The sequence below is a fragment of the Sphingopyxis macrogoltabida genome, from assembly GCF_001314325.1.
Classification (GTDB): Bacteria; Pseudomonadota; Alphaproteobacteria; order Sphingomonadales; family Sphingomonadaceae; genus Sphingopyxis; species Sphingopyxis macrogoltabida.
The window spans coordinates 1-115,343 of the sequence record NZ_CP009430.1 but is presented as its reverse complement, the minus strand read 5'-3'; the positions used below and the strand labels follow the sequence as shown (position 1 = coordinate 115,343).

105 protein-coding genes and 1 pseudogene (1 of these 106 running past the window's edge) are annotated in these 115,343 nt (G+C 62.0%); 45 read left to right on the top strand and 61 right to left on the bottom strand.

Annotation, left to right across the window (positions count from 1 at the left end; translation table 11 throughout):
* From LH19_RS25515 to LH19_RS25495, 5 genes are all read left to right on the top strand, one after another.
* Positions 1 to 265: the 3' end of a cytochrome P450 gene (locus LH19_RS25515; RefSeq protein ID WP_054734637.1), read on the top strand. It extends 704 nt beyond the left edge of the window; the window shows 265 of its 969 coding nt (coding positions 705-969); the start codon falls outside the window, past its left edge; it ends in the stop codon at positions 263 to 265.
* Positions 266 to 387: 122 nt separating this feature from the next.
* Positions 388 to 1,197, top strand: a complete 810-nt coding sequence (locus LH19_RS25510; protein ID WP_054734634.1) for an enoyl-CoA hydratase/isomerase family protein — start codon at positions 388 to 390, stop codon at positions 1,195 to 1,197.
* A gap of 123 nt (positions 1,198 to 1,320) precedes the next feature.
* A complete protein-coding gene (locus LH19_RS25505; RefSeq protein ID WP_158514497.1) occupies positions 1,321 to 3,195 on the top strand; it encodes an AMP-binding protein in 1,875 nt (624 codons plus the stop codon).
* Positions 3,196 to 3,199: 4 nt separating this feature from the next.
* Positions 3,200 to 4,048, top strand: coding sequence for an isocitrate lyase/PEP mutase family protein (locus tag LH19_RS25500; RefSeq protein WP_082396396.1), 849 nt, complete (start codon positions 3,200 to 3,202; stop codon positions 4,046 to 4,048).
* Between the two features lie 126 nt (positions 4,049 to 4,174).
* Positions 4,175 to 5,122, top strand: coding sequence for an SMP-30/gluconolactonase/LRE family protein (locus LH19_RS25495; RefSeq protein ID WP_054734624.1), 948 nt, complete (start codon positions 4,175 to 4,177; stop codon positions 5,120 to 5,122).
* A gap of 30 nt (positions 5,123 to 5,152) precedes the next feature.
* Here the strand turns inward: LH19_RS25495 and LH19_RS25490 are convergent.
* From LH19_RS25490 to LH19_RS25455, 8 genes and pseudogenes are all read right to left on the bottom strand, one after another.
* Positions 5,153 to 6,557, bottom strand: a pseudogene (locus LH19_RS25490) (IS701 family transposase).
* Positions 6,558 to 6,695: 138 nt separating this feature from the next.
* Positions 6,696 to 8,741: an NADPH-dependent 2,4-dienoyl-CoA reductase gene (locus LH19_RS25485; RefSeq protein ID WP_054734621.1), complete on the bottom strand. Its 2,046-nt coding sequence runs from the start codon at positions 8,739 to 8,741 to the stop codon at positions 6,696 to 6,698.
* A 3-nt stretch (positions 8,742 to 8,744) separates the two neighbouring features.
* Positions 8,745 to 9,557, bottom strand: coding sequence for an enoyl-CoA hydratase/isomerase family protein (locus LH19_RS25480; RefSeq protein ID WP_054734618.1), 813 nt, complete (start codon positions 9,555 to 9,557; stop codon positions 8,745 to 8,747).
* On the bottom strand, positions 9,554 to 10,348 hold the full coding sequence (locus tag LH19_RS25475) for a sugar phosphate isomerase/epimerase family protein (protein WP_145923676.1): 795 nt from the start codon (positions 10,346 to 10,348) through the stop codon (positions 9,554 to 9,556). Before LH19_RS25475 ends, LH19_RS25480 begins: the two co-directional genes overlap by 4 nt.
* Positions 10,349 to 10,392: 44 nt before the next feature.
* Positions 10,393 to 11,460 (bottom strand): aldo/keto reductase, encoded by a 1,068-nt coding sequence (locus LH19_RS25470; protein WP_054734611.1) that lies wholly within the window; start codon positions 11,458 to 11,460, stop codon positions 10,393 to 10,395.
* A gap of 50 nt (positions 11,461 to 11,510) precedes the next feature.
* Complete coding sequence (locus tag LH19_RS25465; protein ID WP_158514496.1) at positions 11,511 to 12,884, bottom strand: MmgE/PrpD family protein; 1,374 nt, start codon at positions 12,882 to 12,884, stop codon at positions 11,511 to 11,513.
* On the bottom strand, positions 12,877 to 14,085 hold the full coding sequence (locus LH19_RS25460; protein WP_082396394.1) for a M24 family metallopeptidase: 1,209 nt from the start codon (positions 14,083 to 14,085) through the stop codon (positions 12,877 to 12,879). Before LH19_RS25460 ends, LH19_RS25465 begins: the two co-directional genes overlap by 8 nt.
* The gene (locus tag LH19_RS25455) at positions 14,082 to 14,528 is read right to left on the bottom strand and encodes a nuclear transport factor 2 family protein (protein WP_054734603.1); all 447 of its coding nucleotides are present in this window, start codon (positions 14,526 to 14,528) and stop codon (positions 14,082 to 14,084) included. The genes LH19_RS25460 and LH19_RS25455 overlap by 4 nt, the downstream gene beginning before the upstream one ends.
* Before the next feature lie 350 nt (positions 14,529 to 14,878).
* On the opposite strand from LH19_RS25455, the gene LH19_RS25450 reads away from it, so the two are divergent.
* Complete coding sequence (locus LH19_RS25450) at positions 14,879 to 15,883, top strand: aldo/keto reductase (protein WP_234716240.1); 1,005 nt, start codon at positions 14,879 to 14,881, stop codon at positions 15,881 to 15,883.
* A 32-nt stretch (positions 15,884 to 15,915) separates the two neighbouring features.
* Here LH19_RS25450 and LH19_RS25445 read toward each other — a convergent pair whose 3' ends face one another.
* A complete protein-coding gene (locus LH19_RS25445) occupies positions 15,916 to 17,046 on the bottom strand; it encodes a CaiB/BaiF CoA transferase family protein (protein ID WP_054734598.1) in 1,131 nt (376 codons plus the stop codon).
* Positions 17,046 to 18,221 carry an acyl-CoA dehydrogenase family protein gene (locus LH19_RS25440; protein ID WP_054734594.1) on the bottom strand — a complete coding sequence of 392 codons (1,176 nt, stop codon included), beginning with the start codon at positions 18,219 to 18,221 and terminating at the stop codon, positions 17,046 to 17,048. The genes LH19_RS25445 and LH19_RS25440 overlap by 1 nt, the downstream gene beginning before the upstream one ends.
* 115 nt (positions 18,222 to 18,336) lie before the next feature.
* Between LH19_RS25440 and LH19_RS25435 the strand changes: the two genes are divergently transcribed.
* From LH19_RS25435 to LH19_RS25420, 4 genes are all read left to right on the top strand, one after another.
* Entirely contained in the window at positions 18,337 to 19,284 is a 948-nt protein-coding gene (locus LH19_RS25435; RefSeq protein ID WP_054734590.1) for a LysR family transcriptional regulator, read from the top strand.
* A 219-nt stretch (positions 19,285 to 19,503) separates the two neighbouring features.
* Complete coding sequence (locus tag LH19_RS29565) at positions 19,504 to 21,384, top strand: TonB-dependent receptor (protein ID WP_234716238.1); 1,881 nt, start codon at positions 19,504 to 19,506, stop codon at positions 21,382 to 21,384.
* Positions 21,288 to 22,405, top strand: a protein-coding gene (locus LH19_RS25425) for an IS3 family transposase (RefSeq protein ID WP_234716247.1) whose coding sequence is annotated in 2 segments (ribosomal slippage) — positions 21,288 to 21,492 and positions 21,492 to 22,405 — 1,119 coding nt in all. Because the reading frame shifts where the segments join, the coding sequence is not laid out codon by codon here. The genes LH19_RS29565 and LH19_RS25425 overlap by 97 nt, the downstream gene beginning before the upstream one ends.
* Before the next feature lie 207 nt (positions 22,406 to 22,612).
* Entirely contained in the window at positions 22,613 to 23,008 is a 396-nt protein-coding gene (locus LH19_RS25420; protein ID WP_145923675.1) for a TonB-dependent receptor, read from the top strand.
* Between the two features lie 193 nt (positions 23,009 to 23,201).
* Here the strand turns inward: LH19_RS25420 and LH19_RS25415 are convergent, their stop codons facing one another.
* Positions 23,202 to 24,341, bottom strand: coding sequence for an MFS transporter (locus LH19_RS25415; RefSeq protein WP_234716246.1), 1,140 nt, complete (start codon positions 24,339 to 24,341; stop codon positions 23,202 to 23,204).
* A 219-nt stretch (positions 24,342 to 24,560) separates the two neighbouring features.
* Here LH19_RS25415 and LH19_RS25410 point away from each other — a divergent pair, with 219 nt between their 5' ends.
* The 7 genes from LH19_RS25410 (at position 24,561) to LH19_RS25380 (ending at position 32,736) form a co-directional block, all read left to right on the top strand.
* Positions 24,561 to 26,798: a molybdopterin-containing oxidoreductase family protein gene (locus LH19_RS25410; RefSeq protein WP_234716237.1), complete on the top strand. Its 2,238-nt coding sequence runs from the start codon at positions 24,561 to 24,563 to the stop codon at positions 26,796 to 26,798.
* Between the two features lie 145 nt (positions 26,799 to 26,943).
* Positions 26,944 to 27,681, top strand: coding sequence for a FadR/GntR family transcriptional regulator (locus tag LH19_RS25405; protein ID WP_054734577.1), 738 nt, complete (start codon positions 26,944 to 26,946; stop codon positions 27,679 to 27,681).
* 356 nt (positions 27,682 to 28,037) lie between these two features.
* Positions 28,038 to 28,865, top strand: a complete 828-nt coding sequence (locus LH19_RS25400) for an enoyl-CoA hydratase/isomerase family protein (protein WP_054734574.1) — start codon at positions 28,038 to 28,040, stop codon at positions 28,863 to 28,865.
* Positions 28,866 to 28,882: 17 nt separating this feature from the next.
* Positions 28,883 to 30,040, top strand: coding sequence for a thiolase C-terminal domain-containing protein (locus LH19_RS25395; protein ID WP_054734571.1), 1,158 nt, complete (start codon positions 28,883 to 28,885; stop codon positions 30,038 to 30,040).
* A 6-nt stretch (positions 30,041 to 30,046) separates the two neighbouring features.
* Positions 30,047 to 30,451, top strand: coding sequence for a Zn-ribbon domain-containing OB-fold protein (locus tag LH19_RS25390; protein WP_082396391.1), 405 nt, complete (start codon positions 30,047 to 30,049; stop codon positions 30,449 to 30,451).
* Between the two features lie 8 nt (positions 30,452 to 30,459).
* Complete coding sequence (locus LH19_RS25385; RefSeq protein WP_054734565.1) at positions 30,460 to 31,497, top strand: phosphotransferase family protein; 1,038 nt, start codon at positions 30,460 to 30,462, stop codon at positions 31,495 to 31,497.
* Between the two features lie 33 nt (positions 31,498 to 31,530).
* Complete coding sequence (locus LH19_RS25380) at positions 31,531 to 32,736, top strand: acyl-CoA dehydrogenase family protein (protein WP_054734561.1); 1,206 nt, start codon at positions 31,531 to 31,533, stop codon at positions 32,734 to 32,736.
* Positions 32,737 to 32,755: 19 nt separating this feature from the next.
* Here LH19_RS25380 and LH19_RS25375 read toward each other — a convergent pair whose 3' ends face one another.
* The 6 genes from LH19_RS25375 to LH19_RS25350 all read right to left on the bottom strand — a co-directional run bounded on the left by LH19_RS25375 (position 32,756) and on the right by LH19_RS25350 (position 40,002).
* Positions 32,756 to 33,592, bottom strand: a complete 837-nt coding sequence (locus tag LH19_RS25375; RefSeq protein ID WP_054734555.1) for an SDR family oxidoreductase — start codon at positions 33,590 to 33,592, stop codon at positions 32,756 to 32,758.
* A 4-nt stretch (positions 33,593 to 33,596) separates the two neighbouring features.
* A complete protein-coding gene (locus tag LH19_RS25370; protein WP_145923673.1) occupies positions 33,597 to 34,568 on the bottom strand; it encodes an SDR family NAD(P)-dependent oxidoreductase in 972 nt (323 codons plus the stop codon).
* A gap of 14 nt (positions 34,569 to 34,582) precedes the next feature.
* On the bottom strand, positions 34,583 to 36,058 hold the full coding sequence (locus LH19_RS25365; protein ID WP_054734551.1) for an aldehyde dehydrogenase: 1,476 nt from the start codon (positions 36,056 to 36,058) through the stop codon (positions 34,583 to 34,585).
* 89 nt (positions 36,059 to 36,147) lie between these two features.
* A complete protein-coding gene (locus tag LH19_RS25360; RefSeq protein ID WP_082396389.1) occupies positions 36,148 to 37,323 on the bottom strand; it encodes a cytochrome P450 in 1,176 nt (391 codons plus the stop codon).
* 15 nt (positions 37,324 to 37,338) lie between these two features.
* The gene (locus LH19_RS25355; RefSeq protein ID WP_054734545.1) at positions 37,339 to 37,575 is read right to left on the bottom strand and encodes a ferredoxin; all 237 of its coding nucleotides are present in this window, start codon (positions 37,573 to 37,575) and stop codon (positions 37,339 to 37,341) included.
* A 57-nt stretch (positions 37,576 to 37,632) separates the two neighbouring features.
* Positions 37,633 to 40,002, bottom strand: coding sequence for a TonB-dependent receptor (locus LH19_RS25350; RefSeq protein ID WP_158514493.1), 2,370 nt, complete (start codon positions 40,000 to 40,002; stop codon positions 37,633 to 37,635).
* A 137-nt stretch (positions 40,003 to 40,139) separates the two neighbouring features.
* Between LH19_RS25350 and LH19_RS25345 the strand changes: the two genes are divergently transcribed.
* On the top strand, positions 40,140 to 41,780 hold the full coding sequence (locus LH19_RS25345; protein ID WP_054734539.1) for an MFS transporter: 1,641 nt from the start codon (positions 40,140 to 40,142) through the stop codon (positions 41,778 to 41,780).
* Here the strand turns inward: LH19_RS25345 and LH19_RS25340 are convergent.
* Positions 41,773 to 42,588, bottom strand: a complete 816-nt coding sequence (locus tag LH19_RS25340) for a sugar phosphate isomerase/epimerase family protein (RefSeq protein ID WP_054734535.1) — start codon at positions 42,586 to 42,588, stop codon at positions 41,773 to 41,775. The two genes, LH19_RS25345 and LH19_RS25340, sit on opposite strands and share 8 nt — an antisense overlap.
* Before the next feature lie 124 nt (positions 42,589 to 42,712).
* Between LH19_RS25340 and LH19_RS25335 the strand changes: the two genes are divergently transcribed.
* Positions 42,713 to 44,377, top strand: a complete 1,665-nt coding sequence (locus tag LH19_RS25335) for a GMC family oxidoreductase (RefSeq protein WP_054734532.1) — start codon at positions 42,713 to 42,715, stop codon at positions 44,375 to 44,377.
* A 45-nt stretch (positions 44,378 to 44,422) separates the two neighbouring features.
* Here LH19_RS25335 and LH19_RS25330 read toward each other — a convergent pair whose 3' ends face one another.
* From LH19_RS25330 to LH19_RS25320, 3 genes are read right to left on the bottom strand one after another with little or no spacing between them, the layout of a single operon-like run.
* Positions 44,423 to 44,800: a VOC family protein gene (locus LH19_RS25330; protein ID WP_054734529.1), complete on the bottom strand. Its 378-nt coding sequence runs from the start codon at positions 44,798 to 44,800 to the stop codon at positions 44,423 to 44,425.
* 36 nt (positions 44,801 to 44,836) lie between these two features.
* Entirely contained in the window at positions 44,837 to 45,667 is an 831-nt protein-coding gene (locus LH19_RS25325) for a phytanoyl-CoA dioxygenase family protein (RefSeq protein ID WP_054734524.1), read from the bottom strand.
* Positions 45,668 to 45,694: 27 nt separating this feature from the next.
* Complete coding sequence (locus LH19_RS25320; protein WP_054734520.1) at positions 45,695 to 46,570, bottom strand: TauD/TfdA dioxygenase family protein; 876 nt, start codon at positions 46,568 to 46,570, stop codon at positions 45,695 to 45,697.
* Between the two features lie 228 nt (positions 46,571 to 46,798).
* On the opposite strand from LH19_RS25320, the gene LH19_RS25315 reads away from it, so the two are divergent.
* Genes LH19_RS25315 through LH19_RS25305 form a run of 3 tightly spaced genes read left to right on the top strand, consistent with a single transcriptional unit; the run spans position 46,799 to position 49,014 of the window.
* Positions 46,799 to 47,326 (top strand): carboxymuconolactone decarboxylase family protein, encoded by a 528-nt coding sequence (locus tag LH19_RS25315; RefSeq protein WP_054734517.1) that lies wholly within the window; start codon positions 46,799 to 46,801, stop codon positions 47,324 to 47,326.
* The gene (locus LH19_RS25310) at positions 47,326 to 48,135 is read left to right on the top strand and encodes an SDR family NAD(P)-dependent oxidoreductase (protein WP_054734514.1); all 810 of its coding nucleotides are present in this window, start codon (positions 47,326 to 47,328) and stop codon (positions 48,133 to 48,135) included. The genes LH19_RS25315 and LH19_RS25310 overlap by 1 nt, the downstream gene beginning before the upstream one ends.
* A gap of 30 nt (positions 48,136 to 48,165) precedes the next feature.
* Positions 48,166 to 49,014: an SDR family NAD(P)-dependent oxidoreductase gene (locus LH19_RS25305; protein ID WP_082396386.1), complete on the top strand. Its 849-nt coding sequence runs from the start codon at positions 48,166 to 48,168 to the stop codon at positions 49,012 to 49,014.
* Positions 49,015 to 49,021: 7 nt separating this feature from the next.
* Here LH19_RS25305 and LH19_RS25300 read toward each other — a convergent pair whose 3' ends face one another.
* On the bottom strand, positions 49,022 to 50,614 hold the full coding sequence (locus LH19_RS25300) for a GMC family oxidoreductase (RefSeq protein ID WP_054735404.1): 1,593 nt from the start codon (positions 50,612 to 50,614) through the stop codon (positions 49,022 to 49,024).
* Between the two features lie 51 nt (positions 50,615 to 50,665).
* Positions 50,666 to 51,874 (bottom strand): cytochrome P450, encoded by a 1,209-nt coding sequence (locus LH19_RS25295; RefSeq protein ID WP_158514492.1) that lies wholly within the window; start codon positions 51,872 to 51,874, stop codon positions 50,666 to 50,668.
* Positions 51,875 to 52,175: 301 nt separating this feature from the next.
* On the opposite strand from LH19_RS25295, the gene LH19_RS25290 reads away from it, so the two are divergent.
* From LH19_RS25290 to LH19_RS25270, 4 genes are all read left to right on the top strand, one after another.
* A complete protein-coding gene (locus LH19_RS25290; RefSeq protein ID WP_082396384.1) occupies positions 52,176 to 53,663 on the top strand; it encodes an aldehyde dehydrogenase family protein in 1,488 nt (495 codons plus the stop codon).
* Between the two features lie 124 nt (positions 53,664 to 53,787).
* Positions 53,788 to 54,756 carry an SDR family NAD(P)-dependent oxidoreductase gene (locus LH19_RS28225; RefSeq protein WP_082396383.1) on the top strand — a complete coding sequence of 323 codons (969 nt, stop codon included), beginning with the start codon at positions 53,788 to 53,790 and terminating at the stop codon, positions 54,754 to 54,756.
* Positions 54,757 to 54,786: 30 nt separating this feature from the next.
* On the top strand, positions 54,787 to 55,581 hold the full coding sequence (locus LH19_RS25275; RefSeq protein ID WP_234716236.1) for an enoyl-CoA hydratase-related protein: 795 nt from the start codon (positions 54,787 to 54,789) through the stop codon (positions 55,579 to 55,581).
* Positions 55,582 to 55,585: 4 nt separating this feature from the next.
* Positions 55,586 to 57,223, top strand: a complete 1,638-nt coding sequence (locus LH19_RS25270; protein WP_054734498.1) for an AMP-binding protein — start codon at positions 55,586 to 55,588, stop codon at positions 57,221 to 57,223.
* 36 nt (positions 57,224 to 57,259) lie between these two features.
* Here the strand turns inward: LH19_RS25270 and LH19_RS25265 are convergent, their stop codons facing one another.
* The 8 genes from LH19_RS25265 to LH19_RS25230 all read right to left on the bottom strand — a co-directional run bounded on the left by LH19_RS25265 (position 57,260) and on the right by LH19_RS25230 (position 66,341).
* Positions 57,260 to 58,219 carry a zinc-binding dehydrogenase gene (locus LH19_RS25265; RefSeq protein ID WP_054734496.1) on the bottom strand — a complete coding sequence of 320 codons (960 nt, stop codon included), beginning with the start codon at positions 58,217 to 58,219 and terminating at the stop codon, positions 57,260 to 57,262.
* A 15-nt stretch (positions 58,220 to 58,234) separates the two neighbouring features.
* Complete coding sequence (locus LH19_RS25260) at positions 58,235 to 59,197, bottom strand: PDR/VanB family oxidoreductase (RefSeq protein WP_054734493.1); 963 nt, start codon at positions 59,195 to 59,197, stop codon at positions 58,235 to 58,237.
* A 9-nt stretch (positions 59,198 to 59,206) separates the two neighbouring features.
* A complete protein-coding gene (locus LH19_RS25255) occupies positions 59,207 to 59,404 on the bottom strand; it encodes a ferredoxin (protein WP_054734490.1) in 198 nt (65 codons plus the stop codon).
* A gap of 10 nt (positions 59,405 to 59,414) precedes the next feature.
* Positions 59,415 to 60,527 carry a cytochrome P450 gene (locus tag LH19_RS25250; protein WP_234716235.1) on the bottom strand — a complete coding sequence of 371 codons (1,113 nt, stop codon included), beginning with the start codon at positions 60,525 to 60,527 and terminating at the stop codon, positions 59,415 to 59,417.
* A 225-nt stretch (positions 60,528 to 60,752) separates the two neighbouring features.
* A complete protein-coding gene (locus LH19_RS25245; RefSeq protein WP_054734484.1) occupies positions 60,753 to 61,541 on the bottom strand; it encodes an SDR family NAD(P)-dependent oxidoreductase in 789 nt (262 codons plus the stop codon).
* Between the two features lie 25 nt (positions 61,542 to 61,566).
* Positions 61,567 to 62,487, bottom strand: coding sequence for an SDR family NAD(P)-dependent oxidoreductase (locus LH19_RS25240; protein WP_322787420.1), 921 nt, complete (start codon positions 62,485 to 62,487; stop codon positions 61,567 to 61,569).
* Positions 62,396 to 64,489 carry a 3-hydroxyacyl-CoA dehydrogenase NAD-binding domain-containing protein gene (locus LH19_RS25235; RefSeq protein WP_054734479.1) on the bottom strand — a complete coding sequence of 698 codons (2,094 nt, stop codon included), beginning with the start codon at positions 64,487 to 64,489 and terminating at the stop codon, positions 62,396 to 62,398. The genes LH19_RS25240 and LH19_RS25235 overlap by 92 nt, the downstream gene beginning before the upstream one ends.
* Before the next feature lie 43 nt (positions 64,490 to 64,532).
* A complete protein-coding gene (locus LH19_RS25230; protein ID WP_234716234.1) occupies positions 64,533 to 66,341 on the bottom strand; it encodes an acyl-CoA dehydrogenase in 1,809 nt (602 codons plus the stop codon).
* Between the two features lie 288 nt (positions 66,342 to 66,629).
* Between LH19_RS25230 and LH19_RS25225 the strand changes: the two genes are divergently transcribed.
* The 4 genes from LH19_RS25225 to LH19_RS25210 are packed head-to-tail and all read left to right on the top strand — an operon-like array spanning position 66,630 to position 70,828.
* A complete protein-coding gene (locus tag LH19_RS25225) occupies positions 66,630 to 67,871 on the top strand; it encodes a CaiB/BaiF CoA transferase family protein (protein WP_054734473.1) in 1,242 nt (413 codons plus the stop codon).
* Complete coding sequence (locus LH19_RS25220) at positions 67,868 to 69,025, top strand: acyl-CoA dehydrogenase family protein (RefSeq protein ID WP_054734470.1); 1,158 nt, start codon at positions 67,868 to 67,870, stop codon at positions 69,023 to 69,025. The genes LH19_RS25225 and LH19_RS25220 overlap by 4 nt, the downstream gene beginning before the upstream one ends.
* Position 69,026: 1 nt before the next feature.
* Complete coding sequence (locus tag LH19_RS25215) at positions 69,027 to 70,040, top strand: acyl-CoA dehydrogenase (RefSeq protein WP_054734468.1); 1,014 nt, start codon at positions 69,027 to 69,029, stop codon at positions 70,038 to 70,040.
* Complete coding sequence (locus LH19_RS25210; RefSeq protein ID WP_054734465.1) at positions 70,037 to 70,828, top strand: crotonase/enoyl-CoA hydratase family protein; 792 nt, start codon at positions 70,037 to 70,039, stop codon at positions 70,826 to 70,828. The genes LH19_RS25215 and LH19_RS25210 overlap by 4 nt, the downstream gene beginning before the upstream one ends.
* Positions 70,829 to 70,853: 25 nt before the next feature.
* Here the strand turns inward: LH19_RS25210 and LH19_RS25205 are convergent, their stop codons facing one another.
* Both LH19_RS25205 and LH19_RS25200 read right to left on the bottom strand, forming a co-directional pair.
* Positions 70,854 to 72,146 carry an MFS transporter gene (locus LH19_RS25205; RefSeq protein ID WP_158514491.1) on the bottom strand — a complete coding sequence of 431 codons (1,293 nt, stop codon included), beginning with the start codon at positions 72,144 to 72,146 and terminating at the stop codon, positions 70,854 to 70,856.
* An 82-nt stretch (positions 72,147 to 72,228) separates the two neighbouring features.
* The gene (locus tag LH19_RS25200) at positions 72,229 to 74,622 is read right to left on the bottom strand and encodes a TonB-dependent receptor (RefSeq protein ID WP_158514490.1); all 2,394 of its coding nucleotides are present in this window, start codon (positions 74,620 to 74,622) and stop codon (positions 72,229 to 72,231) included.
* Positions 74,623 to 74,777: 155 nt separating this feature from the next.
* On the opposite strand from LH19_RS25200, the gene LH19_RS25195 reads away from it, so the two are divergent.
* The 6 genes from LH19_RS25195 (at position 74,778) to LH19_RS25175 (ending at position 78,957) form a co-directional block, all read left to right on the top strand.
* Positions 74,778 to 75,455, top strand: a complete 678-nt coding sequence (locus LH19_RS25195; RefSeq protein ID WP_054734456.1) for an alpha/beta fold hydrolase — start codon at positions 74,778 to 74,780, stop codon at positions 75,453 to 75,455.
* A 687-nt stretch (positions 75,456 to 76,142) separates the two neighbouring features.
* On the top strand, positions 76,143 to 77,495 hold the full coding sequence (locus tag LH19_RS25190) for an MFS transporter (RefSeq protein WP_054734453.1): 1,353 nt from the start codon (positions 76,143 to 76,145) through the stop codon (positions 77,493 to 77,495).
* A gap of 272 nt (positions 77,496 to 77,767) precedes the next feature.
* Entirely contained in the window at positions 77,768 to 78,130 is a 363-nt protein-coding gene (locus tag LH19_RS28220; protein ID WP_082396379.1) for a helix-turn-helix domain-containing protein, read from the top strand.
* Entirely contained in the window at positions 78,127 to 78,261 is a 135-nt protein-coding gene (locus tag LH19_RS29700) for a hypothetical protein (RefSeq protein ID WP_257720458.1), read from the top strand. The genes LH19_RS28220 and LH19_RS29700 overlap by 4 nt, the downstream gene beginning before the upstream one ends.
* 12 nt (positions 78,262 to 78,273) lie before the next feature.
* Positions 78,274 to 78,576, top strand: a complete 303-nt coding sequence (locus LH19_RS25180; protein ID WP_054734450.1) for a type II toxin-antitoxin system HigB family toxin — start codon at positions 78,274 to 78,276, stop codon at positions 78,574 to 78,576.
* A gap of 12 nt (positions 78,577 to 78,588) precedes the next feature.
* Positions 78,589 to 78,957 carry a helix-turn-helix domain-containing protein gene (locus LH19_RS25175; protein WP_054734448.1) on the top strand — a complete coding sequence of 123 codons (369 nt, stop codon included), beginning with the start codon at positions 78,589 to 78,591 and terminating at the stop codon, positions 78,955 to 78,957.
* On the opposite strand, the gene LH19_RS25170 is transcribed toward LH19_RS25175, so the two are convergent.
* A complete protein-coding gene (locus LH19_RS25170; protein WP_234716233.1) occupies positions 78,954 to 79,550 on the bottom strand; it encodes a hypothetical protein in 597 nt (198 codons plus the stop codon). The two genes, LH19_RS25175 and LH19_RS25170, sit on opposite strands and share 4 nt — an antisense overlap.
* 315 nt (positions 79,551 to 79,865) lie before the next feature.
* Here LH19_RS25170 and LH19_RS28910 point away from each other — a divergent pair, with 315 nt between their 5' ends.
* On the top strand, positions 79,866 to 80,189 hold the full coding sequence (locus LH19_RS28910) for a hypothetical protein (protein WP_062913028.1): 324 nt from the start codon (positions 79,866 to 79,868) through the stop codon (positions 80,187 to 80,189).
* A 3-nt stretch (positions 80,190 to 80,192) separates the two neighbouring features.
* On the opposite strand, the gene LH19_RS25165 is transcribed toward LH19_RS28910, so the two are convergent.
* From LH19_RS25165 to LH19_RS25075, 19 genes are all read right to left on the bottom strand, one after another.
* Positions 80,193 to 82,976: a conjugal transfer protein TraG N-terminal domain-containing protein gene (locus LH19_RS25165; protein WP_054734443.1), complete on the bottom strand. Its 2,784-nt coding sequence runs from the start codon at positions 82,974 to 82,976 to the stop codon at positions 80,193 to 80,195.
* Between the two features lie 17 nt (positions 82,977 to 82,993).
* Positions 82,994 to 84,460, bottom strand: coding sequence for a conjugal transfer protein TraH (locus LH19_RS25160; RefSeq protein ID WP_054734440.1), 1,467 nt, complete (start codon positions 84,458 to 84,460; stop codon positions 82,994 to 82,996).
* Positions 84,460 to 85,191 carry a conjugal transfer protein TraF gene (locus tag LH19_RS25155; RefSeq protein WP_234716244.1) on the bottom strand — a complete coding sequence of 244 codons (732 nt, stop codon included), beginning with the start codon at positions 85,189 to 85,191 and terminating at the stop codon, positions 84,460 to 84,462. Before LH19_RS25155 ends, LH19_RS25160 begins: the two co-directional genes overlap by 1 nt.
* Before the next feature lie 242 nt (positions 85,192 to 85,433).
* Positions 85,434 to 87,266 carry a conjugal transfer protein TraN gene (locus LH19_RS25150; protein WP_054734432.1) on the bottom strand — a complete coding sequence of 611 codons (1,833 nt, stop codon included), beginning with the start codon at positions 87,264 to 87,266 and terminating at the stop codon, positions 85,434 to 85,436.
* A complete protein-coding gene (trbC, locus tag LH19_RS25145) occupies positions 87,263 to 88,009 on the bottom strand; it encodes a type-F conjugative transfer system pilin assembly protein TrbC (protein WP_054734429.1) in 747 nt (248 codons plus the stop codon). Before trbC ends, LH19_RS25150 begins: the two co-directional genes overlap by 4 nt.
* A 9-nt stretch (positions 88,010 to 88,018) precedes the next feature.
* Complete coding sequence (gene traU / locus LH19_RS25140; RefSeq protein ID WP_054734425.1) at positions 88,019 to 89,038, bottom strand: conjugal transfer pilus assembly protein TraU; 1,020 nt, start codon at positions 89,036 to 89,038, stop codon at positions 88,019 to 88,021.
* Complete coding sequence (locus LH19_RS25135) at positions 89,038 to 89,307, bottom strand: hypothetical protein (RefSeq protein WP_054734421.1); 270 nt, start codon at positions 89,305 to 89,307, stop codon at positions 89,038 to 89,040. Before LH19_RS25135 ends, traU begins: the two co-directional genes overlap by 1 nt.
* Positions 89,307 to 89,945 carry a type-F conjugative transfer system protein TraW gene (traW, locus tag LH19_RS25130; protein WP_234716232.1) on the bottom strand — a complete coding sequence of 213 codons (639 nt, stop codon included), beginning with the start codon at positions 89,943 to 89,945 and terminating at the stop codon, positions 89,307 to 89,309. The genes LH19_RS25135 and traW overlap by 1 nt, the downstream gene beginning before the upstream one ends.
* A 14-nt stretch (positions 89,946 to 89,959) precedes the next feature.
* Positions 89,960 to 90,490 (bottom strand): S26 family signal peptidase, encoded by a 531-nt coding sequence (locus LH19_RS25125; RefSeq protein WP_054734414.1) that lies wholly within the window; start codon positions 90,488 to 90,490, stop codon positions 89,960 to 89,962.
* Positions 90,477 to 91,121 carry a type-F conjugative transfer system protein TrbI gene (locus LH19_RS25120; protein ID WP_054734411.1) on the bottom strand — a complete coding sequence of 215 codons (645 nt, stop codon included), beginning with the start codon at positions 91,119 to 91,121 and terminating at the stop codon, positions 90,477 to 90,479. Before LH19_RS25120 ends, LH19_RS25125 begins: the two co-directional genes overlap by 14 nt.
* Positions 91,114 to 91,473, bottom strand: coding sequence for a hypothetical protein (locus LH19_RS25115; RefSeq protein ID WP_054734409.1), 360 nt, complete (start codon positions 91,471 to 91,473; stop codon positions 91,114 to 91,116). Before LH19_RS25115 ends, LH19_RS25120 begins: the two co-directional genes overlap by 8 nt.
* A 3-nt stretch (positions 91,474 to 91,476) precedes the next feature.
* Positions 91,477 to 94,065 carry a type IV secretion system protein TraC gene (gene traC / locus LH19_RS25110; RefSeq protein WP_054734408.1) on the bottom strand — a complete coding sequence of 863 codons (2,589 nt, stop codon included), beginning with the start codon at positions 94,063 to 94,065 and terminating at the stop codon, positions 91,477 to 91,479.
* Between the two features lies 1 nt (position 94,066).
* Positions 94,067 to 94,864, bottom strand: coding sequence for a TraV family lipoprotein (locus LH19_RS25105; protein WP_234716231.1), 798 nt, complete (start codon positions 94,862 to 94,864; stop codon positions 94,067 to 94,069).
* Positions 94,861 to 95,730, bottom strand: a complete 870-nt coding sequence (locus tag LH19_RS25100; protein WP_054734401.1) for a DsbC family protein — start codon at positions 95,728 to 95,730, stop codon at positions 94,861 to 94,863. The genes LH19_RS25105 and LH19_RS25100 overlap by 4 nt, the downstream gene beginning before the upstream one ends.
* Positions 95,717 to 97,042, bottom strand: coding sequence for a TraB/VirB10 family protein (locus LH19_RS25095; RefSeq protein WP_054734397.1), 1,326 nt, complete (start codon positions 97,040 to 97,042; stop codon positions 95,717 to 95,719). Before LH19_RS25095 ends, LH19_RS25100 begins: the two co-directional genes overlap by 14 nt.
* 4 nt (positions 97,043 to 97,046) lie before the next feature.
* On the bottom strand, positions 97,047 to 97,847 hold the full coding sequence (locus LH19_RS25090) for a type-F conjugative transfer system secretin TraK (protein ID WP_054734393.1): 801 nt from the start codon (positions 97,845 to 97,847) through the stop codon (positions 97,047 to 97,049).
* The gene (locus LH19_RS25085; protein WP_054734390.1) at positions 97,844 to 98,410 is read right to left on the bottom strand and encodes a type IV conjugative transfer system protein TraE; all 567 of its coding nucleotides are present in this window, start codon (positions 98,408 to 98,410) and stop codon (positions 97,844 to 97,846) included. Before LH19_RS25085 ends, LH19_RS25090 begins: the two co-directional genes overlap by 4 nt.
* A 1-nt stretch (position 98,411) precedes the next feature.
* Positions 98,412 to 98,702 carry a type IV conjugative transfer system protein TraL gene (gene traL, locus LH19_RS25080; protein ID WP_054734387.1) on the bottom strand — a complete coding sequence of 97 codons (291 nt, stop codon included), beginning with the start codon at positions 98,700 to 98,702 and terminating at the stop codon, positions 98,412 to 98,414.
* 58 nt (positions 98,703 to 98,760) lie between these two features.
* Positions 98,761 to 99,081, bottom strand: a complete 321-nt coding sequence (locus LH19_RS25075; RefSeq protein ID WP_054734384.1) for a hypothetical protein — start codon at positions 99,079 to 99,081, stop codon at positions 98,761 to 98,763.
* Positions 99,082 to 99,480: 399 nt separating this feature from the next.
* On the opposite strand from LH19_RS25075, the gene LH19_RS25070 reads away from it, so the two are divergent.
* Both LH19_RS25070 and LH19_RS25065 read left to right on the top strand, forming a co-directional pair.
* The gene (locus LH19_RS25070; protein ID WP_145923670.1) at positions 99,481 to 99,897 is read left to right on the top strand and encodes a hypothetical protein; all 417 of its coding nucleotides are present in this window, start codon (positions 99,481 to 99,483) and stop codon (positions 99,895 to 99,897) included.
* A 143-nt stretch (positions 99,898 to 100,040) separates the two neighbouring features.
* Entirely contained in the window at positions 100,041 to 100,535 is a 495-nt protein-coding gene (locus LH19_RS25065) for a hypothetical protein (RefSeq protein ID WP_082396377.1), read from the top strand.
* 40 nt (positions 100,536 to 100,575) lie between these two features.
* On the opposite strand, the gene LH19_RS25060 is transcribed toward LH19_RS25065, so the two are convergent.
* Positions 100,576 to 101,397 (bottom strand): lytic transglycosylase domain-containing protein, encoded by an 822-nt coding sequence (locus tag LH19_RS25060; protein WP_234716230.1) that lies wholly within the window; start codon positions 101,395 to 101,397, stop codon positions 100,576 to 100,578.
* Positions 101,398 to 101,615: 218 nt separating this feature from the next.
* Between LH19_RS25060 and LH19_RS25055 the strand changes: the two genes are divergently transcribed.
* Complete coding sequence (locus LH19_RS25055; RefSeq protein WP_054734378.1) at positions 101,616 to 102,911, top strand: hypothetical protein; 1,296 nt, start codon at positions 101,616 to 101,618, stop codon at positions 102,909 to 102,911.
* 386 nt (positions 102,912 to 103,297) lie between these two features.
* On the opposite strand, the gene LH19_RS25050 is transcribed toward LH19_RS25055, so the two are convergent.
* From LH19_RS25050 to LH19_RS29895, 4 genes are all read right to left on the bottom strand, one after another.
* On the bottom strand, positions 103,298 to 104,158 hold the full coding sequence (locus LH19_RS25050; RefSeq protein WP_054734374.1) for a nucleotidyl transferase AbiEii/AbiGii toxin family protein: 861 nt from the start codon (positions 104,156 to 104,158) through the stop codon (positions 103,298 to 103,300).
* Positions 104,155 to 104,823, bottom strand: a complete 669-nt coding sequence (locus LH19_RS25045; protein ID WP_054735388.1) for a type IV toxin-antitoxin system AbiEi family antitoxin domain-containing protein — start codon at positions 104,821 to 104,823, stop codon at positions 104,155 to 104,157. The genes LH19_RS25050 and LH19_RS25045 overlap by 4 nt, the downstream gene beginning before the upstream one ends.
* Positions 104,824 to 105,218: 395 nt before the next feature.
* Entirely contained in the window at positions 105,219 to 106,319 is a 1,101-nt protein-coding gene (locus LH19_RS25040) for an alpha/beta fold hydrolase (RefSeq protein WP_054734371.1), read from the bottom strand.
* Positions 106,320 to 106,396: 77 nt separating this feature from the next.
* Positions 106,397 to 106,978 carry a TetR/AcrR family transcriptional regulator gene (locus LH19_RS29895; RefSeq protein WP_054734368.1) on the bottom strand — a complete coding sequence of 194 codons (582 nt, stop codon included), beginning with the start codon at positions 106,976 to 106,978 and terminating at the stop codon, positions 106,397 to 106,399.
* 138 nt (positions 106,979 to 107,116) lie between these two features.
* Here LH19_RS29895 and LH19_RS28215 point away from each other — a divergent pair, with 138 nt between their 5' ends.
* The 3 genes from LH19_RS28215 to LH19_RS25025 all read left to right on the top strand — a co-directional run bounded on the left by LH19_RS28215 (position 107,117) and on the right by LH19_RS25025 (position 108,662).
* Positions 107,117 to 107,362, top strand: coding sequence for a TIR domain-containing protein (locus LH19_RS28215; protein WP_082396376.1), 246 nt, complete (start codon positions 107,117 to 107,119; stop codon positions 107,360 to 107,362).
* Between the two features lie 248 nt (positions 107,363 to 107,610).
* A complete protein-coding gene (locus LH19_RS25030; protein ID WP_054734364.1) occupies positions 107,611 to 108,075 on the top strand; it encodes a mobile mystery protein A in 465 nt (154 codons plus the stop codon).
* On the top strand, positions 108,072 to 108,662 hold the full coding sequence (locus LH19_RS25025; RefSeq protein ID WP_054734362.1) for a mobile mystery protein B: 591 nt from the start codon (positions 108,072 to 108,074) through the stop codon (positions 108,660 to 108,662). Before LH19_RS25030 ends, LH19_RS25025 begins: the two co-directional genes overlap by 4 nt.
* A 105-nt stretch (positions 108,663 to 108,767) precedes the next feature.
* On the opposite strand, the gene LH19_RS25020 is transcribed toward LH19_RS25025, so the two are convergent.
* Complete coding sequence (locus tag LH19_RS25020; protein ID WP_054734357.1) at positions 108,768 to 109,910, bottom strand: tyrosine-type recombinase/integrase; 1,143 nt, start codon at positions 109,908 to 109,910, stop codon at positions 108,768 to 108,770.
* An 83-nt stretch (positions 109,911 to 109,993) separates the two neighbouring features.
* Between LH19_RS25020 and LH19_RS25015 the strand changes: the two genes are divergently transcribed.
* On the top strand, positions 109,994 to 111,058 hold the full coding sequence (locus LH19_RS25015; protein ID WP_322787419.1) for a hypothetical protein: 1,065 nt from the start codon (positions 109,994 to 109,996) through the stop codon (positions 111,056 to 111,058).
* Positions 111,059 to 111,060: 2 nt separating this feature from the next.
* Here the strand turns inward: LH19_RS25015 and LH19_RS25010 are convergent, their stop codons facing one another.
* Both LH19_RS25010 and LH19_RS25005 read right to left on the bottom strand, forming a co-directional pair.
* On the bottom strand, positions 111,061 to 112,044 hold the full coding sequence (locus LH19_RS25010; protein ID WP_054734352.1) for a ParB/RepB/Spo0J family partition protein: 984 nt from the start codon (positions 112,042 to 112,044) through the stop codon (positions 111,061 to 111,063).
* Between the two features lie 227 nt (positions 112,045 to 112,271).
* Complete coding sequence (locus LH19_RS25005; protein WP_054735384.1) at positions 112,272 to 113,477, bottom strand: AAA family ATPase; 1,206 nt, start codon at positions 113,475 to 113,477, stop codon at positions 112,272 to 112,274.
* A 558-nt stretch (positions 113,478 to 114,035) separates the two neighbouring features.
* Between LH19_RS25005 and LH19_RS25000 the strand changes: the two genes are divergently transcribed.
* Complete coding sequence (locus LH19_RS25000; protein ID WP_054734349.1) at positions 114,036 to 115,343, top strand: replication protein RepA; 1,308 nt, start codon at positions 114,036 to 114,038, stop codon at positions 115,341 to 115,343.

The window sequence follows — 115,343 nt, the reverse complement described above, 5'->3', positions numbered from 1 at the left end:
GAGCTGGACCGCGGCCAACCATGATCCGGCAACCTTTCCCAACCCCGACGTGCTCGACTTGAATCGCAACGCGAGCCAACATTTGGCTTTCGGCGTCGGGCATCATAAATGCCTCGGTATGCATCTCGCCAAACGGGAGATGCGGATCGCCATTCAAGAACTGCGGAAGCTCAAAATTTTCGAATTGGTCGAAAATACCAGGATCCGGTACCGATCCGGCCCCCAGCAGGGGATCATTTCGCTGCCTATCCATTGCGCTCGATAACACCACCGCGTTTTTACCGGACAGTTACGGCGCGGATAAATTGCGCCGCATCATAAAAGCAAATCCTGTCGAAGTATGCGGCGCTTTCGTGTGACAAATTATATCAAATAGGGAATCAAATCGTGAGCGATAGATACGCCAAATACAAGAGTCTCAAATTCGATCGACCGCATGACCGTGTCATCAGGATCACAATGACGTCGCAGCTCAAGCTGGGCGTTATGGATGCCGATATGCACCGGGAGGTGTCCGAGGTGTGGAGAGACGTCGATTCCGATGACAGCGTTTCAGCGATCATCATTACCGGAGCAGGAAAGAGCTTTTCCGCCGGCGGCGATCTGAATCACGAAATCAAGGTTGCCCGCGATCATGACCTGCGCATGCAGACAATGAAGGAAACGCGCGATCTGGTTTACAATATGGTCCACTGCTCAAAGCCGATCGTCAGTGGGATCAGGGGATGGGCCGTCGGCGCGGGACTCGCTGCGGGATTGCTGGCCGATGTTTCGATCGCTGCGCGCGATGCGAATTTCATGGATGGCCATACAAAGATCGGCATTGCGGCGGGCGATTGCGCGATGATTATCTGGCCGCTGCTGGTCAGCATGGCCAAAGCAAAATATTACCTCCTGTGTTGCGAGCGGATGACCGGTGAGGAAGCCGAACGCATCGGCCTGGTTTCACTTGTGGTCGATGATGCAGATGTCGAAACCAAGGCGGTGGAAATTGCCACACGATTGGCAATGGGGCCGCCGGCGGCGACCCGCTGGACCAAATACTCGCTTAACAGTTGGATCCGCAACGCTGGACCGATCTTCGACGCGAGCGTCGCCTATGAATTTATGGGCTTTGCCGGTCCAGAAGGGATAGAAGGGATGACAGCTTTTCTTGAAAAGCGCGCGCCCAATTTTCCACGTACAGCCGTACTATAGACTATGAACCATGTAGGCGAGGCTCCTCCCAGCGAGAATCATGCAAAGCGCTTCGCTGGCGAAGAGGGCGCCGTTTGGCATCCTGCGCCAGAGATCCAACAGTCTTCGCATCTTTGGCAGATCATGGACCTGCTCGACCTGGAATCGGTTGAGGAACTACATCGTTTTGCGCTTGCCAATCCTGAACGATATTATCGCACGCTGATCAAACATCTCGGTCTGACATTCAGCTGCCCCTTCGATCAGTTATGCGATGATAGTCGTGGCGCGCCGTTCCCTTCGTGGTTCCCTGGCGGGAAACTCAATATCGTTGACACGTGTCTGCGTAGTGACGGTGAAGGAGGCAATGGGCCTGCAATCGTGACGGTATTCGAAAGTGGACAAGCGACCGCATCGGTCTCGCGCAGCGACTTTCGGCAACTGACGGCGCAGCTTGCCAGTCGACTGGTCGCGACTGGCATCGCGCCGGGCGATTGCGTTGGCTTGTTCCTACCGATGACGATTGAGGCAGCAGTCGCATTTTTCGCATGTGCATGGGTCGGAGCGATCGCTGTGCCCTGTTTTTCGGGATATGGTCCTGAATCGCTCGCGACGCGGCTCAAAGACTGCAAAGCGAAACTGCTGGTGGTAGCGTCGGGCTTTCATCGGAAGGGCAAATGGATCGAAATGGCTGACACCGCGCGTGCCGCGTTGTCGATGGTGGCATGTCCGCCGGACGTCATCTGCGTTGCCGATCCAGAACGGGCCGGCACATTGCCGTCTAACTGGCGCGACTGGGAAGTGGAAATTGCCGCCGGTGCATTGGCAGATCCGGTCGATCCCGTACAGACCGATCCCAACCATCCGCTACTTTTGATGTACACGTCCGGCACGACGGGACAACCGAAGGGCATCGTCCATTCCCATGCCGGCTTTTTGTTGAAATGCACCGCCGACTTTGCGCTCGCGTTCAACGTGAAGGCTGCCGATCGTTTTGCATGGGCTACCGATTTGGGCTGGATCGTCGGTCCACAAATGATTGTCGCCAATGCGGCTCTCGGCGCAACATCGATATTCTTCGTCGGCGCGCTTGACTCCCCGGATCAGGAGCAGATGTGGCGCTTTTGCGAACAGCAAGAGGTCACGATACTTGGCATTTCGCCTTCGGCTGTGCGGGCTATGGGGGCGGCTGAGCCGACAGGGCCAACCGAGCGTCACGATCTTTCCCGACTCCATTCATTCATTTCCACCGGCGAGGCTTGGGATGAACGTTCGTGGCGATGGTTGTTTGAAAAAGTCGGCATGAAAAGGCGTCCGATTGTCAATTATTCCGGCGGGACGGAGATAGGTGGTGGCATCCTAGCCGCCTATGCGGTGTTGCCGATGCGAGAATGTGCGTTCAGCGGGCCGGTGATCGGGATGGGTGCAGAAATTATCTACAATGACACCGCCGCCGGGGCCGAACCGATCGGCGAGTTGGTCGTTACCCAGCCCTGGCCGGGTATGACGCATGGTTTCTGGGGCAATGATGACGCGCGGTATCTGGAAACCTATTGGTCGACCTTTCCCGGGGTTTGGCATCATGGCGACCTTGCGACGCGCGACTCCAGCGGCTGGTGGTATATCCGCGGACGGTCCGATGATACGATCAAGACGTCGGGACGCCGCGTCGGCCCTGCGGAGATCGAAAATGTTCTGCTGCTTCACAGTTCGGTGGTTGAAGCCGCCGTTGTCGGTGCTCCTGATGCACTTAAGGGACAGAAAATTATCGCTTTTATCATCGCCGCCGATGGCGCGGAGCAGTCGTCCGGCGCCCTTTCAGCGCTCGTCCGCGCCCGGCTGGGTGCATCGATGGTCCCGTCCGAGATATATTTCATTGGATCACTACCTAAAACTCGCAACGGAAAAATCGTGCGGCGCGCGTTGGCTGCCGCCTATGCTGGGGAGGACGCCGGCGACGTTTCAGCGTTGGCCAATTTCGATGTCATTCGCGAAGTAGCCCGCGCTAGATTGAGATAACGCCATGACCCAAGCCCTATCAACGCTTCGTAACCTCATCGACCAGCCAGGGATGCGCATCGTCGCGGAATGTTACAGCGTTCTGACCGCTCGCGTCGTTGAACACAGCGGATTCTGCGCAACCTATATCGGCGGAGAAGCGATGGGCCAGATGCATGCCGCTGTTCCCGATCATGGTCTGGTTGGCCCTCAGGATATGTTGCCCTTTGTGGAGCGTATTGCAGGCGCGATATCAATTCCTCTCATTGTCGATGCCGATCAGGGCGGTGAGACGACGCTTAACGTGCGCCGCACGGTTCGCGATTTCGAACATGCCGGCGCTGCTGCTATCCATATCGAGGACACGATCAATCCGAAGCATCTCTATGACGGCGATCGACAAATGCCACTCGACGAGATGCGCGCGCGCATAGCGGCGGCAGTCGATGCGCGGCGGAGTGACGCGTTCCTGATCATCGCCAGGAGCGACGAATTCGTCAAAGGCAATGGCAAAGTGGAGGTCGCGATCGAACGCGGGATTGCCTTTGCCAAAATGGGAGCGGATGTCTTCATGCTTCCGGCGATGCCGGGCAAAGCGATGAAGGAGATCGTCGACGCCGTCCCCATCCCGGTGCTCGACATCAACCGGCGCGTCGAACAGGCTGAGCAGTCCGGCCTGAAAATCAACCTGTTCGCCAGTTCCGCCGTACCGACAGCGATCAGGGCACATCTTCAGTTGCTTGAAGAAATTCGAGGAAAGGGAGCACTCGACGTTCGGGCGCGAGCATTTGACCCTGGCTTTATCGCCACCCTGGTCGATGACATGACATTCGTAAAGCTTGCGAAAAGCCGGAGCGGCGCCTCGGAGACCTAAGACTGGGTTTTCCGTAGCAGTTCCATTCGCCGCCAAGGTCGTTCACGAGCATCGATGCTCCGGCGACAGCCATCGCAATTGCTTCGGCTCGGCCAATTCCGCTTACCGACATGATGTTCCCTTTGCATGGAGATTCATATCATTCATTTCAAAGAAACGTTGCTCGAACTGGAAATTGTCGCTGACGGCCTAGCATTTCCGGAGGGACCAATTGCGATGGCAGATGGGTCTATATTGCTCGTGGAGATCAAAGGAGCGCGCTTGACCCGTATTGCATCCGACGGCACCAAGACTGTTGTAGCCGAAACCGGTGGAGGCCCCAACGGCGCGGCCATCGGTCCGGACGGCGCCGTGTATATTGCCAATAATGGCGGACTCGGGTTTATCGATCATAAAGGACTGACCTTTCCTTCGCCGGGACTTCCGCCACAGTATGTCGGGGGTTCTATTCAGCGGGTCGGCATGGCCAGCGGGGTGGTGACAACACTCTATGATCATTGCGATGGAGCACCCTTGATCGCGCCCAATGATCTCGTTTTCGACCGCGACGGAGGTTTCTGGTTTACAGATCATGGTTGCGAAACCGACGACGGACGTCGGTTCGGTGCCTTGTACTATGCCCGTTTTGACGGAACCCATATCACATGCCGACGTTCTAAGTTAATCGCGCCGAATGGTGTTGGCCTCTCGCCGGACGAAACGACATTATACGTCGCTGATACGCTAATGGGTCGTCTTTGGGCGCTTGATGTCAATGGTCCGGGTAATCTCAAATCGGCAGGAACGGCGTATCCAAGGCGCCCGCTCTTCACGATGCCTGATCACCGCGGCTTTGATAGCCTTGCGGTTGAGCGTGATGGCCGCGTGTGCGTCGGCACCCTAATCGAGGGGGGGATCAGCGTGATCGGCCTCGACGGATCATTGGAATGGATACCCATCCCCGATATTGGCACGACCAACATCTGTTTCGGCGGAGCGGATATGCGTGACGTTTGGATCACCGGGTCCACGACCGGTCGGCTGTTCAAGGCGCGGTGGCCGCGTCCTGGCCTCATATTGAATTTTGCTTGCTGACCCAGTGTGGTGGATTTGAAACACGCCATATTATGCCGCCTGACCGGGAGCGTATTTCATATCCATAAACCACACTAGCACTACTTTGGCAGAAGCTTGATTGGCATGTTTTCCAGCGGTGTTCTGCAATGAGGGCAATGTGTCGGTGGGGGTCGTGAGAGGTAATCAAGGATGGCCTGCCGGACCGCTGGCAGGCTGGGCTGTGGCGGCGGACCTGCGATTCTTTTTTTTCCGTCCCGCCTGAGCGAGGCGGCGGGATTGCAGGAAGGCATAGGCGATCATTGTCATGAGGGCATGGCGATGGAGACCTGTCCAGGATCGGCCTTCAAAATGGTCGAGGCCAAGCTCTTCCTTGAGTTGCTGGTGCGCCTGTTCGCAGATCCAGCGCGCCTTGATGGCGCCGGCGATATCCTTGACCGGCGTATCTGCGGGCAGGTTCGAGAGATAATATTTGCGCTCGCCGCTGGAGCGATGCTCGCCGACCAGCCATGCTTCTTCCCCGGGCATGTGCTGCGCGCCCGAAGCGCCGATGCGTTGCGGCGGTCCGTCGGCGATGCGCACGCGCATGGCGGCAAAGCGCGCGCTCAGGCGCCCCTTCGTTCCTCGGCGCCAACTGACCTGTCGCCATTTTACGCCCTCGAGCATGGCGTGGGCGGCACGCGATGGGGTGTCCGGAACATGGTGCCGCCGGGGGCGTCCGCGTCCCGCCACAGGGAAGATCAGTTGCACGTCGGCGGGATACACCTTCTGGTGCCGGGGGATCCCGACCGCCCAGCGCAGGTCCCTGGCGCTGAGCGCCTGACGGAAAGGGGCTGAGAGGCCGTATCCGGCATCCGCGAGCACACAGCCGAACCGCACCCCGGCAGCGATGACCCGGTCGATCTCCTCGATCGCGGTCGCCGGCTTGGTACGATAGGGGCGAAAGGGCTCGGGCACACCGGCCTTGACCATGCGCGCCTCGTCATTCGCCCAACTCTCTGGCAGAAACAGGCGCAAGCTCAGCATGATCGGCACCTCTCGCGATGCCAGCGTCACCGATACGAGCGTCTGGCAGTTCGCATTCTTGCCCAGCGCCGATGCATATTGCGGCGCCACGCCGACGGATGCCGTCCCCTTCTTCGGCAGCGCAGTATCGTCGATGATCAGCCATGCCTTGCCGCCGCCGACCAGCGTATCGGCCTGGTCCCACAATGTCGCCTCCAGCGGTGCGCTATCCCACAGACCCGCGCCGATGAAGTGATGCAGGCGATCGTATCCCACTTCGCTCGACCGCGCCGCCATCGGCTGGATGCTCTTGCGATCCCCCGGGCCGATCAGGCCGGCAACATAGGCCGGCAACATAGGCCGGGCACATCCGCTGCCGGGCCTTATGGCCAAGACCCTTCAGATAGGGCGCCAGCCAACGCTCCAACTCATCCCGCCAATCACCATCCATCGCCGACACCCTTCCAACGTCGGCTCCCTATGAATCACTCGTCAACCCAAATGGGAATCCCAAAAATCAAGCTTCTGCCAAAGTAGTGCTAGCAGCCAGTCACAACTGGCCGAATTAATAAGTGCTTCCGAATGCTATTTAAAGCCGCGCTGCCAGTTCGGCGCCTTCAAGAATTGCGCGTTCAGCATCCAATTCTCCGGCAACGCGCGCGCCGCCGATCCAATGCGTTCTCGGGCCGTCGATCTCAAAGGGTCGGCAAGATGTCTGCCCGGCGCAAATAACGATAGTATCGGCAGGAACCAGTCGCTCCGCCCCATCGATGGCGATCACGACTCCCTTCTTGGTGATCGCACGATATTCGACGCCGCCAATGACCGCCACGCCGCTGCGTCGCAACTCTGCCCGCAACGCCCATCCCGTGCTGCGCCCGAGATTGCTGCCAAAGGGTGTCGTGGACCGCTTGAGAATTGTGATATTGTGCCGCTGCGCATGATGAACCGGGCCGCCCGACGCGAGTCCTCCACTGATCTGCGGATCGTCGCTGACTCCCCAAGCCTCGCGAAAAGCAATCGGATCGAGTGTCGAACGGCTCTGCCGACCCGTTAGATAAAGCGCGACATCGACTCCGATGCCCCCCGCGCCAATGATGGCGATTCTCTCGCCGGGCTCCGCCTTTCCGGACAGGAGGTCGGCGTAACCAATCACATGTCCCTCCTCGATGCCCGCAATGTCGGGCCATCTGGGTTCGATACCAGTAGCCATGACCACCTCGTCAAATCCCTCCAGCTCCGCAGCCTGCGCTTCGCAATTCAGCCTGAGCTCAGCACCAGCACGCGCCAAGCGATCGGCATAATAGGCGATGGAATCACCAAATTCGCGCTTTCCCGGGATATGTTTGGCGAAGTTGAACTGCCCGCCCAGTTCCGAGTTCTGTTCGAACAGGACGACATCGTGGCCGCGTTCGGCCGCGACGGACGCGCATGACAGACCGGCGGGTCCGCCGCCAACCACGGCGATACGCTTGGGCCGGTCGACGGGCCGATAGAGGAGCGACGTTTCGCGTCCCGCCCGCGGATTGACGAGGCAATTTGCGATATCGTCGCGCAGATAATGATCGAGGCACGCCTGGTTGCAGGCGATGCAGATATTGATCGCGCCGGACCGGCCTTCCCTGGCCTTTGCGGCGAAGGCAGGATCGGCCAGCATCGCGCGCGCCATCGCGACGGCGTCGGCCTCGCCGCGTTCGAGGATGGCCTCGGCGGCCTCGGGCGTGTTGATCCGGTTTGACGCGATGACAGGAATGTCGAGCGCAGCGGTCAGCTGTTTCACGGCCCAAGCGAAACCTCCGCGAGGGACTGGCTGGGCGATGGTCGGGATCCGGGCCTCGTGCCAGCCGAAGCCCGTATTGAGAAGCGTTGCCCCCGCTGCTTCTATTGCTTTTGCAACGGTCACAATCTCGTCGCCGGTCAGCCCCCCTTCGACAAGGTCGAGCGCTGTATGCCGATAGGAAATGATGAAATGCTCGCCGAGTTCGCGCCGTGTCCGGCGAACAATCTCTACCGCAAATCGCATCCTGTTTTCGAGGTCGCCGCCCCAGTCGTCGGTGCGCAAGTTGGTACAGACCGCGAGGAACTGATTGATGAGATAGCCTTCGCAACCCATGATTTCGACGCCGTCATAGCCGGCATAACGGGCGAGCCGCGCCGCCTTGACGAAGTCTTCGATCGTCTGTTCGATTTCGTTACCGGAAAGCTCGCGTGGTACCTCGCGTCCGATAGGCGATTTCACAGGAGATGGCGCGACGATGCGCGAGTGTAGGCCATATCGACCCGAGTGCAGGAGCTGGAGAAGGATATGGCCACCAGCATCGTGAACGGCATCGGTCACGATGCGGTGCCGGGTTGCGTCATCTTCGCAACTCATCTGAGCGCGATGCCCGCGCAATTCGCCTTCGTCGTTGGGCGAAAATCCTCCCGTCACGATCAGACCCACCCCGCCGCGTACGCGTTCGACATAGAATGCAGCCAGACATTCCATCCCGTCGGCCCTCGACTCGAAGCCCGTATGCATCGACCCCATCACAACGCGATTGGGCAACGTTAGCCCCGGGAGCATAAGCGGCGTGAAGAGGCGAGGAAATTTACGCCCCTTCCCGTTCAGGTCGGAGCCCGGGAATGCAGTCATCTGCTATTCCCCATCCGGGTATTCGGGTTCGCGCTTCTCCCGAAACGCGGCGATTCCTTCGCGCATCAAACCTGCGTCGGCGCAAAGGATCTGGCCGCGATCTTCCATGAGAACCGCCGCTTCCAGGCTCGGCGCGTCGATGCCCATGCGCACACCTTCTTTCGTCATCCGCAAGCCCAGCGGCGATAGACGCAACATTTCCCCCGCCATCTTTTCGCCGGCTGAACGTAACGTTTCGGGCTCTGCAATTTCCGACACCAAGCCGATCGACAGCGCGCGGGTCGCACCGATCATTCGACCCGTCATCATCAATTCCGAAGCCACCGACTGACCGACAGCGCGCGGCAGGAAATAGCTTATTCCGACATCGCAGCCCGTCAGGCCAACGTTGGCCATAGCGACATTCATCCGGACGTTGTCGGCGACGATCCTAATGTCGCTGGCGAGCACCAGGCCGAAACCGCCACCGACAGCGGCGCCATGCGCGAGGCACAGGATCGGCTGCGGACAGCGCCGCATGCGAATGAACACCTCGCTCACCTGCCGCTGTGCAGCAAGGCCGTGAACGGTTCCCCGTGCTCCGCTGACGGCATCGGCCTCGTCAAGGTCGTAGCCGGCACAAAAGGCGCGGCCCCGTCCCTGAAGGATGACGAGCCGGACCGAATGATCCCATTGCAGATTGCCGAAATAGTCGAGGAGATCCGCACACATCGCCGGGTTGATCGTGTTCAGACGATCGGGCCGATCGAGAGTGAGCCAGTCGATGGCGCCCTCTTTCTCGATCGAGATCGTCTTGTAGGTTGGACTGGATGTCACTGGCTGCCCCGCTGCATATAGTGCTCGAGAAACATGTGCGTCGCGAGTCCGCAGAGCCGCCCCTTCTCCACCGCCGACAAATCGGCATAGGCTGCGGTCGGAGCTTCCACGCCTATAGGTATTCCGTCCGGAATGACATCGAGCAACGCCATCAGCGGCAGTGCGCCCTGGCCAGGATATAGACGGCCCGTCCGCGCTTCGACCGGCAGGTCGGCCAGGAGCGGACGCTCGGCTACAGCATCGCAGATCTGGCAATAACCGATCAACGCCGGATCGATCGTGGCAAGGTCGGCGGGGAGCGCACCCGACCGGTCGAGATGCAGCGCATCGACCACGACGCCGGCAGCGTCGCTCCCGACGGCAGCCACCATCCTGCAGGCATCGACGAGCGAACGCGTGTGGTTATAAGGGATGAATTCAACCATGGCCTTGATGCCGAACGGCCGGGCGAGTTCACAAAAACGGGCCAGATTGTCGGTCGCGCGCATCTCGTCTGGGTCGTTCGCCCCCATCATGAAATTCGTCGCGCCAAGCCGCTGGCCGGTTTCGAACGCCGGTACGAAATTCTCGACTTCCGTATCTGGAGCCAGCCAGATTCCGCCGATATCCTGAATACGGACCCCCGTGGCATCGACCGCCTCCGCGATCGCACGCAGCAGCGGTTCGTTGCCGATGACGGGTTGGATCGCGTGCTGCGGCGACGGCGCGACGATACGCAGCGTAATCGCATCGAATCCACCGGCAGCGGCGGCGTCGATCAGCTCGATCGGCGTCGCGTCGCCAATCGTCATGTTGGCAAGCACGAGCGGCGCTGGAAATTTCGACCCTCTCGCAGTCACTGCCTGGTGGTTTCGAGCTTACCGATATCGACCGCATCACTGACGTTGGACATATTGGCATAACGGGCGCCCGACGCCACGCCGAGGGGGAAGACGTCGTCCATCGCCGCGATTTCCTCGTCCGACAGGTCGACAGCGAGGGCGCCGACATTGTCGAGAACAAACTCCGGCCGTTCGCCGCCCGGGATCGGGACGACGTCCGGCCCCTTCGCGTCGAGCCAGGCGAGCGCCAACTGGGCGGCCGTACACCCCTTCTTATTTGCCAGTGCGTGAATATGATCGACCAGCTCGAGGTTTTTCCGGAAATTGTCTCCCTGAAAACGTGGAAAGGTCCGGCGCAGGTCGTCAGGCGGCAAATCCTCGAACGTTTTCAGCTGACCTGTGAGAAATCCCCGGCCGAGGGGCGCATAGGTGACGACGCCGATATTGTGCCGACGCGCGACGGCCAGAACCTCATGTTCGATATCGCGCGTCCAGAGCGACCATTCGCTTTCGAGCGCAGCAATCGGATGGACCGCGGCCGCCCTCTCGAGCAGATGGGCGGATACGCCGCAGAGGCCGATATGACCGACTTTGCCTTCCTCGATCAGACCGGCCATCGCGCCGATCGTCTCCTCGACCGGGACCTCGGGTGAGAGGCGATGCGCAAAGTAGAGATCGATATAGTCGACGCCGAGGCGTTTCAGTGAGGCTTCGCAAGCTGAACGGATATAGGCAGGATCGGCTCGCACGGTGGCGGCCGAGACCCCGCGCTCCGAGAGATGCGCACCGTTCTGAATGCCGCCGGCCGAGGGCAAGAATCCGAACTTGGTGCCGATCACGGCCTCATGGCGACGCCCCTTCAAGGCTTTCCCGAGAAACTCCTCGTTGCAACCGAACCCGAATTCGGTCGCGTGGCCGTAGCTGTCCGACGTGTCGAAGAAGGTAACGCCGCTATCCAGAGCCGCGGTGACCGCGGCGGTGGCGGCCTCGCCGTCGAATGGCCTCCCGTAAAAACCTGTAAGGCCAGCGCAGCCAAGTCCTTGCGCACCCACTTCGAGGTCGCCGAGCTTTTTCGTCTTCATGTCGATTTTCCCGTAATATTGCCGAGCCGACCGAAGTCGGCTGAGCCTCCTCAGGCGGCCTGCCGCGATGCGCTCTTCTCGCTGAAGGTCAGCAGGTCGGTGATAACGCTGACATCTTCGACCTTGTCGAGATTGAGGACGGTCTCGAAGATGCGATCGATCGTCTCGTCCGAAAGATAGCCGCTATAGCCGGCGCATTGACGGAATTTGGCGCAGACGTCGTCAACCGAGAGATAGTGCGGCGGCGAGCCTCGGGCGATTTCGCACATCTTTCTGAGTTCGCGGCCGTCCTTCAGCCGGATGACCAGTTCGTCGGGCCCTTCGAAACGGATGTTCCCGCGCTCTTCGTGCATGACGAGCGTAATCTTGTCTTCCGCATCGCGATAGGCGGGATCGTGGATCGCCTCGTCGCTGAACGTCGCCAGGTCGATCGGCCGACCGAGGATCACACCGGCGAGGACATGGCTGGCGCTGAAGCGCGCTTCGTCAACTGTCTTCGGATTGCGGCGAAGGAATTCGTCGAACCATGGTGCGATATGAAGCTGGACGCTCTCGACCTGATCGTAGGTGAATTGCGAATTGTCGCGCAATTCGAGCGCACCATCGATGATACGCTGCATCAGATAGGCGCAGCCATATTTCTTGATACCGACGCGCATCAGGCGAAGCTCGCCCGAGAGCGCCTCGCCATATTTTTCAAGGTCGGCGCGATCGAGGGCGAACATATCCCAGAAGCCTTCGTGAACCTCGATAATGTCGGGGTTGGCGGTGATGCCCGCACGCGCCCAATAAGCGGCGGTAATCCCGTCGCGCGCCGCCACGCCGCTTTCCATGAAATGCATCATGCTCGGGACCTGGTGCAGAAGACCGCCCACGAGCGATGTCGCGATGGCCATTGTCGTCCGCGTCTGGTCGGCGTCGAGCCCGAGAAGCCGCGTCGCGCTGGCAGCGGTGCCCCAGCCTCCCGTCGAGAAGGCCATGCTGCCCTTATATCCCGCACGCGAGATGAGAGCCATTTTGGCCTGGATATCGAAACCGAGGACGATCGACTGGATCAGCGCGGGGCCGCTCGACTTTAGCGCGTCCCCCAGCGTGAACATCGCGGGGATGATCGTGCCGATCGTCGTCCGGTCAGGAAACGCGTCATCCTCGAGTTCGGTCGTGTGGGCAAACACGGCATTGCAAAATGCGGCCTGCGCAACCGGAAGCTTGCAATTATACCCTGCGACACCCGCCTCGCCGGCGCCCCCTGCCGTTTGGACCTGATCGAAGACAATCTTGCTTGCCTTCATGTTGACGCCGCCTACGACCGCCGCCAGCTGGCTGAGGCAAAGCAATTTGGTGTAATCGACGACTTCGGTCGGCAGGTCTTCATAGCGGGTCTGCGTCAGAAACCGGACGAGATTGTCCATCACTTCAGCCATTGCTCTTCTCCATTTTTTTCGGGGGCGCGGCGTCGGCCGGCATCGAGGCAGCAGGACCGGACGCGGCCCCGATAACAAGTGGCGTGGTTGTATCGACCACATCGCTCAGGATGCGAACGCCGCCGGCTTCGATCGCAACCATATCGACGATCTGGATCAGTCCGGCCACGGCGTCATTGGTTACCGTCGTGGCTTGCATCACCATGCCGGCCTCGAGCAGCTCGTCCGATCCAGGCGCCAGTTTCGGGCTCTCCATATATTCGAGGCCCATGCTGTGCCCGACGTGCGCAAGCCGCGCGGCAAGTTGCAACCCTTCTCGCTTCGAGATCACTTCCTCGTAGACCTGCGCCGCCGGGACGCCCGGTCTCAACGCGCCGAGAAGATATCGGTGCGCCTCTCTGGACCGCGCATAACGGTCGGCGAATTCCGGCGCCGCGGCGCCTACAACGGCCATTCGAGCCAGTTGGGCGTAATAGCCATGGAATGTTGCACGGCCGGCTACCTTGACCACATCCCCTTCTTCAAGCGGGCGGCTCCCGGCATGATGATGCGGCACAAGAAGATTCTCTCCCGCTGCGACCATGCCGCTTGCCAAGGAGACACCCGCACCGCCGATCCGCTGGATGTTCGCGCGGACAAGCTCGGAGAGCGCATCTTCGCGCATTCCGGGGTGTGCAGCCCGAATGGCTTCATCAATTGCCCGATCGATGGTTTGCGCGCCGGCGCAAAGTTCGGCGAGCTCCGTCGGCGACTTGGCCCGCCTCAGCGCCATGAGCTCAGCATCGCCCCCGATGACCCGGGTCGTTGGCAAAGCGGCTGTCAGGACGTCATGATCCAAGGCCGGCAGGTAGCTGCGCTCGATGGCCAGCGTCGCGGGCACGCGGCTCCCCTCCCGCAAAATGGCTGCTGCTACGCTGCAGGCCGATTCAGTCAGTTCGTTATAGGTGCGGATCGGCATATCGCCGGCCATCCGCCGCGCGAGGGGCAGCTCCACTTCCGCCACGACCAGGGTCGCCGTGCCTTCGCGCACGGCAACGACCGCGCATTGCCGCCGCCGCATCAGTTGCTGCGTATGGATGAGCGCGCCGCTGAGGTAGAGAACCGATTCGGGTAAGGATGCAATGACCGCATCCCAGTCGTTCGCGACCATAACGGCTCGGAGCCGGGCCAGCCTGGCGGGAATGTCGTGTCCTGGCGTCATTGGCCGGATTTCACGCCAAGGTGGGAGTCAACACTGACGCCTCGGCGCTCGAACAGCCATTTGCCGTCGACTTTGCGAACATCACAGTCGAACTCGCCGACATATATCAGCTCGGACGTCGGATAGGGGTTGTTCGGCTTGGGGGTGAGATAGGTCAGAAACTCGGCGAAGCAGGCCGTCATATGCGCCCGATCGCCATCCCCGTTGATCCGGAAATTCGTGAACATCCGGCGCAGCCGGTAGAGGTGCCGGTTCTTTTGCGAGCGTCGCGATTTTTCCCTGATGACCTCTTCGCCGGACTTGTCGCCGTGGACGACGCTGTCGAGTGCGCAGTCGCCCGTGAACAGGGCAACGAGATCGTCTTCGGTACCCACCTCCATGGCGGTGGCATAGTCGTAGAGCAGTTCCTCGATTGCCAGACGATCATCGATTGACAGTGCCATCCTCTCTCCAGCCCTCCAAGTCGCGCATCATTTCCGTCCGACAATCGAACAAAAAAAGGCGGCCGTCAAGTCCGGCTTGTGTCTCGTCGGCGGCGGAGGGCCGGCGCCCTTTCGCACCGTGTTCGACAAATTTCCTCGCCGTCGATCCTCGATCTTGCGCGATATTCGGCCGATTCAGACCTTTTATTACGCAGATATCCGAAAGCCCGCCAATCGGCCGGGTATATCCGGGCCGTTGACGGCTGCGGCCGAATCGCTACACTGTCCGACAATCGGGCAATGATAGCCTGACCCTGAGCGGAGATGCGGTTTTGCGATATATACACTTTGGTCACGGAAGCGGCTTGCGCGTGTCGCAGCTTGCCCTCGGCACCGCCATGTTCGGATCGCGCTGGGGATATGGGTGCGATCCCGGCGAAGCGATCCGGATTTTCGATGCCTATGTCGAACGAGGCGGCAACTTCATCGATACCGCCGACAGCTATCAATATGGCGAGGCGGAGGAAGTGTTGGCCGACTTCGTTGCGCCCAAGCGTCACGAACTGCTCCTCGCATCCAAATACACGATGCAACCAGCGCCCGAGCGGCCGCTGCTGTCCATCGGCAACGCGCGCAAGAACTTGGTACAGTCGGTCGAAGGGAGCTTGGCGCGGCTAAAAACCGACAGGATCGATCTGCTGTGGGTTCATATGCCCGACGGCGTGACCTCGATCGACGAAATCATGCGCGGGCTGGATGACCTCGTTCGCGCCGGAAAGATCCTGTACATCGGCTTGTCCGATTTTCCGGCTTGGCGGACGGCACGGGCATCGACGCTCGCCGAACTTCGCGGCTGGGCGCCCGTATGTGCCGTGCAGTTCGAATACAGCCTGCTCGAGCGGACCGCCGATCGCGAAATCATTCCGATGGCCGAAGCCTTTGGTTTGGGAATGGCCGGATGGTCGCCGCTTGGCGGGGGCATGTTATCCGGCAAATACCGGCGCGGCGAGGAAGGCCGGGCGACCGCTTTTCCTAAGCTTGTTCAGTTTGAGGACAGCAGTGAGCGGACGACTGTGCTGGACACGTTGCTGGCCGTTGCCGACGATGTCGGCGCAGCGCCTTCGCAAGTGGCGATAGCTTGGGCCATGTCGCGAGGCATCATGCCAATCCTGGGGCCGCGCACGCATGCGCAGATGCTCGACACGCTCGGTGCCACCGAAATCGAGCTTTCGTCCGAACAGAAAGGCCAGCTCGACGCGGCCAGCGCCGTCAGCCTCGGCTTTCCGCATGAGCTTATGGCGCAGCCAGCGCAAGTGAAGCGCCTCGGCGGCGGGATCCCCGAACGCGTGGCAGCGCTGCCGCGTCCCGTCATGTGATCGTACGGCGGGTAGGTGCCCCGTTCCGGACTTCAGGCGTGCGCACCAAATTCCGCCCGCAAAGCGCTTCCGTCAGCATCGAGCGCGGGCACCTGCCCGTAATCGCCGTCGGTCAATGTCGTCACCACCGGCGGAGCGGGTAGTCCTACCGGCCCGGTGGGGCTACCAACCGTAATGCGTCGGAGGTGCGGATGCCCGGTCAGGTCTGCCAGCGAATTCACCGCGGCAAACGCCACATCGGCCTGCTTCAATCGCGCAACCAGCGTCGGCGCCAGGTGCTGCGCGAAAATGGCTGCGATCACGGCATCGAGTTCCGGCCTGTTCGCCACGCGCAGACTGTTGGTCGCGTATTTCGGATCGATTGCCAGGATCGGCCGTTCGAGGACCCCGGCGCATAGCCGTCCCCATTCGCGCTCGTTCTGCACGGCAATGACGATCCGCCGGCCATCGGCTGCTACGAACGCGCCATAGGGTGCAATTCCCGGGTGCGCGAGCCCGACACGCTCCGGCGCTTTTCCACCATAGTCCTGATGCAGAAGGGGAACGGCAAGCCATTCGGCCAGGCTGTCGAAGAGCGAAACGGCAATCCCCTGCCCCGTTCCGACCCGGTCACGATGATAGAGGGCCTCGAGGATGGCGGCGTGGGCGTTCATCCCGCATCCGATATCCGCAACGGAAACGCCGACGCGGCCCGGTGCCTGCGGCGCGCCGGTGATCGATGCGAGCCCCGTTTCGCACTGGATCAGGAGGTCGTATGCCTTCATTGCGCGCTGAGGGCCGTCCTCGCCGTATCCCGAAATGTCGCAAGTGATGAGCCGCGGGTGCCGTTTCCGCAATTCGGCCGAGCCGAAACCGGCGCGCGCCATCGCGCCGGGCGCGAGATTCTGGATGAGGATATCTGCCGAGGCGATCATGTTCGATAGCAACCTGGCATCTTGCGGCTGCTTGAAGTCCAGCGCGATCGATTCCTTGCCGCGGTTGAGCCAGACGAAATAGGCGCTTTCACCGTGAACCACATGATCATAGCCGCGCGCAAAGTCGCCTTCAGGCCTTTCGATCTTGATCACGCGCGCACCGGCGTCCGCAAGCCTTGCGGAGCAAAGCGGCGCGGCAACGGCCTGTTCGACCGACACGACGAGCAGTCCCTCGAGCGGACGCGTCATCAGAACGATTTGGGCAATCCCAGCGCATGTGTCGCGACATGGCTGAGGATGAGGTTCGTGGAAATCGGCGCGACCTGATACAACCGCGTCTCGCGAAACTTGCGCTCGATGTCATATTCCTCTGCAAAGCCGAAGCCGCCGTGGGTCTGGACGCACATGTCCGCCGCCTGCCAGGACGCCTCCGATGCCAGCAGCTTTGCCATATTGGCCTCCGTGCCGCAGGCCGTCCCCGCGTCGAACATCTTGGCTGCCTTCCGAACCATTTCGGCGGCGGCCGCGACCGCAATATGCGCGCGCGCAATTGGGAACTGGACGCCTTGATTCATGCCGATCGGACGGCCGAACACTGAACGTTCGCGGGCATAGACGCTCGCGCGATCGACGAAAAATCGGCCATCGCCGATACATTCCGAGGCGATAAGTATCCGTTCGGCGTTCATGCTGTCGAGGATATAGCGGAACCCGCGCCCTTCATCGCCGATACGGTTCTCGACCGGTACGGGAAGCTCGTCGAAGAAGAGCTCGGTGGTCGCATGATTAAGCATCGTCCTGATCGGCCGGATCGACAATCCGTTGCCGACGGCGTCGCGAAGGTCGACGAGGAGCACCGTCATCCCGTCCGATGGCTTGTCGACGTCGGCAAGCGCCGTCGTACGCACAAGAAGGACGAGAAGGTCGCTATGCTCGGCCCGGCTGATCCAGATCTTCTGGCCACTGACATAATAATGATCGCCGGACCTTCGGGCAAAGGTGCCAATGCGCGTTGTATCGGTGCCGCTCGTCGGTTCGGTGACGCCGAAAGCCTGAAGCCGCAATGAGCCGTCCGCCAGCTTGGGCAGATATCGCATTTTCTGTTCGGGCGATCCGTGCCGCAGCAGCGTACCCATCGTGTATATCTGCGCATGGCAGGCGCCGCCATTGCAGCCCGATGCATGAATTTCCTCGAGAACCGCGATCGCCGCCTCAAGACCCAGGCCCGAACCGCCGTAGACTTCGGGGATAAGGATCGAGAGGAAGCCCGACGCGCCCAATGCTTCGACAAACTCGGTCGGATAGGTTCGCTCGCGATCAAGCCTTTGCCAATAGGAACCGGGGAAGCCGGCACAGAGTCTTCGTACCGCCTCGCGAATCTCTGCGATGCTGTCGTCCAGCGCGTCTTGGGGTTCGTCTGTCATGTCGCCTTCTTAGGATACGCGACCGAAAGAAGGTCAGACAATCCGACGAATTTGCTATAACAGAATTTGATAGCTACGCATTGTGTATCGATGCCTGGATGCGGGAGCCGACGCGATGGACCATAAGTGGCTGCGCAATTTTCTGCGGGTTGCCGAACTGGGATCGCTGAGCAAGGCGTCCGATCGGCTGCGCATTGCCCAGCCGGCGTTGAGCCGCCAGATCCGACTCCTCGAGGCGGAACTCGGCATAGCGCTATTCACGCGCCATCGACGAGGCATGGAGTTGACGGCCGCCGGGCTTGACCTCCAACAACGCATTCTCGACCCTCTGGACGCAATCGACCGGGCAATCGGCGAAGTGCGAATGGGCTCGGACGGCGCCCGCACGCCCCTTGCCCTGGGGATGCCCCCGACCGTAAGCTGCATCCTTGCCGGTCGCATCGCGCGCCATGTCGCGAGCTGCGCCCCCGGTCTCTTGCTGCGGATCGTCGAGGGATATACGGGTTATCTAGTCGACTGGCTGCAGGGCGGCGAGATCGACGCCGCGATCCTCTATGGGCCGGCAGCGGACTTCCATCTTCACGCCGAGGATCTCCTCGTGGAAGACTTGGTGATGATCGGGCCGGGAGGCGGCAGCCTCGCGCCCGACCGCCCGACCACATTCGACCAGTTCGCACTCAGCGACCTGATCCTGCCCAGCGATCCCCACGGACTGCGCGTCGTTCTTGAGCGCGCCGCGACGCGTGCCTCGCGACCGTTGAATATTCGCTTCGAGGCAGATTCCCTGCTGGTCCTGAAGGAACTCGTCGAGGCTGGGCTCGGGTTTTCGGCCTTGCCCCTGTCGGCCGTTAATCGCGAAGTCGCGACCGGAAGGCTTCAATTCTCACCGCTGGAAATGCCCACGCCCCGGCGGCAGCTCATCTTGTGCACGCTCCCCGAACGGTCGGGCGCATCGGCGACGGAGACGATCGCGAGACTCATCCGTGAGCTGATCACTCAGCTTGTCGCCAATGGTGAATGGCAAGCCAATCTGATGTTCGAGCCTGCGCCCCTTTCACCTTAGCACGTCGCTAAGCCCCTCGAAGACATCGCTCCGCAAGCGCTCCTGCGCGAATCAAATATGCGCGCAATCAGGGAAATTGCCATTTTTCATCAGCGGTCGCGCAGTCGCGCTTGACTCGCGTTCGCCATACAATATGATTGTCGGACTATAGAACGGTCCAACCGTCTGCGCGTAATTTCTGCGCTACCACAGGGAGAGGGAATTATGACTGGATTCCGCTTGCGCGCCGTCGTTTCGGCTTCATTGCTCGCAATGGCATTTCACGGATCGGCGAACGCGCAAACGGCGAGTCCGGAGGAGGGCACCGCGGAGACAGCGCCGCCGAGTGGGGGCGACATCGTCGTCACGGCGCAGCGCCGCGCGGAACGCCTCGAAGATGTGCCGATCGCGGTTGCCGCCGTCAGCACCGAACGCATCGAAACGATGGGCATTATCAGCGCAAAGGACGTCCAGCTCCTTGCGCCGGGTCTCAATTTCGAGACCAGTTACGGCTACGCTCAGCCCTATATTCGCGGCATCGGATCGCAGAGCCCCACCCCCGGCATCGAGGCTTCGACCGCAATCTATATCGACGGAATCTATCAGCCGCACGCAGCTGGATCCCTTACCGACATTTTCGACATGGCTGGTGTTCAGATTCTCCGCGGAGCCCAAGGAACGCTCTACGGCCGGAACGCCTCGGGCGGCGCTATCCTCTACAGCTACGCTGAACCAGTCCTCGGCAAGAGTTCGCTCAAAATGACCGCCGAATATGGCAACCGCGATCATGCGCTGATCTCCGCCGTGGCGAACGCCCCGCTGTCGGACACGATCGCGATCCGTCTTGCCGGCCAGATCACTCACTATGGCGGCTATCTTCGCAATATCGTGGATGGCCGCGACTGGGGCGGCCGAACTTCCTACAATGTTCGCGGCAAGGTCAAATGGGAAGTCACCCCCGATCTGACCGCCGATCTGACTGTCGAGCAGTTTCACAGCGACGATGCAAACGCGACGCAGGCCGTGCGCGGCCCCAAGGAATATTGCCTTGCGTGCAATCTGCCGATCCCGGGTGCAGATCTCAACCCGACCGAGGGTTATTTCGATATCGCGACCAACAGCCACCAATCGTCCTGGGATTACGACTTCTTCCGGGCGTCGCTCAAATTGACCTATGCGGTCGATGATTTCACGATCAACAGCCAGAGCTATTATTTCAATAACAGGGCCCGCGTCTTTTCGAACCAGGGGAATGCCGCAACCTTTTCCTTCTTCGACTATGATCCCGATCAAGGCGGAAAAGTGTATGGACAAGACCTCTCCTTGGTCACCAGTTTTGGCGGTGCCTTCGACTTTATGGTGGGCGGATCCTATTCGCATGCCGACGACTATAATCACACGACCTTCAATGGCCTGGCGTTCGGCGGGCTGACCGATTTGCGAACCGAGAATTTCGTCCCGACGACATCGACGGCCGGTTTTGCCGAACTTTATGTCAGGCCGATCGATCGAGTGACCATTACCCTGGGGGGCCGGTACACGCACGACAATCGCAAACTTCGCGGCGTGCGATCGCCGTCGGCGTTGCTCGCGTATGACCCGGGCGCAGATCCCGAGTTCCGGCAGGAAACGTCGAGCAATATTTTTACTGGCCGCGCCGTGGTAAATCTCGATCTCGACGATTTCCACGTCTACGGCGGCTGGACGAGCGGCTACAAGGCTGGCGGATTCAGCACCGTCGCTCTTCGCCCAACCACGATCATCACGCCCGAGCGTATCGACAATTATGAATCCGGCATCAAATATGTATCGCCCGGTCGAGATTTTCGAGCCAACCTCGCGCTCTTCTATTATAAATATCGCAACGCCCAGGTCACGATCACAGACCTGAGCGCCGGCGGTGATCTGCCCCCCGCTGAGTGGCCCAGAGACTATGATAGTCTGGACCATGAAAGGGACATTGAATGCCGAGCAAGAAGCACAAGCCGGAAGAGATCATCGGCAAGCTGCGTGAAGTTGAGATTGTGCTGGCGCAGGGAGCGAGCACGGCTGAAGCCTGTCGCCGGATCGCGGTCAGCGAGCAGACCTATTATCGGTGGCGCAAGGAGTATGGCGGCCTGAAGACCGACCAGGCGCGGCGGATGAAGGATCTGGAGAAGGAGAACCAGCGGCTGCGCCGGGCGATCTCGGACCTGACCTTGGACAAGCTGATCTTGCAGGAGGCTGCACGGGGAAACTTCTGAGCCCCGCGCGGCGGCGGCGCTGCATCGATCAGGTACGACGGGATCTGCCAGTCCGGGTATCCGAGCGACGGATATGCCGGGTGCTGGGTCAGCATCGATCGACGCAGCGCAAGATGCCGCGCGGGGCGGATGACGAACAGGCACTGACCGAGGACATCATTGCATTGGCGAAGCAATATGGTCGTTACGGCTACCGCCGGGTCACGGCGTTGCTGTGCCATGCGGGATGGACGGTGAACCATAAACGTGTCGAGCGGATATGGCGGCGTGAAGGACTGAAAGTCCCGCAGCGCCAGCCAAAGCGCGGGCGTCTATGGCTCAATGACGGATCGTGCATCCGGCTACGCCCCGAATATCCGGGGCATGTCTGGGCCTACGATTTCGTCGAGGGGCGGACGCATGACGGTCGCAAGTTCCGCATCCTCACGATCATCGACGAGGCCAGCAGGGAATGCCTGGCGCTCATCGTTGCACGGCAACTCAAGCATGAGGATGTTCTGGCGGCCCTGGCCGACCTGTTCATCTCGCGTGGGCCGCCAGCGCATATACGATCCGATAATGGTAGCGAGTTTATCGCGACCGCCGTCCAGAAATGGCTGGGGCAGATCGGCGTAAAGACCCTCTATATCGCGCCGGGATCACCATGGGAAAATGGCTATAACGAAAGCTTCAACGGGTCGCTTCGCGACGAACTGCTCAATGGCGAGATCTTCTACAGCCTCGCCGAGGCCAGGGTGCTGATCGAGGCATGGCGGCGGCATTACAACACCGTCCGCCCGCATAGCAGCTTGGGCTACCGGCCACCGGCACCGGAAACGGCGACACCGCCATATCCGGCCTCCGGTTCCGCTTCGCTCCACCTCCGTCCGGATATGGCGGCGATGAGCTTAATGCACTAACAAACCAATCGGTCCACTCGGTGGGGGCAGACCAGCGGCCAGGTCCTCGCCAATGCCGGTAGCGCCCGCGGCTATGGCGGCGAATTTGATTTCGATTGGGATGCCGCCGAGTGGCTCAACCTATTTGCGTCCGCAGCCTACCTCGACGCCAAATATCTCGACTATCCGAATGGCTCGATCGTCGTCGTCGATCCGGTGACGAACACGTTGGTCAACGCATCCGCGGACCTGGCGGGCGTGCGGCTTCCACGCGCACCCAAATGGACGCTCACCGGCGGGTTCACGATCAAGAAGGAATTGTCCAGCGACTGGCAGTTCCAGTTGAGCGCCAATGCCCGCTACACCACCAATTACGACTTTTACCCCGCCGCGCTTGGCCCGCTGCAGTTCGCACGCCAAAAAGCCTATGCGCTGGTGAACATGTCAGCCGATATCCGCAAGAATCTGGGTAACGGCGACCGTGCCTTCTCGATCGGCGTTTATGCAAATAACGTGACCGATACGAGATATTTCTACCAGAAGAATACGCAGGCTACTTTTGGCCTCTCCGACATTGTCGCCGAACCGATTGGCTACGGCGTACGGACCTCGATCACCTTCTAAAGGGACGAAGGATGATCGGCGGGCTCGGAGGTGTGTGCATTGGCCCCACGCCTCCGGGCCAAACTTCCTCAGCGTGAAATGCCGCAGCGCGCCTGTGACTTGAAGCTTGAACAACGCCGCGGCGCCCCGCGCCCACAACTTCCAATTCTTCGCCGTTACAGTGCCCCGTCGCCCGCTCACGCAATGCCAGCCCTCAACGACTCGCCTCGCCCGACGACACGAACCTTCTGATCTCGAGAAACGAAAAGAGAGCGGCGTTGAGAAGCATCAGAACGACAAAGGAGACGAGAAGGAGCTGATAGCTTCCGAACAGGTCGAAGATGACCCCCGACACGATCGGGATGCCTGCACTGAAGGGAAGTTTCAGCAAATAGAGAAGCCCGAGGCCGCGGCTGAAATTGCGTTCATCAAGCCAAACCCCGAGCGTTGCAGTGAGCAACGGAACCGCGGCGCCGCCGCTGCAAAAGCCGATAATGCCACCGACAACCATGATGACCGCCGCGTTGCCGCCAAAGAGGAAGAGGGTGGTCCATGTGATCGCCTCGAGGGTAGCCAGCAACACGAAGGTCCGCGAGGGGCCGGCCCGGTCGACAATCACGCCCCATGTCGGTGCGCCGACCATGCTTCCCAGGCCGTAGCAGGACAACGCCACCGCCGCCCATTCGAGCGCTATGCCCTTTGACAAGGCATAGGGGACGAGCACGATTGCCATTGTCGCGCCCGCGGCGACAAAGGTCCCATTTCCGAACCAGATAATCCAGAAGGTGACGGTCTTCAGCATATCGCGGCGCTTTATGATGCCCTGCTCATCGGCGCGCACGTCGGTGCCCTCGCCTGCGATCGACGGCAGACCTCGCGCGCCCCCGGGCCGGGAAATGACGAAGGCGAGGAGCGGAATCAGTCCGAGCGAAAGCAAGGCGCCTGCCGCGAAGACCGCGCGCGGCCCGAAGGCAAGCATGACCGCGGCAATGATCGGCGGAAAGAGAAAGAGTGCGATCGGGATGTTCGCGATCCCGAGCGCCCGTCCGCGCTTGTCACCGAACCAGTTGATGACGAGGGTCGAGGTCGCCACATGGCTGAGCATGCAATAGGCGGGACCGAGCAGACAGGCATAAATGGCAATGAAAGCGTAGATGCTGCTCACAAAATAGAGGGCGGCATGCCCGATCGCGAAGAGGGCCGCGCCCGTCATCATGATCAGCCGGATCGACTTTCGCCGCAGCAGATCGCCGATAAAGGGCGCGACAAGCGCTTGCGTCAGCAGGATCGCAGGCATGCCGGCGGACGCAAGGGCCCGCGTGGTATTGAACTCGGCCTGGACCCAGGTGACCATCGATCCGTTGATGCCATAGGCCAGCCCCACCGCGCAGGTCTGCGAAAAGATTGCGAGGATGACCATGCGCCAGCCAAGATAGAGCCGGCCCGATTGCCCTTCTCCCCCTCCCACGCCCACAGTTCCAGCTCCGCTTGCGACAGTTGCTTTCCCAACGGGGCCCATCTTTTTCGTCCTGCCCATTGCTTGGAGGCATGCATTGCGCTGCATCCTCTTCCGGTGTACTGTCAGACAATCGTACTGAACCGCGAAAGTGTCAAGGAGCCGCGGGTGCCAACAACCGAGTATACTTTCTGCCGCAACTGCACCGCGCAGTGCGGGCTCGAAGTCACGATCGAGGATAATCGCCTTCTGTCGGTAACCGGCGACAAGAACCAACCGCTGACGAAAGGATATTTTTGCCCGAAAGCTCTCGCGAGCAACGATATTCACAACGGCGAGGACCGGCTGTTCGAGCACCGCAAAGGCCGCGGAGCCGCGCAAACGGGCGTCGAGGCGCAGCCCGCATTCGACGAAATTGGCGAACGATTGCGCCACATCATCGATGAACATGGACCCCGCGCCGTCGGTCTCTATTTCGGTACCGGCGCGAACATGAATGCGATGGCGCATTCGGCATTTCGCGCTTTTATGCACGCGCTGGGCTCACCTTACATCTTCTCGAGCATGACGCTCGACCAGTCTGCGAAATGGGTCAACATCAGCCGGATGGGAATGTTCGCACCAGGTCCAAGATATATCCACGACGCCGACGTAGGACTCATGGTCGGGTCGAACACTGTCCTGACGCATGCAGCGGTCCGCGGCGTCCCGGCCGCCAATCCGCGCAAGTGGCTGAAACAGGGAAAAGAAAACGGTCTGAAGCTGATCGTGGTCGATCCGCGATTGACCGAAACCGCCCGGCTGGCCGACTTGCATCTCCAAATCCGCCCCGGCGAGGATATCTGGCTGTTCGGCGGAATGATCCGGCTGGTCCTCGATAATGGCTGGGAAAACCGCGAATTTTGCGATCGCTGGATCGGGTCGCTCGATGCGTTGCGGGAAGCCGTCCGCGAATTTGACCTCGACCGGGTTGCCGAACGTACAGGCCTGCCATCAAGCCAGATCGAGGAGGCGACCAAATTATTCGCGACAGCGGCACGGCCCAGCGCTGCGACCGGTACCGGGCCGAACATGAGCCCGCGGTCCAACCTCGCCGAACATCTGGTCATGGTCCTCAATGCTATTTGCGCCGGCTATCGCCGGGCCGGCGATCCGGTGACCAATACGGGTTATTTGTTCGGACCCAACGAGGTCCAGGAACGCATCATCCCTCCCAATCGCAGCTGGGAATGCGAGCCAAAGTTGCGGAGCCGTGACACGGGCCGCATCTTCGGCGAGTTCCCGACCGCGCTGCTTCCGGATGAAATTATCGGCAAGGGAGAGGATCGCCTGCGCGCCCTGATCGTGGTGGGCGGCAATCCGGCGATGGCGCTGGTCGATCCCGGCAAATCGCTCGCGGCATTCGACGCGCTTGAACTGCTCGTGACGCTCGACGTCCGATCGACGGAGACGACAGCGATTTCGGATTATGTCATCTCGACGAGCCTTCCTTATGAGCATGACGACATCACCGGAATGTTCGATGGCTATAATCCGATCGCCTACGCGAATGTGGTGCGCGGATTCATGGAACGCCCGCACGGCATCGTCGACGACTGGGAGTTCTTCTGGGAGATCGCGCGCCGCCTTGGCCTCCAGCTCGAACTGAAGCGTCCGCAATATCCGGCAGCCTATGAGACTGTCGTCGGCCCCACCCTCGCCCTCGATATGACCGCGAAGCCCGAAGTGGCGACTATCTTGCGCTTCTATGCCTCGACCTTCGGCCGCACCGACTATGACGAGTTGGTCGCTGCGCCCCATGGCGTCCGCCGCGACGATCTCGTCAACAGGGTGCTGCCAGCATCGCAGGACGACGGGTTTCGCCTCGACCTTCTGCCGCCCGACGTCGCGCGCGAACTTGCGGAAGCGATCGCGGAACCGAGGTCGGAGGCATTCAAATATCGGCTGACGACACGCCGGCTGCTCTATACGGTGAACAGCGCCTATCGCCACGCAGGGCGCACGCGCAAACGCTTTCCGACCAACCCTGCTTCAATGAACCCGTCGGACATGGCGGCCGAAGGGCTGGAGACCGACGACTGGATCCGGATTACCTCTGCCCATGGCAGCGTCGTTGCGCGCGTCGAAGCCGATCCGACGATCCGCAGCGGCGCGATCAGTCTCTCGCACTTGTGGGGAAAGCTTCGGCAGGAGGACGATCCCGACGGGCGCACCGGCGCCTTTAGCGGTCACCTGTCTTCACTCGATATAGCCGAACTCGAGTCCATCAATTTTATGCCCATCCAGTCGGCCGTTCCCATCAATATCGCCCTCCACAGCAAAGCGGATTCCGGATGCGATGACGCTCGGGTCTAGCCCCCGCCCCGCAGCGCCGCTAAGCGTCAGCTACGCCGATACCGGCGGCGAGCTTGACAGGCTGGCGTTCGCGGTAAACCTTGCAGTTCGCTACCACATGTTCCAGTGTCAATCTGGGAAACCCGACAAAGAAATGGAATAGAAATTGTTCGCCAAGCTCGATGTCACACCTGCGTATCGCCGCGTTTCCGATATGGTCGGAGAAATGATCACGTCCGGGCAACTCTCAGCGGGCGACTGGCTGCCGACAGAGGCCGAGCTGTCGGACCAGTTGGGCGTGAATCGCTCGACGGTTCGCGAGGGATTGCGGGGCCTGGAACATGAGGGCCTCGTCCGCCGCGACGGCAAGCGGCTGCGTGTCGCCATTCCCCATTATGGCGAGCTGGCATCGCGCGCATCGCGAGCCTTGGTCTTGCACCAGATCACGTTCCGCGAACTCTTCGAAGCTTCACACGCGATGGAGACGATCACGGCGACCTTGGCGGCAAAGAATATTACCGACGACCAATTGCGCGCGCTCGAAAAGAATATCGCTGAAATGAATGCTTCGATCGACGATATCGACAGTGTCGTGGCGCTGGATATAGAGTTTCACGACATCATTGGCGAGGCAGCGAACAACCGGGCGCTGAGCCTTGCGCGCGAACCGATCTCGCTGCTCTTCTATCCCGCGGGCAGAATCATATTGTCGCGCCTTGAAACGCAAAAGCGCGTTCTGGACGCGCATCGCAAGATTTACAGCCTCATGCGCGAGCGTGACGTCGAAGGCGTCGAAACGTGGATGAAGCGGCATATGTCCGACATGAAACGCGGCTATGACCAGATCGGCATCAGTATCGATGGCCCCCTCGATTTCGTCGCGGCCGCCGTTCCCGACAATTAAGGGCGATAGTCCCTCGGCGGTTGCCCCCGCACCGCCAGCGCAATTCTCTACTCAATAGTTCCTTTCGCCGGTCGGTACATCGCGACTGATCGCGCGTTGGGGTCCGGCTGCTGTCTCAAGACTCCGCAGCTTCCAGACGCAACTTGTCATGTCATTTTGACCAATGTCCGACAACCGGTTTTTCCGAAAATCGACACCATTCAATTGACAGGCGCCGCTGCTTGAACTAGTCCGATTGTCGGACATTGAAATTGTCACATCATCGACAGCGCGTCCATGCGCTTTGACAATTCGAAGTCCCCATCGCGGCGTTCAAAAAACGCCGCGATTGCGACAGGGAATGTGGAGATTGATCGATGGTCGGAGCAACATCCGAAATCAAACTGGTATCGAATGACACCAATCTTATCCTGTTCGAAAGGATTTCCGAGGGCGTCGTCCAATTGTCGCTAAATCGCCCGGATCAAAAGAATCCGCTCGACTGGGCTACGGTCAAGGCCCTTCGAAGCCATGTAGTCAGTCTTGAGGACGATGCTACCGTGCAGCTAGTCCTCATTCGCGGCCAAGGCGGAACATTTTCCGCGGGCGGCGACCTCATCGGCTATATGGAACTCTACCGGAATCCCGACAATTTTGCGAGCTTCCTCGACGATTTCTACCAGCTATTCGAGGCTATGGAGCGATCTTCGAAGACTTTTGTCGGCATCATCGAAGGCTATTGCGTCGCCGGCGGTCTGGAGCTTCTGCTGGCTTGCGACATCGTGATTGCCGCGCATTCGGCCAAGATCGGTGACGGTCATCTCAATTTCGGTCAGCTGCCGGGCGCGGGTGGGTCGCAGCGGCTACCGCGCGTCATCGGCCCGATGCGTGCCCATTATTTGATGGCGACCGGCGCGCTGGTGGGAGCCGAAGAGGCCGAACGGATCGGACTCGTTTCGAGGGCAGTGCCCGACGAGCAATTGACCGAGACGATCGATGGCCTCGTCGCCGACCTCTGCCGCAAGAGTCCTCTCGGCCTGAAAGGACTGAAATACCTGCTCAAAGAGGGGCTTCGAGGGGATCTTCAGACCGGCTTGCAGCTCGAGATCGATTATGTCCTCAACTACGCCACCACCGCGGCCGACGCCTCCGAAGGGCTCGTCGCATTCCAGGAAAAACGCCGACCGCGGTTCGTCGGCCAGTAAGAGATTAGGCACCTTCCATGTGGAACCTGCGCGACCAATTCGCCATTTCCGGTATCGGATATACGTCCTTCACGAAGAATTCGGGCGTCACTGTGCTCGAACTTGCCTCCGAGGCGTGTCTGAAGGCATGCGCCGACGCCGGTATCGACCCCAATGAAATCGACGGCATCATCAGTTTCAATTTCGGGGATTCGGTCCCGTCGATGGCGGTCGCGACCGCGATCGGACTCGAAAGCCCGCAATATGTCGCCGAGTTCAACTCGGGCGGAAACGCCGCCAACCTGATCGTTCTGACGGCGACTGCGATCCTCAAGGCCGGACTTGCCAAGAACATCCTGTGCTTCCGCGCAATGAACGGCAGATCCGGCTTCCGACTGGGCGGCAGCCGGGACCTCGCGGCCTATGGCGTGACCCAATATGCCGCGCCGTTTGGCTGGATAACCTATCCCCAGGCGATGGCCATGTGGTGCCAACGGCACATGATCAAGCATGGCACGACGAAGGAGCAGCTTGGTTCAGTCGCAGTGACCTTCCGCGATAACGCGCTCCTCAACGACCGGGCGATGCTGCGGACGCCGCTCACGATGGACGATTATATGGGCGCCCGGAAAATCGTCGACCCGTTCGGCCTCTATGATATCTGCCTCGAAAGCGATGGGGCCTGCGCCGTTGTGGTGACATCGGCCGAGCGCGCCCGCGACATGCGGCCCAAGCCGGTCTATATTTCCGGCGGCGCTTACGGAGGCGGTCCCAACCAGGGTGAAGATACCTTCGACGCCATTCGCTGGGATGACCATGCGGAAAATTTTGCGGCCTATATCGCCGATCCGCTGTGGAAGAGTGCCGACATGGCGCCAACAGACATCGACGTCGCCGAAATCTACGACTGCTTCACTTATAGCGTTCTGATGGCCCTTGAGGGGCTCGGCTTCTGCAAGCCCGGCGAGGCCGGGGGTTTTGTCGAAAGCGGAGGCCTGAAACGCGACGGACCTCTCCCAACCAATACGCACGGCGGATTGCTGTCGGAAGCCTATATTCACGGTTTCAACCATGTAATCGAAGCCGTGGAACAGTTACGCGGCGAAGCCGGGGCGCGGCAGGTCCCGAATGCCCGGACCGCGCTCACCACCGCTGGCGCGATGACGTGCGGCAGCGCCATGATCCTGAGGAACTGAAATTTAATGCAACCACCCTTGCCCGTACCAGACCACCTTTCCGCCTTCTTCTGGGAGGGCTGCAAGGTGCACGAACTTCGGCTTCAGCGCTGCGGTGATTGCGCAAAGGTGCGCTTCCCGCCAGGTCCGGTCTGCCCGAAATGTCGATCGGCCAACACCGAGATATTTGTCAGCGAAGGCCACGGCAACGTCTATAGCTGGATCGTCGTGCGGCATCCGATCCCCGCCGAGGTCTATGCTTCCGAGGTTCCTTATGTCGTCGCGCTGATCGACCTCGACGACGGCACGCGCATGCCCGGCAACATCATCGATTGCGAGCCCGAAGCAATTTCGGGAGGAATGCGGGTCGAACTGCTTTTCAAGGACGTGACGGACGACGTCTCGTTGCCGCAGTTCCGGCCGGCCCTTTAGTCGTCTGCATGGCCACCTCTCAACTCGACGCCATTTCCGATGGCCTGGATAAAAGCCGGCTCGGTGCGTTTCTCGCTCGCAGCCTTCCGGGCGACTGGGGTCGGCTCTCCGCGACGCCCTTTGTTGGCGGGCAATCGAATCCGACCTATCTGCTTGCCGCAGGACCGGAACGCTATGTTCTGCGCAAGCAACCTGCCGGGACTCTCCTTCCGTCAGCGCATGCCGTCGACCGCGAATACCGGATCATGGCCGCGCTCGCGCCGACCGGGGTCGCCGTCCCGCGCGTGCGCCTGTTCAGCGACGATCGCGGCATCGTGGGCACGCCATTCTATGTCATGGACTTCGTGAACGGCCGCCTGTTTCGCGATCCCCTCTTGGGCGAGCTCGAAAGCGACGAGCGGGCTGCCGTCCATGATGCGATGAACGATATGCTGGCCCGGCTCCATCACGTCGATCCTGCTGCGCACGGCCTTGGCGACTATGGTAAGGCGGGCGACTATTTCGCGCGCCAGATCGCACGCTGGTCCCGTCAGTATCGCGAGTCCGAAACGCAGCCGATCGCCGCGATGGACGAACTGATCCGGCGCCTCCCGGGTCTCATTCCCGATGATGGCCGCGTAGCCATTGCGCATGGCGATTATCGGCTCGAGAATTTGCTGTTTCATCCCGACCGACCGGAAGTTCTTGCCGTACTCGACTGGGAACTGTCGACGCTTGGGCACCCGCTCGCCGACCTCGCCTATAACTGTTTCTGCTACCATCTTCCCGAACGGGCCTTTCACGGACTTGCGGATCGCGATCTCGCGGGGAGCGGGGTGCCGTGCGAGGAGGAGTATGTGGCGCGCTATGTGGCGCGTACGGGGCGGCCGCTCGACGCGCCATGGGGTCACTACATGGCGTTCGCGCTGTTTCGTCTCGCCGCGATCTTGCAGGGCGTCCTTCGCCGCGCCCTCGACGGTCAGGCGGCTTCGCCCGACTCGCTCCAGCGCGGTGCGCTGGCGGGGCTATGCGCGGAGGCCGGGCTCGCCGCACTCGATCGAAAATAAGCGACATTCCCTGAAAACGCGAGGAACGACTTCATGGCCGGTGAACAGCCGCAGGAAACCAGTGCCCTAAAGGCGCGTTTCGACAAGTTTATGGAAGAGCGGGTCGCCCCCGCCGAGCCGACATACAACCTGCAGCATGCCGCCGGCGCGGACCGTTGGGTGCACCCGCCGATCTTCGAGGAGCTCAAGGCCGAGGCGCGATCGCTTGGGCTCTGGAACCTGTTTCTTCCCGATAGTGAAAGCGGCCCTGGACTCAGCAATCTCGAATATGCTTCCTTCTGCGAAGCAATGGGGCGCATCCCGTTCGCCGCCGAGCTGTTCAACTGTTCGGCGCCCGATACCGGCAACATGGAAGTCCTGGTTCGCTACGGAACCGAAGAGCAAAAGCGGACATGGCTGGATCCCCTGCTCGCGGGCGATATCCGCTCCTGCTTTGCCATGACCGAACCCGCCGTCGCGTCGTCCGACGCGACCAATGTCGAGGCGACAATCGTTCGCGACGGCGACGACTATGTCATCAACGGTCACAAATGGTGGACATCGGGCGCGATGGATCCACGCTGCAAGGTCGCGATCCTGCTCGGCAAGACCGATCCGCGGGCGGAGACGCATCGGCAGCAATCGATGATCCTGGTCCCGCTCGACACGCCCGGCGTCAGGATCGTTCGGCCGCTGACCGTCTTCGGATATGACGACGCGCCGCACGGACACGCCGAGACCATCTTCGAGCAGGTCCGCGTGCCGTCCTCGAACCTCCTTTTGGGCGAGGGGCGCGGCTTCGAGATCGCGCAGGGACGTCTGGGCCCCGGTCGTATCCATCACTGCATGCGGGCGATCGGTTTGGCTGAGCGCGCGCTCGAACTCATGTGTCGCCGCGCCGAAAGCCGCGTCGCGTTCGGCAAGCCGCTTTCCGAGCAATCGTCGCTACGCGAGCGCATCGCCGAATCGCGAATGGAGATCAGCCAGGCCCGCCTGCTAACGCTGCATGCCGCCGACATGATGGACCGCGTCGGCAATAAGGCCGCCCGGTCGGAGATCGCGATGATCAAGGTGATTGTCCCGCGCATGGCCTGCAACGTCATCGACCGGGCCATTCAGGCGCATGGCGGCGCCGGCGTATCGGACGATTTCCCTTTGGCGGCGGCCTATTCGCTCGCGCGCACGTTGCGCCTCGCCGATGGACCCGATGAGGTTCATCTGGAGACGATCGCAAAGCTCGAACTGAGAAAATACCGATAGACACTTTGGCGCGCGAGCCTCAAAGGGATCGGAACCGCTCCGCCAGCTCCGCAGGCCCCAGAAAACGGGACACGCCGTCGTGATATCGCGAGACGCTGGGTGCCGCTGTCGCACCCGCATCGACGGTGATCAGCTGGCCCGTGACCTGCCGGGCATCGTCGCTTGCCAGATAGACGAACGCACGGGCGATTTCCTCGGGGAACGTCGGCAGACGCATCGGCGACGCGGCGGCGCTGCGTTGCGCGGTTTCGTCAGCGTCGGCGCCCAGCGAGCCCATGCTGAGCGGGGTGACGACGAAGCCCGGCGCCACAGCATTCACCCGGATGCGATGCGGCGCAAGTTCCGAAGCGACCGAACGCGTCAGTCCGACGATGGCGTGCTTGGCCGTGGTATAGGGATGGGCTCCGAGCCCGCCTTGCAGCGAAGCAATGCTGGCGGTCGTCAGGATCGACCCGCCCACGCCGCGCGCGATCAGGGCCGCAGCGGCGTGCTTCGTCCCGAAGAAGGCGCTGTCGAGAAGGGTCGCCATCGTGGCGTGCCAATGGGCTGCATCCATCGTTGCGATCGATCCGGCGCCGCCGATCAGCCCTGCATTGTTGACGATACAGTCGAATGACCCGAAACTCTGTTGTGCCATCGCGATTGTTGCCGCCACCTCGGTCTCGCGTGTAACGTCCGCGTGCAGGTATCGCGCCGCGCCGCCCAGCGACGCCGCAAGCGTTTCACCACGCTCATCCTGGACGTCGGCGACGATGACGCGCGCGCCTTCATCGACAAAAGCGCGTGCGGTGGCGGCGCCGATTCCGCCGGCCGCCCCCGTGATCACCGCTACCTTGTCGTGCAGCCGGCCGGCCACGAGCCTAGCTTCGGGCCGATATGGCGGCCTGCGCCTCGACCAGCGCGACCGTCCGTGCGACAGCCTCGTCGGTGTCGCGCGCTGTCTGGCAACCGGCGTCGGACAGGATCGCGTCGAAATGGTCGCGAACCAGTTCCGGAGTAGGCGCCGGATCGATATAGCCGTCGCCCTCGGTGACGAACACGCGCGCGAAGCGACCGCCGCCCGCGTCCAGGATCATTCCGTTCACGGGGCATGTGCGGTGCGCAAGTACCGCCGCAAGCGGGGCAACCTGGTCGACATGGGCGTGGCGCTCGAAATGCGCGCGGTGCTCTTCGTCGGGAATGCCGGCGGCAAGACGCGTGTAAGCCAGCGGCGCGATCGCGTTGATCGAAATCCCCAAGGACGCTCCCTCTACCGCGAGTGCGTGGGTCATGCCGATCACCGCGCCCTTACCCGCAGCATAGCCACACAGACCGCGCTGACCGTGAATCGCACCGGAGGATGTGACAAGGACTATTCGCCCATAGCCCTGCTCCTTCATCGGCCGCCACGCAGCGCGGGCAATCAAGAAGGCGCCCTTGGCATGAACATCGATCATCGAGGTGAAATCGGCGAGGCTGGTGCTGCCGATGTCGCCGCTTCGCACGAACCCCGCGTTGTTGACCACTGCGTCGATCCGGCCAAATCCTTCCAATGCGGTGGCGACCGCCTGTTCGGCGCCGGCTTCGGTCGAAATATCGCTGCTGTCCGCAATCACGCTTCCGCCCGACCGCCGCAAATCTGCCGCCGCAGCTTCCGCAATGTCTGGCGATGGATCGACGCCCCCCGCCGACACGCCGATATCGTTGAGGACGACATGCGCGCCTCGCGAGGCGAGAAGTTCGGCATAGGATCGTCCGAGGCCGCGGGCCGCGCCGGTCACCAGCACGACCTGGTCCGCGAACGACATTCTTCCTGTCACGGTGCCGGCCTCACCGACAACTGTCTGTGGCACGCCAATCTCCCGGTTCACGCGAGCGCCTCGGCGCGCGCCAGATCAAAGGCCTGACCCGGCGCGAGGCTTACCGACCGGAACTTATAGTGGGACGCCATGCCTTCGGGTCCGTTTTCGAGCCCGAGGCCCGACTGCTTGCGACCGCCGAACGGCCCGCCGCCGCCCGCAAAAATCCCGTCGTTCACGACGAGGCTTCCCGTGTCGATGCGCTCGGCCAGCATGGCACCCCGCTCGATGTCAGAGGTGAAGATGCCGCCGCCGAGGCCATAGTCCGAGTCATTGGCGATACGGACCGCATCCTCGATCGTATCATAGCGAATGAGCGATATGACCGGTCCGAATATCTCTTCCCGGGCAATACGCATGTCATTGGTGACCCCGGAAAAAATCGTCGGATTCACATACCATCCCTTGGTCATTACCGGCCGTCCGCCGCCGACTGCCAGCGTTGCCCCCTCCTCGATGCCAGAGCGAATGAAGCCCTCGACGCGGTCGCGGTGGCGTTCGCCCGGCAGTGGACCCCAATCGGTATCGGGGTCGCGCGGGTCCCCAATCTTGCGGGCTGCAATCGCAGCGGCAAAGCGATCGATAACCTGTTGTTCGCGATGCGCCGGAACCAGGATGCGCGTGTTGGCGACGCAGAGCTGGCCATTGTTGAGCATCGTCTTGTTCATGACAACATCGAACTGGCCGTCGAGATCGAAGTCGTCGAGAATGATCCCGGCCGACTTTCCCCCTAGCTCAAGAGTGCAGGGCCGCAGCATGCCGCCACATGTCGCGCCGACATGCCTGCCCGCAGCGGAACTTCCGGTAAAGCTGACCTTGTCGACACCCGGATGGGCAACAAGATACTGGCCGACGTCGCGATCGCCCGGGACGATGTTGATGACGCCGGCGGGGAGCCCCGCTGCGATTGCGGCGTCGCCGATGACGTGACTGCTCAGCGGTGAATCGGGCGACGGTTTGATGACGATCGGGCAGCCTGTGAGCAAGGCCGGGACCAGCTTCAGCATGAGTCCAGAAAGTGGAACGTTCCACGGTACAATCGCGGCAACGACCCCGACCGGATCGCGCGTGACGATGACTTTACCGAAAGCGCCGTCGCGAACTTCGCGCAGGGGAAGTTGCCGGACGACATCTATGCCATCATAGATACGCTGGCCGAGGCAGGTCTGGGTCGCCGGCCCTATGAACTTGCGGACACCGCCCATTTCGTTGATCTGCAGATCGATCGCCTCGCCGACCAGAGGCTCGAGGCATTTGGCGAAGCGCGTCATCGCCTCGCACCGCTGGTCGATACTCATCCTCGGCCATTCGCCCTCTTCGAAGGCGTGCCGCGCGGCCGCTACGGCGCGGTCGATGTCGGCAGGAACGGCGACTGGAATCCTACCGTAGATCTCTTCGGTAATCGGCGAGATCACGTCGAAGCTTCCGTCGGATTCGGGAGCGACCCAGCGTCCGCCGATAAAGAAACTGTCGTGAACGATCATCTCATTCTTCCAACCTGATACACGCTGCCAGCCGCCGGCCAACGGCAGGCGTCCCGCAACTTGGCTTGCCCGCGGAGCCCCAAAAGGCGCTAGATGCGAACGACCGGCAAGCTGCGGATCCCGCGCACATTCGAGGCTTCCCACACGACGTCGTCGTCGCTCTTGATCCTGAAATTGTGCAGCCCCTCGAGCAATCCCTCGAGGACGTCCTGAAGGATCGCCTTGGCGACATGCGAACCAAGGCAGCGATGGGGTCCCATCCCGAACGCCAGGTGCCGGTTCGGAAACCGGTCGATGACGATCTCGTCAGGATTGGGAAACTCCTCTTCGTCCCGGTTGCCTGACGCAACGAGAAAGAAAATGCGTTCGCCGCTGTGCATCGGACAACCATTTACCTCGGTCTCGTGCGCCAATGTGCGGGCCGTCCCCTGCGCCGGGCTGGTCCAGCGCACAAATTCGTCGAGCGCGAGCCGCCAGGTCCGTTGGTCGGCGCCGAGCAGCTGTTCGCGGATTTCCGGATGCTTGAGCATATACCATACCGCGCCGCCGATCGCCGACGTCGTCGTGTCGAGGCCGGCAAGCAGGATCAGCAGCGATGTGTGGACGATTTCATGGTCGGTAAGGGGTCGCTTTCCATCATAGCTTGCCGACAGCAGCGTGCTGATCACGTCATCGCCGGGCGCGGTCCGCCGCTTGTCGATTTCGAGGTTCAGAAGTTCCACCAGCTTCGCGCCCGATTCTTCGGCGTTGCCTCGCATGAGAACCAGGTCTTCCGCGCAGCGCTTCATGTCGTCAGGCGCGTCCACTATTCCCAAAAGACGCTGTGTAACGTCCTGGGTTACCTGCATCGCGCAGTCGATCGAAACGTCGAAAGCGTCCTGTTTCAGCATCCGCTGGGTGTAATCGCGCGCGATGGCGCGCATCCATGGCCGGTTTTCGGCCACCCTCTCGGGGGAGAATAGCGGATTGACGATCCGCCTATACATTCCATGTACGGGCGGATCGAATTCGTTCGGCGGCAGCTTCGGTACCGGCTTGGGCGGTATCGTCACGCCGCCGGCGCTGGAGAAGGTCCCGGTATTGCGGATCGCTTCGCTGATATCGTTATATTTGGAGAGGATGAAATAACCGCCATTCTTCTCCGACCAAGCGACCGGGCACTTGCTCCGCATTTCCTCCCAGCGGCCGTAGGGGGAGTACGCCGATTCATCGTCATAGTGATCGAAATCGAACTTGAAGTCCTCTTTTTCAGCCATTTCTGCCATCTCCGCCACTCCTGATCAATCGAGGCCTTCAGCCGCATCTTCCACGCTCATGGCGTTGTCATCAACCCAGCTGATCGCCTGCTCGGGGCACGCCATGATGGCCAGGTCGATCGCCGCCCTATTGGCCTCCAAGTCGGCACCGCGATGCACGAATGTGAAGTTGGTCGTGTTGTTGTAGCCAAACACGTCCGGTGCTTCTTCCATGCAACGCGCGTGCCCGGCGCAACGTTTGAAATCGATCTTGACCTTCATAGCCTGCCTGCCTTCTTCCATGTGGCCCCTGCCCCCGCTTGTACGGTGGGTCACCTCTTATTGCCCGAAGCGGATCGTTGCTCTCAACATGATTTCACGCGGCCGGGCGACAATCGACGCCGTGTCGCTGGTAATCGCATTGGCGGCCGGGCCCCCAGTTCCGGCCCCGCTGAGCGGATTGTCCAACGAACGCGTATAATAATATTTGTTCGTCAGATTCTTGCCGATCAACGCCAGTTCCCAACGATCATCGGGGTCGCCGATGCGCAAGGTGGCGTCGAACAGCTGGTAGGCGTCCTGCCGCCCACCCGGCTTGTTCGCGGCATCGGTGAAGAAGCCACTGGTGAACGTCATATTGCCGGTCACGCCAAGCTTGAGTCCGCCCACGGGCGTATCATAACTGAAGCCCAGATTACCCGACCAATCGGGCGCGCGCACGAGTTGTGCTCCGCTCAAGTCCTGCGAAAGCCCGGAGACGCCGGTCGAGGGATTGAGCCGGACCTGGCACGCCGGCTGCGGCTGGCCACCCCAGCAGGTCGCGAAATAAGCACCGTAGCGCGCATGGGTATAGGCCACGGCGCCGTTGATATTGAAGCCCTCAAGCGGCGTCCGATAATTGAAATCAAACTCCGCGCCCTTGACGGTCGACGAGGTCGCATTACGGAGCTGGATCAGCGTATTGACCGCGGTCGACACCTGAAGGTCGCTGATCTTGTAACGATAGAGCGAGAGATTGGTCCGAAGACGATCGTCGAGAACGAGGGCCTTTGCGCCGACCTCGAACCCCTTCACAGTCTCGGGCTGATAGACGATTTCGGGGCCGAAGGTTGTCGAGCTGGTATTGAATCCGCCCGAGAGGAAGCCACGCTTGTAGGCCCCGAAGAGCGTGAAACGCGAATTGGGTCTCCATGACAGGGTCGCCTCCGGCGAGAAGTCGTCAAATTTTGCTTCGTTGACCGCGGGATTTACCTGCACCAGCGGCTGACCCAGTGCAACATAAGGCAGCTTCTTCGTTTCCGAGCTATAGCGACCACCGGCCGCAAATTCGACCGTCGGAACGATCTGCCAGCGCAGCTGTCCGAATGCCGAGTAAGTTTCGCCCCGTTGTTTAAACAGCAAGCTCGTTCCGGTCACGGTACCCACCGGAAAGAGGTACGCCCGGATCTCGTCCTCGGCCTTGGAGTTCTGATAGAAGCCGCCGAAGGTGAAATTGACCGGGCCGTCAAAATCGCTCGTCAGGCGCAATTCCTGATTAAACTCGCGAATATCCAGCCGGAAGTAGACAGCAGACACTCGCGACGGAGCATAGGTCGTCGTGAAGTTGGAGACATTGTTGAAGAAGGTGTCGTAATAGCCCGTCACCGACGTCAGCGTCACGTTCTCGAGAACGTCGTAGTTCATTTCGAGGCTGCCGAGCATCTGGTTTTGCTTGTTACGGCCCCGTCCGTCGCCGAACTGCGGCAATACAGCCGCAAAGGTGGGACCGGAATCACCCGTCGTCGTTCGCCCATCGGCCTTGCAGTCGTTGACGATCGCCGCGCTGAGCGGCTGCGGGGCACCAAGCGGGCAATCGATGAATTGTTGTCCCGAGTAGTTTCCGTCGCCCTGGACATGGTGATAGGATAATTTGAGCCGGGCGTTGAATGGCCCGCCGTCGTCGTAAAGAAGGGTCAATCGTCCCGCATAGTCGCTCGTGTGAGGCCCAGTTTTGTGCCGCGGCGCATAGGGAGAGCCATCGGGCACGAGGCGCGTGAGCCAGCCATCCATTTGAGAGGTTGATGCCGCGAAGCGTACGCCGAGCGAATCCGTGATCGGACCAGAGACGAATCCGTCGGTACGCCACTCGTTCGCATTGAACTCGTAGCCCGTCGACAATTTCGCCGCAAAGCTGTCGGTCGGATCGGCCGACCGGACCGAGATGATGCCGCCGGGGCTGTTTTTTCCGAAGAACAGCGCCTGCGGTCCCTTCAGGACTTCGACCTGGGCAATATCCATTTCGGACATACGGCGGACGGTCGACCGGGCGATCTGCACGCCATCGATGTTGAAGGACACCGCCTGGTCGCCAAGCGGATTGTTGTCCGCACCCCCGATACCCCGGATCGCCACGTTACCGCCCTGAAGCGAGCCACTCGCATCGCCAATGATCAACGCCGGGACCAAGCGTGCCAGACCATCGAGGCTGTTGACGCCGCGGCGTTCGAGTTCCGCACCGCCGACCGCGGTGATCACGACCGGTACGGCAATCGATGTCTCGGAGCGCTTGCGCGCCGTGACGATGATATCGCCGTCCGATGGAACTTCGTTCCCGGTTGCCTGGGGCGCTGTGTCGGTCTGGGCATCCTGTGCCCACGCCGGCGCCGCGACGAGCATCGAAGCCGTCGCCGTCAGAAGAGCTGATTTCCTGGTAATGAAACGCTTAGCCATGATCTGGATCCTTCCCCACTCCGCAGGCATCGGTTCCAACGAGCAAAGAATCTCGCCGGAATGATGTGCTTGCTTTTTTGTCCGACAATCCTATTGCCCGGTTATAGGCCTGTCAAGCGGTAAGGAGGGGTGCGACAATGACCGACGCCACGACACTGCCGCGCCGTGTCGCCCTCGAACCGTTCCGCATTCCGGTGTTTCGCACGCTCTGGATCGCCACATTTTTCAGCAACATGGGCGGACTAATCCAGTTCGTCGGCGCTTCATGGTTGATGGCTTCGCTGACCGATTCTCCGCAGATGATCGCCTTGGTGCAGACGGCGACCTCGTTACCGATCGTTCTCCTTGCCTTGCCCGGAGGTGCGCTGGCCGACAGCACCGACAAACGGCGCATCATGCTCGCCATCCAGTCCTTCCTGCTACTGATTTCGCTCGCGCTTGCCATTTTCACCGCCGCAGGCTGGATCACGCCGGCACTGCTCCTGGTCGCAACCTTCCTCGTAGGCGGCGGCGCTGCGCTCAACCAGCCGGCATGGCAGGCGTCGGTGGCGGACATCGTACCCCGTGCGATCCTTCCGAACGCGATCGCGATGAATTCGATGGGCTTCAACCTTGCGCGCTCGATCGGGCCGGCGCTCGGCGGCGTTTTGCTCGGCCTCGGTGGCGCCGCCCTCGCGTTCGCGGTCAATGCCTTGAGCTACGTCGGATTGCTCACAGCGCTCGCGCGCTGGCGCACCACCCACAATCCCGGAGATTTGCCGCGCGAAACCATGTCGACGGCGATCATCGCCGGCGTCCGTTACGCAGCAATGTCACCCACGCTTCGCACAGTGCTCGCACGCTGCGTCCTGTTCGGCTTCTCCGCGACCGCGATCCCTGCGCTGACGGCGCTGGTTGCCCGCGACGTCATGCGCGGCGGCCCCGTCGTCTACGGGAGCCTGCTCGGAGCCTTCGGCTTTGGTGCTGTCCTCGGCGCGCTGCAGCTTGGCCGCGCGCGCGCGTCGATGCAGATCGAGACGATTGCCCGCCTCGGTTCGCTCGCCTTCGCCATGGCCCTGATCGTCATCGCGCGCAGCAACCATATCGGGCTGACCCTGCCCGCCTTTGCCGTGGCCGGCGCCTGCTGGCTCATAACGCTGTCTACGTTCAGCGTCACGGTGCAGATGGCGGTGCCGCGCTGGGTCGTCGCACGGGCCATCGCTCTTTTCCAGGTCTCGCTCTTCGCGGGCATGACGGTCGGCAGTTGGTGCTGGGGCGAAATGGCGGCGCGCTTTGGAACGGGAGACGCATTGGCGATGGCTGCGGGCGGGATGCTCCTGTCGCTTGTGGCAGGGGGATATTTTCGCCTGCCGAACGCTGAAGAGCTCAACCTCGATCCGCTGCGCGACTTCGATCCTCCACAAACCGATGTGACGATCGGTGAACGCAGCGGGCCGATCGTGATTTCGATCCACTACCGGATCGACCGGAAGGACATTCCCGCTTTTCTCGATGCGATCGCCCAGCGGCGACGCGTGCGGATGCGCGATGGCGTGCGCAACTGGATGCTGCTGCGCGACCTTCACGACGAGCAGATCTGGATCGAACGCTATGAAACCGTGACCTGGATTGCCTATGTGCGAAGTGTGCGGCGACTGACGGTCGCCGATGCCGATATCGGAGACAGGCTGCTCCAGCTGCATCGCGAGGCAGAGCCGCCGCTTGTTTACCGCAGCCTCAAGTGGCAGACATCTCCCAAGGCTACGGGCACGATGGTCGCCTCGGACGAGATCATCTGAACGCGCGCAGGCTCCGCGTGGCGTCGGCGACCATTTTTATGCGAGCCGCATCGTCCACCCCCTGCTCTTCAAGCCTTTGCAGCGGGACTTCTGCGGTCACTAGAAAATCCTCCTGCGGCATCGCGTCCAGCAGGGCTTGCAGCGGAAATTCGCCTTGCCCCGGGAGCATCCGCTCGAAGATTGATTCGTGCCGATAGGCATCGCGGCCGAACCATCCGCGCGGCCCGTCGCAGATCTGCATGAAGGCCAGGAGACCCGGCGGAAGCGCGGCAACCTCCACCGCCGTTCCACCCGTCCGCTCGAGGTGCAAGGCATCGATCACCAGTTTCATTTGCTCGCGCGATACCGTCTCGATGAACCGGACGGCATCGCCGAGCGCGGCAATCTCGGTATTGGGCGAAAATTCGAGAGCGACGAGCATGCCCGCAGCCGCGGCCAGGTCGCAGAGCGCCGCGGCATTATCAGTCGCGCGCAGCATATCGGGGTCGCGGCTGACGACGCAAAGATATCGCGCGCCCAGTTCAGCCGACACATCGAGCTTTCGGCGATAGTCGTCGATCGTCGAATCGGGCACGAGCAGCCAGCCCGATGTAAGATGACAGGTGACGCCGTGATCGCGAAGCGCCTGCGTCGTTAGACCGCGCATCGCCTTGTCGGTGAGAATTGGGCGCTCCTGCGCAGGACCCCCAAGAAAAGGCGCCAGCCAGAGGCCTACCGAGTGCACCTCGGCTGCCGCCGCGGCGCGAATGATGTCGGGCGGCAGCATGCGGGCAGCCGTCAGATTGTCGATCCCAAGTGTCTGCACCATTCGTCGCCTCACCCAAAAACCGATTGCCGATGTCGAAATACAAACAATCCGATTATCCGACAATATATTGTCATAGGCGCGAATCGTGGCTAGGCTCGCGTCAAAAGCGGAGAGGCGAATTTCTATGTTCGAAGCGGATTATATCGTCGTCGGTGGTGGCAGTGCGGGCAGCGTCGTCGCGGCGCGACTATCTGAGGATCCGGGAACGAAAGTTCTGTTGCTCGAGGCAGGAGGCGACGGACGGGGTTTCTGGGTCGACATGCCGGTGGGCTGCGTCAACCTGATCGGCAACCCCAAGACTGACTGGTGCTATGTTACCGAGCCGGACAGCACCATCAACAATCGCAAGATCATCTGGAACGCCGGAAAAATGCTCGGCGGCGGTGGCGGCGTCAACGGCCAGGTCTATATTCGCGGTCAGCGCAGCGACTATGACGGCTGGGAAGCGCTGGGCTGTACGGGCTGGTCGTTCAATGAGGTGCAAACATATTTCAAGAAGGGTGAAAGCTGGGAAGCCAAGGGTGATTCGCAGGCGCACGGCCACCACGGCAATCTGTCGGTGAGCCGTCCCTATGAGCGGCACCCCAATCCGATCGCGCCCCTTTTCCTCGAGGCGGCGCAGCATGCGGGACTGCCCTTTCTCGATGATTATTGCGAAGGCAATATCGAAGGCGCCGCCTATTCGCTCGCGACGCAGCATCGCGGGCGCCGCTGCAGCCCTTCGAAAGCCTATCTCGAACCGGCGGCGAAGCGGCCGAACCTGCAGGTGCTTACCCATTGCGAGGTCGAACAGATTCTGTTCACCGAAGGCCGTGCCACGGGCGTGCGCGTGCGTCGCCGCGACGGCAGTTTCACGACCCACTCCGCCCGGCGCGAGATCATCCTCTGTGCCGGCGCAACACAATCGCCAACCCTGCTGATGCGATCGGGCATCGGCCCGGCGGCCCATCTGCGCGACATGGGCATTCCGCTCCAGGTCGAGAGCCCCGGCGTCGGGCAAAATCTCATGGAGCACCCGTTGATCAGGCTTCGCTGGCTTGTCGACGTGCCGACATTCAACTCGCAAATCCAGACCTTGCCGCAGCGCGCGCGTCATTTTCTCAAATATATGGTCACGCGCAACGGCATATTGTCATCGTCGCTGGTCCAGGCGCTGGCCGGTGCCAAATCGGATCCTGCGCTCGATCATCCCGACATCGTCCTCGAACTGCTGACCTTCATTTTCGACACGACCAAGCCGCCGCTTCGGGGCGGCGACGGCACCGCCTTCCTGTTCCCGTTGCAGAAAAAGCCCGCATCGGGGCTGATGGCGATGATTACACGTCCCTACAGCCGCGGCGAGATCAAGCTGAAGTCGCGATCAATCGACGATCATCCTCTGATCTACACCAATTTGCTTGGAGACGAGCGCGACCTCGAAACGCTCGTCCGGGCCGGCAAGCTGATCGAGAAGATTTTCGCGAGCCCTGGCCTTTCCGAACATGTCGTCGACCGACTCGATCCGGAAATGAAAAGTGACGATGAATGGCGCGCATTCGTGAAGGAAACTGCGGGGGTCAGCTATCATGCCGCGGGAACGTGCCGCATGGGCGCCGACCCGGCATCGGTCGTCGACCCCCAGCTGCGCGTCCGAGGCGTCGATGGGCTGCGCGTGGTCGATACGTCGATTATGCCGACCCAGGTAAGCGCCAACACCAATGCCGCCGCCATGATGATCGGCGAGCGGGCCTCGGCGTTTATCCTTGAGGGCAGCGGGGCTCGTGCTAAGCCGCTCGCGGCCGTCGCATGACGATCTGCAACGCCGGCCGCGAACCAGCGCGGCGGCGTCGATGATTCAGACCATTGTCTTATAGGACGGCTGTTCGAGCCGCTGGATCACTTCGATGATCGTGCCGGCATTGTCGCGAACGAACGCAACCTTTGCCGCACCATGGTCTTTCGGCTCGGTAATGAACTCGACACCCTTCTCGCGCATGTCGGCCACGGCGGCATCGAAATCGTCGACTTCAAAGCCGATGTGGTGCCCGATAAGCGGATCGAGTTCACCCGACACCGTCAGCCAGAGGCCTTGGAGGTTCAGCCGAATGACAGGCACGCCGCGGACGAGTTCGGCATAGATGCGCCTGGCACCGAATACTGTCTCGTAGAATTGCGCGGTGCCTTCGACATCTTCGACTGAAAGATGCCGGTGATCAAGCTTGTAGCTGGGCATCGATCTGTTCCGCTTCGCCGGCCGGGCCGACAATCATCAGCCGACGACGGGGAAATATTCGTGATCGAGAAATCCGTCGATCTCGAGCCCAAGACCATCGGTCCAGCGCGACGGCATGCCCGTAAAGCGGGTATCGGCCGGAATGAAGGACATCATATAGCCGACGCGCGGCCTGTCCCAGCGATTGGGCGACGTGCCATGCAACGTCAATATATCGTGGATTGTGCAGCTGCCCGCCTTGAGCGCGAACGGCTCGGTCGTCAGCGCTTCGTCCTCGGGGTGATCGGCGAGCCAGCCGGCTACATTCTGCCGCCGGCCCACCGGCCCCCATTTGTGCGACCCTTCGATGAAGCGCAGCGTTCCCGCGGTATCGGGAAGATCGTCGAGCGCCACCCACATGACGCAGCCGCCAGCGCGGTCGAGCGGATAGAAGGGCAAGTCCTGATGGACCCCGCTGCCGATCCCTCCCTCAGCCTCAGGCGATTTGCGGATGACCTGATCGCCGAACAACCGGATCGACTGGAGGCCGGTTACCTCCTTGACGATATCGGCGACGACCGGCGACCGCGTGATCTTGCGAAAGACCTCGCTGTAGCGGCTGGGATCGAGCGTCTTGTCGGCAACCTTCGAATATTTGCCGGTGCTCTGATAGGCGACCGCGCTCTTGCCCGGCTTGTAGGTGACTTCGAGTTCGCCGCTCTCAATCCGCTCGAGTTCGGCGCGTGCTTCACGCACCTCGTCGGGCGTCAGGATGTCCTCGATCATGATCCATCCGCGCTCCTTGAAGAAGCGCTGCCGGTCGGACGCATAACGAGGCTCGCGAACCTTTGGCGGGCGCGCCTTCTCCAGCTCCGATATTTCCATCATTCCATCCTCCAGCTTATCCGTTGCCGCTCAGCCCAGTCCCATCATCGACCGTACCGAAGGCGCCCGCGGTTCATAATTCTCCCAAGGGCTCGCATCCCCTGCGACTTCGCCGCCGCCGATCGTGACCCGCCGGATGATGCGTTCGCCGACGAAATCATTGACCACGCAGTGTTGCGTACAGCGATTGTCCCAGACGGCCGTCGTCCCTTCGCTCCAACGATAGCGGACCACGTTGCGGGGATCTTCGCAATGCGTGAACAACATTTCAAGCACCGCCTTGCTCTCCGATGGAGAAAGCTGCGGGATTCTGGTGGTGTACATGCGATTCACATAGAGGAAGCGGCGCCCCGTTTCGGGATGCGTACAAACGACAGGCACCTCGGCACCGCGGCCGGGATCGGCGCCTGCGCGCTTGATGTTCTTCTTGAGATCCTCGGGATATTCGTGGAGCGCTGTCAAGCCATCGACAAACTGGCGAACCGGCGCCGAGAGGCCTTCATAGGTCAGATACTGATTCAGCCACATCGTGTCGCCGCCGACGGCAGGCAATTTCACCATCGTGACCACCGAACCCAGCGGCGGATTGGGCTGGTGGGTCAGATCGGTATGCCACACGTCTGCGGTCTTGCCTGCCGAGGCCGCAAGTTCGACCACATCGGCGTCCTCGTCGAGGGTTGGCGAGAAATCATAGGTGACCAGTTCTCCCCAGGATTTGCCGAACCGCTTCAGCGCCACATTGTCGAGATTCTGTTCGGGGAAAAAGATCACGAGATGGTCGAGCAGCGCCTTACGCAGCGCGAGCCGCGTGTCCTCGTCGAGCGGCTGATGCAGATCAACGCCGCGAATTTCGGCACCGAGGGCGCCCGCTACGGGTTTAACTTCGATCCTTGCTTTCGTCGCCATCCTCGGCACTCCCATTGATTGCCTTTCACTGGCCGCTGCCGTGAGGGCATTGCTTGACCGCACAGGCAATGCGCATCGCACGACCTGTCCCGTTTATCGTCGTGCTGAACAATATTGAAGCGCCGCGGCCGGGTCAACCGATTTTCCGATTGTCGGACCGAAAATAATGAGGCATGCACGGGCCGACGCCGATCCGATCGCGAGACGGCCCGCAGACGAGAGGATGATATGGCCCATATTCCCTATTCCGATCTGGGCGATCCGGCCGCCATCGCGCTTGTCGACCAGATCGTCGCGGAACGCGGATCGGTTCTTCATCTTTACCAGATGCTTTTGCATAGCCCGCCCCTCACCGAAGGCTGGCTCGCCTTTCTGACGGCCATCCGGCAGAAGCTGGAACTGGCAGGCTCGCTTCGCGAGCTGGTCATCATCCGCATCGCGATCCTGAACGGAGCCAGCTATGAAGCCGAACAGCATGCGCCCATAGCGCTTGCCGAGGGACTGAGCCAGGCGCAGGTCGATGCTCTGGCGGATTGGGAGAAAGCCACGGTCTTCGACAGGGTGCAGCGCCTGGCATTACAGTTGACCGATGCCATCACGCGAGACGTTGCCGCTCCCCCGCACCTTGTCGGCGAAGCGCGCGACGCGCTCGGCACGCGGCAATGCGTCGAGCTGGTCGCGACCATCGCGGCCTATAATATGGTCTCGCGCTTTCTCGAGTCCTTCCACATCCACTCGACCGATGCGCGCCCCTAATGGTCGGCGCTCCAATCTTTCGCCTCGACGGCAAGGTCGCGCTGGTGACAGGCTGCGGATCGGCTGGCGACGGCTGGGGAAACGGCAAGGCGGTCGCGACATTGCTTGCGCGCCAAGGCGCCCATATCCACGGCCTTGACCGGTCATTCGCCGCAGCAGAGTCCACGCGCGCCGTAATCCGCAGCGAAGGCCATTCATGCGATGTCGAGACGTGCGATGTCACGCGGCCGGGCGAGGTGAAGGCGGCTGTGGCCGGCTGCCTCGAGCGCCACGGGCGAATCGATATATTGGTAAACAACGTCGGCCAGTCCGAGCCGGGGGGGCCTGAGGAACTCGACGACGAGGCGTGGCAAGGCCAGATCGACCTCAACCTGAACAGCGCGGCGCGCCTCTGCCGCCAGGTGCTTCCGAGCATGGCGCGGCAGGGCGGCGGGTCGATCGTCAATATCGCGTCGGTTGCGGGGCTCCGCTATATCGGCAAGCCCCAGGTCGCCTATTCTGTTGCCAAGGCGGCGCTGATGCAGTTGTCGCGGTCTCTGGCGGTTCTTTATGCCGATCGCGGAATTCGTGTAAACAGCGTTGTGCCAGGGCTCATCGACACGCCTTTGGTGGCGCGGCTCTCCGAAAAATATGCCGGCGGCGACGAGGCTGGATTTCGCGCGACGCGCGCGCAACAGGTGCCAATGGGGCGCATGGGGAACGCCTGGGATGTCGCGCACGCCGCGCTGTTCTTCGCGTCCGAAGAAAGTGCGTATGTTACGGCTGCCGATATTGTCGTCGATGGCGGGCTGATCGCAGCAACGCGCTGAGGATCGACCCGGCCAGGAAAGGAGGCCCCGTTGAATTACGAGATTCCCGAACCTCGTCCACAGGGCGAAGCTCTCCTCGAAAGAAAGATAGCGGTCGTCACCGGCGGCGGCGCCAAGGACGGGATCGGAATCGGTGCTGCGACCGCGATCCGCCTCGCAGGCGCGGGAGCCCATGTCGTCGTCGTCAACCGGAGCGCGGCGGCGGGCGAAGTGACACGATCACTGATCGAGGACTCGGGTGGGACCTGTGACGTGCTCGCGGCCGACACCTCGTCCGCCAAGGACTGCGAAGCCGTCGTCGGCACCGTTGCGGATCGCCACGGACGCATCGACATCCTCGTCAACAATGCTGCGATTTCCGACCTTGGCAAGGGCCATCTGCGCGACATGGTCGAGGAAGGCTGGGACGCGGTGATGGACGTCAATCTCAAGGGCATGATGCTGATGAGCCGCAGCGCCGTCAGGACAATGAGCGATGGTGCCTCGATCATCAATTTGTCCTCGATTGCCGCGCTGCGCCATTCGGCAAATGTTCCGCTGGCCTATGCCACGTCCAAGGGCGCGATCATGACTCTCACCAGCGCGCTGGCGTCCCAGCTTGGCGCAAGCGGAATACGGGTAAACTGTGTCGTCCCTGGCGGCGTATGGACCCCAATCGCCTGGCGCGCCTTTGCCGCTGTCATGTCGCCGGCGGAGGTCGAGACCGCCCGGGAACGGAGGCGGACGAGCGTTCCGCTCCAGAGCGAGGGCACCGCTTGGGACGTGGCCGACGCCATTCTCTTTTTCGCGTCGGACCAGTCACGCTGGATAACCGGCCAATCGCTCGTGGTCGATGGCGGCCACTGCATCAACGATCCGTCCTACGCCTATCTGAAATAGCGACTGCCTAGCCGGCAAGCACGAAACTCGCCCCGCGTTCGCCGATCATCATCGACGGCGCATTGGTATTGCCGCTGGTAATCTGAGGCATGATCGACGCATCGATGACGCGAAGTCCCCGTACCCCGCGAACGCACAATTGCGGATCGACCGCCGCCAGGTCGTCGGATCCCATTCGGCACGATCCGACCGGGTGATAGGAGGAGGACACCATGGTCCGGGCATAGTGCCGCCAGTCCTCGTCCGTCCGGCAACTTGCCTCGGGCTCGAACATGCCCTTGGTCAACGCGGCCATCGCGGGCTGGTCCATGATCCGAATGACTTCCTTCAGTCCCTTGACGATCGTCTCCAGATCGCCCGGATCTTCCAAGTAATTATAATGAATCATCGGCGTCTCGGAGGGCGACGCGCTGCGCAGCCCGACGCGGCCGCGGGTACGGGCGTCGAGCACCGTGGCCGATGCCATGAACCCGTCCTCCTTGGCGAGGTCGACTTTGAAAACACCATGTTCGTCGGCTTCACGCAAGATCGCGAAGGGAGCAAATCCGATCTGAACGTCTGGACTCGTCGCCTCGGCCTTCGCCCGCATCAGGACCTGTGCCGGGACCACCGTCTGGGACAATATCCCGCGTCCACGAAAGACAAGATCGAACAGCCCTTTCGCCATCGCCGCCGGATGCGGACGATTGAGCGTCCTGATCTTCGACTTCCAGCGCAGCATCAGAAAAGGATGGTCGTGGAGATTCTGCCCGACGCCGGGATTGTGGCTGACGAGGTCGAGATTGTGCCGTTCGATTTCGTCGCGCGGCCCGATCCCCGACAGCATTAGGAGCTTGGGGGTCGCATAGGATCCTGCGCTGATGATCACTTCTTCGCGAGCGCGGGCGGTCCGTACCTCCCCCTTATGTTCGAATTCGATACCGACCGCGCGGTCGCCTTCGAACAGGATCCGCCGCGCATAGGCATTGAGCTGTAATGTGAGCGTCTTACGCGAGGCGACACGACGGAGATATTCGCGCGAGGCCTGCGAGCGCAGGCCGCGGCGCATGTTGACCTGCATGTAGGTCGCGCCATCCTGCGTTTCTCCGTTATAGTCGTCGGCGGCCGGAAAGCCGGCCTGAAGCGAGGCTTCATAGAAAGCACGAACCGGACGCGTGCGATCCTTCTGGACGACCACGGAAATGGGCCCCTCTCCACCGCGATAGCTATCGGCGCCCCCTTCCCAGCTTTCCATTCGGCGAAAAAAGGGAAGAACGGATTGATAGTCCCATCCTTCGCATCCTTGCTTCGCCCAGCCGTCGAAGTCGGCGCGGTTACCGCGAATGAAAACGCAGGAATTGATCGAACCGCCGCCACCGAGGACCTTTCCGGCCATGACCCCCATCGGTTGATTCGACTGCGGGTTCGGCTCGATCGGATAGTCCCAGCTCGCGTCCTTATAGGCGTTGGCCGCGCCAGCCGGGATAATCACGTCGAGGCGCTTGTCGGTCCCCCCTGCCTCGAGGAGAAGCACGGTCGCACCGGCTTCCGACAAGCGGCTGGCGACGACCGAACCTGCCGCGCCGCCACCCGCAACGATATAATCGAAAATATCGGTCATCTTCACTCCGGCGATGGGGTCGGCAGGACGTTTCTTCGAGAGCGGCCGCAATCAGCGCGCGCAAATGACCGGAAGTGACATCAGGCCGCGGGCCGGCCCGTTTCGGTAATTGATCTCGGCCCCCGGCACGAGTTCGAAGACGCGGAGCTTGCTGAGCGCTTCGATCGTGAGCCGCATTTCCCGCTTGGCGAGATGCATTCCGAGGCATTTATGATAGCCGACGCCGAACGCGAGGTGCTGGCTGGCGTTGCGGCTAAGGTCGAGTACGTCTGGGTTCGGAAAAACCTCGGGATCGTGATTCGCCGAGAGCCAGTTGAGCGTCACCCTTTCGCCCTTCTTCATTGGACAACCGTGGACGACGGTATCTTCGGTCAAGGTTCGCCCTGCAGCGGGAACCGGGGAAGAAAAGCGCAGGAACTCGTCGACCGCCTTCGTGATCTGGTCGGGTGTCGCGTTGGCCATCTCCCGTCGCGCATCCGGGTTCGTGGCGAAGGTATGGATTACGGCTCCAAGGCCGTTTGCGGTTGTCTCCATGCCCGCCATGATCAGCAGCATGAGCGTTTCGATCCGCATTTCGTCGGTCACAGGGAAGTCGTCGCTCCCCATGTGCGCAATGACCCCGACCATGTCGTCGCGCTCGCCGCGGTCTTTGCGCTTCTGGATCGCGACAGCGCACCATGCCTGAAGTTTCGGGGCGAGTTCTGCCGCGCTCGCCATGTCCTTCAGCAGTCCGCGCACGATATCGATGGTGAAGCGGATTTCCTCGGGATCCTCATGCAGAAAGAGCTCGAAGAAGATGCGCGAAGGAAGCGAAAGCGCATAGGTTTCGACGAAATCGACCGGACTCGCGGCAACGGCCTCATCAATCAGCTCGTCGATGATCTTGCGAATTCCGTCTTCATGCTGTTCGAGCGCGGGCGCAAGGAAGAAGGGCGTCACTGCTTCGCGCATCTTGGTATGCAAGGGCGGGTCGGTCTCGAGGAAACCGTTGCGAAAGACCTCGAGGTCGAACTGTAAGGGAGCCGCACCGCCAGCGCTGCTGTAGAGCTTCCAGTCGAGGCCCGCCGCGCGCACATCCTTGTACCGCGTCATCAGCCAGAAGCCGCTGTCGTGCACGCTCCACCGGCCTGTGCTCCATGTCACCGGGCATTGCTCCCGAATGGCGGCGACAACCTCCGGATAGGTGTTGGCCTCGGCGGGATCGTGCGGATCCCACTGCACCTCGAACTGTCGCTCGCTGCTTTTCACTTCTGACGGCATCGGGACTCCCATCCTCGATTGAAACGCTTCGCTTCTCTGTTATCCGACAATCGTATTTTAGGATTGTAGAACCGTCAAGGGACTTGAAGGGCGGCTTAGCAGGTTGACAGCGGTTCGATTGCGTAGGATTGTCGGACAAACAACAGGAGTTTTCACGCTCTGGCTGGTAGGAGGAAGTATTTGGCGCCACACGCCTCTCTGGCCCCGTGCGCAGCTCGACCCGCCGCTACACGGCCACGACAGTTATCTTCCACTGGTTCATCCGCACCTGCAAGGATCGGCCTACGCAAGGATCAATGCTGTGACAGTTCATAAACCGATTGCGGCCGTTTCGGCCTTCCTTGGCTCCCCGCACCAGCTATTAATCGACGGCGGCTGGCGCGACGCGATTTCGGGCAAGACGTTCGATATATTCGATCCGTCCAACGGAAGCCGAATTGCCACCGTAGCAGAGGGCGACGCCGCCGACATCGACCTCGCCGTACTGGCCGCGCGACGAAGCTTCGAGGTGCGGAGCTGGCGCGGACTGCTCCCGCAGCAGCGCCGCGCGATCCTGTGGCGCTTTGCCGAGCTCATCGATGAAAATGCCGAGGAGCTCGCACAGATCGATGTCGTCAACAACGGCATGCCGCAATGGATGGCCAATGCGACAATTGCCGCCGCTTCCGATGCTCTGCGCTATTTTGCGGGACAGACGACTTCGCTTGGCGGCGCCAACCTGTCCGATTCCGTTTCGGGCGGCGACACGCTGCATCATGTCTACACGGTCCGGGAACCGATCGGTGTGGTCGGCCTTATCACGCCCTGGAACGGTCCTGCGCCAGCGTTCGTATTCAAGGTCGGCACCGCCCTTGCCGCCGGCTGTTCCTGCGTGGTCAAGCCCGCCGAGGCGACGCCGCTTTCGGCATTGCGCCTTGGCGCGCTCGCACTCGAGGCCGGAGTTCCGCCCGGCGTGTTGAACATCGTTCCCGGTTACGGACCGACCGCCGGACAGGCACTCGCCGACCATCCCCTGGTCGAGAAAATATCGTTCACTGGCTCGACCGCGGTCGGCAAGCGTATCGTTGCCGCTTCGAGCGCCAACCTGAAACGCGTGACGCTGGAGCTCGGCGGCAAGTCGCCGTGCATCATTCTCGGCGACGCCGACATTTCGAATGCCGTCCAGGCCGCTTCGATGGGCATCTTCATGAACAGCGGTCAGATGTGCATTGCCGGGTCGCGGCTCTACGCCCACCGGAAGGTCTTCGATCAGGTTGTTGCCGGCATCGCCGATATCGGCAAGGCCATGACGATTGGTAATGGGCTCGACCCCGCGACACAGATCGGACCGCTGATCTCGGAAAAGCAGCTTTCGCAGGTCGGTCGCTATATCGAGGGCGCGCGCAGCGCCGGCGCCGAAGTCGTGGCTGGCGGCGGGATGCCGGCGGGCGACGGGCATTTTGTCGAGCCGACCGTCTTCGCCAATGTAGACAGCGATATGACGATCGTGCGCGAAGAGGTTTTCGGGCCGGTTCTTGTCGTCACGCCCTTCGACGACCTCGACGATGCCGTCCGGCAGGCCAATGACACCCGCTATGGCCTGGCCGCCGGCGTCTATACCAGCGACCTCAGCCAGGCCCACCGGCTCGCGGCAAGGCTCGAGGCCGGCAACATATGGGTGAATTGCTACGGACTGCTCCATCCGATGGTTCCGTTCGGCGGCTTTAAGGAAAGCGGTTGGGGCCGCGAATTCGGCGCCGAAGGCATCGATGCCTATCTCGCGACGAAATCGGTCCGTATAAAACTCTAAAGCTCCCTCTTCCCGGCTCGTGCCACCTGAGCAAGAGACCTGCCGCCGACGCGCGGGACGGCATTCGATTCCGGACGCGCTGACGCGGTCGCGATAGCTGCACCCGGGCAATCCGCCGCGCGCCATGTCGCTGGCGACAAAAGACCGATTGCACTTCAATCTAGTTGACACGGCGTTCGATATTGTACGATTGTCGGACCAAGATACCGGCAGCGTCGATGCCGGAGTCGGTGAAGAGAAACTGGGAGCTGGCGCGCAGGTGACTGTCTCAAGACGTCTATTTGGCAAGGTCGCGATAGTAACCGGCGCAGGGGCGAAAGACGGCGTCGGCGTCGGCGCGGCGACCGCCATAACGCTCGCCAGAGAAGGATGCCGCATTGTCTTGGCCAATCGTGACCCCGAGCCCGCGCGCCGGACTGCGGCGCTCATTGATGAGGAGGGAGGCGCGTGCATCGTTGTGGCCGCGGATATCGGCAAGGCCGCCGATTGCACGCGCGTCGCTGAGCTTGCTGCAGCGACCTATCAACGCATCGATATATTGGTGAACAATGCCGCGGTGTCGGATCGCTCCGGCCTGCTCGACCTTGATATCGATCGGTGGGACGCGGTGCTCGACGTCAATCTCAAGGGAACGATGATGATGACGCGGGCTGCGGCCGCGCTCATGCCCGACGGCGGAACGGTCATAAACATCTCGTCGCGCAGCGGCGAACGTCCCCTCAAGAATGCCTTCGCTTACGCGACATCGAAAGGCGCGATCATCGCCCTGACCCGAACCTGCGCCGTCGATCTCGGGCCAAAGGGAATTCGCGTGAACGCCCTCGTGGTCGGCGGGCCGTGGACGCCGATGGCCGAACGAGCACACGCCCACCTCGACGCTTCCGCGATTGCTGCGCTGCGCGAACGGCGGCGCACGGAAGCGCCGATCAAACGCGAGGGCAGCGCGTGGGACGTTGCAAAGGCGGCGCTATTCTTTGCATCCGACGATTCCAGCTGGATTACCGGACAGGCACTCGCCGTCGATGGCGGCTATCTCCTGGTCGATCCCTCCGAAGCTGTCCGCGACGCCGCTACACATCAGGACGAAGATTGAATCTGCACTATCAGACGAGAGGAAATGGCCGTGGCCTATGACGGATATGAAACGCTCAAGATCGAGAAAGTCGACGGGATCCTGACCATCTGGATCAATCGGCCCGAACGGGGCAATGCGATGAACCCGACCATGAACAAGGAATTCCAGCGCATCTGGCTCGACATCGACGCGGATCCCGAGGTCGATGCGATCATCCTGACCGGCGTCGGTGACAAATTTTCGGTCGGCGGCGACGCACAGACGCTCAACAACCCGAAAAACTATGACCCGCTGTCGAAGAACGGCTTTCGCGGCGCCCGTCGCGCGATCAGCAACATGCTGCAGGTCGAACCGCCCATCATTTCTGCCATCAACGGCGATGCCGTCGGCCTCGGGGCGAATATCGCCCTGCTTTGCGATGTCTCGATCGCAGTGCGTTCGGCGCGGATCGGCGATCCCCACGTGCGCATGGGCGTCGTCGCAGGGGACAGCGCCTGTGTCATTTGGCCACTCCTAGTGGGCCCCAATCTCGCGAAGCAATATCTGATGACCGGCGACCTGATGACTGCCGAAAAGGCCGAGCGCATCGGCCTGATCAATGAACTGGTCGAAGACGGAGAGGCCTATGAGGCAGCGCTGAAACTCGCAAAGCGTCTCCAGCGCGGACCCAAGCTGGCGATCCGCTGGACGAAACACGCGCTTAACAAAATGATCCAGCAACAGTTCAATCTGGCGATGGATACATCGCTGGCGCTCGAGCAAATCACCCTTTTCAGCGATGATTTTCAAGAAGCTACCAATGCGTTCCTTGAAAAGCGCAAGCCCAGCTTCAAGGGGAGATGACGGCATGTCCTACGCGCAGTTGACCCGCGACGTCCGCATCCCCGAGGAACGCCGCGCGGCTTATGTCGCCGCCGGCTACTGGGATGCGGTCACCCTGACCGACCAGATCGAGCACTGGGCCAGCGCGGCTCCGGATCGCACCGCGATCGTCGACCAGCTCGGCCGCCGCCGTGCGACCTATGCGGACTTGCGCGATCATTCGTCGCGCGCCGCAGCGTTGCTAGCTACGCTCGGCGTTGTTCGCGGCGACGTCGTGGCGGTACAGATGCCGAATTGGTACGAAGCGATCGTCTTCGATCTCGCGGCCTTGCGCCTCGGCGCGGTCCTCAATCCGCTCATCCCGACCTATGGTGCCAAGGAGCTGAACCATATGATCGGGGTGGCACGCACCAAGGTCGTTGTGACACCCGAGCATTATCGCTCGGCGTCCTACGCCGAGCGGATCCGAGAGGCGACCGCCGGGCTGGAGCACAGCGTCCATCATCTCCAGGTTCCCATCCCGACCGACGATTTCAGCGGCCTGGAATCCTTGCTCGGCGATACGGAGCCGCTAGCGCTCAAGGCAACCGGCCACGCGGAAGATGTGTCGATGCTCCTCTTCACCTCCGGCACCGAATCGATGCCCAAGGCGATCCTTCACACCGAGCAGACGACGGGGTGCGGGGTGCGCGAGATGTATAAATTCCTCGGTCTGAATGCCGAAGACGTCGTCTGGATGCCAATGCCGATCGGTCACTCGACCGGTTTCAATTTCGGTGTGCGTTTCGCTTTGCATCACGGATTGAAGATCCTGCTTCAGGATCGCTGGGACGCCGCAGCCGGAATCGACCTGTGCCTGGCGGAGGGCGCAAGTCTGACCGCGGTTTCGCCGACGCACCTGCTCGACATGCTCGGCGTCCTCGGCGATGCACCCAAGGACTTGTCGCAGCTTCGCTATTTTGGTTGCGCCGGCGCGCCGATTCCCGACGGCGTCGTCGAAAAGGCCGAAGCATTCGGCATCACGGTCCTGCGCGGTTATGGGTCGACCGAAGCCCTGCCTATCGCGAAGGGTGCACCGAACTTGCCCGCAACGCTTCGCGCGAAGACCGACGGCCAGGTCATGCCCAGTGTCGAAATCCAGCTTCGCGACGACTCTGGCGCTGTGGTCGACGGACGCGAAGGCGGAGAAATCTTCTCGCGCAGCCCGCAAAGCTGCGTCGGCTTCGCACCCGCGCCCGATGGCTCGCCGCAGGGCAATATCAGCGACGACGGCTGGATCCGGAGCGGCGATCTCGGCGTGCTCGACGACAATCGCTGCCTGACGATCGTGGGGAGAAAGAAGGAAATCATCATCCGCGGCGGAATGAATGTCGCGCCGCGCGAAATCGAGGAATCGCTCCTTAAACACCCGGCGATCGAAAAGGCTGCCGTCATTGGGCTGGCCGATGCGCGCCTGGGGGAGTCTGTCTGCGCCTGCATCGTGACGCACGATGACGGAACCGATTTTGCGTCGGTAATAAACCATCTGAAGGCGCTGGACATTGCCGGCTACAAGCTGCCCACGCGTGTCGAGATCTTCGATGCCTTTCCGATGACCGATACCGGGAAGATCAAAAAGCCCGAACTGGCGACCTTGGTTCTCGGTCGCGACCGGCAAAACTGACCGGAGTCGGCGGCGGTCGCTGCCGATACAAGACGTTCAGGGATATTCGGCCACGAGGCGGCCTTCGAGAGCGCCGCGCGCGAGACGATCGAGACCGGCGGGAATATCGTCGAACCCGATAGTTTCGATCGTCGGGTTAAGCTGCCCCGACGCAATCAGCGCATAGACGGCGGCGATGTCGTCGCCCGTGCCGCCGAGCGATCCCACCAGTTCGACGGCCTTGAGCGTCAATGCATGGATCGAGATGGTTGCGTCCCGAACGGCTTGGCCGACTTGTACCACCCGGCCTTCGGACCGAACCGCTTCGATCGCGCCGGCCGTGGTCGACCCGCGGCCCGCGAAGTCGCAGATCACGTCGAGGCGAAGCGGCGCCATCTCGAGCACATCTGCGAAACAATCTGAGATCCCGATCGATCGTGCCTTCGGCCACAAAGCTTCCTTCGGCTCGGCCGCGTAGACCTCGGCTCCGAGGATGATGGCGATCCGCGCCGCAAGCAGGCCGAGGCCACCGAGACCGACAATGCCGACCTTCATGCCGGGTCCGACGCGGCCTGCGACCTTGACGGCGTGATAGGCGGTCATTCCGGCATCGGTCCCCGCCGCGGCCTGTGCGAAACTCACACCCTTGGGGATGGGCACCAGAAAACCCGTCTTGCCGATCACCGAACCAGCGAAGCCGCCGTCGCGCGAGACGCCGGGCGTATCGATTTCCCCCCGCATCGCGGCGGCGCGATCAAATGCCAGCCCGACCGGATCTCCGATCGCGACGTCTTCAACACCCGGCCCGATTTGTAGCACGACACCGGCGATCTCGTGGCCCAGGACGAGCGGGCTCTTGCTCGTCACGTCAAGGACGCCCTTCATGATCGAGACGTCACTGTGGCAGAGTCCCGCGGCTCTAACTTCGACGAGTACCTCGCCCTCGCCGGGGACCGGGACGTCGATGTCGACGCGTTCAAGCGGATGCCCCGGGCCGAGGAAATGCCAGGCCTTCACGCCCGAAGGTCCACCTCAAAGATCCAGAACGAGCGTGTCGGAATTGGATCCCGAACAACAGATCATCATCTTGTTGTTCGCTTCGCGCTCGCGCGGAGTAAGGCAGGAATCGTGATGGTCGGGCAGTCCGGAAATGATGCGGGTCTCGCACTCGCCGCAAGTTCCCTCCATGCAAGAGAAGGGAACATCGACCCCCGCCTCAATCGCCATGTCGAGGATCGTCTTACCCTCCTCAACGAAGAATTCAATGCCGGAGCGTTCGAGCTTGACGGTAAAGCCCCCGGCCGTCGATGGCGCCTCCTTGGGTGTGAAATATTCGACATGGACAAGTTCGGGTGCAAGATGCGCCGTCGCGCTCTCGAAGGCCGCCAGCATCGGCAGCGGGCCGCAGCAATAAAAATGGGTTCCGGCCGGCGCTGCCGCCACGAGCTGAGCGATGTCGAGCATTTTTCCGCCGGGCTCGCCATCGAAGTTGAAGTGAAGGTTCATTTTCACCTTCTCCTTCAGGTCGACCAGAGTTTCGATAAAGGCCGCTTGTCGACGGGTCCGCGCGCAATAAACGAGCTGCCAGGATCGTCCGAGCGATTGCAGCCGCTGCGCCATGCACCAGAGCGGTGTAACACCGATGCCGCCAGCAATGAAAATGCTGTGCGCAGCCGCTTCGTCGAGCGGAAAATTGTTGCGTGGCTCGCTGATCGCAAAAGCATCGCCGGGCATCAGCTTTTCGTGCATGAATCGCGAACCGCCGCGCGAGGCCACATCGTTCGCAACGGTGATCACGTAGCGGGTGGTTTCCCCTTCCGGATTGCTCAGCGAATAACTGCGCACGAGCCCGTTGGGCAGGTGCACGTCGATATGCGCTCCTGCGGTAAACGGTGGAAGCGGCTCGCCCCCAAGCCGCGGGCGCAGTTCGTAGGAATTAATTCCCTCGGCCTCGCGGATGACGGCCCGAACCTCTACTTCGATCAATCTGGACATGGAGCGCGGTCAGCCTTCTGAAACGCTGATCGCCTGAGCCGGACAGATTTTGACCGCCTTGGCGACATCTTCGGCTTCGGAATCCCCGGGCGTCTCGTCGAGGAGGATGACGACGCCGTCCTCTTCGCGCTGGCTGAAAACCTTGGGCGCGAGCTGCGCGCAGTTGCCGGCTCCGATGCAATTATGCTGATCCACCTTGATCTTCATGTCGCTCTCCTCACCAGGTCATCGGCAGTTCGTGGACACCATAGACCAGCGCATCATAATCGAAGCGGATCTCTTCCATCGGCACGGCCAGTTGGAGCGTCGGGATCCGGCGAAAGAGCGTCGCCAGTGCTATCTGCACTTCGACCCGGACCAGTGGCTGGCCGAGGCACTGGTGCGTGCCGAAACCGAAGCCGAGATGATGGCGCGCGTCGCGGTCGATATCGAACTTGTCGGGGTCTTCGAATGCTGTCTCATCGCGATCGGCAATCATTTGCGCGGCGATGACCCCTTCACCGGCGCGAATGAGCTGGCCGCCGACCTCGACATCCTCCAAGGCCACCCTCCGGCGACCGAGGTGCGGCACGTCGAGGAAACGCAATATTTCCTCGACGCCCTTAGCGACCACTTCGTCATCGCCGTTGCGAAATTTCTCAAGCTGATCGGGATGTTGCAGCAGCAGGATCGTCGCGAGGCAAATCGTGTTTGACGTGGTGTCATGCCCTGCGATCAACAACATGACGCACAGGTCGGCGACTTCCGACGCGGTCAGAAGGCCTTCCTTGACCTGCTGCGTCGCCATCCGGCTCAGAATGTCCTCGGTTGGCGTAACGACCTTCTTTTCGACCAGGTCGCGGAGGAATCCGCGCAGCGCATCCATCGACTCGCCGATTTCCTCTGATGTCGAACCCGTCTTCACCAGCCGGTCGCTATGGTGCTGGAAAAACTCCGAATCCTCATAAGCGACTCCAAGCAGTTCGCAGATCACGATCGACGGAATCTTGAGGGCAAAGGCTTCCCAAAGATCGACGGGCTTGGGCATTTCGAGCATCGCGTCGATGGCCTCGTCGACCAGTTGCTGAACGCGCGGCCGCCAACCCTCGATCTGCGCGATGCGAAAATCGGCGCTCTGCATCCGCCGCAGCTCATTGTGAACAGGGTTGTCGAGTGCGAAGATATTGGGTTTGAGGTCGCGGCGCGTTGCCCCCTGCCCTGCGCTCATCGGCGGCCAGCCCGGATGGTGGGGATTAACGCTGAACCGCTGATCGCGAAGTACGAAGCGCACATCGTCATAACGGGTCACGAGCCAGGCTTCGCGGCCATCCCAGATGCGTACTTTCGACACCGGCGTCTCTTGCTGAATCCGCTTGAGCTCCGGCGGCGGGCTGAACGGACACTTTGAATCGCGCGGCATCGGAAAATATGGAAGCTCGGTTGCGGTGTTGCTCATCTCATCCCTCTTCGGTTTGGCTTGCTTGGCCTAGCCAAATTTTATTGTCGGACATTCCTACTGACCTACCAAAATTTGTCAACCGCCATCGCAGCGGCGGGCAGGCCTTGCCGGCCCCTTTTACATGACCTCGCCGCCCGAAACCGCTAGGCACTGGCCGGTGATTCCCCTCGCATCCTCGGTGCAGAGCCAAGCTACCGTCGCGGCCACTTCTGCCGGCTGGATTAACCGCTGTTGCGGGCTGAATTTCTCGAAGGTGGCGCGCGCCTCCACTTCGCTGCGGCCTGTCCGCGCAACGACGTCGGCTATCCCCTGCTGAACCATTTCGGTCTCGGTATAACCAGGGCAAACCGCGTTGACGGTGACACCTTGCCGAGCGACTTCGAGCGCAAGCGAGCGGGTCATTCCGACGACCCCGTGTTTGGCCGCCACATAGCCCGCCACGAACGGATAGCCACGCTGCCCCGCGGTGCTCGCGATGGTGATGATCCGGCCCCAGCCGGCCGATTGCATTTGCGGCACGACTTGCTGCGCACAATAGAAGGGGCCCGACAGGTTGACGTCGAGCATACGCTTCCACAGATCGGGGCTGGTCTGGGCAAATGGAGAGCTGCCGGCCTGGCCGGCGTTGCTGACGAGGATATCCACGGGTCCATGCGCCGAGACGGCCGTCTCGAACGCATCGCGGACAGCATCGACATCGGAGACATCGACCGTGACCGGCCGGGCATCGGGCAGATCGCTCGCTAGCTCGGCTAGCGGTGCCAGCTGGCGGCCCATCAGGGTGACCCGCATTCCCTGCCCGGCCAGCCGGCGGGCGATCGCCGCTCCAATTCCTTGTCCGGCACCGGTGATGACGGCATGGCGACGCGGATGACCTTCGCCCGTGCGCCCCGACAGGTCGCTCATCTTTGCATCTCCGCTCGTTTCATCGTCACATCCAGCTCAATAGCTGGCCGCCATCCACCGGTATGACCGCACCGGTCATATAGCTGCTGGCATCGGAGGCAAGCAGCAGCGTGGCCCCGTCAAGTTGCTCGACCTCGCCGATCGCCCGCATCGGAATGCGCTTCAACAGGCTCTCCTCGAACCCCTTTTCCTCGAACGTCTGGTGCATTTCGGTCCGGATATTGCCGGGGCAAAGGGCGTTCACCCTGACTCCGCGATGGGCGAGCTCGAGCGCCATGATGCGCGTAAGGTGGATCAGGCCGGCCTTGGACGCGCCGTAGCTTGATAGCTGGCCGCCTGCGCGCAAGCCGGAGGTCGAGGCGACATTGATGATGGACCCCGACCGCCGCGCCGCCATTCGCTTGGCGCCCTCCTGCGCCACGAGAAAGGCGCCGGTGAGATTGGTGTCGATGATGCGCGCGACCTCGGCGGCCTTCTGCGCGACGAAACGCTCGGCATAGAGAATGCCCGCATTGTTGAACAATATGTCGATCGGCTGGCCAAGCTGGGACTCGGCCCAGTCCATCGCCTCGGCGATAGTCTCGGGCCGCGTGACATCCAGCGCGACCGCATTCGCGGTATAGCCAGCCTTGCGAAGTCGACCCACTTCAGAATGCAGTCGGTCGACCCGGCGCGCGGCGAGGGTGACGGCGGCACCGGCCTCGGCAAGACGCTGCGCGGTGTGCAAACCAATGCCGCTCGAGGCGCCCGATACGAATGCAGCCTTGCCGCTTAAATCGAAAAGTGCCGCAATCGCCGGTTTTGTTTTCAAGTCCTGCACCTCATGATCCTCTCGCTCGGGAAATCGCCGGCCCTCAATTGAGGGCCGGGTCGGCATCGATTGCCTGTAGATTGAACCAGCCGCTCGGCGTCCAATAACCGAAGCGGTTGCCGCGAGCCGCTGCATAGTGGGAGAGCCGGTCGACGATCCGGTCGTGCCCCATCGCCTCCGCCATATGCATCGGGCCGCCGAGGTAGGAGGGAAAGCCGTAGCCATTGACCCAGACGAGATCGACATCGCCCGGCCGATAGGCGATGCCCTCGTCGAGAATGCGCGCGCCTTCGTTGACAAGCGGCAAAAGGCACCGCTCAACGATCTCGGCGTCGGCGATATCCGTGCGCTGGGTGATGTTATGATCCGCGGCAAGTTGCCGGGATATCTCGGCGACCGCGGGGTCCTCGACGGGCACGCGACCATCGTAGTGATAATAGCCCGAGCCGCTCTTCTGTCCGAGCCGTCCGAGATCGAACAGCCTACGCACGACCATGCGGTAATCGGGATCGGGAGGCAATATGCCCGATTTCTCCTGCTCGAGGACGACCTTCGCCGCGACATCCACGCCGGCGAGATCGATCATCCTGCAAGGCCCCATTGCCATGCCGGCAGCTTCGACCGCCTTGTCGATCTGTGCGGGCGACGCGCCTTCCAGTAATAAGGCTTCGGTTTCGCGCAAATAGCCCTCGAGCATCCGGTTGCCGATGAAACCGAAGCAGACACCCGAAACCACCGGCACCTTTCCGATCCGCTTGGCGAGCGCCAGAACCGTTGCGAGAACGTTGGGATCGGTATCATCGCCGCGCACGATTTCGAGCAGCTTCATGATGTTTGCGGGGCTGAAGAAGTGCATCCCGACAAAGCTACCGGCCCTGCCCGACGCCTCCGCGAGCAGGTTGACGTCGAGCGAGGAAGTATTGGTCGCGACGATCGCCTCGGGCTTGCAGATTTCGCCGAGCCGTGCGCAGATCGCCCGTTTCACGTCCATATCCTCGAACGCAGCTTCGATCACGAGGTCGCAGTCGGCGATGTCGCGATCGTCCAGGGTGCCCACGATCCGGTCGCGGCGCGCCTCCGCCTCGGCGGGCGCAATCCTGCCCTTCGCCGCGGCGGCGGCATAATGACGCGCGACCAGATCGAGCCCGCGATCGAGCCCCGCTGCGGCGGCATCGACCATCGTCACCGGGATTCCCGCATCGGCGAAGCACATCGCAATGCCGCTGCCCATGGTTCCGGCACCGATGATACCGACCGATTCGATTGCGCGCGCCTGAACATGAGGCGGCAGGCCGGGAATGCGCGCGGCTTCGCGCTCGGCAAAGAAGAGGTGCCGGAGCGCCCGCGACGCGGCCGACGCCTTGCACCGTTCGAAGGCATCGCGTTCGAAGTCCAGCGCCGCCTCGAACGACTGCCGGGCTCCGGCTTCGACACAATCGACAATCGCGTGGGCGGCCATCCCGCCACGCGCCGGGTCGGGCAGATTTGCGCGTCGCGCCGCGGCCACCTCTCCGGTATCGTCGGCCATAGCCATGCGCGCCGCCTGCGGCCAAGGCGCGCCGGCACGGGCGAGATCGCACGCCAGCATGAAGGCGGCGTGCGTCGCGTCCGCATCCGCAAGCCGGTCGACGAGACCGAGCGCAAGCGCCTCGGTGGCATCAACTGCGCGGCCGCTCAGCATCATGTCAAGCGCGGGCGCCGGTCCGATCAGACGCGGGAGCCGCTGCGTGCCGCCCGAGCCCGGGATAACGCCGAGTTTGACTTCGGGCAGGCCCAGTCTTGCCGCAGGATCGGCAACGCGGCCGTGGCAGGCAAGCGCGAGTTCGAGCCCTCCCCCGAGCACCGCCCCGTGCAGAAGCGCCACCACCGGAATGTGCGATTGCTCGATAAGCGCGTGGACTGCGTTCGGGTCGGGCCGCGGCAGCGCATCGAGATCAAATTCGGCGATGTCCGCACCGGCCATGAAAGCGCGGCCGGCGCCGCGAAGAATGATGGCCATCGCATCGGACCGCGCAGCCGCTTCGAACGCTTCGACGAGGCCTGCACGCACCGCCTGCGACGAGACGTTGAGCGGCGGATTGTCGATCTCGACGATGAGCGCCGGGCCTTCCCTGCGATAGCTTACGATTTTCGGCATGAAGCTTGTCCTGCAGCTGGAAATGGGTGGAAAGAAGAACGAGTCAGAACCAGGCGTCGCGCATCTCGAGCGCGGCGGGGTTGCGCGTTGCAACCACGTCCAGCCAGGCATCGACCTTCGGCAGCTCGAAGCCGAAGAAATAGCGCGCTGCCTGAAGCTTGCCGCGAAGGAGGTCGGCCCGGTCGGCGGCCGCATCGGGCAGGCCCGCAAGCGCAGCCCGCGCGACATCGAGCCAGATCCAGGCCATGGTGACATGGCCGAAGGCCTGAAGGTAGGGCGTAGCGTTCGCGAGCGCGGACTGCGGATCGTCGTCGATCCAGGCGTCCTGCGTCGCGCGCACCACCCGATCCGCAGCGGCATCGACGGCGGCAGCGTGGTCGGCGAGGAGCTGGAACCGCCCCGCCTTGAAGCAGGCGTCGCGGATCGTCTCGCGCCAGAGCTTCAGCGCGGCGCCGTCGTCCATGATCGCCTTGCGGCCGAGCAGGTCGAGCCCCTGAATTCCGTGCGTGCCTTCGTGAATCATATTCAGGCGGTTATCGCGCCAAAATTGCTCGACCGGAAAATCGCGCGTGTAGCCATAGCCACCGAAGATCTGGATCGCGAGATTATTCCCCTCAAGGCACCATTCGCTCGGCCAGCTCTTGGCGATAGGGGTAAGGATTTCGAGAAGGGTTGTGGCGCGCGCAACCGTGACCGGATCGGGATCGTGGCGGACCGCATCGACGAGCTTTCCGCAATAGAGCCCAAGGGCGAGGCCGCCTTCGGCATAGGCCTTCTGCGCGAGCAGCATTCGCTTCACATCGGCATGTTCGATAATCGGCACCTGCGGCGCCGTCGCATCCTTGCCGCCCTCGCGGCGGGGCCGTCCTTGCGGGCGCTCGCGGGCGTAGCCGAGCGATGCCGCATAGCCCGCGAAGCCCAGCATCGTCGCTCCCAACCCGACGTTGATCCGGGCCTCGTTCATCATGTGGAACATATATGCGAGGCCCCGGCCCGGCTCGCCGATGCGGTAGCCGATGGCACCAGCGCTCGGCGTGCCAGCGTCGGTCGACGCAAGCGGCCGCATGCCTTCGCCGAAGTTCAGCAAGGTGTTGACGGTGCCGCGATAGCCCATTTTGTGGTTGAGACCCGCAAGCGCGATGTCGTTGCGGGGGCCGACGGGCTCTCCCGCCCGATCGACCATTGTCCTGGGAACGACAAAGAGCGAGATGCCGCGCACGCCGGGACCTGTCGAACCATCGCGCGCGGCGATTTTCGCGAGCACCAGGTGGACGATATTGCCGGCGAGGTCGTGCTCGCCGCCGGATATCCACATCTTGTTCCCGCGGATCCGGTATCGCGGCCCAAGCGGATCCGCTTCGAAATCGTCGCCGTCGGCGACAGCGCGCGTGACGATGTCGGCGAGGCTCGAACCGGCCTGCGGCTCGCTCAGACACATGGTTCCAAGGGCAGCCCCGCAGAGCTGCGGATGCGCGAAGGCTTGGCGCTGCGCGGGGGTCCCGTGCGCCATCAACAGGTTGGCGTTCGCCGCCGTCAGCATGCCGTAGGCGCTGAGTCCGATGCTTGCCATGTGGAAAAAACTGTTGGCCGCCATTTCGACAAGATAGGGCAGCTGCATGCCCCCAAGATCATAGTCGTGCCCGGCCGCGATGAGGCCGGCAGCGGCGTGCGCCTCTACCGCCGCAGCGGTCGCCTCGGGTAAATGCACATGCTCGCCGTCGAAGGTCGGTTCGGACACGTCGACCAGCCGGTTAAACGGCGCGAAGCGCTCGTCCGCGATGCGCTCGGCAGTGTCGAGGACCGCATCGAATGTCTCCCGTGAATGGTCGGAGTAGCGCGGGTAGGCGCTCAAGTCGGCAGCCAACAGCCAATCGAACAGGAAAAAGTCCAATGTCGCTCTCGGCACCCACCGCTCCCCTCGTCATTCAAACCGGTCGCAAACCGCAGCGACCCAGTCGCCCATTTGCCCCATTGTAGTATTGTCCGACACAAATGCAAGACCGCGAACTTGACAGTTGCGCACCAATGACCGATTGTCGGACAATAAGCCCGCTCAAGAGGAAGCCAGTTTTGTACGCATCGTCTATCGGCCACGGTCCGCTGGTCGCATCTTTCCCGTCTAACCCTGCCGAGGCGGGTCATGGTTGAGCGCACCGACGGGCAACGATCACTGGACGGCATTCGCGTCCTCGATCTGTCGCGCATCCTCGCTGGTCCATGGGCGACGCAAACGCTCGGCGACCTCGGCGCTGAGATCATCAAGGTCGAGCGCCCTGGCCTCGGTGACGATACGCGGCAATGGGGGCCACCCTTCCTTGCCGACATGGAGGATGTGGCGACCTCCGATTCGGCCTATTTTCTTTGTGCCAACCGCAACAAGCGATCGCTCGCGGTGGATTTCACCCAAGCTGAAGGCCAGGCGATCATTCGCCGCCTCGCAGTGACGAGCGACGTCCTCGTCGAGAATTTCAAGGTCGGCGGACTCAATGCCTATGGTCTCGACTATGCGGCGCTCAAGGCCCTCAATCCGCGGCTCATCTATTGCTCGATCACCGGTTTCGGCCAGGACGGCCCCTATGCACATCGGGCCGGTTACGACTTCCTCATGCAGGGCATGGGCGGCCTGATGAGCATCACGGGCTTGCCTGATGACGCGCCGGGCGGCGGTCCGATGAAGGTCGGCGTTGCGCTAACCGATATCCTGACCGGCCTTTATGCCGATATCGCGATCCTAGCTGCGCTGCGCGCGCGCGAGGTCACGGGCCAGGGCCAGCACATCGATCTCGGGCTGCTCGACGTCCAGGTCGCCTGCCTCGCCAATCAGGCCATGAACCATCTCTACGGCGGCACGCCCCGCCGCCTCGGCAATGGCCACCCCAATACCGTCCCCTATCAGGATTTTCCGACCGCCGACGGCCATATGATCATTGCCGTCGGTAACGATCGGCAGTTCCAGCGTCTGTGCGAAGCGTTGGGCCGCCCCGACCTCGCGACCGATCCCGACTACCGCGACAATCGGAGCCGGCTCGCGCATCGCGACACGCTGCTTCCGATCATCCGCGGCGTCCTGCTCACCCGCACGACCCGCGAGTGGATGGCCCTGTTCGAGCCCTTGGGGGTACCCTGCGGGCCGATCAATTCGGTCGCCGACGTCTTTGCCGATCCCCAGGTTGTCGCGCGCGGCGACCAGATCGCGCTCACCCACGCGAACGGACGAGAGATCCCGCTTGTCGCCAACCCGATCCGGCTTTCCGACACGCCCGTCGCCTACGACCGCGCCCCGCCGACGCTCGGCCAGGATTCGCGGGAAATCCTCGAAAGCCACCTCGGAATGGACGACGCCGAAATAGCCCGCCTGATCGCGAGCGGGGTCATCGCATGACCGGTCTCGCCTCGCTCGACCTGGCGGCGATCCCGGACGAAGATGAAGCACTTCGCCCGGCTGTGCGCGCCTTTCTCGAGGAAGCGGTTTGCAGCCGTCCGGCCGATCGGCGGGCACGCTCTTGGAGCGGTTATGATCCCGCGTTCAGCCGCGAGCTGGCAAGGCGGGGATGGCTCGGCTTGACGCTTCCTCCCGAATATGGCGGGGGTGGCCGGTCTTCGTTCGCGCGCTTTGTCATCGCCGAAGAGATGCTCAACGCCGGGGCACCGGTCGGATCGCACTGGATCGCGGACCGCCAGAGCGGACCCCTCATCCTCAAATATGGCACCGAAGACCAGAAACGTTTCTACCTTCCGCGCATCTGCCGGGGCGAGGCCTTTTTCTGCATCGGCATGAGCGAACCCAACGCAGGTTCGGACCTCGCAAGCATCGCCACCCGCGCCGAACGCGAAGGCGACCAATGGGTCCTGAACGGACAGAAGATCTGGACGACCAACGCGCATGGCTCGCACTTCATGATCGCGCTCGTGCGCACATCCGGAAGCACGTCCGACCGTCAGAAGGGCCTGTCGCAGGTCATCATCGACCTGTCTTTGCCGGGGGTGACCGTCCGGCCGATCGAGGATCTGTCCGGCGATTCCCATTTTTGCGAAGTTTTCTTCGAGAATGTCCGGCTGCGGCCGGACGCGCTGATCGGCACCGAGGGCCAGGGGTGGGAACAGGTGACCGCCGAACTGGCGTTCGAGCGGAGCGGACCGGAGCGGATCTATTCGAGCATGGTCCTTCTCGACGAATGGCTGGCGTTCGTCCGCACCAAGATGGGCGGTTCGCCTGCGTCGACGCGGTTGGCGGGCCGGCTTGCCGCCCATCTCGCGCCGCTTCGCGCGCTGTCGATCGCTGTGACGGAAAAACTGTCGCGGGGAGAAAGCCCTGTCGTCGAGGCTGCGCTGGTCAAGGACCTTGGAACGAGTTTCGAGCAAATGGTCCCCGCGGTCATTGCCGACGATCTGGGCAGCCGCGCGCCAGAGCTCGTACCGATGGAACTGTGGCAAACGCTGGCCTATGCAACGCAATCGTCGCCTTCCTACTCGCTGCGCGGAGGGACGCGCGAGATTTTGCGCGGGATGATCGCTCGCGGTCTGGGGCTGCGCTGAGATGGACGATATCGCACAACTGCTCGCCGAGACGCTCGATCGCTTGCTGGACGAGCATTGCACCGGCCGCCGCATTCGCGAAATCGAAGCGGGTGAACCGGCAGAGACTCTCTGGAGCTTGATAGAAGAGAGCGGCTTTGCCGATGCACTGCTTCCGGAAACAAACGGAGGCGCCGGTCTCGACCTCGCACAGACCTATCCACTCTTCGAGCTCTGCGGCCGCCACGCGGTCCCGGTACCGCTCGCGCAAACGATGGTTGCCCGCGCCGCGCTGGCGGCAGCCGGCGTCAGTCCTCCTCCTGGAAGCATCGCGATCGGCCGGGCCACGCAGGACGGTTATGGCGCGATCCATGCCCCGGCGGTATCGTTCGGCCAAGTCGCCGACTGGGCGCTCGTCGCGCTCGGCGATGCAGCGGTCCTCCTTCGGGTCGAGGTCCGCGACCGGCATGTCTTCCCGCTCGACGCGTCCCTGTCGTGGCAGGCGGCAGCCCTAACGGGTGCGGCCGCGCTCCCGATCGGTGGCACGTTGCTCGAACTCGAGGCCTGTCTCGCATCGGCGCAGCTTGCGGGCGCGATGGCGCGTATTTTCGAGCAGACGCTCGACTATGCCAACGGCCGCCAGCAATTCGGGCGTCCGATCGGCAAGTTCCAGACGGTGCAGCATCAGTTGAGCGTCATGGCGGAACTCGTGTTCGCCTCGCGCATGGCAGCGCAGCTCGGCTGTCGGGCAAGTTCCGACGAACGGTTTGCGCTCGCAGTCGCCGCCGCGAAGGCGCGAACGTCGGAAGCGGCGCTCGAGGTTGCGACGATTGCGCACGCCGTCCATGGCGCGATCGGCTTCACTGCCGAACTCGATCTGCAGCTCTTCACGCGCCGCCTGCACGCGGGACGCCTCTCCGCCGGGTCCGAATCCTTCTGGCACGACCGCCTCGGGAAGACGCTCATCGCCGAGTGGCACGGCCCCTGTCTCGATATGATTCAGGCGATTACCCGACAGGAAGGCGATGCACGATGAGCCAGTTTCTCACGGAGGCACGGAACGGCGCCGTCCTGACCGTCACGATGGACCAGCCCGAGACCCGCAACGCCTTGACCGGCAATAGCGCGGTCGAAGAATTTGTCGCCTTGTGCGCGCGGGTAACCGCCGACGCGACCGTCCGGGCAATGATCTTGACCGGAGCGGGACCGGTCTTCAGCTCGGGGGGCAATGTGAAAGCTATGCTCCGCTACGAGCAGGACGCCCCCTCGCCCGATACGATCCGGGAGGAATATCGCCAGGGGATCCAGCGCATTCCCCGCGCGCTCTACAATCTCGACGTCCCTGTCATAGCCGCGATAAATGGTCCCGCAATCGGCGCGGGGCTCGACCTCGGCTGCATGTGTGACATCCGCATCGCGTCCGAGCGCGCCACCTTTGCCGAGAGTTTCGTGAAGGTCGGCATCGTGCCGGGCGACGGCGGTGCATGGCTGTTGCCCCGCGTCGTCGGCATGTCGAAGGCCTCGGAAATGGCCTTCACGGGCGCGGCGCTGACGGCCGACGAGGCGTTGGCCTGCGGCCTCGTGTCACGTGTTGTCGCACACGACGATCTCCTCGCCGAGGCGATGGCGCTGGCTACGCAGATCGCATCGAATCCTGGGGGCGTGCTGCGCATGACCAAGCGACTGCTGCGCGAGGGCATGGGCTCGACGCTCGACTCGCTTCTCGAAATATCGGCGGGCTACCAGGCCATCGCTCATCTCTCTCCGGACCATCATGAAGCGGTCCGCGCGTTTGTCGAGAAACGCACGCCGAAATTCTCCTGAACGCCCGCGCCGCGGACGGCGCCGATCAAGCGGACGCGGTCCTGTCACCCCTCGCGCCCGGCATGCGCTCCAAGGCGAGGATGAGCGAAGCGGCGACGAGCGATGCCGGGATGCCCGCCCAGAGGAAGACCGCATAGGAGCCTTGATTGTCGAAGGCCAATCCCGCCAGCAGCGGGCCCACGCCCGTCGCACCGCTCAATATGCCCATCAGCATCCCGAACAGCGCGCCATAGTTACGAAGGTCGAAATATTTGGCGGTCAGATAGGCGGCAACGTCGGTTTCCGCACCGATGGCGATGCCGATGCAGCAGGCGATGATAAACGCCTCGATCATCGATCCGTTGAAAAAGAGGATGAGCGCACAGGCAAGCGCCGGGACGACAAAAGCCAAGCTCCCCACGATACGCGCGGGAAACCGGTCGAACAGCCAGCCTATGGCCAGCCGCCCGACTGCCGAGCTGATGCCGAGAGCCCCCGCCAGGGCCGCCGCGCTGGTCTTGCTGATCCCCGAATCGACCATGATCGGGATGAAGTGGACGAGCAGGGCAAGCGAAACGATTGCCGACATGAACGCCGCCATGCCGAGACCGAAGAAGCGCACCGACAAATAAGTCTCGCGAAGTCTGGCGGCAGGCGCGACCGGCTTGCGTGCGTGCCGCAGATCTCTGTCCGGGACAGAAGCCGGCCGATCGCGGAAAAATGCCAGTGCGAGCGGCAGGGTGACAAGCCCCCAACCCAGCGCGAGCATGATATAGGCAAGCCGCCAGCCGAAAGCGCCGATCAGATAGCTCGACAGATAGGGGGTCAGCGCAGCCGAAAGGCCGGCACCGCTCAGCGCAAGCGCGATCGTAAGGCCCCGGCTCGCCGTGAAGCGGACCGCGACCGCCGTGGTCCATACGGTTGCTTTGGCGAACTGGATCGACGCCGCAACGAGAATCCACAGCAACCACCAGTTCCAGATCGAGGGTCCGGTCGTTGACAGCAGGGCCACCGATAGTCCGAAGGCGATCACGCCCGGGATCGCCACTCGACGCGGTCCGACCCGGTCGATCAGCATGCCCACAAAGGCCGAGCAGAGAATCGAGAAAAGCGAGACGATAGTGAGGCCGGAGGTGATTTGCGCGCGCGGCCAGTCGAACGCCTCGGAAAGCGGAATGACGAAGGCACCGAGGCTGTAGATATGAATCCCGCCCATGCCGATGCCGACCATCGAGACGAAGACGACCCGCCAGCTTTCTTTCCATTCGGACCGCGCAGTCCGCTTCAACGCGGTCTTCGCACCGGCTTCGGAACCATCATCCTCGGGCTTGCTCATCATCGCGATACCATGGTGCATTCCTCAAGGCGGCTGCAATCAGGCGGCAGAGGCGGCCTGCTACCGGGACGCGCCGGTCTCCGGTCTAGAACTGGACGGTGAAGCGTGCCCAGAGCTCGCGCCCTCGACTGACCACGCCGGCGACGTCGGCCGGAACCGGGTTGATGGCCCCGGCAGCACCCCCTGTACGCGTCACGCCAATGCTGCGGGTAAAATAATAGCTGTTGCCGAGGTTGCGGCCGATGAAGGCGACCTTCCACCGGTCGTCGTCCGCCGCGACATAGAAGCCGGCATCGTAGAGCTGGTAGGCGCTCTGCCGCCCCGCCGGCCGATTGTCCGAGCTGGTGAAGAAGCTGCTGCTGAATGACATGTCGCCCGACAGGCCAAACTTCAGGTTCCCGCCTATCGGCGCCTCGTAGAGGAAACCGGCGCTTCCCGTCCAGTCGGGCGCGCGCACGAGCTGGGTTCCCGAGAGGTCCTGCGACAGCGACGACTGACCGGTCGCCGGATTGAAGCGGACCGAACATTCGGGCGCCGGCTGTGCGCTGTAACAGGCCGAGAGATAATCGGTGTAGCGGGCCTGAGTATAGGCGATGGCCCCCTTGAGCGAGAGCCCGTCGAGCGGTGTGCGGTAATTGGCCTCGAACTCGACACCCTTGATCCGCGAGCCCGCAGCATTGCGGAGCTCGGTTGCGTTGGTGGGTCCCACCGGCACGGTCACCTGCAGATCGTCGAGCTTGTAGGTGTAGGCCGAAAGGTCAAGCCGGAGCGATCCATCGAAGAGCCTGGTCTTGATCCCGGCTTCGAAACCTTCGATCGTTTCCGGCGCATATTCGATATCGGTGAAGCTGTTGGAATTGCCGACGTTGAAGCCTCCCGACAGGAAGCCGGTCTTGTATGCCCCGAAGATCGTCAGCGCATTGGTCGGCCGCCAGGTCAGCGTCGCTTCGGGAGAAAAATCGTTCCAGCGTTCGCGGTTCTTCGGCACGCCGTTGATCAGGATCGTGCGCGGAATCAGCGTGGTGCTCCCGGTGGTCGCGAGCGGTCCGGCGGTGCCGATCATCGCCGAGGGAATATATTTTCTTTCGGTCGAATAGCGTCCGCCACCTGCAAGCTCGAGCGTCGGGCTCAAGGCCAATCGCAACTGCCCGAAGGCCGAAAACGCCGAACCTTCCTGGCGATATTGGGCCTGGGTGTTGATCGTCGGCGCGACCACGTTGAAGGCGCTTCGGTTGAGGAAGTAGCCCCGCATTTCCTGATAATATCCGCCGACCGTAAAATTCAGCATCCCGTCGAAGTCGCTGGTGAGGCGGACCTCTTCGGACAGTTCGCGAATATTCAGAACCAGGTAGGAGATGCCCACCGTGGGCGCATAATAGGCGTTAGTGAAATTGTTCTTGCTGTCGGCGTGCGATCGGTAATAGCCGGTCACGCTCGTCAGGGTGAGGCTGTCCGTCAGATCATAGTCGATGTTGAGGCTGCCAAGGACCTGCGAAAATTTGCCGTAGGATTTCCCTCCATTGAACCCCGGAATCGCTCCGAGCACGTCGCCGGGCTCGCCGACGATGTTGCGCCCATCAGCCGTACAGTCATCGACCATGCCCGAGCTGAGCGGTTGAGGCGCTCCGAAGGGGCAATCGACATATTCCTGGTTCGAATAGGTCCCCGACCCGTGCAGCTTGCTGAATGCGAGCTTGGCCGTCACCGCAAGGCGGCTCGTCGGCTCCCATTTGAGGGTTCCGCGCGCCGCGATTTCATGGACTTCAGGCGACCATCGTTCGCGCGGCGCGAAAGGCGACGAAGCCGGCACCAAATTCTTAGCATAGCCCCGTGAATCGGTGCGCGACACCGCCAGCCGGGCGCCAAGCGTGTCGGACAGGGGCCCGGAGACATAGCCCTCCTCGCGAAACTCGCGCGACTCGCCTTCGAAGCCGAACATAGCCTGCGCGGCGAATTCGCGGGTCGGATCGGCGCTGCGGATAGAGACGACGCCGCCCGGACTGTTTTTCCCGAAGAAAAGCGCCTGCGGACCTTTCAGCACCTCTATCTGCTGAATGTCCATTTGCGACAATCGCCGAACCGACGCCCGTGCGATTGCAACGCCATCGATATTGAAAGCGACGGCCTGATCTCCCAACGGATTGGAATCGGCGCCTCCAATACCCCGAATGGCGACATTTCCGCCCTGGATGGTACCACCTCCCTCACCGACGACCAGCGACGGGATCGACCGTGCGATCGTATCGATCTCCGAAAGTCCCCGGCGCGCGATCTCCTGCTGCCCTATGGCACTGATGATCACCGGGACAGAAAGCGACGTCTCCTCGCGCTTGCGCGCGGTAACAATGATGTCGCCGCCGTAGGGCTCGGCCTGCGCCGCTGTGCTCATTTTTTCGGCCGCATCCTGCGCATTTGCAGGCTTGGCGCTCATCGCGAGACAGACGGTAGAGATCGCATATGTCCAATGACTCGGCTTCATTTCGAACCTCCCATTTGTCGTCAAGTCTATCGCCTGATTGTCCGACAATACGATAGTAGGAGAATGAGTCAACGAAAGATCGGCGCGCGGCCTGGTGGAAGCCGCGGTACGCATCTGCCAGGTGACCCCTGTCAAGGGTCGTGCCAAGATGCGGCATGGATATTCTTCTGATCCCCGGCTTCATGCTCGACGCCGATCTGTGGAGCGAGATGCGCGCCGCCTTGGCGGATTTCGGGCGCGCGATCGACATCGACACGGCGATGGACAGCACGATCGATGGCATCGCCGCACGCGCCCTGCGCGTGACGAACGGACCCGCACTCGTTATCGGCTTCTCGATGGGGGGCTATGTCGCGCGGCAGATCGCCTATAAGGCCCCGCACCGTATCTGCGGCCTGGCACTGGTTGCAACCTCATCGCGCGGCAGCGAGTCATTGCCTTCCCCGCCCCTTCGGCCCGGTACCTTTCGCGAACTCAGCCGAGCAGCGGTCGCTCGCTCACTCCATCCCGACCACCGCAGCGAAGCGCTGATCGTCCGGGTACAGGATATGAGCCGGCGCCTCGGCGGTGAGGTATTCGCCCGGCAAACACAATTTCACCGCGACGACGATACGGCGCGTCTCGGAGAAATCACCTGCCCTACACTCGTAGTGGCCGCTGCACAGGACGAATTGCGCACGATCGATGAGAGCCGCACCTTGCACGAGCATATTCCGGGTTCGCTGTTGACCGTCATTGAGCATAGCGGTCACCTGATTCCGCTCGAACAGCCCGGGCTGCTGATCGCGGCGCTCAGGGCGGCCTTCGAGCCTCTGCTTCCGGCCAGCAGCTAAGCGCCCGCGAGACCTCTGGCGGCGGCAGACGTTGCGCGCCACGGTGCGAAGTGGCCGTCAGCGCGACCGCGGTGCGACAAACGAATTCAGTCGTTCAGGAGCCCAGGATTAATCCCCGCAGCATCAAGCGCGCCAAAATATTCGATGAAGAGTTCACGCTCGACTTGCGTGACCGGCGCTGCCGAAATCAGGTTGGGGTTCAGAGATTAGCGACCCGGTCACAACAATGTCCGCGGAATCGTCCTGCGGAATTTCGGTGTCACCGCTGGCTGGGGCGCTTGCGTTTCGGCGGAAGAAATCGCGATTGAATTGACGGCCTGCTTCGCAAATGCCGGTGCGGGCGCCAGCATTTCCACCAATAAAGCCGCCAAACATAGAATGCGCGCACGCTATGACATGACTGGTCCCCCCTCCAGAAATTATCGTATCGCTTTCGATTGTCTTTAGTCTGATTGTCGGATAATTCAACCGAACATTCGACTGGCGGAGGGGGGAGTCGATGTGAGGCTGCACGGCGATTTATGGAATTCGATGCGGTCGTGCTCCAGACGATTGGGCCGCCGCGCGCGCCCTCCTGCAAATTCTCGGCCGGCATCCAGGTTCGTTGCAAGCTACGCTCGGAAAGTTTTCTGGCCATGCGAACAATGAATGCGATGCGCGGGAGCGCCGGAATGAGGAAATCATGCAATGGCTGGTAAGAAGTGGCGGCTATCGCCTGAGCGCGGATGGCTCATTGGCGGCTGGTACGTAGTCATCATTCTGACGCTTCTCTATATTCTCGCGCTCATCGACCGTCTGGTCTTGACGCTGCTGATTGAGCCGCTCAAGCAAGATCTGAATATCAGCGACACCGCCGTCTCGGTCTTGCTCGGTCCCTCCTTCGCGATACTTTACTCGCTTGCGGCTTTCCCGATCGCGTTTCTGATCGACCGCGGCAATCGTATCGTCATCCTTTGCACGGCTGTTTTTGTCTGGAGCGCGGCAACGATTGGATCGGCTTTCGCCGAGAATTTTACCGCCCTCGTAATTCTCCGTGCGGTCCTTGCGATTGGCGAAGCCGCTCTCGCACCCGCAGCGATTTCGTTGATTGGCGACCGCTTCCTCCCGGTCCAGCGAACGACGCCGACGGCGGTCTTCTTGGCCGGTGGTCATATGGGAACCGCTTCGACCTATTTCGTGGGAGGAGCGATCATCGCTTTGCTCGAGGGCGGCGCATTCGACATTGTTCCCGGAATGGCATCCTTGCCGATCTGGCGATCGACCCTGATCCTGGTCGGTATCCCAGGAATGCTCCTTGCGGCGCTGCTTCTGCTCACAACGCGTGAGCCCGCTCGCGGCGTGCTTGGGACAGCGGCAGTAAGGGCGCTGGAGAGCGAGGGTGCTTTCCGGTCACCGTCCGTGGCCGTCCGTTTCTATTCATGTTTTCTGACGGGCCATGCCTTCAAGGCAGTTGTCACCTATAGCGCCGTCGTGTGGTTCCCGACCTATCTCGTCCGAACTTTCGACTTGTCCCCGGCGCGTGCGGCCTATTATTTCGGATTTGCGGTGCTGCTGTCGACCGCCCTAGCGGTCGTCTCTCCCATCGCGGTCGGAAAGGTCGCGCGCCGCGGTTATCCCTCCGTCCTGATCTATACATATCTGGTCGGTATCAGCTTGGGCGGTGCGCTCTATTTGTTGTCATTGCTTCAGACCGACCTCACGCTGACACTAATCTGTGCAATCATCGGATTTGCGCTACTCGGCTGCGTCACACCGTTACCGGTCGTGGCGATTGCCATGATGGCGCCAAGCGGAATTCGCGCGCGCGTCACATCGCTCAATTATATTGCTCTCAATGTGGTGGGTTTAACCTTGGGCTCGCTGCTCGTCGCGCTGTTTTCGGATCATGTCTTTGGCGCCAAGACCGGTCTCGGATATTCTCTAATCACTGTTACAGCCATCTCCATTCCGGTAACATTCGCCTTCGTCGTATCCGCGATTCCCCCTTATGTGGAAGCAGCACGGCGTGTTTACGGCCGAAACCTAGATAAAGCGGCGTGACGCAACGCTGCTCGCGCCACAGCGCGGCAGACTTGCCGAATTGACGATGCGCAGCAGGACCGTCCGAATTCTCGCCGGTCGCGGGGCACGGGAGAAAGTTGCCAATGATACACTCGACCGATGAGATGCGATCAACAAGGTCTCGAACATCGTCCAGAGTTGACCGCGCCCGTTGCGAGACTTCGACCAGATTTACATGAAGACCGGCGACGGAACCTCGCGCAAGTGAGAACAAGTCCGCCGTCGAAAAGGCTGCAGCCGGTGAAGCCGCGTTGCTGCGCGGCCGCGTGTCCGGTCAATCGGCGATCTTGGAGATCCTTGCGGGAAACCGCTCAACGCTGAAGGTCGGCACTAGCCGCGGATCGCCAAACGCCGCGGCCAGCGCAACCGCGCCGCTGCCCCCGCGCCAACCCAAAAGGATTCGCCTCGCCAGCGTCGCAGACCTTGGCGCGCTCGTCCGCACGGCGCGACTGCAACTCGGACTTACCCAGCAACGCTTCGCAGATCTGGCCGGAGTGGGACGCCGCTTCGTTTCCGAGCTCGAAAGTGGAAAGCCCACGCTCGAGGCTGCTCGCGTCCTGCGCTGCTGTGCCGCCGCCGGCATCGACATTTTCGCAGAGCTGCGGGCGCAGTGACCGAACTCGATGTATGGCTCGAGGCGTTTGGCCTGCCGGTCGGCCGGATTGTCTCCGCCGACGCCGACGATCTCAGCTTCAGCGAGTTCCCGATTTGGGAATTTGTTATTGATTCCCGATTTGGGAACTGATATAGGCTTCAGATGAGGATCATTGCACGGAACACGCTTGTAGCGTTTTGGGCCAAGCACCCGGAGACCAAGGCATCCCTCGAACATTGGTACTCGATCACCAATGCATCGGAGTGGGCGAATGGAAATGAGGTCATGGCCTCGTTCGCGAAGGCCAAAGTTTTGAATGGGGAAAGGGTTCGGTTTGAGGTCGCGGGTGGCGATTATCGTTTAATCGTATCATTCCACTACGGCCTGAAAACTGGCTGGATAAAATTCATCGGCACTCATGCTGAATATGATCGCATCGATGCCCTGAGCGTCGATCAATTTTGAGAGGTATTGGAAATGGATATTCGTCCCATCAAGAACGACGAAGATCATGCTGAAGCGTTGGAGGAAATGAAGGGCCTTTGGAACGCGGCCGAAGGGTCTCAAGATTATGATCGGCTGGCGATCATGATCACGCTCGTCCATGATTATGAAGAGCATCGTTGGCCAATCGGCAAGCATCTCGATCCTGTGCAGGCAATCGAGGCGGCCATGGAAGCGGAAGGGCTGAACCAATCGGATCTTGCGGCTCTGATCGGCAAGAGCCGCGCGACCGAAATTCTTCGTCGCAAGCGTCCTCTGACACTCGGTATGATCCGGAAGCTCAACAAAGCTTGGCATATTCCAGCTGAGCGGCTCGTCCAGGAGTATGAACTGAGCGCTTAACCGGATTCAGCTCGGCACCGATCTGATCGATAAACGCGATGTCCGGTCACCGCGCGCACCTGATCGAGCAGCGCAAGCAGCAGGATCGTCACCTCCTCCAGTGCGAAGCCGCCATCGTCGGGCCGTCCACGATGCCAGATCGCGATGCGGTTCCATTTCCAGTAAGGCGAGAGCGTGTCGGCCAGCCGCAGCATTTCAGCGCGCTCCCAGTCCAATCCACTGGCATTGGCATAAGCAAGCGCTTTCGCGATGTCCTGTCGGATATGCTTCGCGCACCATTGATCGTCGAACCCGACATCGAGCAAATGCGCGCTAAGCCCGAGCTGTGCAATGACGCCGGCCCGGTACAGCAACACCTCGGTTGCACGCGCCTCGACCCCAAGCATTGAAAGCGCTCCAGCCGCGTCGCGGTAGCGGACCCGGCTGAGTCCCCTGCCCTCGTCGCTGCGGCGAAGTAAGGCGGCTGCATCGCCATATTGATTATGCAGCGCGGCCAGGCACGAGGCACTGCCTTCCTGGGCCGGGCCTCGTGCAGGGATCGCGGAAATGGGTGGGGGCGCTGGGTTGTCGAAATGAGGTGACCTCATCATCATCTTCCTCGCATCCTGCTGCAACGTGGGAGGTAGGATGGATGCGATAAGACCCGAACTCCCGCGCACTGGGCGCGGGAGCCGCCGGAGCTGGTAACATGCCAACGACATGCGCCGCCGCCTTTAGCCCGAGAGCCTGTACATACGCGACGGCACCCCGGAAAATGAGCTTTCCGAGTTACGTAGTTGGCGGGATTACCAGTCCCGGCGCCACCGTTTGCGCAGCGCAGGACTCGCATAACAGACAGGGACTCGCGGGCCAATAGAGCTGTGCGCTGGCGTTGAGATCACAGGAAATCGGTGTTAGATTACATTGCTATGTCCGACGACGATCTCTTCCGATCGGGTCACCGCCCGAGCATTTTCGAACAGTATGAATTCAAGTCCTACGATCCGTCGATCGAGCAGAAGCCGTTATTCCTGGATCCTACAGATCCGGATTGGTATCCAGGACATCCTCTAAGTCTGTATCGCGATACCCGGTTTGACGATGAGGAAAGAAGTCCTCGTCCGATACAGCCGATTGTACCGACCTTGCCGATTGACGAACACCGGGAAAGCATCGACCCCAACAACCCCACCAGCCTGATCGCCGGCGGCCTGATCGTCGCACTCGTCGCCTATATATTCTGGGCACTTTAGCCCTCACTCCCGAAGCTTGGGATCCTGGAAGAAGCCGCGATTGTGATCCCGTCCGATTTCCTGGCCTAGGTCGGACGCCCCTTCGACATATTGGCCGCGCATAGCCTGGCCAGTGGCTTTCCGGCCTTCCAGCTCGGAACGACCTTCCTCGATAATTCTCGAGGCCGGGTTCGGGTCTCGCCTTCCGGGGGCGGCGGGAAGTCCGCCAACCCCGCGCGGATGGTACGCCGCACGTACATCTTCGGCACTGTCGATCGCCGGACGATGCACATTGACCATATCAGGCGTGTGCAAGCTCTCCGCGATCTCGGCTCTAATCGACTGCTGGGATTCGCTCATCCAGCGCCCGATCATTTCGTTGCGGACTGCCCTCGGCTGAGCGGAAAGATCGGTGGCCCAAAGCTCTGGCGCATCGAGGCCGGGATTATTGACCTGCTGCTGACGATACCATTGCGCGAGATCCTGGCTCAAATTCTCACTGAGCTGCATCCCGTGGGTTTCGGCATAGCTCGCGTCGCGCGAAAGCTGCTGCGAGAGTTCCTCGAGCCGCCGGGCCTGTTCGGAATAGGACTTGGCAAGCGCAAGCGAGTCGTCGGTGCTCTGCGACGACGAACTTGTGACCGATGCCCGGGAGAAGGTGCCACCCCTCTCATATTGGGAGTCGGAAATCATCGCATTCGACCCATTTCCGTGTTCGCTGTTGACCCCGCTCGACGATGAACTTCCGGAATCGATCGATCGTGTTTCGGACGTTCCGTGGCCGAGGCTGTCTGATTGCGTCCCGGACTTGGTGACGCTCCCGCCAATTCCGGAGGTTATCCTTCCACCGCGTCCGCCACCACCGAGCGCCGCCGAGATTGAGCCGCTGACCTGGTCCGAGATTTGCGCTTGTCGATCGTGGCCCTGCGTGATGCCCTTACGCTGAGTAATATTGGTGCTCTCACCGGTCCCCTCCGAACTCGACGTGCTGCGGCGATCGAATTGCTCGATCCCGCTCTGGCTCTGCCATCCGCTGCCTGCATCCCAGCCCGAGCTTCTTTCGGTGGACGTTCCGACCGTGCTCCTGTTCGCATGCGTTGCGGTCAGCACTTCAGCCGCCGCATTCTCATAAGCCTGGGCCTGACGATGCGCCCAGCTCGCGAGTTCGCGGCGCTCGGAAACGAAGCCGCTAGTCAGCGTGGGCGAGAACCCGAGGTGCGAGATTGCAGCGCCCGTGTCGAACACTTCCTGGCCATTACCGAACCCGCTGATCATCGCGCCATTGTCCTGCCGCCATCCAACACTCGGCGCACCGCCCATATAGCTGGGTGCGGTGGTCCATTGATCGGCCTGGCGCATGTTGGCCGTGGAGTTTGCCCAACTCACATTGCCGTAGGAATAATTGCCCGTCGTCTGCTCCAGCGCTGCGGCCTCGGCGGCATTCTGCGCGGGCGCCAGCATCGACATCGAATGCCCTGCTATCGACATCGCGCCGCGTGCGAGCCCAGCGGCGAGGAACGGCACGCTCATCAACATGAATCCGGCAATCGTCGCCGTCTCGGCGTTGACCGCGCCGATCCCGGCATAGCTCCCCAACGTCACGCCGCCACCGGCAACGCCGTTCGCCGCAGACGTCGCGCGTGTCATACAGATCATGTGGAGAATGACATAGAGCGGGCCCCAGGCCGCGAGATAGAAGAAGCCGGTCACATAGCCCTTGAGCGCCGGAACCCCGGTCTGCGGCATCAGAAAAAGCGGAAAGATGACCGGGAACATCGCGAAGAACACGACTGTGAGCACGATGTTGAGGATCGGCACCCAGGCCATCGCCTGCTGCGCGATCGAACCGTAAGTGTTGCGGGCCTGGATGTCGGCGCGGGTCTGGGCGAACGTATCGATCGCCGCGGCACCGGTGCTGCCCGACATGCTGTTGCGCGCCGCGGTGAAGGCATTGATTGCGGTGTTCTGGCGCATGACCTCCGCAAAGCTTCCGCCAGCGCCCGTGAAGGCGGCACTGACGATCGGCACATCATGTTTCAGCTTGTCGGCCGCCAGCGCGTTGCTCAGCCGGGGATAGGCCTCCCGTCCCCAGAGCGGCGCATTCGCCTCGATCATCGGCCCCCATTGCGCATCGAGCGCCTGGTAGGCCTGGCGGCATGTCAGTATGTAGCTTTGGACCGTGCCATTGCCCTGGCGTTCGAGCCATTGCTGCGACCTGGCTTCCGAGCCGGGGCCGACGGCCGCCCAGAGATCGGTCGCCTTCGCGAGCTCTGTTAGCGACTTCTGGTAGAGCATCACATCGCCGAACAGGCAGTTCTTGAAGTGATTTTCGAGGTTCGTCGAAAACTCCGCGTCGCGAACGACGAAATTGCGCGTCGCGTCGTAGAGCCGCGCGCCATAGACCATGCCGTTGCTGCTGTAGTTGAGCTCGTTCGGCATGACGAACACCGTCTCCGCAGTGCGTGTAAGCCAGTCTCCAATCTGTGTCGTCAGGCTGGCGAGAATGCCGAGACCCATCGGGACATTGTCGACCGTTGCGGGTGCGAGGGCGGGATTGATGCGATCGGTCACCTTGATGTCGACCGTCGGCACCATCAGGCAGAGATAGATGGCGGTCGCCTGGAGGAACCAGTTGAGCCAGGCGCGATAGTTCAGGGTGAAGGTCACGACGAGCAGCGAATAAATGAGCCCCATGACCATCACGACGCGGATCAGGGACTTGTAACCCCCTCCCCCCGACCAGGCCGCGACCGCGTTGAAGGTGTTGACGAGATACTCGCCGCCGCCAACCGTGAAGACCTCGAGCATCGCACTCCCTTTCGCGGCTAGTGGAGGCCCTGCGCAGAGAGGCCGCGCGAGAAATTCAGCGCGGCGGTCATCCCGGGCGTCATCGAATTCTGGAGCGTCGACTCCAGCATGATGCTCCGGTCGATAATCTGCATCGTGACCTGCAGCTTGTTGCTCAGCTTGACGTCGCGCTGTCCGAACTTCGCGCGCGTCGCCGCGATCTGTTGTCGCCACTGCGCTGCGGTCTCCTGATCGAAGGTCTGGTAGTGAACCTTCGCCTGCTCGACCCGGTCGAGCATATTGTCGAGCATCGCCGACAGGAGATCGACCGCGACGATCTCCGATAGCGTCTGAATTTCGCCCTGCGTTAGCGCGTAGTGGGCATAGGCCTGCACTGCGAGGATCTTGTAGAGCGGGATCGTTGCAAGGTTCAGGAGCTGCTTCTCCGCCGCGTCGAGCGGCGTATCCGAGCGAATCTTGTCGCTCATTGAACGGATCATCCCCTCGATGCGCGGCCTGAGCGCCGCCGAAGCCGACACCGACAGCGTCTGCTCCCCGACATCGTAGCAATTGGTGTCATTGCAGCGCAGAATCTTGACCGGCGGCGCGTCGGCCGTCCCGTCGAGGAGCGCGGTCACGACCGCTTCCTCGGCTGGTCCGAACATGACGACCTTGCCGCCGATGCTCGGATCGGACGATGGTGTCGTCACAACCGTGCCCACCAGTGTCATGACATATTCGGAGAAGCCCTTGTCGAAAGCCCCGAACTTCGCGGATTTCTGGAGGGCCTCCCAGGTATAGTTGTGCGGCTCGCCCACGAGCTGGTCCTTCATCGCCGCATCGTTGTTGCCCGCGATCGTCGCATCGCGGCGGTTTCCGTTGTTGCAGCCCTGCCGCGCTGCCGCCCAGTCGGAGAACACGCCCTGGCTGTTTCCCACTGCCTCGCAAATCGTCGCCCGCGTCGTTTCCATCTGCGGCCAGATGCCGCCGACAAGCGCCTGCGCCGTCTCACAGCTTGAAATGTTCATCTGGTTGAGGAGCTGCGCCTTCTGGCTGAACTCATCCATCACCTTGCCGATCTCCGGCGAGACGGAATCGATCGCGAGCTTGAACGCGAAGCCGAGCGCATTGTTGGCGGTCGCCTTCAGCATCGCGATGATCTCGCTCGCATTGATGAACGAGAAGCTGCCGCTGAAGAGATCGATGCCGCCGCAACCAGCGCGCGCGCTCGGAAGCTGGAGGTTGAACGGCTGCACGCTCTTCTGCGGAAAGCGCGTCCAGACATTGCCGAGCGAATAATAGCCGGCGGACTGTCCTTCAAAGGCGGACGGGCCCGTCACATTGGCCGCGCCGCCCGCCTCCGAGAAGAATCGATTCATCTCGGCTCCGACATCGGCGCGCGCGGTTCCCGAAACCGCGAGGTTCGCCGACGCTGCGAGTCCGGCCCAGGCGCAGGTCGAGCGCAGGATGCGGCGCCACAGGCCGCTACGGCGATCCTCCACCATCAATAATCACTCCCTACCTTGGTGTTGGTCAGTGCGAAGATGCGATCCATGATCTCGTCGGCGCTCAAGATTCCGTAGCCCACCGGGATCGTACGCTTGGTCAGCGTGTCGAAAAGCACGAGTGCCGGCGTCTCCTTGCCGCTTATCCCCATGCGGGCGCGCTGCCCGGAATCGACGACATATCCGGGGAAATCGCGGCTTGGCCCACCGTCCATCGAAACGGCCATCACCGTGATGTTGTGGCTATCCGCGACCGAGCGGAGGATGGGGGAGAAAATGTCGCACGCGCCGCAGCTCTGTGCGTAAAAATAGAAGAGCCCATAGCGCTGGCCAAGGTTGGCGAGCACCGCGTCGCGATCGGCGCGGCGGTTATCGAGCCAGGCTCTTTTACCGACGCTCGAAACCGGCCGCTGAAGCGTATAGTCGAGCTCTGGCGTCTGCCACAGTGCCCGCTGCCAGGTATCCGAAAACGTCGAGGCGCGGTCGAGCTGTTCGCGCTGGAAGCGAACATAGGCGATGACGTTCGCCTCGGACGGATCGAGGATCGCGCGGGCCTTGAGTTCGTCCAGTTCACGGGTGATCGCTGCCAGACGCTCCACCGCACTCCGTTTTGGCGGCGGCGGAACCTGCGCCTCCTGCCGATTCGGTTTCGAGCAATAGAACCATTGTCCGAGCCGCCGCTCGCCGCAGTAGAAATCGTCGCCATCGGCGCGCTCGATATCCGTGGCCATTTGGCTCCCGTCTTGCGCCAGCGAAGGCGCTCCGAAGCTCAAAGCCCAAAGCGCCGTAACCGCCGCCATCATCCTACCAGCCATGTTCCAGCTCCCTTTTTCGCCAGGCAGCTCTGCGACCTGCCGGACCTTTGCGCGGAGGAATGGGGTGAGAGCGACCGGCTATTGGGCGCCGCTGTGTCCGCCGATCGCATGGAGTTGGCGCAGACAGTCTGGCGTTCGGGCGCGGCGCGCCGACGCAGTCATTTGCCATGGAGATCATAATAGCCCTCGATCCGTTGCTGGATCTGCGTCATGGCCTCGACCTCGTCAGGGAGTTTCGCGGCGTCCATGAAATCCGCGTAAACCTCGGTGAAATCCATCACCGACAGGTCGAGCCGCGCAAACTCGTCGATCGTAAATCCCAGGCATTGCTCCGTCTTGGGCTTGTCCCAGGGTTTGCCGAGCTGCGTGCGGCCTTGTTCCTGGAAGACGCGGCTCAATTTGCTTTCGAAGCAGCAATAGGCAGTGCGCTTGGTCTTGCAGATGCCGAGGATGCTTGAGGAACAATAGGTTCCGACCTTGTGACAGAAACCCATCCGATCCCTGATGTCGAGCTTCTTCTCGTCCTGCGAACAGGCGAAGAGCGTCAGGAAGGGCGTCGCGAGCGCGGCGATGCCGGCAGGGCCGGCGGCAATGGCGGCAGCCCCGGCCCCGGCCGAAAGCAGCCCCGAGGCCTTGCCGGCGCAGCAGTTGATAAGACCGAAGACCGGCTTGTGACACGTCTCGCGCGCGCCGCGGAATAGACTGAGATCGTCTTCGTCGAACTCCTTGCCGGCCTGGTCGATCGCATGCAGCGCAACCAGCGCGTCCTTGAGCTCGGTCGACGCCTCGCGAACGATCGGCTCACAATCGCCATTGATGCAATAAACGTCGTCGCCGCAAATATACTGGGTTGCCCCGCCGACATTGCTGCCGGGCGCCGGGCAGCGATAGATACGCTCCTCCACACGGCACGCGCCGTCCGGATCGTCGTCGAGGCATTCGGTTCGCACGAAGCTGCACGCATTGTTGGCTTCAAGTTCGCTGCAATCGCTGGCCGGGGACACGAAATTGCACTGATAGGTGCGTCGCCACTCCCAGCACGGCTGGGTTATGGCCACACCGTCGATCAGGCGCGTCTCTTCGCCCTGCGTGCACTGGTCTGGGCCAGACGGGACACATTGACCATCGCCGGCATAGGCCTGGCAGCTGGCATCGCTGCGCTCGACCGTGACCGATAGTTCGTTGGTCCGGGCATACCAGAGCTTTCCGGTCGCCGGCATTTCGGGGCTGTTCGAAACGATCTCGGAGGTGCAGCTGATCGCCCGCACACTATAGTCCCCGCAGAACTTGTTCCCGCTTCGATAACCGACGGCGACGCTGGCGGCGCAGCCGCCCATTGAGGCTCCGCTGGCCCAGCAACTGCCGTTCGCCAGAGCGCCCGCGAAATCACCTTCCCGCGGGAAGGGAGCGCCATAGACCCCGTCGCCGGCGGCATAATATTTGTAGGCCTGCCGCGTCGTCGTGCGCGGGACCATAACGGGGGTGCAACTGCGTGTCTCTTCGGTCAGCTGGCTGCCGCGGTTGCAGCTCGCCTCATAATAGCCCGTCGCGTCCGTGCCAGGCGGCAGCGGCGTGCAAACCCCGGCTGAGCCGCCCATTTCCTCACCGTCCAGATAGGTCGACGGGTCGTTTTCGATCGATGTCGCGCGCCGTGTCGTGGCCAGGATCTCGTCATTGCTGAAAGCCGGGCGCGTGCGGTCACCGTCCACCGTGATCCGATAGGGCTCGCTGCGGTGTCTCGCCGAAGCGCCGGCCGCCTCGAGCCGATCGGGATCGTCGAAAAAATTCCCCTCGGGCAAGGCGGTCCCCGCATATCCCGGAACCGCCTCGGCCCTCGCGCTGTCGGTCGGGACAAGCGAACTGTCTCGCCGGGTTTCGTTGCCGAGCTTTCGCCCTTCTTCCCGAGCCTCCTCGACCGTCGTTTGCGCAAGCACCGGCGAGACCGCGGCCAGGGCGACCAGCAGGCAGACAAGAGCCCGCGAGGCCTTCATCGCGGCGTCCCCTGGAGACGTTTCAGCCCGACCGCCGCGACCCGCGCGCCGGAACCATTTGCCTCGGCAAAGCTCGTGAGCGCATATTCGAGCGTCACATTCCCTACCATGCGGTCATGCGCCGGAACCTGGGTGCGGCAGGCAAACCCAGCGCACAGGTCGAAGTCGGACGAGACCGCGACGTAGGTCGGTACCGCAGCAACGTCGAACGCCCGAAAGAGGCGCGGGTCGACGCCGATATTGGCCAAGTTGTCTTCGCGTGCGACCACTTTTCCGAGCCGCTCGGTAAAGGCGCGCATCGAATTGTCGGGAAAGCCGCGAAATACGACGACGCCTCCCGCCCGCGCCGTGTCTTCGATGATCGCACGCAGCGCCTTGGCCGGCATGGAAAGGCTGACAAAGACGATCAGTTGCGGAGCCTCGCCTGCACCGACCCCGACGTTCGCCGCCGCGCCCGAGACGATCTCGTCGAAATCGATCGGACCCCCGGGGCCCTTGGGCAAGCTCGCGGCCGCGACACGCTCCATATTCTGCGTGCCCGCAGCCCGGACCGACGCCGCCTCGTCGCGGAAGGCATCGCCCCGATCCTTGACCTGCTCGGCAAAAGCGGTCGCCTCGTCCTGCATGTCGGCGGATCTCTTGCGAACCGCCTCCAGGTCGAGGCCGTCGACGGTTTGCGCGAGGAGCGCGGTGACGCTTGCTGTCGCAAGCAGCACACCCCCTATCAGGATCAGCTTTCGCATCCGCGCCTCCTAGAGCACACAGCAGTTGCGCTTCCGCCAGACCAGATAGCCCATGTCTTCGCCGCCGGCGGGATAGGCACGCCCGGCATCGGGTGGCATGGTGGAAGCGCCGATCGCCGAACAGGCAAACCGGCCGTTCACCGTGGGGATCGGGTTGGTCATCTGGAATCGATATTGCTGCTTGCGCATGATGGGCATCAGATATTTCTTGCACAGGCCCTTGGAGCCCATCGTTCCCCAGGCGAGCGCTTGGCGGTGCATCTTGTAGGCGAAGCGGGAGAGGGCGAGCCGTGACGACTGAACATGGCCGATCGATGCCGGGATGTTGCCGTTGAGCGGATACATCGAGCCCTGGCAGCCCGCGCACCAGAAGAGCTGGTCGAGCGGCAGATTGCTGGTGGCGGCGACACAATCGCCCGCGCAGGCCGCCTTTGCGATCGGGTTCGCAAAGATGACGGCTTCCGGATTGATAAGCGCAGCGAGAGCATCGTCCTGCCAGAGAGGGTCGACCTCGGTCATGTATGCGATATCGAAGCTCGCCTGCTCGAAGCAGGCGAAATCGGTCAGAATCTCCATCCAGTAGAGGAGCGGATAGATATACCAGTGGACATGCCATTTCGCGGTGCTTTGCGACCGGCCGCCGACCATCGACGGTCCGGCCAGATATCCCTGGCCGATGTCGAAGCCCGGCGCGATCCGCACGCCGCCGAGGTTTGGAAAGCACCATGGCTTCATCGTCACGTCGGCGAGACGGGCGGGCTCCCAGAACCCCACCGAGATACCGATGCGTGGTATCGGATCCGCACATGCGCAGACGGGAGATGCTGGATTGTTCGGATCGGGTCGTCCGCTTGGCCAAATCTTCAGGCCGCCCACCGACAACGGAAAAAGACACGACCAGCACACATCCGTCACGGGATTGACGAATTTTCCATTGCAGGGTGGACCGGCCGCCTCGACCGCAGGCGTGACAACAAGAATGGCGAGCACTGCAATCAGCGTGCGGACGATCTTGCGGAGCGAGCGCATCAGTCGCTCTCCCGCGGCATGGTGAGAAAGGCCGTGTCGGCGCGATGCTTGGCGCCGAGATAGACGATCGTCGTCACCACTGCGGCGACGAGCAGCAGCCCGGTCGCAGCAGGCGCAACCCGGCCAGCGAACTCTCGCAGCGGACCTTGCGCGACGATACTCCCGGCCAATGTCAGGCACAGCGCCTGCCACCCATATCGGAGGCGGCGAAGTCCACGCGTTTCGGGCGCCGCCATCGGTGTCGTCAGGAAATCGAGCCAGATCGGCATCAGCTTCGCCCCCGAGGCTTCAATGCGATCTCGGAGACCCGCATGGTGCGACCGTTCTGGCTGACCACCGCGGGCGTGTGCTTAATGCCGAAAGTCCCGGTGAGCCGGCCTTCCTGATCGAAGTAGAAGCGCCGTTTCCTTGCCGTCATCTCGTCGATCGGCGACCCTTTGACGAAGATGATCTTCGCGCGGGGATCCGCGTACCGACCCAACGCCCAATCGAGCTCGCCCGGATCGTCACCGTCGACGAAAACCAGATCCTGCCTGATGGTCACGAAGTCCAGCGGATTGATCCGCTGCCCCGCCGCGGCGACGAGATTTCCCTTCTGATCGCGAATGTCCTGCTCGATCACGGCCGTGGGGTCGTAGGTCCAGCTGCGCGGGGCGCGCGCGGGCGTAATGCCGCCGACGGGATCGGGGCGGCGGACCTTTGCTTCGACCCGCCGCGCGAAGACCTCGTTCATCCGTGCAAGCTCGCCGCTGGCTTCGGCGCGGCGCAAGCGGCTCTCGATCGTAGCCAGCAAATCGGGCTCGACGATCGGAAATGTTTGCCCCTCGACGCCGAAGTCCCGCGCTTCGCTCCGCATCGGTCCCGCCAGAAGTCCGGCAGCAACCAGGCCGAGAGCGCCGAGCATCATGGATCCAGCCCGCTTCATAGTATCGGGACTCCCGTTCCGACGAGCTGATGCGCGCAAACGAACCCGATATCGGCATAGCGGCTGTCGAACCCGTCGCGGTGCGGTGTCGCCGCGAAAAAACATCCAGCGGGAATCGGGCCGGTGGCGCCACGGGTGAGCGGTTCGCCGAGCCGGGTCCGGGCCTTCATCCGCGCGACGGCCTTGCCGTTGATCGTGACAACATCCTGCCGGTGCGCGACGACATCGCCCGCGACCCCATAGACGATCTTTCCGAAAGGCTTCGCCCGCTCGCCGAAGTGGCGGCGCAGCAGCGGCGAGCGCGGCGGCGCAAAGAACACATAATCGCCCTTCTCGGGCACGCGGCTCCGATCGACGAGAAAGGCCCAGTTGGGAAGCGAGTCCGTCGTGTTCACGAGGAACAGATGATGGTCCCGCCAGTCTCCAAGCTCGCCGAGCGCGGCAGCGCCAGCGACGACCGACAGGGGCAAGAGCCAGACGCGCCAGCGCGCGTGCGATCGCAGCGCCAATGCTTTACTGCCCGGCATAGCCGCCGCTCCCGTCGAACGTCGAAACGGTTGGCGCCGGCGGCCCATATTGCGGACCCCGCGCGCCGGGTGGCCCCTGCATATCGCCCGGTGAAAGAGGCCCCGGATAGTCCATCGGCATCATGGCCGGCGGCGGCGCAGCCTGCCCCGCGCCCGCGATGGCCTGATCCTGCAAGTGCTGCAGCTCTGCCGCCGAGGCCTGCCTTGGCCGCGCAATGCCCGAGGCATAGACAGCATCGCGAAGACTATCGGTGATATCGGGTACATTCTTGGTGAGCACCGCCTCGCCCACGAGGACGACCTCTCCCTTGCGGGCGCGCTGCGCGAGCTCGGTATCGAGCGACTCCATGAACTTGCGCATTTCCGCCTCGACCTGCGCCGGCGGCGACGCCGATCGCGCCTGGGCCTGGACATAGTCTCCGACGATCGCCGACAGGCGCACGGCGACGATCCGGTCCTGCCGCGGCTTCACCAGCTCGCGCGTGACCCACATGCCCCAGATCATCAGGCCGAGCATCAGCAGTCCCGCGAGGATCTGGACCCGGCTAAATCCCGCGAAGGCCGGCCGCGGCCGCAGGGGGGCGTGCGGTGCAGCCGGGAGCGGGAGTTCGGGCTCGGTCTGGTCAGTCATGGTCGCAGATCCTTTCCGGCAATTGCGCGGGCAAGATGCGATCCCGGCGCAGGACGATCAGGAGGATGGTGACGGCGAGGTGCGCCGCGAGGAAAATGTCCCGGAACGACTGGACCCGCGCTGCGTCCGCCTCGACATATCGGCGGACGAGATTGTTCAGCTGGTGCATCAGCCCGTCGAGCGACCCACCACCAAGGAGAAGGAACGCGAGGGCGAAGACGCCCCAGCTCAGCAGCATCGTCGACAGAAGGAACCGCGAGAAGTGCAGGCCGAAGACGAGCGCCGTGCGTCCATCGGGCAATCTTGCGGCGCGGCGCGGCCTGGCGGGTGGTGCGGAGGTGGCGCCGCTCATCGACTATTCCGCCGCTTCCGCGAAATCGGGATCCCGCGGCGCGGCCCCTCTTCCATGAGCCGCCGGGAACGCAACGCGCTCGATCGCTTCGTCCATGCCCAGACCCTGCGCGACCAGCGCCTCGATGGCGGCGTAAACCGCAGGGCTCGACGAATAGACGGTCGCGGAAAAGGGGTCGAGAACGAGCCTCCCGACCGCGAGCATCTCCGGCCCCTTGATCAGGATGTCGGAATATTCGCGCCCGTTGATCTTGAGCGAGCGCAACAGCGCGTCGGTATAGTCGTCCATCTCGAAACGGTCGTGGTTCTTGAAATCCGCGATCGTCTCCGGCTTTTGCTCGAGGATGACGAACCAGTCCGAATTTTCGAGCGCCGCGATCGAGCCGGGCGACTTGTAGTAATCGTTCAGCGACTGGGTCGCCGTGACGAGCGCGCCCCCATATTTGCGGCAGGTTCGCGCGTAGGTTTCGATAAAGTCCGCCGTCGCTCCGCCACGAAGCATCTGCCAGGCCTCGTCCAGGAGCAGGGCCTTGGGGATCGAACGGTCGACCTTGCGCATCATCTGCTGCGACATGAACATGATCGCGGTCAGCACGACGCTGCGCAGCTCCTCGCGCGAGGACAGATCAGACAATTCAAAGACAGTGAATTGAGCGGAGAGCTCGAACGAGGCCTCACCCTCGAAGAAGCGGCCATAGGTCCCGCCGGACGAAAAGGGCCGCATGGCGATACCCAGATCCATCGCGAGCGCATTGCCCGTCGCCTCCAGTGCCGCGATCACGTCGTCGATCGCGCCGATCCGGCCCTTCGCCTGCCAGACGCTGTTCACAGCCCCGTCGATCAGCCCGCGCTCGGTATCGTTGAGGCGGTCGATATGGCGCGCCATCTGGCTAACGATCGCCTTCAGCATCGACATGCAATCGAGCAGATAGTCTTCGTTGCCGTTCGCGAGCTCCTCGTCGATCATGCTGAACGGGTTGAGGCAAAAGCCCGACGCGATCGTGAATTCGACAAAGGCCCCGCCCTGGAGCTTGGCGGAATGCTCGAACGATCGACCGTCGTCGATCACGACCACCCTCGCCCCCGCGCCGCAAAGCGACGCACAAAGCTCCTGGAGCGTGACCGATTTGCCCGAACCGGACTTGCCGACGACAGCGACGTTGTGATTGCCGGCGGCATTCTCGAACGGGCTCCAGAAAAAGGGCTGGCCGCGGCGACCGATCAGCATCAGATGCGGCACCGGCCCGCCCAGATACTCGCCCTGGATCGGCGCGAGGTTGGCTGCCGTCGTCGTGAGCAAAGTGCGCAGCCGCTTCATCCGGTCAAGGTCGCGCGCGAGGCCATTGGCCATCGTCATCGGCATCGCGCACAGCAGGCCCATCACCTGCAGGTAGCGATCGTCGAGCAGATCCCAGCCCGCCGCGCGATAAACAGACTTCAAGACCCTCTCGTTGGCGTCCCCCCGCCCCTTTGGGGAAAAGGAGGTGACGCTGAAGAAGACGCGAACGAGCTTTCGCCCCTGGCGCACCTCGTCGTTTACGAACCGCCATTCCTGGGACTGTTCGCGCAACTGGGGCAGGAACCGGGCCGATTTCGAATCCGCGAGGCTCGTCGTGCGCATGAACTTGAAGCTCGCCTTGTTACTCAGCGCCTGGGAATCGGGAAACTCGATGCAGAGGTTCGTCGATACCGGACAAGGCATCCGCAGCTTGTCGGTGAACATATCGCCGATGAGGCGCGCCACATCCCAGGGCGCCCACCGCGTCGGAAGATTCCGGACCGAAAAGCTCCGGACGTCGAATATGTCGGGGAGTATCTCGCCGATCTCGGGCGCCTCATCGACCGTCTTTCCCGTCGGCCGAAACCGTTCGGTTCGCAGCAGCATCCGATCCGCCTCGATGCGGAATTCGACATCGCGCCGGATGGCCTGGTCGGCGATGGGGTCGAACGGATTGTAGTTGACCACGTCCTCGCCGGCCGCGGTCGTCGGCGATGTGATGTCGTCGATCCACGCGATGAGGTCGGCAGGCTCCATCGTCCGCGCCGAGACGTTGATCGATGCCAGGGCCGAGATCAGCCCCTCCATCACGGCAACGATTTCCTCGCTTGTCACGCTCGAGCTTTCCGGCGTCGAGTAGGAGATGGCGACGCGATGGTTGCGCAAACTGAACGGGGCGTCGGAGGACAGCGATTGCCAGACGCCCGCGGTCAGGAAGTCGACACGATGCTTCGCCATCCGCTCATAGACGCCGCGCGCGGCGTAACGCGGCAGATACCAGCGTGACAGCCGTTCGCCGATCCGTGGGCTCATCCATTGGTGAAACTGCAGGCAGCCCGGTGTCGGGATGGCCTCCGAGAGAAATTGCGTGAGGATTTCGCCCGTGCGCTCATTCGCGCCGATGAGCGGGCTCGCCTCTATGACGAAGCCGCGCGAAGCGCTGTTGTAGAAAATCCCGGTCTTGGGGTCGTGGCTCCGATAGGGAAGCCAGTCGGCAAGCATCGGGACACCTAGCCTTGGCCGTTCGGCATCGGGCCGCGCGGTATCGCCGAGAATGCCTGCAACCAATCGTTCGAAGAGACCGCGGTCCGCCATGTCAGTCGTCCTTCTCGACGCTGGCCGGAAAACCAGGTGCGCTGGCGCCTTGCTTACCCGGTCGCGCCCCAGCCTCCGCGGCGCCGCGCGCGACCGAGTCCATCGCCGCGCGCGCCAGCGGGTCGGGCTTGGCGCGCGCGGCGGCGGCGGGCGCCCGGGTCGCCGCGGGAGCCAGGCGATCCGAGACATCCGCCTTGATGGCGCCGAGGGGGTCGGTCTTGCGGGCGCGGGCGGCCGCCACCGCGTCGGCCGACGGGAGGCTATTGCTTGGCCGCGCGTCGCCGGCTTGCGGTGGATCCGCCTGGTCCACCGCGTCGGCGAGAGAGACAAATCCCATGATGCCTCCCGACGCCCGCGCATTCGCTTGCATGGGTACGACGGCCTGCTGCCAGTCGCCGGTCGCAACGACCGCATGCACCGCCGTCGCTTCGTGAAGCCGGCCCCTGTCGTCGATATAGGGTTGGAAGACGATACGGAGGACCCGTTCGCGGGTGCGCGCAGGATCGCCAGGTGCCGGTCTCACGGGCTGCGCTCGAGCAACGCGGGTGGCAACCGATTCACCGAGGCCGGGCTCGCTCGCCGCTGGAACGAAGTCGCCCCCCTCTTCTCCGCCGGCGATCGACGCGAGCGCCCGGTCATCGATCGTGCCGCTCGGCGCGCACACGCCATCGGGAGCGGAGCAGGAAAAGCTTCCCCGAACATTTCCGCCGAGGCTGGCGCAGCTCCCCAGGAGAAGGAGACCGCCCGTGCCGAGGAGGATAGCAGGGGCGCGGCGGAGCCGCCGGCGAGGCGCTCTCACGACTTCGCTCCCTTCAACCATTGTTCGAGGAAGGCACGCGGACGATAGCCTTCGAGCATCGCACCGTCGCGACGCACGATCACCGGCGTGCCGCGCAGGTCATTGCGCTCGGCAAAGGCCTCATTGGCATCGAGGCCCGAGGTGTTGCACGCGGGCGCGGCCTTCAAAGTCTCGCCGGCATAGACGGCGTGGAGCGCGGCTTCGCGGTCTTTAGCGCAATAGACGCGATCGGCGACGTCGCGGCTCCCGAGCACCGATATCGGCCTCTCCACCACGCGCAGCTTCATATCGCGAAGGACCTGCGCGAGGGCACGGCAATAACCGCAGCGAAAATCGGTGAAGACGGTGACCGTCTCGCCGGAAGGATTGCCCCAGACGATGGCACCCTCTTTCGGCAATCCGGCCAGCGAGAGCGTGCGGCTCTGCCCGGCCGCAAGACCGCGCTTCGCCGGGCCGGGCACCGCGACGCCCTGGCTGCCGGCCACCTCGTCTGCACCGACACCGTTGTTGGCCCGCGCCGCCGCGCCGACGAGCAAATCCGGGTTCATCTCGAGCAGACGCGCCGCGGTGATGTCCTGGCGGGTCTCCATGTCGTAAACCCGTCCGATCATGAGATAGCGCGCGCCGGCGTCCACATAGAAGAGATTGTCGCCCGCAACGACCTCGCACAGTCCTCCGATGGTCGCGCAGTCGACCGAGCCGATGGCCGTCCTGGGGAGCCGCTCCTTGAGCAGCGCGCGGACCTTGCCCTCGCTGACGGCGGCATCCGCCGCGAGCGCGATCCCCGCGGCGCCGAGCGCCACGAGCGCCGCGGCCAGCAGCCGCGAAGGGCGCGCGAGGCCGCGCCAGCGTTCAGTTCCGGACATAGACACCCTCCAGAAAAACGATCTCGACATCGATGCCCGTCGGCATCTCGATCACCGGCTGATATTGCTCGGCGCGCTCGATCAGATATTTCGAGACCATGTCGCCGCTCTGCGCGACGCCCTCGCCGAACCCGCCTTCGAGGATTTCCCCGGTCGAGAGCCTGTCGCGCTTGCCCTCGGTCGAGATGTTGGTGCCCTGAAAGACGCTGTTCGCATTCGCCGAAAAGCCTCGGCCGAAGCCGCCCGCGAGCCCCGCGAGGAAAGCCTGGGTCACCAGCGAGCCTTCGCGCGAGACCACCCTGCCCCGCACACCGGTCTTGCCGCCGAAGGCGAGGAAGCCCTTGACCTCGGATACCGCGTACCGGCCGCCCGGCTGCGGGCAGGTCATCTTCTGGAGCTTCACATAGACCTTCTCGGCCGACAGGTCGCCGCGTGCCGCCCCGTTCACGAGGCAACCCTCGATCCGCGTCGTAAGCACACGCCCGTTCTGAAGCACCGAGCGCGCCGGCCCCGTCACGCGAAGGACCACGGGGAGCGGGTCGGTCTGGCTGTTGACCCCTGCACTCGCGTCCACTCCGACGATGACCTTTGCCCGCGCAAAGCTGTTCGGCGGGAGATAGTTGATGCTGTCGGTGTAAAGCGTGTTGCCCTTCTCGACCCGCGACGCCGTTCCGCCCGGGGTGCTGGCGAAGCTGACGAGCTTGACCTCCGGCGGCCCGCCGAAACCGGCGACGGCTTTTTCCGCATTCGGCGTGTCATCGGGGCGCTGATAAGACTGGGGACCGGTGGGCCCATAAAGCGCACCCGGACCGGGAGCGGGCGCCGGCGTCCGCCGCTCATTGACTTGTCGGCGCAACTGTTCGTTCTCCGACTGATAGGCGGAGAGCACGCGCTGACCATCGGCCTGCATCGCCTGGTTCTGGCCCTTGAGCGCCTCGACCTGCGCGGTCAGCTGCTCCAGCCTTCGGTTCTGCCCGTCTATCGACCTGAGGCGGTTCTCGGTCGACTGGAACCGGTTTTCGGAGAGCGCCATCCACTCCTGCTGCGAGAGATTGCGGTTGACCATGTCCTTGGTCGACACGGCGACCTCGGTCGTATCGTCGTCCTTTGCGGCCACTTCCGCTTCATCGCCCGAAAAGATCCAGATGGACGACAGGAGGAGCCCGGCGCCGCCGGCGCCGGCCAGGAGAAGCCGCTGCCGTCGGCGAATGGCCTCATTGCCGGCGAGATCGCCCGTGAGCGGCGACACGCCCTCTTCGACCGTCTCGTCGAGCGGTTGGCGTTTGCGCTTCAATAAATCAGCAAGGGGCATGGGCTCACCTTCCAGTCTGGGAAACGAGGTAGGCGGTGGTCGCCTTTCCGGGCGGCAACGTCTTCTCGGCGACCGAAACCGCAAGCGCGCTGGCCGGCGCCACCATCGCCTCGGTCAGTTCGACGGCCCGATCGCTCTTGTTCTCGATACGGAGAACCTTCCCCGAGAGGTCCGCTCCGCGATACTCGGCCACGAGCTGAACCTTGAGCGGTCCGACATTCACGGGCGTCAGACTGCGCTGGCGCATCTCGTAACCGTCGACGATCGCCCCCGCGTACATCGCCTGGACCAGCTCGATGGCCGCGTCCTGCAGGCCACGCGATTTCGCAGGCCCTGTTTCGGCCAGACGCTCCTTCGCGATCGCGGGATTGGAAATGAAGACCTGGACCGCCTGGTCGCCATCGATCCGGCAGACGAATTTATAGACATATCCGCGCTTGCTGGTCGCGAAGAACGAGAGCGCCGGTCGCGCGAAGCCGTCGGGTACCGACAGATAGATATCGCCGCGCACCGGCTCGTTGACGACCGAGAAATCATCCGCCGGATTACCGGTCGAGATTTTCGAGACCGATGCAAACTCGTCTTCGACCAGGCTAATTCGGGTGAGGTCGCGCGCCGACGCCGTGCAATCGACCTGGCTGCTGTCGGACGCCATCACCGTCTGATCGGCCCAGGCGGGCGCAGCAGAGACCAATACGGCCGCGGCCACGAGGCCGGCACCGGCATACCGGCTGAGATGGCACTGGACGCGCGAGAGGAGGAGGGCGCCGGTCGCGACGCTGCCGATGGCGATCAGCGAGATCATATGTCCCTCCCCTTGACGGGCGTCACCATCCCGAAGCCGATGAGCTTCAGCGACAGCCCGGAATATTCCCAATCGTACCGGAAGGTCCGGTTCTCGCTCGAAATGACCTTGTTCCCGACAATCGTGTGCAGTTCGCCCGTCACCTCGGAGCGCAGGTTCGCCGTGTCGATTTCCATCTTTTCGATCGTGAAGAATTGCGCGATCGACGATCCGCGCTGCTCGCTGACGATCTTCAGGAGCTCGGCCTTGACCCGGCCCTGCATCCGCGGGGCAGTGATCTCGAGAACCTCGTTCATCCAATATTCGAGGTTCTGCGGGCTCCGATCGAGCGTCAGTACGACGGTGTCGCGCGTGATCATCTCGAGATACTCGCGGCTGACCCCGGCGGAGCTGACCGTCAGCGGCGAGCGCAGGATCGGCTGGAGCACGACTTCGCGGTCGCGGGAAACGGCGACCAGAAACAGTCCGACTGTGATGACGGCAAGCACGGCCGCGGCGAGAGCCAGCAAGTTGCGCTGCCGGAGGATACGCTGGCTGTGCGCATGGCTGAAGGAAAGTTCCATGTCAGCCCGCCATCAGACGCAGATATGAGGGTGGCGTGGCTCTCAGACCGGTGAAACCGGACGGAAAATGCCAATAGGCCAGATGCAGAAGCCATGACGTCGCCCGGCCTGCCTTAGCTTTCCTGAGACCCCACCAGCCTGCACCCGAAAGAAACATGCCGATAAGGATATGCTGAGACAGGACCCCCCATGCGAAGGGGATGACCATCGCGAGGAACTCATCCAGCGTCCACAGCCCGATCAGCTCGGGATCGTCCAGATGAGTCGGAATGACGTACTTGTCCGCGGCCATTGCACCACCCTCTCCTTGGATCGGTCGAAGCTGCCACCTCGACCGGTCGCGGGACCTTTCAGATCGTTGCCGTCACCGTCGAGGTGACGATCGGGATTCCCGTGCCGGCGCCGACGCCGACGCCGACGGGGATCGCGATTTGCCCCATCGAGAAGCGCCCCGAGGCGAGCGCGACAATGCCGCCTGCCAGCGAAAGGACGGTGATGATCTTGCCGCCCGAGCCTTCGAGGAAGTCGGTGAACGTGTTGAGGGCCGTGTCGAACGTCGTGTCGGCGCCCGCGAAGGCAGGGCCGGCAGTCCAGACGAGGAGAAACAGGACAAGCAGAGCAAGGGCGAACCCCAGCTCCAGCTGTCCAACCTTGTTTCGGACAAATTGCATGGTGGATTTCCTTCACATCAAGACGCGACCGAACCGCGCCCATGAAGAAGCTCACCAATCGTTCCCCATCGCGACAAGCGGTCCTCGGGCCGGCAACTCGAATCGACGGCCGCGATTGTGATTTTTCTTTCTCAAGAGGCAGAATTCGGGGCGCTTTGCCCCGCAATAAGGGGCGGATTACCCCTCGGGATGGGGCGAGGTGGCCGCCTATCCGGGGCGCCATGCCCCGCAATTGCGGACAGACGACCATCAGGGTAGATTCGCGGACGCAGACTCGGGTTTTGTTAACCATTTGGCGTTCAACAAAGCGCGATCGAGGCCGACGCTTGCCGGGGGGCGTGCTGGTAAACAGGGTCAAATGGGAACGTGGCGTTTATGACCGCTGACGCACGAGACTATATGCTCGAAATCTCTGAGCTCCTCTTCCGGCTCACCACGGAGAGCCTTCGCCTGCGCTCCAACGAGACCCGCTCATATGAGAGCCTTTCAAACCTGACGCTGTACCTCGCGAGCGCGAACCGCGACATGGCGGCGCACGACACCGACGTCCTTCGCCAGCATCTGAAACTCATACCGGCGGCAGGCGACATCTGCATAAGCCTCTCCTTGCCTCCGAGCTGCGTGGACCGGCTCGAGGCGATGCGGACCGGCCTCGAGCCAAGGATCGGCCATGCGCTCGCATCCGAGGCCGTACTGTCCCTTTTGCTCTTCGACTATGTGGTCGAACAAAAGGCGGCGCGCGTGCTCGAGACGCTCGGTTTCGGCGCATGCGACGGCCTGGAACACCGCGGCGGCGACGCCCTCTTCTCGCACTGACAGGCAGGCCATCGACGCCCGCCGCGAGTGCCAATCTGGCCCAAACCGCGCTTGCCAAGCCAATTTTGCTGTGATTGTCTAAGGTTAACGGAGCGGCATTGGGGGTCGAAATGTCATCTCTTGCCTGGATTGAGGCGTAGATCGTGGACGCCGGGGAAAGCGGGAATCCGCTCCGCGACTATGTTCCGTTGATCCTCGAATCCATGGCTGCGCAGGAAACGGCGCAGCGCGCGCTCGCGCAGAAGACCGGGATCAACAAGACCAGGCTCGGCCTCCTCCTTCACCGCGATCCCGCCAAGCGGTCCGTCATGACCCAGCCCGAACTCGAAAAGATCCTGCATGCGCTGGGGACGAACATCCTGCAGGCCTATACCTGCCTCGAAACCTTCGAGGGTCTCGATCTCCTCGATCGTCAACGCTACTCGACGATCATCTCCATGCTTTGCGACATGTTCGCCGATCTGCCGCGCAAGATCATCGAGGCGCTCGACGGGATCAACGGTATCGACGGATCCGAGGTGAAGCGGGACTGGGGGGCGCCGCTTCAGCGCGCCGTCGTGAAGAAGGTCGCCGAAGAGGTGGTGAAGATCCGCGAACGACGCGCGCGACTCACCGACGGCGATGATTTCGAACTCTAGCCGCCGGACCGCGCGGCGCATGGGCGGCGATCGGCTGACCTCAATAGGTCCAGACCGCGGCGGTTCGCTGCCTGATCTCAGGCACGATCGATTCCCTCGGCACATTGCCGTCCGCCGGAAGAATGGCCACCTGACGCTGAACACCGCTCAGGCGCCCCCAGTTCGAGAGGACGTTGACAACATAATCCTGCGTCTCGCGAATGCGGGGGACGAGGCCACCGCGAACTCGCCCCGGCCCCGCATTGTAGGCAGCGAGTGCGAGGTGATATTGGCCGAACCTGTCGAGCTGCTGGCGCAAATAGCTCGCGCCGCCCCGCAAATTGCCTTCGACACTGTACCGATCCACCCCGAGACCCGCCGCCGTCGCGGGCATCAGCTGCGTCAGGCCGAAAGCGTTCTTGGGAGAAACGATGGTCGGGTGATACCGGCTTTCGCGAATGATCATCGCGTCGAACAGCCCGACCGGGATGCCATATTCGCACGCGATTCGGCTCATCATCCCATAATAGGATGCGCGGCGCAGCTCCGCGTCGGACCCCAGAAATCCGGTCGGCCGATAGCCTGGCGAGGTGCAGCCCGGAACGAAGCCCCACGTCTCGCCCGAGAGCACCGAACCGGGCCGCATCCACAGGGGCACGGAGATGGCGGACACGGGCGCCACAAGCGCGGGCCATTCCGGCTCCGCAGCGATCGCCTCGGCAAACTGGCCGCCAGGCAGCGCCCGCAATCTGGCCTGCATCTGTTCGATCAATCCTGCTTTCGGCCGATAGGCCAGCACCTCGGCCCCGACCCTCGGCGTCGCATTGTCCACCGCAGCGCCGGACGCGCCGCGCCCGCGCGATGCGCCGGCTGTGTCGCCCATCAGGATCAGCTCCGCGCGCCGCGCAGTCCGTGGTTGGCCCTCCTCCGCGTGGACAGCCCCGGCCCAGCATGTCGCGAGGCCCATCAAACCAATAATTGTTGCTCGCATGACGCGGCCTCCCATCTGCCAGTCACAAAGTGGAGATCAGGGCGCGGCGGTCTGTCAATCCGGCGGGGACAGGCCCCCGCAGAGCGGGACGAGGTCCCAAGAGGCCGCCGATGTGGCTGATCCCGAGAAACAGCGATGGCTGTAGAGGCGGTAGAATAGCCCTCCCCGCGCTCGTTCGGGAGGCGCTTGTGCGATGGTATGTCGGCACCGGTTCGCGCGCCGATGAAGACGCCGGTATCATGCTCGTCCAGCAGGCCCGGGTCGGTGAACGGTGGATCGCCTGTGATTGCCTGGCCGATGGCGAAGCGCCGCCGATCCTAACGCCCGCCTTCTTGTCCGAGGCCGACACCTACTATCTGCGCCGATTGACGAGCGCCAAGCGGCCCGAACACCTTATGGACTGTCCCTTTTTTCGCGAACAGGCGACCAATCGCCTGTCCGAGGTGCGGACCCAGGACAGCCCGGCCGAACCCCCGATCGGATATTTCGAAGTTCTGCGTCCGGCACCGGAGCATCTGGCTCAGCGTCCGGACACGGACACGACCGACGATAGGACGCGCCAGGGATCGATCCCTCGCCTCGCGCGCCTGCTCTGGCGGCTGCAGGCCTTGTCCGGGCTCAATTATTGCCCATCGCTGTGCGAGGAGTCCCCTGAGCGTTCGATCACGCGCGAGTTTCAGCAACTCGCGTTCGCCGCGGCCCGCGTCGAGATCGCGCCGGGCATCGCGCTCGGCCGCGCCTTCTGGACGCATCCCCAGCCGCTGCACAGCAAGCGCGTCTATGCCGCGCTCCGCGCGCTCGCGCCGAGATGGCCACGCGGCCACGCCCCCCAAGCCTTTCTGGCGCTCTATGCGCAAAACGTCCGCGGCTCGACCATCGAGGTTGCCGACGGCGATCCGGTCGTCCTCGCCAATCGGGTGCAATCGCCGTCGATCCGCGGTAACCGGATCAAGGGCCCCTATCTGGTGCTCGTTGTCGCAGGCCAATATCCCGAGGCCCAAGGCTATGCCGCGCTGCGCGGATATGCCCAGCCGATCTTCAAGGGCAATCGGTTGGTGCCCGTCGATTCCGAATTCGAGCGTCTTGTCCTTGGCGAGCTTCTGACCCTTCGGCGGGACCTAGATCGTGCGGGCTGGGACCTCGCTATCGAGAAACCGCTATTCGACACGCTGACGCCGCTGGGATCCTGCCGGCCCGACTTCATCCTCGAGGCACGCGATCGGCGTAGCGGGGAAATGCGGCGCATCATCGTCGAGGCGATGGGGACGAACGACCCGGACTATCTTGCATCCAAATCCGTCACGCACCCCCGAATGGCGCAAATTGCCCCTCTTGCTCTCGTTCACTCGGAAGACCTTGAGGGCGGCCGCATCCGCGAAATCGCCCGCTGCATTTTGGCTATTTAGCGCCCGCGCGCTCATCCAGGAATTTTACCTATATTTTCTGCTCAGTGATTATAAACATAATGCCGGATATTCGATTAACCGGCCTTGCCCCGTCGCCGATGATCGCTAGGCAGCTCCTCTCCCATTCCAAAAAAAGGCGCCCGCCAGATTCGCATCGGACGGGCGCCAGATGAAGATTTCTGTCCTCGTCAGAGGGAGAACTCTTCTGGGTCGCACAGCGCGGTTAGCGCTGCCGCGCGATCCGATATTGGACGAAAGCGCCAAAAATTCCTCTGTCGGCGTTCCATTGTGTTTCATCGGAACAGAGCAATGCCCCAAGCTATCGCTCGTTCCTGAGCCCTGAATATGCAGAACTGACCTGTCAGGGGAACCCGTCTCCGCTGCAGTTAGTTGGCGAAGTCGTCCTTTAGCTTGTCGACTTTCGCCAAAAAGAAGTCCTCGCTCCAAAGTTCGGCCATCTTAGATTCTTCGGGGCGCAGGAATCGGCGTACGTCCTCAAAGGCGAGTCCCCAGTCGATTGTCATGATCGCCGAACGCAACACTTCGCGCAGCCATCGCATGTCGACGGCAAGACTGCCCTCCCCCACCCATGGCCCCGTTTGCATCAATGCCGATTGGAGGAGCGGTAGATTAGGTGTGACCCCCTTGGAGACGTACCAGGAAAAATCGAACCAATCCCTCCCCTTCAGGAACCCTCGGCAGAGAAGCGCATGGACCTTGAGGGCAAAATTGGACTCGAGATCCTGATGCCTCACCAGATAATCCAGTGGGAAATCGAGGAAGCTCGTCGCTTCACCGGACCCCGAAGGCGGGTTCGTGTCGATCTCGAGCTTGATCTTGATTGCCGGGCTCAGGCCGCGATCGACGAATTTGAGGTCCAGTTGACGGGCGATCGAATTATCTTTGAGGACTGCCTCGCGGATGGCGGTATCCATTCGGTCCCGAGGCTTCACTTCCAGATCGAGACCATACTCGTCGAAGACATCCGCCAATACCTTCAAATAGGGCGACCAATCGAAGGCGGAATCGGGTTCCCTCAGGATGAAATCCAGATCTTCGGAGAAGCGCGGCAACCCGTGCAGGATTCTCAGGCTCGTACCGCCCTGGAAGAGAGCAACATCGAAGAAGTCCGCTCGCCAGAGCGCGTAAAGCGCGATTTCCTGAAGAATTTGCTTGAGCGCGTTCTCGCGGCCGACAGGTGTTTCGGTGTTGGCTTGATCCAGCTTTTCCCGGATGAGCTCGATCAATGGAGTTCTGCCTTCATAGACAAGACCGCGCTCCTAAGATGATCCAGAAAGGCGATGACCGCCTTATGTTTGTAGACGAGCTCGAGAGCGGTGAAATCCCTGGAGCGCAGGGTTCGCAATTGCGCCTCGTCGATCCGCATGCCGTCAAGAATCCATCCCAAACCCGACCACCGCTCCTTGCGCAAAGCGACCAGATCCATCAGCGCGCGCAGTGGATTGGCAACGAGCGCGGGCCGGCTTCCCATAGCGGCCCGTTTTACATCGACCAGAAACTGGTAATCCTGAAGCGCGAGCGGGTGGAAACCGAAATGGCCGAAGATCGGCACGTCGTAGGAGATCGTCTTGCGACCTGGCGAGACACTTGCCGTGGTAAAAACACCCTCCGGGATCCAGCCATGATGCGAAAGCGCCGTCTCGAACGAAACATAGCTGCCAGGCCGAAGCGCCTGGGCAACGACAAACGGATGGATCAACTCGCTTCGATAGCGCCTGTCGAGCACATAGCTCCCGCGCTTGAGCCGATGAAGCGCCCCCTCCTTCAGGGCGCGGTTCACCAAACCGTAGCGACGAGCGTCGCTTCCCCCGAGCACGTCTTCCAGTTGCCGATCGCTAAAGATCCGATTGGCCAGCCCGGCCTTCGTCACCATGGTAGAAAGCGTATCCACAAAGTTCCACATACTTCCAAAATTCGGAAGTTTCAAGAAATCTTTGTGGATGCGCCGCGTAGCTGAATCTTTAATCTTCAGACGATCTACCCGCAACCACGCGGTCGACGAAGCAGGTATAGGCCGCGTCCCGCTCGACGCCGAACTCGCTGCAATATTTGAATTTTCCCAAATATGGTTCCTTGACGTCGATGCACTATGCTAGCCGCGAAGTGACGAAGAGGCTTTCCGAAAGCCGGGTTCGCTAGCCCCTGATTTATGACGGGACCTGGCCGATCGCGGACGGCCCACTTTTGGGCGAAAATCGCGAAGAGCAGACCACGTTCGCCAATCAGTCTGCTATGGCAAATAGCGACCGGTTACAGACGTTAAACGGCGTTTTGTGATGACCACGTTTACTGACAGGGGTTTTGCCTGCTCGCTCTATAGCAGGCGGCCCAATCGGCAAATCGAGCGATTCGCTCCCAAAAGAGGCCGCGCGTCGCCGCAAAGTTATGCATGTGACTCATCCGTGGACAGACAAAGATGTCGACAGAGGGCGCCGAGCGATATGCGCGAGGCTCTCCAGGCACATCAGCTGTCGTGTCTCGTTCACCCATCCCCACGAGTACCGGAACAGTGATTGCGGCCGCTTCGGGCGCCACCGCTCCTGGCGTTAGACAGCTCTGAGCTACGGCGCCGGGTGTCGTTAATGAGCCCCACGGTTGGCAGACGACGCCGACCTGTTTAGCAGGGTCATGGATGTGAAAGAAACGCGCAAGATCGATCAGGGCCATTTCTTTCATTTCGGCATCATAATCGTCGGCGAAATGAAATCCCCAAAGCATCGGATGCTCGGCCGTCCCCGACGTGGGGTCGCGCATTGCCATCTTGCTTTTGAAGTTTTCGACGGCACCAGCGTTTACCACAACAGGAACTGCGCCGTGAAGCAGGGTGTCGCGTGGAAGCCATGGCGCGACGATCGGCTCAGTCCCGGGGCGCACGGGAGGATGGGTATGCACTGCCGAATAGCCGAGCACCGCAACGCCATCGTAGCAGTGGTAGCGTCCCTGCTGGATGATAGTGAGACAACCTCCCATCGATTGGCCGATACCGATTTTGACCGGATCGACAATCTTTGGGAATCCCTCGACTAATGCGCCCTCCGCTAGAAGACGTAACACTTCAGCCTCCGCTGCCATATTGGCGGCCGCCGTCGTCGTATAGTCGAGTATTGCAGCGTCGTGGATGCTCGAATCGCCGACGCCGAGATGATCGACCGAGACAAAAATCCAGCCGCGCTGTGCGTGCCAATCCGCCTGCGCTCCGCGGGCGGGGCCGGGCAGATCGACCGTGTAATAACCGCGGGAATAACCGCCGCCCGGTTTCGCAAAACAAACGATGGGCGCGGACGGCATTGTAGACGGATCGGGCAGCGTGATAGTTACGGCGACGTGCGCGTCCTGCCCAAGTTCGGCAGCAGCCGTCACATCGATCTTCATGTCGATGGCTCGCATTTGCGCATTCTCCCCTATTTTTTCGCCACACGAATCGTGTCCACAGGTGTGGACATAGCCTCATGTTGGGAGTGTGGCTAGGGGGTGCGATCCACTACCTGTTGCAATTGCTCGGCTAGCCATTGAACCGTTGTGTCGGAGTCTGTGTCGGAGTCGGCTTTGAGATCGAGTATTCGGCTGTACAAGAAGTATCCACTACATATCATCGATATGCGCACCGCCAGTTTCCTCGCGTCAGTACAGCCCAACCAATCAGCGATTGGCTTGACAACCTGCTGTTCCATCAGGCGAAGAGCGATGGCTCGCGAAGTGGGGTCGGACGTTGCAAATATCAGCATCTGGACGGGTTGAACCTCCCTGCCGCTCTCACGCGAAAAAAATGCTGCGGCTCGTGCTCCGAAAGTTTCGCGAGATCCGTCCAGGAGTGGGCTCACGTCCAGTGTTTCTGCCAGCGCACGCTCAAACAGGCGCTCTTTCGGTCCAAAATAGCGTTGAATGAGGGTTGTATCGCATTCGGCGATCGCGGCGATCGCTCGTAGGCCAACATCCTTATAGCCTCGTGAGGAAAACGCGTGCTGAGCTGAGGTCAAAATCCGAGCGCGTGTCGCGTCGGCGGTAGACGGCTTCCGCTCTACTGCGTCCTTTTGATCCAACTGCATTGAGCTACGGTAGCCCGCCGAAGGAAGGATTGGAATTTTTTTCCGAGCGTTACGGCTTCATTGAGGAAACAGATTTCGTTCGATGGCCGATTGCAGTCGGTCTGCTCTCAGGGAGTAAAACTGAAAAGCCGCCCTTCTATGCCGCGATCACCGTCGGCTACCTGCGTGCTCGTCGGCACCGAGACCTGGTCCCGCGAATGGGTCCGCTACGAGATCTCGCGCAGTCTCGCGCGGGGGAATGGCCTCGTTGCGGTCCATATCGACAAATGTGAATGCCCGCGCACGGGATTTTCGCTGGCTGGGTTCAACGCGCTGGCCGCGGTGGTTGCAAAGGCCTTCTCTAGGCTTCGTCATGCCGCTCGATACCGGTACCGCCCGCTATGACTGGAAGCTCGATGACGGATATCGGAATCTGATTCGCTGGACGAACGCCGCAGCTAAATCCGCAGGTCACTAGTGCGTTCCTCCGACTATCTGCCATAAGGCATTTCCAGGCACCCCGCGCGCTACCACCAAATTCCGCTCACTCATTCATAAGCAAAGTCCAAATTCTTGCTCATACTGGAGTGTTCCTCCAATATTGATATGCTCATATATATATGTTATCTATCTCCCGAAATGGACATATATATATGAGCGAAAGTCAAGCCAAACTCGCCCGTAAAAGCCTCGATAAAAAGCTGAAACCGCTCCGCGATGAGCGGATCGTCACGCCGCCACGCGGCTGGACGAAAGCAATTCGGGAATCGCTCGGCATGACCACGCGCCAGCTCGCCGCGCGGATGAACGTGGCTCCAAGCCGTGTGAGCGCGATCGAGAAGGCTGAAACCACCGGGGCCGTCACGATGAAGACCCTTCGGGATACCGCAGCCGCCCTCGAATGCCAGCTGGTCTATGCCTTCGTCCCGACCAAGCCGCTCGACGAGCTTCTCCACGATCAGGCGGCCCGCAAGGTCCGCAACGAGATGATGCATCTCAATCATACGATGCGCCTCGAAAATCAGGCGGTGACGCCAAGCGATCTCAACGATGAGGAGCGCCGGCTGATCGGCGCGTATCTGACGACGCTCAATCGTCGCTTATGGGACACGGAATGAGCGATCCTCTTTTCGAAGGGGATGACGACGCGAACACACCGCTCGAAGCGGACGAACGCGAACAGCTCATTCCGTCCTATATCACGACCCGCGCCGAACTGAATGAAGCGGAACTCGCGAACATTGCCGACGCGGTTCGCTGGCTGGGCTCGCGCAAGCGCGACATTCTCGATCGAGACTTTCTGAACACGCTGCACAAGCGCATGTTCGGCGACGTCTGGAAGTGGGCCGGCAGGTACCGGACGACGCCGCGGAACATCGGGATCGACGCCTATCGCATCGCGGTCGAACTGCATCAGGTGATCGACGACGCCAAATACTGGGTCGAGCATACCGCTTTCCCGCCCGACGAAATCGCAGTGCGGTTCAGCCACCGCGTTGTGGCTATTCATCCCTATCCGAACGGCAACGGGCGTTTCTCGCGCCTGATAGCTGATTTGCTCGCTATTCAGCTCGGCCAGCCACGCTTCACATGGGGCCGGGTCAATCTGGTCGATCCGTCCAAGACGCGAAAGGAATATATCGCTGCGCTCAAAGCCGCCGATACTGGCGACTACGACCATCTCATCGCCTTTTCGCGCGCCTAGGCGCGCATCAATATGGCTTCTCTGAAGAGCGAGACCCATCCCCCAACGCCCACGGTTCGAGAACTGCCCCCTCCTCCAGTGACCCGGCGGGCCGGCCGGCCAGCATCATTCTTCCCTGAACCGCGCCGCCATGCGAGCACTGGCACCGCTTCTTGCCGCGAGCTTCTCTCCGTAACGCATCACCGTCTTGGCATCGCGCCACCGGTACGCCTGCATGATCGCCGGCAAGCTCTCACCTGCGGCAAAATTGTCCTGCGCGACGCCCACCCGAATGGAATGACTCGACACCGCGGCGATCGCCCGCGCGACGTCCGCTTCCGTCATCGCACCCAGCAGCTTCTTGTCGAACGCCTGCCGGATCAGCCGCTTGTAGATCAGCGTGATCGAGCCGGGATGAAGAGCGCTGTCTCCGACACCCCGGACCGACCCGTCAAAATAGGTCTCGACGCGCCGAAAGAGGGCGCCCCGCTCGATCCGCGCCGCTGTGCGCCATGCCTCGACGGCGCGCATGGTCATGGGCGACAGATAGGCCAGAGCCCCCTGCCCTTCCTGGTCCGTCTTGCTTCGGCCAATTTCGACAATCCCGGCACCGCCATCGTCGGCCTCCTCGATATCGTGGACCATCATCGCGGCAAGCTCTGACCGCCTGCATCCCGTGTCATAGGCGACAAGCAGGAGAGCCCGGTCGCGAACGCCCAGGAGGTCGCGACGGGTGGCCTTGAGGAGCGTGGAAAGGCAAATCCCCATAGCCGGGCTATCGAAATCGCTGATATCCCCCTTGAACCGGATCGCGCGGGCCTGACGCTGGCGGGTGCCGAGGAGCTTGCGCGCCGCCTTATGCTCGAACCGGACAAGCGGCGCGGCCGTCGGATCTCCGCGGCCAGCCATCCGGTAGGCCCAGCCAATATTGACCAGATAGCGGGCGATCGTTGCCGCCGCACGCGGCGGCGTCGCCTTCGCAGCCGCGCTCTCACGGTCCTGGCCGGACAGGGCGCGAACATAGGCCGCCACCGTCTCGGCCGACGCCTCCCCTGCCCGCACGCGCAATCGGCGGCACCATGTGTCCCAAAGCTTCAGATCCGACAGGAAGGCGCGAATGGTGTTGGGCGACCAGGCCCGCGCCGCGGCTTCGACCAGCTGCGGGTCGACAAGTTGGCGTTCCGGAGAGAGCTGCCGAACCTCTCCGACGACCTCGTCGAGGCGCGCCGGCGACGCGGAAACGATGCGAGAGAGAGCCGTGGTCGCCATCGCCGCGCGGTTTAGCGCGAAACAGCCTTATATGATAGAGTCATGATAACCGTTCATTATCACTACTAGGTGTAAGAGCATATTTGACTAAAACCCGATTTAAGTTAAAAGAATACATGGCGATCACTGCACCGCGCGGCCAATTTGGCCCCGAATATAGCCCGCGGCTTGCCACCTCCGTTGCCGCCTGCGCCAGCGCCATATCCCGTCTGGATGCCCGGATTCTCGTCAGTTCTGTCGCTCCGGCATGGCGCCGCCGCGCAGCTTGGGCGGGCTACGCCAAAGCGCTCCAGCTCCAATCCGTCGAGATTGACGAAATCGATGTTTTTTCCTGGATTTGCGGGCTCAAAATACCCGGAAGGCCATCGCTATCCTCGACGCTCAATCCGTTCGAAGACTTTCTCCCGTGGCAAATCGCCCTCAATGACCCCGATCCATTCGCCTGGCGCGACGCGAGGCCGATCGCATCGTCGGAGCCCGCGGGAGCAGCCGATCATCCGGTCCTTGTGCGCGCGCTCGAACAGCTTCGGCGCGATTGCCGGCTCGACCGCTCGATCATTCCCTGGCTAGGTCTTCCCTTTGCCTTGCGCGATGCAGGGGCCTGCGCGACCCCCCTCCCCTGTCTCGCCGGCGGCGTGAAAGGCTTTCGCCTTCGCAAGACAGCCGAGCAATCCGATTGGGCCGCGGTTCTCAATTCGCTCGAATCAGCCGCGCGGACAGGTCTGGAGCGCCTGCACGATCTGGAGCGCGTCTATCGCGACGCTCAGCGCGCCATTGTCGCCGAGTACAGGCCAGGGGCACTTCCCCGGCTCCTTGCGCTTACCTGCTTCCAGCCCCTGCTCGGCCCGCAATCCGTGGCCGATCGGCTGGGCCTGAGTGTCGCCGGCGCCAGCAAGCTCCTCGAGCGCGCGGCAAACATTGGCCTGCTCGTCGAGATCGTCGAGCGCCGGAGCTGGCGCCTCTTCCTGTCCGCGGATCTCGCAGTTGCATTCGGCTTCGCTCAGCCCAAGAGAGGGCGACCGCGATCGGAGCCCCCTCCCCTGCCCGCAGATCGCGCTATCGCCGAGGTCTTCGACGATTTCGACCGACAGATGGCGGAGATCGACGCGCTGCTCGGTCATCATACTGGCACGCCCGCGAGCCCGTAGTATTAGCGCGCTTCGAGAATTCCCTCGATGACGCTCAACAGCTCTTCGTTCGATGCGCCGGTTTTGGGGAGCACCTTGAGAGTCAAACCGCCCCGCGCAGTCCGGGTGTAGCGCAATATGGCCTTTCCGCCCTTGCCCTGGACCTCGATCTCGCTGTCCGCGCTCGCCTTCTGGGACAGTGTCGATTTCACGAGCCGCTTCGCAACTTCCGGCCCGCTGAGCCGCACACCCAGATCATCGCGTTCCGCGATAATTTTCGCGGCTTCCTTGGTCATGGTCTCCAATGCGCGTTGTTCGCCGGTCAGCGGCTTGATGTCGCGAGCCACCCGGACGGTAATGTCGTGGCGATCGGAGAATGCGGCGATGATCGCCTCGGGCAGCCGGACGACGTCGAGCAGGCGGCTGAGCCAGGACCGCGAGATGTTCAGATGCTCCGCCATCTCATTCTGCGAGCCGTTGTAGAACTCGGTGAGCGCGCGCGAATATTCGACACCCCGCTCCCAGTCCGTGATGTCCTTGCGTGAGCGGTTCTCGATGTCGGAGACGCGGAACGCCTCCTCGTCATCCACCTTCTGAATAGTGACCAGATACTCATATTCCGGATGATGGTGATCGCGCAGCCACTGAACGGTCCACCAGCGCCTGACACCGGCGATGATTTCAAAATCGTGATTCGGGTCATCCTTCAGGCGGCGAACGATTGCCGGGATGCGCTGCTTCTTTGCTGAGAGGAACGCGTCGATCAGATCGCGGCAACTCTCTTCAGTGAGGTGGTCGATGTCGCGGTTGTGCAGGCGCCAGGGGCGGCATCGCGCGGGATCAACCCATTCGGTACGATCGGTCACCATCTTTCCGGATGCGATACGTGCGAGGGTCTGGCTGCGGCTCGCCATGATGCCTTCTGCCGGCGCGACATCGTCGAGCGCCTCCGCTTCTTCCAGCCCTTCGGTGAGGCTGCTTCCAAATCCGCGATTACCCTTTGCCATACTCAATCTTTCCGTTTCGTCCCGCCATTTCCCCCACAGTTGCCACGTGGCAACTGCTACTTCGGCGGCCGTTCAAGGCCAGTTTTTGAACCCTAGTTGCCACGTGGCAACTGCAAGGGTTTCGAGCCATTTCTTTCAACAATCCGCCGCACCAAGCTTAGTCGGAAAACACGATTATCTTATTGTTTCTATTTGCTTTTTGTTCGACGTTGCCACGTGGCAACTGGTCACCGCAACGCCCCTGCCCTGCTGGACCAAGTGCGCAGTACTTCCGCCTCAATATCCTGGCAAACATCGGTCAAGAGACGCACGCTGCGGTTGTGAACCTCATGCGACGTCACCGGGCGATCGAGCTCGAATACCGTCTTCATCCGCGAGCTCGCATTATCGATCTCTGCGCTGGTCCTGAGAACCGAATTTATCATCGAGCCCCCAAACACCTGGCGCATCATCGTGAGGATTTCGCGATGCATCGACTTGCTGTCGTCGACGCGGCTCCCGACAATCTTGATGAAATTATAGGCAGGCTTTGACCTCCCCCCCAGCTTCTCCAGCTGCGCCATCGTCGTGCGCGCCATGTCGATGAAGGAGACCGTCGAGGCGAAATCGATGACGCTCGGCGGCATCGGAATAACCATTGCATTTGCGGCCTGGAGAACGGCCATCGACACCATGCCGAGCGCCGGCGGCGGATCCATGATGACGACGTCATAATCGTCCACCACCTCGTCGATCGCATGCGCAATCATGTCGATGATATCGAAGCTCTGGTTCTGCGCCAGATAGCCTGCAATCTCATATTCGAGATTGTAGAGCTTCAGGTTCGCCGGAATCAGGTCGAGACCATGGAAGTGGGTCTTGCGGATGATCTTGCGCACCCCAAGCAGCTCCGGATTGTGGAAATGCCCGTACAGGGTGTCATCTTCCCCCAGGTCCACGTCCGGTCGATAGCCGAACATCATCGTGGTACTCGCCTGGCTGTCGCAGTCGATCAACAGCACGCGGTAACCACGGATCGCAAAATGCTGGGCCATATGCAAAGCGATCGTCGTCTTCGCGACGCCGCCTTTGAAGTTCGAGATCGAGATGATCGCTGGCGTATCGGTCGGCGACCTCCAAGGACGCGTGCCGAACACCTCGCGCATCTGGTCGAGTTCTTCGAGCGAGTAATGCACCCGGTGCCCCGAACCCGTCCGTCCTCGCTCCGGCAGCCGTCCATCCCGCTCCGCCTCTCGAATGGCCGATGCCGTCCGACCGACCAAGGCTGCGGCCTTGGAGATAGGGTAGGTGGGGCCCCTTTTCGTACCGGTCTCCGGATCGAGTGCGCCATCCCGAATCCTTTTCAGGATCGTGAGCGCCTTCCGATGTAAGGTACCGAGATCATCGCTGAGGAGATCGTCCGCCTGCACATCCATTGTTGGTTCTGTCGCCATGTCCGCCATTTCTTGTGAGATCGAAGACGCCTTTTAGCGGTGTTGGCAGTTTCGAGCAATAATTGTCCACCAATCCTACAACTTCACCGATGATCTCCGAGCCTTTTTCAGCTAATAGGACTCCGGGCTCGACACAGGACCGATGATCTCGGAGCCGATTGGTGTGGATCGAAGAGGCGAGGGGAGGGCAGAGACGAGCATCACCTTCAGGCTCGGCGAGCGCCGATATGACCCGTCGCCAGCAACCGATGATCTCGGTGCTAAGCCGATGATTACGGTGCGTTTTTCCGATGATCTCAGAGCGGTTCCAACCGATGATCTCGGAGCCCATACCTATAGTATCTGAATCCCTATAAAAATCCGATTCGCGAATCGCTTTTTGAAAGATTGATTGGAAAAAAGGGCTAACCGGCCCGAACCGCTCTGACATCATCGGTCGGTTTGGAGGTTTTACCCCCAGAATATGGGCGAAACTGCCAACAGGCTTGCTTTCGTCGCCCAAAGCTGTTGATACCGGGGCTCATGAAAGGCCCCGAGATTCGGGGAAGGGCGACAAACATGAGCGGGGACACATCAAGGCCGATAGGGCATCAATATGCGCTAGCCATGCTCGATGGCGGTGAGGCCAAAGTCCGTTCCGTCGCACTAGCCGCTGGCTCCCAACTTACCATGGACGCCTTTCTTCGGGTCCAGGACGAAGAACCAGTTCCTGCGTTTCTGCATTCGGCCCTCTGCGCCATGTCACTCCCCACCAAGCGGCCCAAGGACGATACCCAGCCGATCATCCGCGAAGACGGACGATATGCGCTCGCGATCAACCCGCGCCCGGTGCTGCAGACGGTTGATGGGAAGTCGGTGTTCAAAAGCCTCGGCGTACCCTTTGGGTCCTACCCCCGGGTCGCGCTCATCTACCTGCTCTCGCAAGCAGTGACGAAACAGTCCCGCGACGTCTACCTCGGCCGCAATTTCACCGAGTGGATGCGCAGACTCGGGTATCAGACGGTATCCTACGGTCCGCGCGGCACCGCCAACCTCATGCGCGAACAGGTCGACCGCCTTTTGGCCTGCGAATGGCAGATCCGTTGGGATGGTCAGGAGTCCGGCGACAATGCGTTTGCGGTGCGAGACGTCAAAATCTCGAACGAATATGCCGGTTCACTGGACAAAAATGGCGCCTTTGCGCGCGAAATCCGCATGTCGGAGGCCTTCTACAGCCACCTCGTCGACCACGCCGTTCCACTGAACGAGGTCGCGATCCGCGAGCTGAAGGGCATACCGACCGCTCTCGATCTGTATACCTACCTCGCCTATCGGCTGCCGCGGATCACCAGCGACAAGGGCCAGGTGATTTCTTGGGATCAGCTCGCCAAGCATCTTGGCAATGAGGCAGACAGCAAGCGGTTCAGGCAAACCGTCCGCGAGACTATGCAGATCGTCTCTGCCGTCTATCCGAACGCCAATGTCGATCTTTCGGGTCGCAAGGTCATTCTCCAGCCCTCGCATGCGCCCCTCGAACGCAAACTTGTGGGCCCGCATTTGCGACTCGTCGGTTCGGCTGATGCAGAAACGGCTCCGAGATCATCGGTGACAAGGGACGTGGCTGGCGCAAAACCGAAGCCAGCCGCCGAGTCGGCGCCGCTGCTTCCCTTTCCCTCGGGATCGCTAAGCTACGGAGACCGTGAGAAAAGGTTCCGGGCGGTCGGTGTCGAGAAAGGGAAGCCCTGGTCCGTTGATACGATGGCCGCAGCCTTTCGGGCGGGCTTTCCGGATATCAAGAGACTTCGCACCGACACGGAGTGGCTTCGCGTCTGGGAAGCCTTCGTAGTGCGTTACGCGGAAAGGCGCGAGGCGAACGGCGCGGATTGA

Coding starts and splice junctions, on each gene's coding strand:
- LH19_RS25505 (WP_158514497.1), top strand. CDS start 1,321: ATGGACCTGCTCGACCTGGAATCGGTTGAGGAACTACATCGTTTTGCG.
- LH19_RS25500 (WP_082396396.1), top strand. CDS start 3,200: ATGACCCAAGCCCTATCAACGCTTCGTAACCTCATCGACCAGCCAGGG.
- LH19_RS25495 (WP_054734624.1), top strand. CDS start 4,175: ATGGAGATTCATATCATTCATTTCAAAGAAACGTTGCTCGAACTGGAA.
- LH19_RS25485 (WP_054734621.1), bottom strand. CDS start 8,741: ATGACTGCATTCCCGGGCTCCGACCTGAACGGGAAGGGGCGTAAATTT.
- LH19_RS25475 (WP_145923676.1), bottom strand. CDS start 10,348: ATGACGATTGGCGACGCGACGCCGATCGAGCTGATCGACGCCGCCGCT.
- LH19_RS25470 (WP_054734611.1), bottom strand. CDS start 11,460: ATGAAGACGAAAAAGCTCGGCGACCTCGAAGTGGGTGCGCAAGGACTT.
- LH19_RS25465 (WP_158514496.1), bottom strand. CDS start 12,884: ATGGCTGAAGTGATGGACAATCTCGTCCGGTTTCTGACGCAGACCCGC.
- LH19_RS25460 (WP_082396394.1), bottom strand. CDS start 14,085: ATGACGCCAGGACACGACATTCCCGCCAGGCTGGCCCGGCTCCGAGCC.
- LH19_RS25455 (WP_054734603.1), bottom strand. CDS start 14,528: ATGGCACTGTCAATCGATGATCGTCTGGCAATCGAGGAACTGCTCTAC.
- LH19_RS25445 (WP_054734598.1), bottom strand. CDS start 17,046: ATGACGCGTCCGCTCGAGGGACTGCTCGTCGTGTCGGTCGAACAGGCC.
- LH19_RS25440 (WP_054734594.1), bottom strand. CDS start 18,221: ATGACAGACGAACCCCAAGACGCGCTGGACGACAGCATCGCAGAGATT.
- LH19_RS25435 (WP_054734590.1), top strand. CDS start 18,337: ATGGACCATAAGTGGCTGCGCAATTTTCTGCGGGTTGCCGAACTGGGA.
- LH19_RS25415 (WP_234716246.1), bottom strand. CDS start 24,341: ATGGTCACCTGGGTCCAGGCCGAGTTCAATACCACGCGGGCCCTTGCG.
- LH19_RS25400 (WP_054734574.1), top strand. CDS start 28,038: ATGGTCGGAGCAACATCCGAAATCAAACTGGTATCGAATGACACCAAT.
- LH19_RS25395 (WP_054734571.1), top strand. CDS start 28,883: ATGTGGAACCTGCGCGACCAATTCGCCATTTCCGGTATCGGATATACG.
- LH19_RS25390 (WP_082396391.1), top strand. CDS start 30,047: ATGCAACCACCCTTGCCCGTACCAGACCACCTTTCCGCCTTCTTCTGG.
- LH19_RS25385 (WP_054734565.1), top strand. CDS start 30,460: ATGGCCACCTCTCAACTCGACGCCATTTCCGATGGCCTGGATAAAAGC.
- LH19_RS25380 (WP_054734561.1), top strand. CDS start 31,531: ATGGCCGGTGAACAGCCGCAGGAAACCAGTGCCCTAAAGGCGCGTTTC.
- LH19_RS25365 (WP_054734551.1), bottom strand. CDS start 36,058: ATGATCGTTCACGACAGTTTCTTTATCGGCGGACGCTGGGTCGCTCCC.
- LH19_RS25360 (WP_082396389.1), bottom strand. CDS start 37,323: ATGGCAGAAATGGCTGAAAAAGAGGACTTCAAGTTCGATTTCGATCAC.
- LH19_RS25355 (WP_054734545.1), bottom strand. CDS start 37,575: ATGAAGGTCAAGATCGATTTCAAACGTTGCGCCGGGCACGCGCGTTGC.
- LH19_RS25350 (WP_158514493.1), bottom strand. CDS start 40,002: ATGGCTAAGCGTTTCATTACCAGGAAATCAGCTCTTCTGACGGCGACG.
- LH19_RS25345 (WP_054734539.1), top strand. CDS start 40,140: ATGACCGACGCCACGACACTGCCGCGCCGTGTCGCCCTCGAACCGTTC.
- LH19_RS25340 (WP_054734535.1), bottom strand. CDS start 42,588: ATGGTGCAGACACTTGGGATCGACAATCTGACGGCTGCCCGCATGCTG.
- LH19_RS25335 (WP_054734532.1), top strand. CDS start 42,713: ATGTTCGAAGCGGATTATATCGTCGTCGGTGGTGGCAGTGCGGGCAGC.
- LH19_RS25330 (WP_054734529.1), bottom strand. CDS start 44,800: ATGCCCAGCTACAAGCTTGATCACCGGCATCTTTCAGTCGAAGATGTC.
- LH19_RS25325 (WP_054734524.1), bottom strand. CDS start 45,667: ATGATGGAAATATCGGAGCTGGAGAAGGCGCGCCCGCCAAAGGTTCGC.
- LH19_RS25320 (WP_054734520.1), bottom strand. CDS start 46,570: ATGGCGACGAAAGCAAGGATCGAAGTTAAACCCGTAGCGGGCGCCCTC.
- LH19_RS25315 (WP_054734517.1), top strand. CDS start 46,799: ATGGCCCATATTCCCTATTCCGATCTGGGCGATCCGGCCGCCATCGCG.
- LH19_RS25310 (WP_054734514.1), top strand. CDS start 47,326: ATGGTCGGCGCTCCAATCTTTCGCCTCGACGGCAAGGTCGCGCTGGTG.
- LH19_RS25300 (WP_054735404.1), bottom strand. CDS start 50,614: ATGACCGATATTTTCGATTATATCGTTGCGGGTGGCGGCGCGGCAGGT.
- LH19_RS25295 (WP_158514492.1), bottom strand. CDS start 51,874: ATGCCGTCAGAAGTGAAAAGCAGCGAGCGACAGTTCGAGGTGCAGTGG.
- LH19_RS28225 (WP_082396383.1), top strand. CDS start 53,788: ATGTCGCTGGCGACAAAAGACCGATTGCACTTCAATCTAGTTGACACG.
- LH19_RS25270 (WP_054734498.1), top strand. CDS start 55,586: ATGTCCTACGCGCAGTTGACCCGCGACGTCCGCATCCCCGAGGAACGC.
- LH19_RS25260 (WP_054734493.1), bottom strand. CDS start 59,197: ATGTCCAGATTGATCGAAGTAGAGGTTCGGGCCGTCATCCGCGAGGCC.
- LH19_RS25255 (WP_054734490.1), bottom strand. CDS start 59,404: ATGAAGATCAAGGTGGATCAGCATAATTGCATCGGAGCCGGCAACTGC.
- LH19_RS25245 (WP_054734484.1), bottom strand. CDS start 61,541: ATGAGCGACCTGTCGGGGCGCACGGGCGAAGGTCATCCGCGTCGCCAT.
- LH19_RS25240 (WP_322787420.1), bottom strand. CDS start 62,487: ATGCAGCGGCTCGCGGCAACCGCTTCGGTTATTGGACGCCGAGCGGCT.
- LH19_RS25235 (WP_054734479.1), bottom strand. CDS start 64,489: ATGCCGAAAATCGTAAGCTATCGCAGGGAAGGCCCGGCGCTCATCGTC.
- LH19_RS25225 (WP_054734473.1), top strand. CDS start 66,630: ATGGTTGAGCGCACCGACGGGCAACGATCACTGGACGGCATTCGCGTC.
- LH19_RS25220 (WP_054734470.1), top strand. CDS start 67,868: ATGACCGGTCTCGCCTCGCTCGACCTGGCGGCGATCCCGGACGAAGAT.
- LH19_RS25215 (WP_054734468.1), top strand. CDS start 69,027: ATGGACGATATCGCACAACTGCTCGCCGAGACGCTCGATCGCTTGCTG.
- LH19_RS25210 (WP_054734465.1), top strand. CDS start 70,037: ATGAGCCAGTTTCTCACGGAGGCACGGAACGGCGCCGTCCTGACCGTC.
- LH19_RS25205 (WP_158514491.1), bottom strand. CDS start 72,146: ATGATGAGCAAGCCCGAGGATGATGGTTCCGAAGCCGGTGCGAAGACC.
- LH19_RS25200 (WP_158514490.1), bottom strand. CDS start 74,622: ATGAAGCCGAGTCATTGGACATATGCGATCTCTACCGTCTGTCTCGCG.
- LH19_RS25195 (WP_054734456.1), top strand. CDS start 74,778: ATGGATATTCTTCTGATCCCCGGCTTCATGCTCGACGCCGATCTGTGG.
- LH19_RS25190 (WP_054734453.1), top strand. CDS start 76,143: ATGGCTGGTAAGAAGTGGCGGCTATCGCCTGAGCGCGGATGGCTCATT.
- LH19_RS25180 (WP_054734450.1), top strand. CDS start 78,274: ATGAGGATCATTGCACGGAACACGCTTGTAGCGTTTTGGGCCAAGCAC.
- LH19_RS25175 (WP_054734448.1), top strand. CDS start 78,589: ATGGATATTCGTCCCATCAAGAACGACGAAGATCATGCTGAAGCGTTG.
- LH19_RS25170 (WP_234716233.1), bottom strand. CDS start 79,550: ATGATGATGAGGTCACCTCATTTCGACAACCCAGCGCCCCCACCCATT.
- LH19_RS28910 (WP_062913028.1), top strand. CDS start 79,866: ATGTCCGACGACGATCTCTTCCGATCGGGTCACCGCCCGAGCATTTTC.
- LH19_RS25165 (WP_054734443.1), bottom strand. CDS start 82,976: ATGCTCGAGGTCTTCACGGTTGGCGGCGGCGAGTATCTCGTCAACACC.
- LH19_RS25160 (WP_054734440.1), bottom strand. CDS start 84,460: ATGGTGGAGGATCGCCGTAGCGGCCTGTGGCGCCGCATCCTGCGCTCG.
- LH19_RS25155 (WP_234716244.1), bottom strand. CDS start 85,191: ATGGCCACGGATATCGAGCGCGCCGATGGCGACGATTTCTACTGCGGC.
- LH19_RS25150 (WP_054734432.1), bottom strand. CDS start 87,266: ATGAAGGCCTCGCGGGCTCTTGTCTGCCTGCTGGTCGCCCTGGCCGCG.
- trbC (WP_054734429.1), bottom strand. CDS start 88,009: ATGCGAAAGCTGATCCTGATAGGGGGTGTGCTGCTTGCGACAGCAAGC.
- traU (WP_054734425.1), bottom strand. CDS start 89,038: ATGCGCTCGCTCCGCAAGATCGTCCGCACGCTGATTGCAGTGCTCGCC.
- LH19_RS25135 (WP_054734421.1), bottom strand. CDS start 89,307: ATGCCGATCTGGCTCGATTTCCTGACGACACCGATGGCGGCGCCCGAA.
- traW (WP_234716232.1), bottom strand. CDS start 89,945: ATGATGCTCGGCGCTCTCGGCCTGGTTGCTGCCGGACTTCTGGCGGGA.
- LH19_RS25125 (WP_054734414.1), bottom strand. CDS start 90,490: ATGCCGGGCAGTAAAGCATTGGCGCTGCGATCGCACGCGCGCTGGCGC.
- LH19_RS25120 (WP_054734411.1), bottom strand. CDS start 91,121: ATGACTGACCAGACCGAGCCCGAACTCCCGCTCCCGGCTGCACCGCAC.
- LH19_RS25115 (WP_054734409.1), bottom strand. CDS start 91,473: ATGAGCGGCGCCACCTCCGCACCACCCGCCAGGCCGCGCCGCGCCGCA.
- traC (WP_054734408.1), bottom strand. CDS start 94,065: ATGGCGGACCGCGGTCTCTTCGAACGATTGGTTGCAGGCATTCTCGGC.
- LH19_RS25100 (WP_054734401.1), bottom strand. CDS start 95,730: ATGTCCGGAACTGAACGCTGGCGCGGCCTCGCGCGCCCTTCGCGGCTG.
- LH19_RS25095 (WP_054734397.1), bottom strand. CDS start 97,042: ATGCCCCTTGCTGATTTATTGAAGCGCAAACGCCAACCGCTCGACGAG.
- LH19_RS25090 (WP_054734393.1), bottom strand. CDS start 97,847: ATGATCTCGCTGATCGCCATCGGCAGCGTCGCGACCGGCGCCCTCCTC.
- LH19_RS25085 (WP_054734390.1), bottom strand. CDS start 98,410: ATGGAACTTTCCTTCAGCCATGCGCACAGCCAGCGTATCCTCCGGCAG.
- traL (WP_054734387.1), bottom strand. CDS start 98,702: ATGGCCGCGGACAAGTACGTCATTCCGACTCATCTGGACGATCCCGAG.
- LH19_RS25075 (WP_054734384.1), bottom strand. CDS start 99,081: ATGCAATTTGTCCGAAACAAGGTTGGACAGCTGGAGCTGGGGTTCGCC.
- LH19_RS25070 (WP_145923670.1), top strand. CDS start 99,481: ATGCTCGAAATCTCTGAGCTCCTCTTCCGGCTCACCACGGAGAGCCTT.
- LH19_RS25060 (WP_234716230.1), bottom strand. CDS start 101,397: ATGGGCGACACAGCCGGCGCATCGCGCGGGCGCGGCGCGTCCGGCGCT.
- LH19_RS25055 (WP_054734378.1), top strand. CDS start 101,616: ATGTGGCTGATCCCGAGAAACAGCGATGGCTGTAGAGGCGGTAGAATA.
- LH19_RS25040 (WP_054734371.1), bottom strand. CDS start 106,319: ATGCGAGCCATCGACATGAAGATCGATGTGACGGCTGCTGCCGAACTT.
- LH19_RS29895 (WP_054734368.1), bottom strand. CDS start 106,978: ATGCAGTTGGATCAAAAGGACGCAGTAGAGCGGAAGCCGTCTACCGCC.
- LH19_RS28215 (WP_082396376.1), top strand. CDS start 107,117: ATGCCGCGATCACCGTCGGCTACCTGCGTGCTCGTCGGCACCGAGACC.
- LH19_RS25030 (WP_054734364.1), top strand. CDS start 107,611: ATGAGCGAAAGTCAAGCCAAACTCGCCCGTAAAAGCCTCGATAAAAAG.
- LH19_RS25025 (WP_054734362.1), top strand. CDS start 108,072: ATGAGCGATCCTCTTTTCGAAGGGGATGACGACGCGAACACACCGCTC.
- LH19_RS25020 (WP_054734357.1), bottom strand. CDS start 109,910: ATGGCGACCACGGCTCTCTCTCGCATCGTTTCCGCGTCGCCGGCGCGC.
- LH19_RS25010 (WP_054734352.1), bottom strand. CDS start 112,044: ATGGCAAAGGGTAATCGCGGATTTGGAAGCAGCCTCACCGAAGGGCTG.
- LH19_RS25005 (WP_054735384.1), bottom strand. CDS start 113,477: ATGGCGACAGAACCAACAATGGATGTGCAGGCGGACGATCTCCTCAGC.
- LH19_RS25000 (WP_054734349.1), top strand. CDS start 114,036: ATGAGCGGGGACACATCAAGGCCGATAGGGCATCAATATGCGCTAGCC.